At 72.0% G+C, this 98,315-nt stretch carries 58 protein-coding genes and 4 pseudogenes; 24 read left to right on the top strand and 38 right to left on the bottom strand.

Features of this window, described 5'->3' with window-relative positions:
* Positions 1-314: 314 nt before the first annotated feature.
* A pseudogene (locus tag ACWCYY_RS31930) lies at positions 315-1,264 on the top strand (MerR family transcriptional regulator).
* Positions 1,265-1,359: 95 nt separating this feature from the next.
* Here ACWCYY_RS31930 and ACWCYY_RS31925 read toward each other — a convergent pair.
* On the bottom strand, positions 1,360-2,298 hold the full coding sequence (locus ACWCYY_RS31925) for a M56 family metallopeptidase (protein WP_449798020.1): 939 nt from the start codon (positions 2,296-2,298) through the stop codon (positions 1,360-1,362).
* Complete coding sequence (locus tag ACWCYY_RS31920) at positions 2,295-2,687, bottom strand: BlaI/MecI/CopY family transcriptional regulator (protein WP_345279676.1); 393 nt, start codon at positions 2,685-2,687, stop codon at positions 2,295-2,297. Before ACWCYY_RS31920 ends, ACWCYY_RS31925 begins: the two co-directional genes overlap by 4 nt.
* Before the next feature lie 214 nt (positions 2,688-2,901).
* On the opposite strand from ACWCYY_RS31920, the gene ACWCYY_RS31915 reads away from it, so the two are divergent.
* Genes ACWCYY_RS31915 through ACWCYY_RS31895 form a run of 5 tightly spaced genes read left to right on the top strand, consistent with a single transcriptional unit; the run spans position 2,902 to position 5,839 of the window.
* Complete coding sequence (locus ACWCYY_RS31915) at positions 2,902-3,153, top strand: hypothetical protein (RefSeq protein ID WP_449798019.1); 252 nt, start codon at positions 2,902-2,904, stop codon at positions 3,151-3,153.
* A complete protein-coding gene (locus tag ACWCYY_RS31910; RefSeq protein ID WP_449798018.1) occupies positions 3,150-3,761 on the top strand; it encodes a phosphatase PAP2 family protein in 612 nt (203 codons plus the stop codon). The genes ACWCYY_RS31915 and ACWCYY_RS31910 overlap by 4 nt, the downstream gene beginning before the upstream one ends.
* Positions 3,758-4,504 carry a phosphatase PAP2 family protein gene (locus ACWCYY_RS31905; RefSeq protein ID WP_449798017.1) on the top strand — a complete coding sequence of 249 codons (747 nt, stop codon included), beginning with the start codon at positions 3,758-3,760 and terminating at the stop codon, positions 4,502-4,504. Before ACWCYY_RS31910 ends, ACWCYY_RS31905 begins: the two co-directional genes overlap by 4 nt.
* A 25-nt stretch (positions 4,505-4,529) precedes the next feature.
* Positions 4,530-4,913 carry a BlaI/MecI/CopY family transcriptional regulator gene (locus ACWCYY_RS31900; RefSeq protein WP_380150389.1) on the top strand — a complete coding sequence of 128 codons (384 nt, stop codon included), beginning with the start codon at positions 4,530-4,532 and terminating at the stop codon, positions 4,911-4,913.
* The gene (locus tag ACWCYY_RS31895) at positions 4,910-5,839 is read left to right on the top strand and encodes a M56 family metallopeptidase (protein ID WP_449798016.1); all 930 of its coding nucleotides are present in this window, start codon (positions 4,910-4,912) and stop codon (positions 5,837-5,839) included. The genes ACWCYY_RS31900 and ACWCYY_RS31895 overlap by 4 nt, the downstream gene beginning before the upstream one ends.
* 38 nt (positions 5,840-5,877) lie before the next feature.
* Here ACWCYY_RS31895 and ACWCYY_RS31890 read toward each other — a convergent pair whose 3' ends face one another.
* The gene (locus ACWCYY_RS31890) at positions 5,878-7,347 is read right to left on the bottom strand and encodes an MFS transporter (protein ID WP_449798015.1); all 1,470 of its coding nucleotides are present in this window, start codon (positions 7,345-7,347) and stop codon (positions 5,878-5,880) included.
* 408 nt (positions 7,348-7,755) lie between these two features.
* On the opposite strand from ACWCYY_RS31890, the gene ACWCYY_RS31885 reads away from it, so the two are divergent.
* Entirely contained in the window at positions 7,756-8,538 is a 783-nt protein-coding gene (locus tag ACWCYY_RS31885) for an isoprenyl transferase (protein ID WP_380150392.1), read from the top strand.
* Between the two features lie 148 nt (positions 8,539-8,686).
* Here the strand turns inward: ACWCYY_RS31885 and ACWCYY_RS31880 are convergent, their stop codons facing one another.
* Positions 8,687-10,018 (bottom strand): acyltransferase family protein, encoded by a 1,332-nt coding sequence (locus ACWCYY_RS31880; protein ID WP_449798014.1) that lies wholly within the window; start codon positions 10,016-10,018, stop codon positions 8,687-8,689.
* An 833-nt stretch (positions 10,019-10,851) separates the two neighbouring features.
* On the opposite strand from ACWCYY_RS31880, the gene ACWCYY_RS31875 reads away from it, so the two are divergent.
* A complete protein-coding gene (locus ACWCYY_RS31875) occupies positions 10,852-12,213 on the top strand; it encodes an L-lactate MFS transporter (RefSeq protein WP_449798013.1) in 1,362 nt (453 codons plus the stop codon).
* Entirely contained in the window at positions 12,210-12,323 is a 114-nt protein-coding gene (locus ACWCYY_RS31870) for an MFS transporter small subunit (protein WP_446685260.1), read from the top strand. Before ACWCYY_RS31875 ends, ACWCYY_RS31870 begins: the two co-directional genes overlap by 4 nt.
* A gap of 844 nt (positions 12,324-13,167) precedes the next feature.
* Here ACWCYY_RS31870 and ACWCYY_RS31865 read toward each other — a convergent pair.
* The gene (locus tag ACWCYY_RS31865; RefSeq protein ID WP_380150395.1) at positions 13,168-13,599 is read right to left on the bottom strand and encodes a hypothetical protein; all 432 of its coding nucleotides are present in this window, start codon (positions 13,597-13,599) and stop codon (positions 13,168-13,170) included.
* A gap of 270 nt (positions 13,600-13,869) precedes the next feature.
* Complete coding sequence (locus ACWCYY_RS31860; RefSeq protein ID WP_449798012.1) at positions 13,870-15,648, bottom strand: SpoIIE family protein phosphatase; 1,779 nt, start codon at positions 15,646-15,648, stop codon at positions 13,870-13,872.
* 1,095 nt (positions 15,649-16,743) lie between these two features.
* Here ACWCYY_RS31860 and ACWCYY_RS31855 point away from each other — a divergent pair.
* The 3 genes from ACWCYY_RS31855 (at position 16,744) to ACWCYY_RS31845 (ending at position 21,006) form a co-directional block, all read left to right on the top strand.
* Positions 16,744-18,237: an LPXTG cell wall anchor domain-containing protein gene (locus tag ACWCYY_RS31855; RefSeq protein ID WP_449798011.1), complete on the top strand. Its 1,494-nt coding sequence runs from the start codon at positions 16,744-16,746 to the stop codon at positions 18,235-18,237.
* Positions 18,238-18,583: 346 nt separating this feature from the next.
* Complete coding sequence (locus ACWCYY_RS31850) at positions 18,584-19,318, top strand: SH3 domain-containing protein (protein WP_449798010.1); 735 nt, start codon at positions 18,584-18,586, stop codon at positions 19,316-19,318.
* Positions 19,319-19,332: 14 nt separating this feature from the next.
* A complete protein-coding gene (locus tag ACWCYY_RS31845; RefSeq protein WP_449798009.1) occupies positions 19,333-21,006 on the top strand; it encodes a hypothetical protein in 1,674 nt (557 codons plus the stop codon).
* 63 nt (positions 21,007-21,069) lie between these two features.
* Here ACWCYY_RS31845 and ACWCYY_RS31840 read toward each other — a convergent pair whose 3' ends face one another.
* Positions 21,070-21,843, bottom strand: coding sequence for a bestrophin-like domain (locus ACWCYY_RS31840; RefSeq protein ID WP_380150400.1), 774 nt, complete (start codon positions 21,841-21,843; stop codon positions 21,070-21,072).
* 22 nt (positions 21,844-21,865) lie between these two features.
* Positions 21,866-23,392: a hypothetical protein gene (locus ACWCYY_RS31835; RefSeq protein WP_449798008.1), complete on the bottom strand. Its 1,527-nt coding sequence runs from the start codon at positions 23,390-23,392 to the stop codon at positions 21,866-21,868.
* 254 nt (positions 23,393-23,646) lie between these two features.
* Here ACWCYY_RS31835 and ACWCYY_RS31830 point away from each other — a divergent pair, with 254 nt between their 5' ends.
* Both ACWCYY_RS31830 and ACWCYY_RS31825 read left to right on the top strand, forming a co-directional pair.
* Positions 23,647-25,536 (top strand): flavin monoamine oxidase family protein, encoded by a 1,890-nt coding sequence (locus tag ACWCYY_RS31830; protein WP_449798007.1) that lies wholly within the window; start codon positions 23,647-23,649, stop codon positions 25,534-25,536.
* A gap of 170 nt (positions 25,537-25,706) precedes the next feature.
* Positions 25,707-26,222 carry a hypothetical protein gene (locus ACWCYY_RS31825; RefSeq protein ID WP_449798006.1) on the top strand — a complete coding sequence of 172 codons (516 nt, stop codon included), beginning with the start codon at positions 25,707-25,709 and terminating at the stop codon, positions 26,220-26,222.
* Between the two features lie 41 nt (positions 26,223-26,263).
* Here the strand turns inward: ACWCYY_RS31825 and ACWCYY_RS31820 are convergent, their stop codons facing one another.
* Positions 26,264-26,641: a hypothetical protein gene (locus ACWCYY_RS31820; RefSeq protein WP_449798005.1), complete on the bottom strand. Its 378-nt coding sequence runs from the start codon at positions 26,639-26,641 to the stop codon at positions 26,264-26,266.
* Positions 26,642-26,814: 173 nt separating this feature from the next.
* On the opposite strand from ACWCYY_RS31820, the gene ACWCYY_RS31815 reads away from it, so the two are divergent.
* The gene (locus ACWCYY_RS31815; RefSeq protein WP_449798004.1) at positions 26,815-27,381 is read left to right on the top strand and encodes a hypothetical protein; all 567 of its coding nucleotides are present in this window, start codon (positions 26,815-26,817) and stop codon (positions 27,379-27,381) included.
* A gap of 78 nt (positions 27,382-27,459) precedes the next feature.
* On the opposite strand, the gene ACWCYY_RS31810 is transcribed toward ACWCYY_RS31815, so the two are convergent.
* The 8 genes from ACWCYY_RS31810 to ACWCYY_RS31775 form a co-directional block, all read right to left on the bottom strand.
* Positions 27,460-29,220 (bottom strand): glycoside hydrolase family 16 protein, encoded by a 1,761-nt coding sequence (locus tag ACWCYY_RS31810; protein WP_449798003.1) that lies wholly within the window; start codon positions 29,218-29,220, stop codon positions 27,460-27,462.
* Positions 29,221-29,378: 158 nt separating this feature from the next.
* Positions 29,379-30,143, bottom strand: coding sequence for a bestrophin-like domain (locus tag ACWCYY_RS31805; protein WP_345289908.1), 765 nt, complete (start codon positions 30,141-30,143; stop codon positions 29,379-29,381).
* A gap of 100 nt (positions 30,144-30,243) precedes the next feature.
* A complete protein-coding gene (locus ACWCYY_RS31800; protein WP_449798002.1) occupies positions 30,244-31,026 on the bottom strand; it encodes an SGNH/GDSL hydrolase family protein in 783 nt (260 codons plus the stop codon).
* A gap of 70 nt (positions 31,027-31,096) precedes the next feature.
* Entirely contained in the window at positions 31,097-32,311 is a 1,215-nt protein-coding gene (locus ACWCYY_RS31795; protein WP_449798001.1) for a mannosyltransferase family protein, read from the bottom strand.
* Between the two features lie 207 nt (positions 32,312-32,518).
* The gene (locus ACWCYY_RS31790) at positions 32,519-33,232 is read right to left on the bottom strand and encodes an MIP family channel protein (RefSeq protein WP_345289912.1); all 714 of its coding nucleotides are present in this window, start codon (positions 33,230-33,232) and stop codon (positions 32,519-32,521) included.
* A 216-nt stretch (positions 33,233-33,448) separates the two neighbouring features.
* Positions 33,449-35,500, bottom strand: coding sequence for a DUF11 domain-containing protein (locus ACWCYY_RS31785; RefSeq protein ID WP_449798000.1), 2,052 nt, complete (start codon positions 35,498-35,500; stop codon positions 33,449-33,451).
* Between the two features lie 50 nt (positions 35,501-35,550).
* Positions 35,551-37,452, bottom strand: a complete 1,902-nt coding sequence (locus ACWCYY_RS31780) for a hypothetical protein (RefSeq protein WP_449797999.1) — start codon at positions 37,450-37,452, stop codon at positions 35,551-35,553.
* A gap of 236 nt (positions 37,453-37,688) precedes the next feature.
* A complete protein-coding gene (locus ACWCYY_RS31775) occupies positions 37,689-39,971 on the bottom strand; it encodes a hypothetical protein (RefSeq protein WP_449797998.1) in 2,283 nt (760 codons plus the stop codon).
* Between the two features lie 245 nt (positions 39,972-40,216).
* Between ACWCYY_RS31775 and ACWCYY_RS31770 the strand changes: the two genes are divergently transcribed.
* Together ACWCYY_RS31770 and ACWCYY_RS31765 are read left to right on the top strand one after the other, a co-directional pair.
* On the top strand, positions 40,217-41,383 hold the full coding sequence (locus ACWCYY_RS31770; RefSeq protein WP_449797997.1) for a C40 family peptidase: 1,167 nt from the start codon (positions 40,217-40,219) through the stop codon (positions 41,381-41,383).
* A gap of 61 nt (positions 41,384-41,444) precedes the next feature.
* Positions 41,445-42,455, top strand: a pseudogene (locus ACWCYY_RS31765) (PP2C family protein-serine/threonine phosphatase); the annotation flags it as partial.
* On the opposite strand, the gene ACWCYY_RS31760 reads toward ACWCYY_RS31765, so the two are convergent.
* The 15 genes from ACWCYY_RS31760 to ACWCYY_RS31690 form a co-directional block, all read right to left on the bottom strand.
* The gene (locus ACWCYY_RS31760; protein WP_449797996.1) at positions 42,396-43,913 is read right to left on the bottom strand and encodes a glycosyltransferase family 87 protein; all 1,518 of its coding nucleotides are present in this window, start codon (positions 43,911-43,913) and stop codon (positions 42,396-42,398) included. The pseudogene ACWCYY_RS31765 and the gene ACWCYY_RS31760 overlap by 60 nt on opposite strands.
* Positions 43,914-44,016: 103 nt before the next feature.
* Positions 44,017-45,111, bottom strand: a complete 1,095-nt coding sequence (wecB, locus tag ACWCYY_RS31755) for a non-hydrolyzing UDP-N-acetylglucosamine 2-epimerase (protein ID WP_380150405.1) — start codon at positions 45,109-45,111, stop codon at positions 44,017-44,019.
* A 158-nt stretch (positions 45,112-45,269) separates the two neighbouring features.
* Entirely contained in the window at positions 45,270-47,744 is a 2,475-nt protein-coding gene (locus ACWCYY_RS31750; protein ID WP_449797995.1) for an SdrD B-like domain-containing protein, read from the bottom strand.
* Positions 47,745-47,796: 52 nt separating this feature from the next.
* Complete coding sequence (locus ACWCYY_RS31745) at positions 47,797-48,174, bottom strand: hypothetical protein (RefSeq protein ID WP_449797994.1); 378 nt, start codon at positions 48,172-48,174, stop codon at positions 47,797-47,799.
* A gap of 483 nt (positions 48,175-48,657) precedes the next feature.
* Positions 48,658-50,022, bottom strand: a complete 1,365-nt coding sequence (locus ACWCYY_RS31740) for a glycosyltransferase family 2 protein (protein ID WP_449797993.1) — start codon at positions 50,020-50,022, stop codon at positions 48,658-48,660.
* Positions 50,022-50,627, bottom strand: a complete 606-nt coding sequence (locus tag ACWCYY_RS31735; protein ID WP_449797992.1) for an exosortase/archaeosortase family protein — start codon at positions 50,625-50,627, stop codon at positions 50,022-50,024. Before ACWCYY_RS31735 ends, ACWCYY_RS31740 begins: the two co-directional genes overlap by 1 nt.
* 104 nt (positions 50,628-50,731) lie before the next feature.
* A complete protein-coding gene (locus ACWCYY_RS31730; RefSeq protein WP_449797991.1) occupies positions 50,732-53,854 on the bottom strand; it encodes a hypothetical protein in 3,123 nt (1,040 codons plus the stop codon).
* A 268-nt stretch (positions 53,855-54,122) separates the two neighbouring features.
* Positions 54,123-54,869, bottom strand: a complete 747-nt coding sequence (locus tag ACWCYY_RS31725; protein ID WP_449797990.1) for a hypothetical protein — start codon at positions 54,867-54,869, stop codon at positions 54,123-54,125.
* Between the two features lie 37 nt (positions 54,870-54,906).
* On the bottom strand, positions 54,907-56,202 hold the full coding sequence (locus ACWCYY_RS31720) for a right-handed parallel beta-helix repeat-containing protein (RefSeq protein ID WP_449797989.1): 1,296 nt from the start codon (positions 56,200-56,202) through the stop codon (positions 54,907-54,909).
* A gap of 133 nt (positions 56,203-56,335) precedes the next feature.
* Entirely contained in the window at positions 56,336-57,256 is a 921-nt protein-coding gene (locus ACWCYY_RS31715) for a Dyp-type peroxidase (protein ID WP_449797988.1), read from the bottom strand.
* Positions 57,257-57,933: 677 nt separating this feature from the next.
* Positions 57,934-58,404, bottom strand: coding sequence for an SsgA family sporulation/cell division regulator (locus ACWCYY_RS31710; RefSeq protein ID WP_449797987.1), 471 nt, complete (start codon positions 58,402-58,404; stop codon positions 57,934-57,936).
* A 100-nt stretch (positions 58,405-58,504) separates the two neighbouring features.
* Positions 58,505-59,248 (bottom strand): hypothetical protein, encoded by a 744-nt coding sequence (locus ACWCYY_RS31705; RefSeq protein WP_449797986.1) that lies wholly within the window; start codon positions 59,246-59,248, stop codon positions 58,505-58,507.
* A 228-nt stretch (positions 59,249-59,476) separates the two neighbouring features.
* Positions 59,477-61,270: a hypothetical protein gene (locus tag ACWCYY_RS31700; protein WP_449797985.1), complete on the bottom strand. Its 1,794-nt coding sequence runs from the start codon at positions 61,268-61,270 to the stop codon at positions 59,477-59,479.
* A 172-nt stretch (positions 61,271-61,442) separates the two neighbouring features.
* Positions 61,443-62,435, bottom strand: coding sequence for a decaprenyl-phosphate phosphoribosyltransferase (locus ACWCYY_RS31695; RefSeq protein ID WP_345290711.1), 993 nt, complete (start codon positions 62,433-62,435; stop codon positions 61,443-61,445).
* Positions 62,428-62,628, bottom strand: a complete 201-nt coding sequence (locus ACWCYY_RS31690; protein WP_449797984.1) for a hypothetical protein — start codon at positions 62,626-62,628, stop codon at positions 62,428-62,430. Before ACWCYY_RS31690 ends, ACWCYY_RS31695 begins: the two co-directional genes overlap by 8 nt.
* A gap of 310 nt (positions 62,629-62,938) precedes the next feature.
* Here ACWCYY_RS31690 and ACWCYY_RS31685 point away from each other — a divergent pair, with 310 nt between their 5' ends.
* Both ACWCYY_RS31685 and ACWCYY_RS31680 read left to right on the top strand, forming a co-directional pair.
* Positions 62,939-64,267 carry an FAD-binding protein gene (locus ACWCYY_RS31685; protein WP_449797983.1) on the top strand — a complete coding sequence of 443 codons (1,329 nt, stop codon included), beginning with the start codon at positions 62,939-62,941 and terminating at the stop codon, positions 64,265-64,267.
* Positions 64,268-64,329: 62 nt separating this feature from the next.
* A complete protein-coding gene (locus tag ACWCYY_RS31680) occupies positions 64,330-65,085 on the top strand; it encodes a decaprenylphospho-beta-D-erythro-pentofuranosid-2-ulose 2-reductase (protein ID WP_345290708.1) in 756 nt (251 codons plus the stop codon).
* Between the two features lie 34 nt (positions 65,086-65,119).
* Here ACWCYY_RS31680 and ACWCYY_RS31675 read toward each other — a convergent pair whose 3' ends face one another.
* The 4 genes from ACWCYY_RS31675 to ACWCYY_RS31660 form a co-directional block, all read right to left on the bottom strand.
* A complete protein-coding gene (locus ACWCYY_RS31675) occupies positions 65,120-66,991 on the bottom strand; it encodes a DUF4434 domain-containing protein (protein WP_449797982.1) in 1,872 nt (623 codons plus the stop codon).
* A 143-nt stretch (positions 66,992-67,134) separates the two neighbouring features.
* Positions 67,135-67,782, bottom strand: coding sequence for a hypothetical protein (locus tag ACWCYY_RS31670; protein ID WP_449797981.1), 648 nt, complete (start codon positions 67,780-67,782; stop codon positions 67,135-67,137).
* 157 nt (positions 67,783-67,939) lie between these two features.
* Positions 67,940-83,881: an isopeptide-forming domain-containing fimbrial protein gene (locus tag ACWCYY_RS31665; protein WP_449797980.1), complete on the bottom strand. Its 15,942-nt coding sequence runs from the start codon at positions 83,879-83,881 to the stop codon at positions 67,940-67,942.
* Between the two features lie 234 nt (positions 83,882-84,115).
* Positions 84,116-88,105, bottom strand: a complete 3,990-nt coding sequence (locus ACWCYY_RS31660) for an SdrD B-like domain-containing protein (protein ID WP_449797979.1) — start codon at positions 88,103-88,105, stop codon at positions 84,116-84,118.
* A gap of 244 nt (positions 88,106-88,349) precedes the next feature.
* On the opposite strand from ACWCYY_RS31660, the pseudogene ACWCYY_RS31655 reads away from it, so the two are divergent.
* Positions 88,350-88,754 (top strand): annotated as a pseudogene (locus ACWCYY_RS31655) (polyprenyl synthetase family protein); the annotation flags it as partial.
* Positions 88,755-88,941: 187 nt separating this feature from the next.
* Here ACWCYY_RS31655 and ACWCYY_RS31650 read toward each other — a convergent pair.
* Positions 88,942-89,070 carry a hypothetical protein gene (locus ACWCYY_RS31650; RefSeq protein WP_345290703.1) on the bottom strand — a complete coding sequence of 43 codons (129 nt, stop codon included), beginning with the start codon at positions 89,068-89,070 and terminating at the stop codon, positions 88,942-88,944.
* Positions 89,071-89,796: 726 nt separating this feature from the next.
* On the opposite strand from ACWCYY_RS31650, the gene ACWCYY_RS31645 reads away from it, so the two are divergent.
* The 3 genes from ACWCYY_RS31645 to ACWCYY_RS31635 are packed head-to-tail and all read left to right on the top strand — an operon-like array spanning position 89,797 to position 93,801.
* Positions 89,797-91,278 (top strand): hypothetical protein, encoded by a 1,482-nt coding sequence (locus tag ACWCYY_RS31645; RefSeq protein WP_380149289.1) that lies wholly within the window; start codon positions 89,797-89,799, stop codon positions 91,276-91,278.
* Positions 91,275-92,630 carry a protoporphyrinogen/coproporphyrinogen oxidase gene (locus ACWCYY_RS31640; RefSeq protein WP_345290701.1) on the top strand — a complete coding sequence of 452 codons (1,356 nt, stop codon included), beginning with the start codon at positions 91,275-91,277 and terminating at the stop codon, positions 92,628-92,630. The genes ACWCYY_RS31645 and ACWCYY_RS31640 overlap by 4 nt, the downstream gene beginning before the upstream one ends.
* Before the next feature lie 49 nt (positions 92,631-92,679).
* A complete protein-coding gene (locus ACWCYY_RS31635; RefSeq protein ID WP_449797978.1) occupies positions 92,680-93,801 on the top strand; it encodes a polyprenyl synthetase family protein in 1,122 nt (373 codons plus the stop codon).
* Positions 93,802-93,811: 10 nt separating this feature from the next.
* Here the strand turns inward: ACWCYY_RS31635 and ACWCYY_RS31630 are convergent, their stop codons facing one another.
* A complete protein-coding gene (locus tag ACWCYY_RS31630; RefSeq protein ID WP_449797977.1) occupies positions 93,812-97,345 on the bottom strand; it encodes a hypothetical protein in 3,534 nt (1,177 codons plus the stop codon).
* 588 nt (positions 97,346-97,933) lie between these two features.
* On the opposite strand from ACWCYY_RS31630, the pseudogene ACWCYY_RS31625 reads away from it, so the two are divergent.
* Positions 97,934-98,315 (top strand): annotated as a pseudogene (locus ACWCYY_RS31625) (hypothetical protein); the annotation flags it as partial.

Below are 98,315 nucleotides of genomic sequence, written 5' to 3'. Positions count from 1 at the left end.
GACGTCCTTCTTCTGCTCGGTGCACGCGGTCAGCGCGACTCCGGCCACGGCGACGGTGAGCAGCGCGGCGAGGTGCGAACGGCGGACGGACATCAAGAGACTCCACGGGTGGATCGGCATCGAGAAACGAGCAGGTCGCCGCCCATATGGACGACATTAGGTTAGGCGTACCTTAGTTCAGGAGTCGACCATCCGTCTACATCGACGTAGTCACCACACGATCCACCCGGGCGCGCCCACGGACGAGGAGTGGTTGGCTACCGGCAGGCGAAGGGGCTTGAGTCTCCATCAGGGGGAGACACGAAGGTGGGGGCATGGACGGCGACACGCTCTACTCGATCGGCGAGCTCGCTCGGCGGACCGGTCTCACGGTCAAGACCATCCGGTTCTACTCCGATCGCGGAATCGTGGCGCCGACCGACCGCAGCCCGGCCGGCTACCGCCGCTACACCATCGACGCCGTCGCACGCCTGGACCTCGTACGGACCCTGCGCGAGCTGGGACTGGACCTCCCCACGATCCGCAAGGTCGCGGACCGCGAGCTCGCGCTCCCCGCAGTCGCCGCGGCGCACGCCGAAGCACTGGCCGTGCAGATCCGCGTCCTCAGCCTGCGACGCGCGGTGCTGACGGCGGTGGCCGAGCGCGGGTCCACACCCGAGGAGACGGAACACATGCACCGACTGGCCCAGCTCTCCGAGGACGGACGCCGACGTCTGATCGGCGACTTCCTCGACGCCGTCTTCGGCGGTCTCGACGCCGCCCCCGCGTTCGCGGGAGCCATGCGCTCGATGACCCCCGAACTGCCCGACAACCCGGAGGAGGAACAGGTCCAGGCCTGGGTGGAGTTGGCCGAACTGTCCCTGGACCCGGACTTCCGCGCCGCCGTGCGATTGATGGCCGAGGAGCAGGCAGCCGAGCAGGCCCTCGGCGGCACGACGATCCCGCGCCGCGACATCGCCGCAGCCGTCCGCGACCAGGTCGGCCCGGCCCTGACGGCCGGCATCGACCCGGCCTCGCCCCGGCCTCGCCCCGGGCCGATCCGATCGTGGCGGCGTTCACGGCGCACTACGCGCACCTCCTCGGCCGCCCGGACGACGTCGAGCTCCGCCGGCGGCTGGTGACTCGGCTGGAGAGCGTGAACGACCCCCGCCGGGAGCGGTACCTCCGGCTCCTCGCGGTGGTCAACGGCTGGTCGGCCCCGGAGAGTCTGGCACCGGTGCTCGACTGGTCCGTCCAGGCCCTGCGCGCCCGGACACGGCAGTGACGGTTCGGCTGCCCGGGGCCGTGTGCCGGCGGTTCCCTCGACGGCCGGTGCGCGAAGTGAGCCCAGGCTCACCACACCTGCGTCCCCATCGGCGGTCAGCGAGCCCGGATCACCTCGGCGGCGAGTTCGACGTACTCGTGGAGGCCGTAGGCGACGGCGACGGCCGCGACGGCACACGTGACCACCGCCAGCACGAGGCCGAGGGCGGAGGCCCGGGCGGAGGCTGCCTCGGGCCGCACCGGCACCGGACCGAGAAGGGCCTCGACCCGCTGCGGCACCGGCCCGCTGCTCACCGCGAGCAGCGGGCCGCGCCGGGACTTGGCCGCACTTCCGGCCAGGGCCGCGCGGGCGATCGCGGCGGCGGCCAGGCGGCGGTCGCCGACCTCGCGGGCCGCCGCCTCGTCCGCCCACCGCTCCAGGTGGAAGTCCAGCACCGGGCGCAGTGAGCGCAGGGCGGGGTGGACGGCGGCGGCCAGGTAGACGGTGACGGAGAGCAGGTGGTGGCGCTCGGCGAGGTGGGCCCGCTCGTGGGCGACGAGGACCTCGCGCTCCTCCTCGCCGAGCGCCCGGAGCATGGCACGGGTGACGACGATCGCCCCGGGGCGGCGGCGCCGGCCGGGCAGGGCGAAGGCGTCGGGGCCCTCCCCCGGCACCACGAGCAGCCCGCCGTCCGCTTCGGCGTCCGCGGCGTCGGCCCAGGCGCGGGCCAGCAGGGAGCGGTGCTCGAACCAGCGGCGGACGACCAGGACGAGCTGGGTGGCCATGACGGCTGCGGCGAGCACGGCGACCGGCAGGGCGGCGGGCCACTCGGTGGTGACCTGGGCGAGGGTGAGCCGTTCCAGACCGGCGAGGAAGGGGACGTGGGCGAGGCCGAACAGGGCCGCGCCGGTGCCGCCGGCGGCCAGCACGGCCGCCGAGACGATCGCCGCGCAGGCCTCCTTCGGGGGCAGGGCGGCGGCGAGGCGGCGCGCCGCGGCGACGACGATCCAGGGGAATGCCAGTGCCGCGACGACCAGGAGCAGGACCAGCGTCACGAGCCCTCCCGCACGGGGTTCTCGGCCTGCCGGAGCAGGCGGCGCAGCACGTCCTCGTCGTCGCCGGAGAGGGAGGAGACGAACCGCTGCAGGACGAGGTCGCGGTCGGCTCCGGCGTCGAGCTCGCGGCGCATCCGGCCGGCGACGAGGCCGGCGGCGTCATCGGCCGCCGCGTAGGCGTAGCCGCGGCCGGAGCGCACCCGGGTCAGGGTGCCCTTCTCGTGGAGGCGGATGAGGATGGTGCCCACGGTGGTGCGGGCCAGGTCGCGGTCGAGTGCGGCGTTGACCTGCTGGGGCGTCATCGGGGCGTCGGCGGCCCACAGGACGGCCATCACGTCGGCGACGAGCTCGCCGTGCGGGCGCCTGGCCTCCGGACTGTCGTGCTCCATGTCGCTCCCGTCCTGCTCCCCCGGCCGCCCGGGTGGTCCCGGGCCGGTCACTTAGGTGTGCCTTTCCAAACCTTACGGGCACCGGGGGTGGCCGCCCAACAGTCCCCGTCGGGCGGCTCGCCGACCGCGGGAGGGAGTTGGCCTGCGCACGAGGTTTGTGTCTACATTGATGTAGACAACCGTGGACGGCAGCGCCGCCCCCGAGGAGAGGCGCATGCCCATGCCCGACCCTGCCCACTTCCTGGCCGTGAACGTCCTGGACGCGAGCTCACTGCTGGCCGCGTTCGGCGCCCTGGGCATCGCCGTGGTGCTGTTCGCCGGCTCCTCCGTTCCCAACGTCGACCGCCACCTCCTGCCGATCGTCGCCGCCGTCGTCGTCGTCTCCCTGGCACCGCTGGCCCTGGAACTGCTGCGCTCGCGCAAGACCGCGCAGCCCGCGCAGGCCTCGAAGGCCGGTGCCCGGTGACCGGCACCCTGCTCGCGCTGGACGGCTCGCGGGTCGACGGGTCGCTGTACCTGGACGTCACCGCGCTCGCGCACCGCGCGCCGTACGCGGTCGGCGAGACGGTGGCCGCCTGGTCGGCGTACGGACTCGTGGTCTTCGCCGTGCTGATGCTCATCGGCTGGTGGCGGGCCCGCCGGGCCGCCGCGCCGGTGATGGCCGTCGCGCTCGCCGCGCCGGTGATCGTGGTGGCGGCCTTCGCGCTGGACACCGCGCTGAAGTCGGTGCTGCGCGAGCCCAGGCCCTGCCAGGTGCTCCCCGCCGGGGCGACCCTCGAAGCGTGCCCGGCGGCCGGGGACTGGTCCCTGCCCAGCAACCACACGGTGATCGCCTTCGCCGCCGCCGCGGTGCTGTGGCGCTGCGACCGCCGGCTCGGCGCCCTCGCGGGCCTGGCCGCCGTGGCGATGGGGGCCTCCCGGGTCTTCGTCGGCGTGCACTACCCGCACGACGTCCTGGCCGGAGCCCTGATCGGCACCGCCCTCGGCCTGCTGCTGGCTGGTGCCGCCCGCCTCGGCGCACCGCTCGTCACCACGCTGCGCTCCGGCCGACTGCGCACCCTGGTCAGCGCATGACCGCCCGGGCGGCGCGGCTGCGCCGGTGGGCTCCCGCGCTGCTCGCGCTGACGCTGTTCGCAGCCTTGACCACCGTGCTCGCCGCACGGGGGTTCGCCCCGCTGCCCGGGGAGGCCGAGCTGCACCGGTGGGCGGTCGGTCACCGTCCCGGGTGGTCGGTGCACCTGGCGGTGGCCGTCACCTTCCTCGGCACCGGCGTCCCGCCCTACCTGGCCGCCGCGGCGGCCGGCCTGCTCCTCTCCCGCAACCGGCCTGACACGGCCGACACCCGGGCCCGACTGGTCACAGCGCTCGCGCCGGTGCTCGTGCTGGTCGGCGGGCAGCTGGTCCGCCACGGCCTGATGTGGCTCTTCGCGCGGCCCCGGCCGCCGGTGGCGGACTGGGTCGCGGCCCACCCGAGCGGCTACGCTTACCCCTCCGGGCACGCCTTCACCTCCGCCGTCGCCGCCGGGCTGCTCGCCTGGGCCCTGCTGACCACCGTGCGCGCCGGGCGCGGTGTCCTCCTGGCCGCGGCCGTGATCGGCACCGCCGCTGGGGTGGGGCTCACCCGCATCCACCTCGGCGTCCACTGGCCCGCCGACGTCCTCGGCGGCTGGCTGCTCGCCGCGTTCTGGCTGGCGCTGCTCCTACCCTCCCTCCGCCCGGGCGCCTCCATCGCACCCCCGGCCCCGGCCCCGGCCGTAGCCCCGGAGGCCGCACCGCCGCCCGGCACTAGACTCCGACAGCGGTCTACGGTGATGTAGTCATACGGAGGAAGCGAGGAGCCCGGTGAACGACGCGACGCGACGCCCGGCCGGCGAGCTGGAAGCCGCCGTCCTGGCCGCCCTGTGGGCCGCCGAGCGCCCGCTCACCCCGACCGAGCTCCAACACGCCCTCCCCGCCGGACTCGCCCGCACCACCGTCGCCACGATCCTCGCCCGCCTGCACGACAAGGGCACCGTCCACCGCACCCGCCAGGGCCGCGCGTTCACCTACCGCCCCGCCGTCGAGGACCCGGCCGCCCTCTCCGCCCGGCGCATGCACTCCGAACTCGACAAGGGGACGGACCGCACCGGCACCCTGGCCCGCTTCATCTCCCAGCTCAGCCCCGACGACGAGGACCTCGTCCGCGCCCTCCTCACCGCCTCCTCCGACCCGCAGGAACCGCGATGACCTGGGCGGTCTGGGCTCCGCTGCTCGCCCCGTGGCTCATCACCCCGCTCGCGCGGCGCCTGGCCGCGCTCCTCGCACCGCGCACCGCCGCACTCCTGCTGACCGTCACGGGCGCACTCGCCGCCGCCCTGTCCACCGCCGCGCTCGGCCTGCTCGCCCTCAGCGCGCTGCTGCACCTCCCCCTCCTCGCCGCCCTCGGCCACCTCTCCCCGCCCCTGCTCCCGGACGGGCCCGTCACCCTCGCCCTCGGCTGGGCCGCCCTTCCCGCCTGCGCCGCGGCCGGGGCCGCCACCGTGCGAGCCGTCCGCCGTCGCGCGCCCGGCCCGATCCACGCCGAACTCCGCGCGGCCCGCCGGGCCGGCGACCTGGTCGTGCTGCCCTCCGACGAGGCGGACGCCTTCGCCCTCCCCGGCCGCCCCGGCCTCGTGGTCGTCACCTCCGGCATGCTCCGTGCCCTCACCACCGACGAGCAGGCCGTCCTGCTCGCCCACGAACGCGCCCACCTCACCGGTCGGCACCACCTGCTGACCCTGGTCATCGACCTCGCCGCCTGCCTCCACCCGGCCGTACGAGGGCTGCGCGCACCGCTGGCCCTCCACGCCGAACGCTGGGCCGACGAGGTCGCCGCCGCCACCATGGGAGACCGCCGCCTCACCGCCCGGGCCATCGGGACGGCCGCCCTCGCCACCGTCCCGTCCGCCGTCCGCCCCGCCACCGCCTTCGCCGCCACCGCCGGGCCCGTCCCCCTCCGCATGCAGGCCCTCCTCCAGCCCCCCGCCCCGCCCCCGGGCCTGGCCCGCCGCGCCGGGGCCGCACTGCTGCTCTGCCTGCTGGCCACCACCACGGCCACCGCCGAGGCCACCCACGACCTCCACGAGAACATCGAGACCGCCCAGAGCACCTCGGCCCCCCCGGGGCGCGCCTGACCGATGACCGTCCGGGCTCGACCGGCTCGCCGGAGGGGTCAGGCGGGGTGCTCTTCGGTGCTGTGGGAGTCGGTGAGGGTGAGTGCGCCGAACGCGGTGACCAGGCCGACGACGACCGCCAGCACGGCGTAGGTGATCCGCTCGCCGTGGAAGAAGGAGCCGACGAGGGCGCTGTCCCAGGTCCCGGCGGGGAGCTGGGTGGTGACCAGGGCGGCGATCAGGGTGCCGACGACGGCGGTGCCGACGCTGCTGCCGACCTCCTGGGCGGTGTCGTTGAGGGCGGTGCCCATCGAGGTGCGGTTCTCGGGCATCTTGTCGACCAGGGCGATGGCGCAGATGGTCATGACGGTGCGCAGGCCGATGGTCATCACGACCATGCACACCGCGATGGCGGCGTAGCCGTGCGAGACGCCCCAGGCGAGGCCGGCCAGGGAGCCGGCCAGGCAGGCTGCGCCGACCAGGCAGGCGATGCGGTGGCCGTAGCGCTTGGCCAGCCATTCGGAGAGCGAGGTGGCGGCGAGCATGGTGACGATGATCGGCAGGTTGGCGAGGCCGGCTCTGACGGGGCTCCAGCCGTAGGCGTACTGGAAGTGCAGGATCAGGCCGAACATGACGGCGGCCATGGCGATGGCGGTGCCGATCTGGGCGATCGCGGCGCCGCGGACGGTCCCGTTGGTGAACAGCTTCAGGTCGAGCATGGGGGCGGCGGTACGGCGCTCGTGCCGGACGAACGCGAGGCCGGCGGCGAGGGCGCCGAGGATCGAGCCGATGGTGAGGGCGGAGGTCCAGCCGTGGTCGACGCCGCTGGTGAGCGAGTAGCAGGCGAGGCCGATGGTGGCGACGCTCAGCACGGCACCGGGCAGGTCGAGGCGGTCGCGGGTGAGGTCCTCGGGCCGGTCGGCGGGGACGCCCAGGCGCACGCCGATGGCGGCGATCAGGGCGATCGGGGCGTTGACGAGCAACAGCCACTGCCACTTGACGTGGGCCAGGGCGGTGCCGCCGAGCAGCGGGCCGAGGACGAAGCCGGACATGCCGACGACGATCATCACGGTCATCGCACGCATCCGCAGTGCCGCGTCGTCGAAGAGCCGGAAGACCAGGGAGTTGGTGATCGGGGCCATGGCGGCGGCGGCGACGCCGAGGCCGGCCCGCAGGGCGATCAGCTGCCCGGCGCCGGTGACGAGGGCTACGCACAGGCTGAGCAGGCCGAACACGGCGAGGCCGACCAGCAGGACGCGGCGGCGGCCGAGCCGGTCGGCCATCGATCCGGCGGTCAGCAGCAGGCCGCCGAAGGTCAGCGAGTACGCGCCGGTGACCCACTGCAGCGCGGTGGTGCCGCTGCCCAGGTCGCGGCCGATGGTGGGCAGCGCGATGGACAACAGCGTGTTGTCGACCATCTCGACGAAGAAGGCCAGGCAGAGCGCGGCCATCGGGATCCACGCCGCACGCAGCGACGGATAGGTGCGCGGCGCCGCTGCTGGGGCGGCGATGGTTTCGGTGCCGGTCATGGCGGCCTCCTCTCGGGACGGGTGTCGGGGTGGATGTCGGGGTGGGCGTCGCGGTGCGGCACTGCCGCGGTGGCGTTGCCGCCCGTCTCCTCAGAGCGTGCGGGACCGCGCCGACAGGCCGCTGTCATCCCACTGACAGCAGCCTGTCGGCAGCGGGAGCGGGCGGTCACCAGGGCTTCTCCGGGGTGTCCGACATCCGTCCGCCCACGGCGACCAGGCAACCGACCGCACGGCCCGGTACGACGTCCGGGACACCGGGCAGGTGATCGCGGTGGCGTTCCCGAGAGCGCCCGCGACCGGCACGGTCCGGCCACGCACGGGTGAACCGCCGCTCACGGGAACGGAGTTGACCATGTGACATGGTAGTGTCGGCGTCCCGTCGGCCGTGGTCCCGTTCCTGGAGTGACGATGCCCCTGCTTCCCGCGTGGCTGCGGAACCTGCTGCTCCCCGCGTACGAGCAGCGCGTCGTCCGCGGCCTCGAAGGACTCCCCCGCCCCAAGAACGTCGGCATCATGCTCGACGGGAACCGGCGCTGGGCCCGGGCGGCCGGTCACCACGACGTGGTCGAGGGCTACCGGGTCGGCGGCGCCAAGGTCGAGGAGTTCCTGACCTGGTGCGCGGACGCCGGCGTGGAGCACGTCACCCTCTTCATGCTCTCCGACGACAACCTGAACCGCCCCGCCGAGCAGCTCGTCCCCCTCCTCGGCATCATCCAGGACACCGTCTCCGGTCTCGCCCGCCCGGGCCGCCCCTGGCGGGTCCACCTGATCGGCGCCCTCGACCTCCTGCCGGGCGACATCGCGGTCGCCATGAAGGAGTCCGCCGCGACCACCACCGACCGCGACGGCCTGCGGGTCGACGTCGCCGTCGGCTACGGCGGCCAGCGCGAGATCGTCGACGCCGTCCGCTCCGCGCTCCGCCGGCACATCGAGCTCGGCAAGGACCCCGCCGACCTCGCCGACACCCTCGACATCGAGCACATCAACGCCAACCTCTACTCCGACACCGCCCACCACATCGACCTGATCATCCGGACCTCCGGCGAACAGCGGCTCTCCGGCTTCCTCCTCTGGCAGTCCGCCTACGCCGAGATGTACTGGGTCGACGTCTACTGGCCCGCCTTCCGCCGCGTCGACCTCCTGCGCGCCCTGCGCTCCTTCGCCATGCGCGAGCGCCGCTACGGACGCTAGTGCCGTGACCTGTGGCCTCACGGCCCGGACGACGAGCGCGTCGAGGAGCATCGCGGTGATCGAGGCGATCGAGGCGCCTACCCGCCGTCCGGCCCGGCCCGACGGGTGGCCGTGACGCCCAGGCCGAGGTCCACCACCGGGGAGGCGTTCAGCGGCCGTCCGTCGAAGCGGGCGCCGAACGGCGTCCCTCCGGCGTGAGAGCCGCACGCCCCGGAGGCACCAGTACCAAGGCCGTCCCCACCGCGAACGCCGCCACCGCCCACACCGCCGGGGCACCGTCCCGGGCCAGCCCCGCGCCCGCCCACACCGTCAGCGCCCCCACCGCCCCGGCCAGCCCGGCCACACCGGCCAACAGCGGAACCGGCCGCCGCACCGGCGCGTTCGGAAGGACCGCCCCGCCCAGTCTCAGCAGCCCGCGCTCCAGCGGCCGCAGCGCCGCCAACAGCCCGAGCAGGATCACCGCGAGCACCGCGATCCACACCGGCCGCCACGCCCACCAAACGCCAGAGCCGACCGCGGGCTCGGGCGCCACGTCCGGCAGGTAGAACGCGGCCGCCGCCACCAGGACCGGCACCATGTGCCACAGGTACAAGGTCATCGACACGCGCCCGAGCGGCCGGACCAGCCGCCACAGCCAGTCCGCCCGGAGCGCACGCTCCATCGCCGGCGCCGCCAGCAGGCACAGCGCGCACTGGGCGAGCACCCACGCGAGCATCGCGAGCGACGGCGGGTCGGTGTTGCTGACCTCCTCCGTGCTCACCAGGATCAGACTGACCGGGAACGGCCCGTACGCCACCAGCGCCGCGAACGCCCCCGCCCCGCCCGCGCCCACCGCCACCAGCAGCGGCCGACGCGCCGTCAGCCGGCCGTCCTGCCAACCGAATCCGAGCTGGTACGCCACCGTCCACACCAGGACGTAGTCGGCCGCCCCGACCCAAGGGCTCCCACCCACCAGGTGGACCAGGCCCGCCACCGCGGCGAGCGTCGCGAGCGCGGCCACGGACCCGACACCCCAGCGCCGGTACGCGGCGTACAGCCACGGCGTCAGCGCACTGATCACCAGGTACACCGGCAGGAACCAGAACTGCATCGCCAACGCCCAACCGACCATCGCCAGCAACCCGCGATCGGCCCCGGCCGCCCGCCCCGCCGCCAGACCCGCCACCGCGACCGCCACGTACGCCGCCGTCGGCAGCAGCAGGCGCACGGCCCGCCCGCGCACCCACCCGGCCGCCCCGCCGCCACCGTCCCGGTGCCGGCGCCAGGATCCGGCCGCGGCGTGCCCGCCCGCCAGGAAGAACACCGGCATGATCTGGAAGACCAGTGTCAGCCACTGCGTCCACTCGACCGTGGCCAGCAACTCCGGCGCACCGATGGTGCCGTCCGGGTGCCGCACCAGTGCGGTGATCACCCAGTGCCCGAGCACCACCAACACGATCGCCACGCCCCGCAGGAAGTCCACGTACCTGACCCGGCCCACGCCACCCACTGTCCCCGCCCCCGCCCCCGCCCCGAACCGACCGGACCACTGTGGTCGTACCGCAACGGCCCGGTCCAGCGCCGCACGGTTGCGATTCGATCTCCCCTCCGACGGGCCTCCACCCCGGTGCGAACGCCGCCCTGACGACCACTCAGGTGCGCTCGCTGCCGTCGTCGTCGTAGTCGGTGGTGCCCCCGTCCAGTGGGGCCGCTCCTACCAGGGCGCCAGGTGGACCAGCGGGTGGGCCCAGACTCGGGGACGCCCCGCCCCGAGGGGGAGAGCGGGGCGTCCTGGGCGGAGCGCTGAGCGGGCGTCGGGCGAAGGCGGAACCGTCAGGGTCACAAGGCACGCAGCCGAGCCGCCGCGACGCTCATCACCGGCTCGCCGAAGCCACCGGACAGCACCGCGATGCGGGGCACGTCCGCCTGGGCAGCGGCCTTGGCCATCGCCGGGTAGTGGCCGAACCGGGCGAAGGCCTCCGTCCAGGCGACCGACCGGTATCGCCACCGCGGACTCCACGGTGAGACCGGCCACGTCCCACCCGCCGAATACGAGACCACCTACTGCCGCACAACCCCAGCTCACCACCACAACCTGAGTCCCCTACCGAACCCGGAACGGTTCAAGCACAGTCCTGGGCATCCGTCTTGCGCGGCACCGGGCCCGGGCCTCCAGAGGGGACCTACGGCCTGGGGTATCGCGGTCGATGCCAGCCCGCGCCGTCGGCCGGCGTCACCCACGGGGACGAGCGGGCACGCCGATCCTGGGCTTGCTGCCGGAACCGGGCGGGTCAACCTTCCAGGAGGTGTGGGAGTTGCGGTACGGTCCGCGACATGCTCGCTGGCCTCCGTACGCCCGCACCTCAGGGGTGGAGCCGATGGCTCGTTCCGCCCGCCGCCCTGTCCATCCACCTCGCCATCGGCCAGGCCTACGCCTGGAGTGTCTTCAAGCCGCCCCTGGAGACCTCCCTCGGACTCTCCGGCACCGCGTCCGCCCTGCCGTTCCAACTGGCGATCGTCATGCTCGGACTGTCCGCCGCCTTCGGCGGCACCTTCGTCGAGCGCAACGGTCCGCGCTGGGCGATGACCGTATCGGCGCTCTGCTTCGCGTCCGGGTTCCTCGTGGCCTCGCTCGGCGCCGCCACCCGCCAGTACTGGCTCGTGGTGCTCGGCTACGGACTCATCGGCGGGATCGGGCTCGGCATCGGCTACATCTCGCCGGTCTCCACCCTCCTCAAGTGGTTCCCCGATCGCCCGGGCATGGCCACCGGCATCGCCATCATGGGCTTCGGCGGCGGCGCGCTGATCGCCGCTCCCTGGTCGGCCCAGCTGCTGGCCTCGTTCGGCAAGGACCCCGCGGGGATCTCGAAGACCTTCCTGGTCATGGGAGTCTGCTACGCCGTCTTCATGACCCTCGGAGTGCTCCTCGTACGGCTGCCCCCGCCGGGCTGGGCACCGCCCGGCCCGCCACCGGCCGCGACCGGGCGCCCTCGGACGGCCGACGCGCAGGTCTCCGCCCGCAACGCGCTGCGCACCCCGCAGTTCTGGTGCCTGTGGGTGGTCCTGTGCATGAATGTCACCGCGGGCATCGGCATCCTGGAGAAGGCCGCCCCGATGATCGCCGACTTCTTCTCGGGCACCTCGGTACCGGTCGCGGCGAGCGCGGCCGCGGGCTTCGTCGGACTGCTCTCGCTCGCCAACATGCTGGGCCGGATCCTGTGGTCCTCCGTCTCCGACTTCGCCGGCCGCAAGAACGTCTACCGCCTCTACCTGGGCGCGGGCGCGCTGATGTACCTCCTCATCGCGCTCACCGGAAGCTCCTCCAAGCCGCTCTTCATCGTGTGCGCCGCCGTCGTCCTCTCCTTCTACGGAGGCGGCTTCGCCACGATCCCCGCCTACCTGAAGGACCTCTTCGGCACCTACCAGGTCGGCGCGATCCACGGCCGGCTGCTCACCGCCTGGTCCCTCGCCGGAGTCCTCGGACCGCTGATCGTCAACGCCGTCGCGGACGCCCAGAAGGCCGCCGGGCGCACCGGCACCGCCCTCTACAGCACGTCCTTCTTCATCATGATCGGCCTCCTGGCCATCGGCTTCGTGGCCAACGAACTGGTACGGCCCGTGCACCCCCGCCACCACGAACCGCCGACAGCCGACCTCCCGGCCGCCCTCGTCCCGCAGAAGGGAACGGCCCCGTGACCGGCCGCCACCGCGCCCTGTTCGCCGTCGCCTGGCTCTGGGTCGGCTCGCCCTTCGCCTACGGGGTCTACGAACTCACCCTGAAGCTAAGGCAGTTGTTCACCGGCTGAGCAGGGCCCGCACGTTCCCACCGCCGCCCCGCCCGGCGATCGGTCCGGGCCCTCGAGCGGGCCGGCCGAAGGCCGCGCCGCACGACGGCCGCTTCCGCCGTCCCCGCCCGCATCGATGCCGTCCCGATGCTGCGGCGTCGACGGTCACGGTACTGCTGGCGCTCGACGACAGCGCGGTGACGGTCCAGGGCAAGGACAGCGGCCACTGGCGGCGTCGACACGGGTTCCGCGGAACCGGGAGCGCCGGTCCGAAGCGGGCGGCCGGGGGCAGGGGGCCGGAACTGGTCGAGGCGTACGCGTCCGGGCTGACCGTCCTGCGGACCCGGCCGGGCACCCTGGCAGCAGCGGTCTTCACTCACCGGCCCGGAGCCCAACGCCGGACCGCGCCCGCCACGCAACCCTCTTCCCCGCTCACCCCAGGAGAACTGAACGTGGCCGCTCCGGTGGCCGCGGGCATGGCCGACACGTAGATCGCAGCCACGCTGTCCCCCTCCCAGCACACCGTCGAAGCCCGACCCTGTGCACGATGCCGCGCCGAGGGACCCTGGCCCGTCCGGCCGGGGTCCCTCCGTGCCCTCCCCGAACCGGGCGCGGATCCGGGCGTCGCCGCCCGTCCCGAGAACGGGTCGGACCGGAACGGCTCGGGGACCGCGATCGCATCGGCCACGCCAGGGGGCTCGACACCGGCGTGATCCGGCCTCTCGGGCGGCCTGCGGTCAGGACGCGCGGACCGTGACCCCCTCCCGGGGAGTCCGCCTCGGCGTCACCCCGGCCGAGTTCACCCGTCGAACGCACGCCCGGAATGATCGGTACACCTGCGGTCCCTGGCGTTTCCGGTCGGCCGTCACTCCAGCGTCGTCTTCACGTCGACGTCCCAACGGCCCAGGTTGGTGATGATTTCGATCGTGGCGACGATCTCGTCGCCCTTCGCGACCGTGATGCCGTCGGTGGCCGCGACGGACACCTGCATCGTTTTCTGGTGCTGCACGCCGTCACACGCCAACCCGATTTGACCGTCGCGGTTGTTGAGGAGGAGAACACCCGTCCGCTCGGTCGTCAGGTCACCGATCGAGACCGTGACGGATTCGACCTCCACGCCCTGCGGGCAGGTGTAGTCGTAGGTCACGTCGACCGCGCTGCCCCCCTGGCTGACCTTGGCGGAGACGATTTTGAGGACTTCCCCATCGGCGTGCGCCGGTGCAGTGAACAGCATGGCCGGGGCCAGCATCGCGGCGGCGAGCACAGCCGACTTGACCACTGATGAAAGAGAGCGCACGGAATTTCCTCTCAAAGGATTCGAAATTTTCTCTCCTGTCCGGATGACTATCCCCACAGCACAACTGATGTGCGAGCCTGCGAGCTCATGTTGAAGGCAGCGCCATCCATTCAGCGCATCTCCCCGGAGCGTTCCGTACGGCCGCCTCCGCACACGTCGACGACGCCGCGGTCTCGTACCCATCGGCCAGGAGTGACGGAACGTACCGATCGGACCCGGCCTCGCCGGAAGGCCCGCAGAGGAACGGAAGGCCTCACCGAGGGCGCGGGATCACCTCACCCGCGCGACCAGCAGCGCCACGTCGTCGTCGACCAGTTCGGTGGCCAGTCGTGACAGGACCTTGTCGAGGAGGCGTTCCAGCGGGGCGGCGGCGTCGAGGGAGAGGTCGGCGAGGGCCCGGAGGCGCGTCTCGATGTCCTCGGCGCGGCGCTCCACCAGGCCGTCGGTGTAGAGGAGGAGGGCCGAGCCCTCGGGGAGTGCCAGCGTCCGGGCGTCGTACGAGCCGGACCCCGCACCCAGGGGCGCGCCCACCGGCAGGTCCAGCAGCAGGTTGCCCTCCTGACGGGAGATCAGAAGCGGCGGCAGGTGCCCGGCGGATCCGCACACGGCCGTCCGCGTCCTCGGGTCGACCACCGCGACCAGGCAGGTGGCCATCCGCTCCAGGTCGAGGGCCTGGGCGATCCGGTCGGCCTGCCCCAGGACCTCCTCGGGCGGCAGCCCCTGGAACACCAGGGTCCGTACGGTCGAGCGGTACTCGGCCATGGACGCCGCCGCCTCCAACCCGTGACCCATCACGTCGCCGACGACCAGGGCGGTGGTGCCGTCGGGCAGCGCGATGCTGTCGAACCAGTCGCCTCCGACCTCCGCCCCGGCACCGGACGGGAGGTAGCGGCCGACGCACTCCACGTCCGGGTGCGGGACCGTGCGCGTGGACAGCAGGGCACGCTGGAGCAGCATCGCCGCGTCGCGCTGCTCGGCGTAGCGCCGGGCGTTGTCGATGCTGCCCGCCGCCCGGGCCACCAGCTCGGCGGCCAGTTCGACGTCCTGCGCCGAGAAGCCGGCGGTGGCGTCCGTCCGGACCAGCAGCACCGCTCCGATCACCTCGACGCCCGCCGTGAGGGGGAGGTAGCAGACGGACTGCAGGGCGAGCTCTCGGAACCCGTCCACCAGCCCGGCCCGCCGGGCCAGGCTCCGCAGTTCGACGTCGTCGGGGAAGTTCGAGACCACCGGTCGCTGCTCGTCCAGGCAGCGCCACACACCGGACGACGGCTGCGCCGTGATCACAGCCCCTTGGGCGCCGAACAGCGCCCCGGCCTCCCGCAATGCGGGGACCGCGCTCAGGGCGAGCCTGCGCAGCCGCACCGGGCCGTCCGGGCCGGGCAGCCGTTCCAGGTCCAGGACGTCGACGGTGACCAGGTCGGCGAGCCTGGGGACCAGCAGGTTGGCCAGTTCCTCGCAGGTCTTCTGCGCGTCCAGGGTGGTGCCGATCCGGGTGGCGGCCTGGTCCAGCAGGGCCAGCCGGGTGCGGGCCCGGTGCAGCGCCTGCATGATCCGCCGGTCCTGGGTGATCTCCAGGACCATCGCGACCACGCCGGCCGGTCCGGAGCTCGACCCGACGCGGTGGTAGGCGTTGTGCCACCACCGCAGCCGTCCGGACCCGTCCGACGCCGCCGTGCCCTCGACGGTGATCGCACGGGGCCGCCCGTCGGCGAGCACCGCGCGCAGCGCCGCCTCCGCCTCGTCGACGTTGATCGTCGGAATGACCTCGGCGATCCGCCTCCCCAGGTGGCCTTCGGCGGGTACGCCGTTGAACGCGGCGAGCGCCTCGTTGACGTAGCGGTAGCGCAGTGATCCGTCGAGGACCGCGATGCCGACGCTCGCGCGGTCCAGCACCTGCCGGGCCAGCCGGTAGTCCCCGGCCAACGGACGCGGGTCGTCCAGGAACAGACCCTCCGCCGCGGCCTTCTCGAGGAGCTCACGCGCCGCGTCCGCCTGGGCCTCGGTGAGCATGACCAGGGGATTCGTCCCGTGGGACCCGGCGTCGACCATGCACCGATCCTCACACCGGCCGGGGCGGCGGCGCGACCGGTGACGTCCTCGGTCCGTCACCTGAATGCGCAGAGCGTGGCTCCGCGGCCTTCCCCGTCACTCTCAGTACCGTCCAGCACCGTACATAGCGACTGGTTGCGTACTGTCACGGCGGCCGGTTGAGGGCGGGCGGGCCGGGGACGACTCCGCGCCGGGCGGCGCCGGACTCGACCGCGGCGCCATCACCGTCGGCCCCGCCGCCACCGACGCCACGATCACCGTCACCGGCGGCAAGGGCGGCGGCGCCTTCCTGCCGGCACCCTCCGGCTGCACCAACGGCACCATCAGCATCCCGCGCGGCACCGTCAGTCTGAAGGGCGGTGACGGCGTGGACGGCGCGGTCGGCAGCACCGGCTGCGCCCTCACCGCCACCGCCGGGTCCGTCAAGGCCACCGGGGGCAAGGGCGGCGCGATCACCACGGGCACCACGACGTACGCCCCGACAGGGGGCGAGGGCGTCAGCGGCGGGACGGTCACGGCCGACCTCCTGACCGCCACCGGCGGGGACGGCGGCTCGTCGAGCCTCGGCGAGGGCGGGTCCGGTGGAGGCGCCGTCAACGACGCGACGGTCACCGCGAGTGCCGTCGTCCTGCGCGGCGGCAACGGCGGCAACGGCGGTGCGGACGGCCGGGGCGGCTCGGGCGGGTACGGCAACGGGGCCAAGAAGATCACCCTGACCGCCCCCAAGGGGACCGTCGCCAACCCCAACAGCTTCACCGCCAACGGCGGCAACGGCGGGACCGACGGCTCGGCCAACGGCACCGGCGGCACCGGCGGCAACGGCGGCGTGGCCAACGCGGGGACGCTCGTCACCGCGGCCCCGGGCGGGTCCGTCCCCGCCGCGACGGTCAACTCCCAGGGCGGCAAGGGCGGCGCGGGCGGCGGCAACACCTGCGCCATCACGTACAACAACGCGCCCGACAGCACCTACAACTGCACCGGCGCGCCCGTCGTCCTGCTCCCCCGGGCTGCGCCAAGGACACCGCCGGCACGACCACCACCTACACCTGCACCCAGGGCCTGCAGCAGGACTGGACGCTCGGCGGCGGCGACACCGTGGTCAACATCTCCAACAGCGGAAGCGGTACGCCCCCCGCCGGCATCGCCGAGGGCGTCACCCTGCGGTACTCGGGCTCCGGCAGCGCCAAGGTCAACGTGCGCGGCGGCAGCAGCGGCCGCTTCACCGAAGCCGGCGCCCCCGGCCTGCTGGGCAGCATCGTCGTCGACGACTCCGCCACCGACGTGGCGGTCGCCGTCACCGGAGGGGACGGCTCCCTCAACCCGCGCCAAGGCACAGCGGGCCCGGGCGGTGACGGCGGTAGGAACTGCACCATCACCGTCCCCAGGGGCAGCGTCACCGTGGCCGGCGGCAGCATCGTCGGCACCACCTCCTTCGGCGGTCACGGCGGCGACGGTGCCGTCGACTGCACGATCACCAATGCCGCAGGCAGTGTGAAGCTCGCCGGTGGCGCCGGGACCAGCAGCACGTATCCGGGCGGAATCGGGGGAAACGGCGGCAACGGCGTGGTCGGCGGCTCCGTGAAGGCGGCCGTCGTCGAAGCGGTCGGCGCCCCGGGCGGGGACAGCGCCTACGCGGGCGGCCGGTCACCGGGTGGCCGCGGCGGCCACGGAATCGCCGGCACCACCGTGACCGCCGACTCCGTCACCACCACCGGCGGCTCCGGCGGGACCGGCGGCGTCGGCTCCACCTACGTCGGCAAGCCCGCCGGCCGGGGCGGCCGCGGCGGGGACGGCGCCTCGGGCGGTACCGTCACCACCACCCGCTACACCGCCACCGCGGGTCCCGGTGGCAAGGGCGGGAGCGGCGCCTCCGACGCCCCCGACCCCGACGGCGTGGCCACCGACTGGACCGTGGGCCTCAACGGCGGCCAGGGCGGTGACGGCGGCAACGGGAACAGCGCCACCGTCACCGGGGCGGCCGGAAAGCCGGCCGTGATCACCGCCACCGGCGCCGCGGCCGGCCCTGGTGGCCAGGCCGGCACCGCGGCCGGCACCACCGGCACCGCGGGGGCGGCCGGCAAGACCGGTGCGGGCAACACCGCCTCCATCACCTTGGCGGGCACCGGCAACACCGTGACCCTCGACACCAACACCGGCAAGATCGACGCCGGCAGCGGCGGTACCAACACCATCGGCATCACCACCAACGACGGCTCCGTCGACGCCAGCTCCGCGCTCGGCAACACCTGCCGGATCACCACCGACAACAATCCGGACGCGACGCTCCACTGCAACCGCGCACCGGCCCCGGCGCCCGTGCCACCGGCACCCCTCCCGGGCCCGTCCCCGACGTCCTCCGCGACCTCGACCGTCAGCCCCGCGCCGACGCCGAGCAGGTCCGCCACGGCAGCCGCCTCCTGCTCACCGGGCAGCCGCGACTCCCACTGCCGCGGCGGCAAGCACCAACTCCCCCAGACCGGAGCCGGGTTCGGCACGTTGATCGCCTCGGTCGCCGCGCTCGCCCTGGTCGGCCTCGGGGCACTCGCCCTGCTGACACGGCAGCACCACCGCCGCCAGCACCGGATGTAGCGGCACAATCCCCGAACGGAACGCCCGGCCCGATCCTTCCGGCCGGGCGTTCCGCCGCTGTGCACCGGAGGGCGGGAGGTGGTCGGCGGATGGTCGCATCAACGGCTGATCCGAGCATCGCGCGCGAGCTGGACCGAACTCGCTAACGCACCGTCAGTTTTCGTGCGTGTCAGGCGAATGCGATTCGCATCGGTGTTGCACTGTCGCTGACGTGTTCACCGCGTGATGAGGAGAAGAGGAAATGGTCGTCAGCAGGAGGTCCGTTCTCGTGACCGCCGGGTTGGTCGTGGTGGCGTCGGTGGCGATGTCGCCCCTGGCGGAGTCGTCCACTCCGGGCAATGGTCGGGTGACGTCGAGGATCGGCCAGATGGTCCGGGTGGAGCCGACCACGACGTCGAAGATCATCGGAGAGTACGCCACCGGCGCCAAGGTGCAGATCGCCTGCAAGGTGCGCGGTCAGAACGTGGACGGCAACGACCTCTGGTACCGGCTCGCCAACCGCAGCGGTTGGATGAGTGCGCGCTTCGTGAAGAACTCGGCTCCGGTGGCTTTCTGCGACGCAACTCCCAAGGAGGAGAAGGTCGTTGAAGGCGTTGTGGGTCCGCAGGGCCCGCAGGGGCCGAAGGGCGACCCCGGCGCGGCCGGAACCCCGGGGGCCAAGGGCGACCCGGGAACGGCCGGGGCCCAGGGACCCAAGGGCGACCCCGGAGCGGCCGGCACAGCCGGAGCGCAAGGGCCGAAGGGTGACCCCGGAGCAGCCGGAGCCCAGGGCCCCAAGGGCGACCCCGGGCCCGCCAAGACCCTGGAAACGCAGGAGGTCGTCGGAGCGACCGTCAACGAGCCCTCCGCCAAGGACGGCAAGGTGACCGCGACCGCGGTCTGCCCGGCCGGGACCAAGGTCGTCGGTGGCGGCTTCGTGCACGGCGTCCGCGACGACACGTCGAAGATCCCCGACTTCTGGTTCTGGGAGAGCCGGGCCGACCTCGCCGCGAACTCGTGGAAGGTGTCCTACCAGCAGAACACCGCGACCGGCGCGACCTTCCCCATCACCCCGTACGCCTACTGCGCGTCCCTGGCCTGACGGAGACGGTGTCCATGTCTTCCTCCCACTCCCTGCCCCACCGACGGTCGGTGGCACTGGCGGCAGCCACCGTCCTCGTCGGCGGGCTGGTCTCGGCCCTGACGCAGGGCCCGGCCCGGGCGGCCGTCGAGAACGGCTGCACCACGTCGGGCACGGTCATCACCTGCCCGTACGGGATCCACGAGCTCGTCGAACTCGACGTCAGCCAGGCGACCGAGGTCGTCATCAACGGCACGGTCGAGGGCCGCGTCTTCAGCGAGACGAGCAGTACGCAGACCATCACCATCACCGCCACGTCCGGCCCCGGCACCAAGCTGCACCCCAACAGCGGTCCTTCGGTCTCCCTCAAGGGTTCCGAGATCACCCTCAAGGTGACCGGCGGTACGGGATACGCCGCGAACGAGGGCGTGCTGGTCATGGAGGGCGGAAAGGCCACGCTCACCGGCGGCCGGAGTGCCAAGGGCGGATCCGGCGCGAAGGCGGGCGACGGCAACAAGGGCTACATCTACGGCACCGGCACCGTCACACTGATCGGCGGGTCGGGCACCGACGGCGGCACGGGCGGCGACGGCACCGCTTTCGCCCAGAACGGCCACACCGGCGGTGTCGGCGGTCTCGGGGGTGCCGGCAACAGCGGCGAGGTGGAGGCCGCCTCGGTCACCTGCACCGGCGGTACCGGCGGCGAAGGCGGCTTCGGCGGCAACTACTACAAGCCTCCGAAGGGCTTCCCCTTCCCGTTCGGAAACGGCGGAACCGGTGGCGAAGGCGGCAGCGGCGGCGCCGGCAACAGCGGCAAGCTGGTCGCCGACACCGTCACCACGTCCGGCGGTACCGGCGGTGAGGGCGGGTTCGCCGGCTCCGGGAACTACGGCGGCCACGGCGGGAGCGGTGGTACCGGCGGCGCGGCCAACAGCGGCACCCTCACCGTCCGCAAGGGCGACACCGAGCTCAACGGCGGTGGCGGCGGCAAGGGCGGCGGCGGGGGCGGCGGCGGTACGCGTGGTGGCACCGGCGGCAGCGGCGGCGGCGGCGGTGCCGGCAACAGCGGGACCCTCACCGCCGCGGCCACCACCGACGAGCCCGCGACCGTGTTCGGCGGCCGGGGCGGCGACGGCGGGCTCGGCGGCGCAGGCGACTCCAACACGCCCACCCCCGGCGGCCCGGGCAACTACGGCGGCGCCGGCGGCATCGGGAACAGCGGCACCCTCACCGCCAAGGAGGTCGCCGTCGCGGGCGGCGACGGAGGCAACGGGAGCAGAGGGGGCAGCGGCGCCGGCAGCGGCGGGCAGGGCGCCGGTGGTTCCGGCGGCGACGGCGGTGCCGGGAACAGCAACAAGCTCAACGGTGCCGACGACACGGACAACAGGATCGGCGTGGCAGGCGGGAGGGGCGGCGACCCCAGCTTCAGCGGGAGCGGCCGCAGGGGAGCCGACGGCGCCGCCAACACCTACGCCGGACGGGTCACCTCCGGCAACAACCCGCCCGGCCTCAACACCATCCTGGCCACCGGCGACAACCGGGGTCTGCTGACGGTGGGCCGGGCCAGGGCCCCGATCAACAACACCATCACCGTCAAGGGCGACAACACCGGGGCCCGCGACCGAGGCATCGACGGCGGACCGACCTTCGCCGTCTGCGAGGTGACGGGCGATCAGGGCCGGAAGGTCAACTGCCTCGCCCCGCGATGACTCCACGGACGTGCGGTGCCCCGGTCCCTCAGGGGCACCGCACGCCGGGGCGCTCCGCCGCCCCTACCCCGGGACGGTGCCCGTGTCGATCTGGCCGAACCGGAACTCGGCCAGTTCGAACGCGGTCGGCTGGACCCGGACCACGCCGGTGTAGGGGCCGCTGAGCTCGACCACCAGGCTCACCCCGAAGGCGACGGACGCGCCGACGAAGCACATCAGCACCAGGTTGCGCGCGTTGGACGTCAGGCCGATCACCGGCGGGGTCGCCAGCACGAAGAACGCTCCGACGAACAGCCCGCCCAGCACCACCTCGGGCACCGCCGCCTTGGTGTCGGCCACCCGGGTGGTCCGCTTGGCGTAGACGTCCGTCAGGTTCCTCACCACGTCCGCCCGGGCGGCCACCTCGTCCGGTGACTCCGCCCGGGCGTGCTCGGCCGTGGTCCGGACGTCGTCGATCGCACGCCAGGCCTGGGCACTGCCGTGCCCGTGCTGCATCTCCCGCCACTCCTCCCCCTTCACCAGCCCCGTGTAGGTGCGGAGTTGGGTCCGGACGAGCACCCGGTCCGGGGCAGCCAGTCCCTTCGCGGTCCAGTACGTCTCGGTCAACGCCCGGGACTCGGCGAAGGTCTGCTCCCGCGCCACGTTCAGCTGCTGCCAGGCACCGGCGATGCTGAAGCCGGTGAACAGGGCGAAGAAGCCGAGCACGGCGGCACCCGAGAAGGCGAGCGCCTGCGGTGAGGTCTCCCCGGCCTTCGACCGCTGCGTCCTGCCGAGCAGCAGGCCCAGGAGCAGGGCCAGGGCGGCCCCCGCCACCGAGACCAGCGCGACGGTCCACATCAGACGGCTCCCCTCTCCGTGCTCAGCGCTTCTTCGGAATGGTGCCGAGCGCCGCGGCGATCGCACAGAGCACCGGAAGGAGGATGGCCAGCAGGAGCGCCATCACCTCGTCCAGCTCGCCGTCCCGCTCGTCCTCCGGCGTGCGTAGTCCGTGTCCCGGCAGGGCGGGACCGGGCCCGACCGGGCCGACGGCGACCGGGCCGACGGCGTCGGCGGGACCACCTGCGGCAGCCCCCGGTGAAGCTCCGGCCGTCTGGGAGCCGGGCGCCGCCGTGGCGGCAGCCGTACCGGCGTCGCCCCCAGGTGCCCCGAACCGGCCCACGGCGCCCGGCGACGCCGCAGCTCCGCCGAGGTACGGCGTCAGCACTCCGAACCGACCGAGGCCCGCCACGAGCGCGTCCGCGCTCGCACCGTCCTGCCGGGCCGCGCCGCTACCGGCCCCACCCACCGCCCCGGCCGCACCTGATCCGCCGGACCCGCTGCTCGGGCGGCCACCGCCGGTGGCCGCCGCTCCGCTTCCCGCGTGAGCGCCGCTCCCACCACCCGTAGCTCCAGCACCTCCGATGCCACCCGGCCCCCCGACCGCACCTGACCCGCCGGAGCCGCCGGACCCGCCCGAACCCCCGGAACCGCCGCCCGACCCGGCGGACCCACCGGACCCACCGGACCCACCCGAACCGCGTCCCCCTTCGTAGCCCGCCGCCGCATCGGCACCCACCGGCCGAGCCCCCAACCGGCGCCCGTCCTCGCCCACCGCGCCGTCGTCGACCACGCCCTCGGCCCTGACCGTCCCCGCCTGCGGTCCGGGCCTGGCCGTCCCCCGCACCGAGCACTCCACCGCACTTCCCGCCCCGAGCCGCTCGACCGCCGCTCCCCCGCCACCGCAGGAGACCGTGTCGGCACCCGGAAGGGTCGAGGCCACCCGGACTCCGTTCACCACTCCATCGCCCAACGCCCATACCCGGTAGCGGAGTTCAACCACGCCTGGCGCCGCAGCGACCGGCCGTGACCTCACCGCCACCCCCGTGCCCGACGGCGGCCCGAGCGGCTCCAGCGCCAACCCCGCCGTCATGCCCACGTACCCGGCACGGGCCGTCGCCACCGCCTTGGGCAGCCCCTGCGCCACCCCCTCCACCCGCACGAGGCTCTCCCGCCGACCCGCCTGAGCGGTGAACCGGACGGCACACTCGACCGTCGCGAGCCGAGGCACCACCAGCGCTCCGTCTCCGCCCCCGCAGTCCGCCCGCCCACCGGGCAGTTCGGGGTCGTCGACCCGGGCGACGAGCCGGTACTCCGCCTTGTTCACCACCCGGTAGACGCGCAGCAGTTGCCCGCCCGACCTGACCGGCACCGAGACGCCCTCGGTGGCGTTCGTACGGACGCTGAGCACCAGCGCGTCCCGGGCCTCGCCGCCGCGGAGTTCGGCCGGGAGGCTCCCCGGCACCGCTCCGACGGCTCCCGCACCACTGCTCAGGCAGCCGACGAGCAGCACCGCCGCCACGGTCGCGCCGCATCGGCGCCGGACTGCGGCCTGGCTGTCGCGGCGCACTTCGGCACCTTCTCGGCAAGCGATCACCCCGCCATGCTTGCCCGACCTCTCCCACGGCCCGGCGCCCCGACGCTCCGAGCAGCGCCAGATTGACTCGATCGGCTCAGACAACTGTTCGCCCACGTCTGAAATGGGCACCCCACAAGGCCTCCGAATCGTCCGTCCCGGGCAGCGCTCCGGCATTCGGATGACAGTGGGTCGCCCCGATGCCCGTCTCCCCATCGGCGCACCGAACGAGTGCCACCCTGACGTTCGTGATTTCACGACGAAAGCTTTTTGCCGTCTCCGGTGCCACCCTTGGCGCCGCCGCACTCCCGGCCGTCTCCGCCGCGACCGCAACTGCCGTCGCCCACAAGGCCGGTGACAGAAGTCCGCACACCACCGATCCGGCCCGTTGGGAGGCGGCCCTGGTCATGGCCCGGCGGATCCTGCTCACCGACGAGCACCACGACGACCTGACGCTGCGTTACTTGAAGCTGCTGACCGGACGGACGGCACTGACCCCCGGCCGAAAACGGGACGTGATCGTCGTGGGTGCCGGCGTGGCCGGGATGGTCGCCGCCCGGGTCCTGCTGGCCGCAGGCCACGAGGTCCGGCTGCTGGAGGCGAACCGGAACCGGGTCGGCGGCCGGGTCAAGACCTTCCGCGGCGAGGTCTGGCAGGACCCGAGGCTGCACGCCGAGGCCGGCGCCATGCGGATCCCGTCCAGCCACGTGCTCACCCTGGCACTGGCCGACCACCTCGGTGTCCGGCGCCGGCCGTTCCACCTGGTCGACGTCCCCCCGGCGCCGGACGCCGTCTCCGGGGACAGCCAGGTGGTCTACCGCTCCTGGACGGGTGAGGAGTTCGCCACCGGTGGGCGCCAGGCCTACCGGGCACCGAGGGGGTGCGGAGGCCGGCTGATCCACGTCAACGGGCAGACCGTCACCAAGGCCGCCTACGAGAACGACCCCGGGCCGGTGAACAAGAGCTTCGGCTGGGACAGCGGCAGCACCGCCGCTCAGGCCTTCGACGAGGCACTCGCCGCGGCCCGCTCCTACACCCAGACCCTTGGCAGCGACGGCAGTTGGACCGACAAGCCGATCGACCAGCGGGTCGAGGGCATGGCCCGGCTGCTCTACGAGCTGGACGACTACTCCCTGCTGCGCTATCTCTCCGAGAAGGCGGACTGGGGCGACGCCCAGCTCCAGGCGGTCGGCACCCTGGAGAACTTCACCAGCCGGCTCTCCTACGGCTTCCTCCACACGGCCTTCGACGTCGCCGACATCAACCCGGCCGTGACCTACTTCGAGTTCGAGGACGGGACCGACGCCCTGACCACGGCGCTCGCCGAGGGACTGGCCATCGAGCAGGACCGGGTCCTCACCGAACTGACCGTCAGGGACGGCCGGGTCACCGTCGTCACCATGCCGGAGACCGGTTCCGAGGACGAGGCGTGCGAGGGTTCGACCGGCGGTGAAGCGAGGACGTACGAGGCGGACGCCGTGGTGCTCGCCGTCCCGTTCGCCGCCCTGCGCCACGTGGACTTCGCGCCGATCCTCCCCTACGGCAAGCGCCGGGCGATCAACGAACTGAACCACGACACCGCCCACAAGGTCCTGGTGGAGTTCACCGAGCGCTGGTGGGAGTGGGACGAGCCCACCTGGCGCGACCGGCTGGGCCCGGACTACCGCCCCGCCCCGCACGGCGACGCCGAGCCGGCGGTGGGCGGGGGCTGCGTCTCGGACCAGGCCAGCCGGTTCGTCTACTTCCCCTCGCACCCGAGCGACCACGGCGCACCGGGCGGGGTCGTCCTCGCCGCGTACAACTGGGCCGAGGACGCGCTGCGCTTCGACGCACTCACCCCGGCCGACCGCCACACCGAGGCGCTCGACCACCTGGCCGACCTGTTCGGCGACCGCATCCGGCGCTACGCCACCGACCGCCACGTCTCGCAGTCCTGGCTCCGCAACCGCTGGGCGCTGGGCGAGGCGGCGATCGAGACCCCGGGGCAGCTGATCAGCCTCGGCCCGCACGTCGCCACCCCGGTGGACGGCCGGATCTACTTCGCGGGCGACCACTGCCAACCGCGCTACCACGCCTGGATCGCGGGCGCGATCGCCTCCGGCGTCGAGGCGGCCGTCCAGCTCAGCGCCGACGCCTGATCCGACGGACCGTCACGGATCCACTCCCTCGGTGGTGGTCGGCTCCGTGGGGAGCCGACCACCACGCGGATCAGGGGCTCGAACGGTCGGCAGGATCGTTTCCTTCGGCTGTTCGGGGGCCTCTGGGCGGCACCGCACCGCCGGCCCGGCCCGTCCCTCGTTGACCGGGCATGACTACCCTCCCCCCACCCGGCACGCTCACCCCGGACCGCACGCAGGGACGGATCGCCGCGTTCGACCTGGTCCTGGCCGTTCTCGCCCAGGACGGCCAGGCGGTCACCACCGTCATCCGCCACCTGCGCACCACCGCCGACCCGGGCCGGTACGCGTACTCCTGTGAGCAGCAGCTGAACGAACTCCTCGCCGACGCACTGACCCAGGTCGGCCTGCTCTCCGGCGGACCGGCCACCACCGCGCGTCCCCATCATCTCCTCGCCGAGCACCTCGCCCGACCCGGCGTCCTGCACCACCCGCCCGAGACCACGCAGGCCGTGGCCGCCCTCGCCGTCGGCGACCTCGGTCCCATGAGGCGCCTGCACGGCACGCCCGGGCTGCTCGCCCGGGCCGTGGCGATCGTCGGGCTCGGCCTGGCCGTACGGTCGCCGCACTGGTTCAGGGGTCTGCTGCGGGCCGACCGGGAGCAGCTGGTGCTCATTCCGAACGGGCGCAACTCCGAAGGGCCTTGATCCGCCCCGCCACACGGGACGGGCCGCGCCGGCGCCCGACCCTACGACCTCATAGGAACTCGGGTTGGCTGGGCACCGACGCCGGGACCGGGGTCCCCCACCGACCCCAACGGAGGCGGCTCCGGCGTCCGGCACTGCCGCGCCGGCGGCAGTGCCGTCCCGTCGAGACTCCGGAGGCCGAACCAGGCCACCACCAGCGGCAGCAGCGTGCAGCTGACGCCCAGCGCCAGACCGATCACCAAGCCGGTGCTCAGACGGCCGTCGACCGCGTCCCCGACCCGCTGGGACCACCAGCGCGGGACGGTCGCCGCCAGGAGGAAGTAGGCCGCGACCAGGACGGCCAGCGCCACGGTGCCCAGCAGCAGCCGCTTGCCCCAGTCGGGGCCCGTGTCCGGCTCCCCGGCCCGATCGGATCTCATGCGTCGATGCTGGCATCCGCGTGCGCCGCGACGCCTGCCGCACTACTCGGTTCGGGCGAGCGCGCCGTGCGGCGAGCGTTCCGGTGCGGGCGGGAGAAGGGGCGCTCTGCCTACGGTGGTCAGGCATTCGCACACCGTTCCGGTAGTGCCACGTCCCCTGGGGAGTTGGTCCGATGGTCCGTAGATTGGCGACGGCGGCAGCCGTCTGCTCCGTACTGGCGACCTTGGTCGCCGCGGCGCCCGCCATGGCGGCGCCCGACCGGCCGGGGGGTGGTGCGGCGGCTGCCAGGTTCCGTCCCGCCGCGCACCACCCGGCGCCCCCGGCCCAGCGGGCCGGGGCGAGTCAGCTCAGCGTTCGCGTCCCCGAACCCCTCCCGGCCAGGGCCGGTGAGAAGACCAGCGTCCGGCCCGTGGTGAAGAACACCGGCGAGGACCGGAGCGCGGCGTTCACCGTGGTGGTCGTCCTCCCCGAGGGCGTGCTCCCCGAGGAGACCCTCCCCGACGACACGTTCTTCCCCGACAACTGCGAGGTCGACGTCCTCACGGTGACCTGTCACTACCCCAAGGGCCTACTCCCGGGGAACACGGCGGTGGCCATCATTCCGGTCCGGATCGCCGCCAACGCCACTGGCGTCCTCAACGGCGGCATGGCCCTGGTCGGCGAGGACACCGTGCCGGACTCGGTCGACGTCGCGCCCTTCGACATCGCGGTGGCCGACACGGTGCTCACCGACGACTAGCCACGAGTCGGCCGACACGTCGGCGGGGCGGTGACCCGGCGCCTGACGCCACGTCACCGCCCCGCCGCCGTCCTGGGATCAGCGGTAGACCCGGACGTAGTCCGAGGCGAAGCTCACCGTGCCGCCCCTCGGGCCCGGGTGGAAGTCACCGGAGCAGAGCGAGAGGTTCAGGATCAGGTAGGCCGTCCAGTTGGCGCCGACCCCCGCCTTGTCCTCGAAGACCTTCACGTCGTTGACGTACCAGTCCACCGTGTTGGCGCGGTAGTGGGTGCCGATGGTGACCCACTCCCCGGGCTTCACCGCCGAGTCGTCGTTCCAGTACTTCTGGGGCAGGGGCTTGGTCGAGACGACGTGGTTGGTCAGCTCCAGCAGGTTCGGGTTGTCGGGGTGGTACTCGAAGGAGTCGATCTCGTTGCCGCCCTGGTGCCAGGTCCACAGGGCCGGCCAGGCGCCCATCTCCTTCGGCATCCGGATCCGGGTCTCGGCGTAGTCGCCGGTCTTCACCATGAACCGTTCGGCCGTGTTCTCGGTGGTGATCAGGCCGGTGTCCCAGGCCTTCTTGCCGCTGGGGAGGGTGAAGGTGCTGGCCTGGGCGCTGAAGACGGCCACGCCGTCGGCCACCGCGACCTTCTGCGGGTCGATCCGGTCGAGCTTGTCGTCGTCCGGGTTGTAGGTGCCGTACCGGTAGGCACTGCTGGTCGTCTTGTTCCACTTGGCCGCGGCGACGTCCGCGTCGAACTCCTCGCGCCAGATCAGCTTCTTGTCGGCCACCGGCGCCGCCGGGTCGGCGGTGGAGGAGCCGGTGACGGTGAAGGTCTGCTCGGGCAGGTTCCGCCAGGTGCCGTTCTGCTCCTGGTAGTACCCGAACAGCCGGTAGGTGCCGGCCGGGAACGACCGGGTGCCGGTCTTGATCGTCACGTCCTCGGTGCAGACCTGCTGGTTCGTCACCGCCCCGGGGAAGTCCAGGTTGTTGTCGGCCGCGTCCCGCACCCCGACGCCCATCACCGCCGCCGTGAAGCACTTCGACGCGTGCAGCGTCAGCTGCCCGGCCACCTGCGCGCCGGCCGCCGCGTCACCCGGGGCGGCCCGGTCCAGCGTCACCACCAACGGGGCCGCCGCCACCGTGAAGGTCTGCTCCGGCAGGTTCTTCCAGGCCCCGCTCTGCTCCTGGTAGTAGCCGAACATCCGGTACGTCCCCGCCGGGAAGGACCGCATGCCGGTCTTGACGGTCAGGCCCTGTGGGCAGATCTGCTGGTTGGTCAAGGCGCCCGGGAAGTCCAGGTTGTTGTTGGCCGCGTCCCGCACCCCGACGCCGACCACGGCCGCGGTGAAGCACTTCGACGCGTCCAGCGTCATCTGACCCGCCACCGGTGTGTTCGGCTCCGCGGTCGTCGGCCCCAGCCGGTCTCCCTTCACCACCAGCGGGGGCTCGGCCACCGTGAGCGTCTGCTCCGGCAGGTTCTTCCACCCGCCGCCGAGCTCCTGGTAGTAGCCGAACATCCGGTACGTCCCCGCCGGGAACGACCGCGTGCCCGTGGTGAGCGTCACCCCCTGCGAGCAGATCTGCTGGTTCGTCAGGCCACCGGGAAAGTCCAGGTTGTTGCCCGCGGCGTCGCGGATGCCCACGCCCAGCGAGGCCACCGTGACGCAGGCCGAGGACTTGACCGACAGCTGGGCCGCGACCGGGGTGTTCGGTGCGGCGGTGGTGGGCGTCAACGACACCTGCGTCACCTGCGGCGACGCGGCCGGCCGGGTGGCCGCCGTCGCCACCGGGGCGGCGAGCAGCAGACTGCCGGTGAGCGCGCCGATTCTGACGGCGCGTGGGAACGAACTGAGCACGGGGATCTCCGAACGGACACGGACGGGCGGACGACGAGCGCCCGGGCCGGACCGACCCGGACAAATCGAACGCTAAGTACGGTGCGTACCCACCACAACCGCACGACTCCATCCGGTGACGACCGTCCTGACGTGCCGTCATCCCTCCGCCACGGGCATCACCCCCGTGGCGGAGGGAGCTTGTCGAGGAAGACCTGGAAGGCGGTGGGGGCCACGCGTGTGACGCCGGCGAACGGGTAGTTCATCTCCTTGATGGTGATCAGGGAGACGGCGACCACCGAGGTCAGCGCCAGCGCCATGACGAGGTGGAGGGCACGGTTCGCCACGCCGAAGGCGACGCAGAACCCCACCGTCACCAGCGCACCGTCGATCAGGGTGATCCAGAGCAGCGGCGGCACCGAGTGCCGGATCTCGTTCAGCCGCTCGCGCCGCCCCGAGGCGAGGTCCTCCAGGTGGGAGAGGGCGTGCTCGTAGAGGGCCTGGCTCCGCGCGTCGGCGGACGGGTTCAGGGCGAAGGTGCCCTCCCGCATGCGGTAGAGGACCGCCGTGGTCCGCTCGTCGCTGCGGCGCTCCGCCATCAGCGGCCATTCGACCTCGACGACCCGGTGGGCGTACTCCAGGGTCAGCCGCTCCAGCGGTGCGCCCTGCTCCACGGGCACCTCCCGGGAGATCCAGTACAGGCCGGCCAGCGCGTCGGCCTCCCGGAAGGTGGCCTCGCGGGCCCGGGGGATGTTGTCCCAGACCGCCACCACGACGAAGGCCAGCAGCACCGCGTAGATCGCCGCCACCGCCGCGAACACGAAGCTGGTCACCTCGTTGTAGCGGGCACGGCGCTGGTGCGGAAGGTACCGGTTCACGACGATCACGAGGAGCGCTGCCAGTAGCAGCGCCATCAGGTACAGCCCCAGGTCCACCCGGCTCATGCCGCTGTGGGTACCACCTGGACGGGCTCCGGAGACCGGATGTCCCCCGAACGGCACAAGGTGCTCGCCGGCGCCCGCGGCACCCGGCGAGCACCACCGTTCAGGCCAGGACGAACGCCTGGTTCCGCGCCGGGAGGAGCGGTTCGAGGGAACCGGCCCAGACCTTGGCCATCTTCGCGTAGCCGGTGACGTTCGGGTGGACTCCGTCGCCGAGGTCCGCCGTGGTGAGCGCCGTCGCCATGTCGACGAAGGTGAGCGGGATGCCCTCGCCCGCCAGCTTCTTGGCCACGGCCTGGACGCCCACGTTGTAGGCGTCCACCGGGAGGCGGGGGTTGGCGATGGGGATGATCGAGGCCAGGTGGATCCTCGCCTTGGGTGCCTGCCGGTTCACTTCGCGGACCAGCTTCTCCAACCGCTCCGGAGCACCGGCCGCGAGCCCGAGGCGCATGTCGTTGGTGCCGATGTGCAGGAGGATCTGGTCCGGTGCCGCCTTGGCCACCAGGCTGCCGCGGGTCACGACGGTCTCGAGCTGCTGGATCGTGTACCCGGAGTAGCCCTCGTGCCGCAGCTCGGGGGCGAACGCCGAGGTCTGCGAACCGACGAAGCGGACGTCACGGCTCGGGGCCTGGATGAGCGGCAGCAGCGGCTTCCGGTACCCCGTCCAGTCCCCGCTGCCGCCCCAGCCCGCCGTGATCGAGTCCCCCAAGGGCAGGATCTTCACCAGGGTGGCCGCCCGCGCCGTCCGTTCCGGGCCGCCGTCGGCCGCCGGTGCGGCGTGCGCGACGCCACCCACCATCAGGACGGCGGCGGCACCGGCGAGCAGGCTGGTCGCCCGCCGTCGGGACGGGCCGCGACCGCCGTGGCGGTCAGAGGTGTTCTTCATGGATGCTCCGTTCTCTTGCGCGGTGGTGACCGTGCGGGCCGCACGGTCCGCATCGACCCGCACCGGCCGCTCAGCCGCTCCAGCGGCCGGAGAAGAAGGCCAGGGCGACCACGGTGGACAGCGGGGCGACGACGGTCAGGTAGCCGGTGGTGAACCGCGGCGAGGCGAGGCTGCGCTTGGCCAGCACGATCCAGAGCGGCCACCACAGGAGGGTGGCGCGCGGGACGGACATGTACCAGAAGGAGCTCGCCAGCGCGGCCAGGTTGAGCAGGACGTAGACCGCCTCGGCCCACCGGCGACGGGCCGTCAGCACGGCCAGCAGGAGCAGACCGGCCACCGCCGCGCACAGCTCCAGCTGGAACTCGGCGGCGAAGCTGATGGGCTGCGTGTGGCTGAACGCGCTGTTCCAGGTGTGCTGCCAGGTCTCCCAGGGAGCGTAGAACTCCCTTCCCCAGCCCTTCTGTTGGGCGTGGGTCCAGGCCGACCAGTCCCCGGTGCGGGTGTAGAGGTACCAGTGGAAGTGGGCCACCGGCAGGAACGGGAACAGGAACCACAGGCCCTCGCACCACTGGCGCCACGTCGCCCGTCGGGCCCGGCCCGCCACCACGAACTGCACCAGCAGCGCGGCGACCAGGAAGAGCCCGCTCACCCGGACGGCGGTCGCGAAGGCGGCCAGCAGCGACGCGGCCCCCCAGTCGCCCCGGCGGGCCGCGAGCCAGGCCGGCAGCGCGAAGGCGAGGAAGAGCGACTCCGAGTAGCCGAGCGCCAGGAAGACGGCGCACGGCGAGAGCAGCAGGAGCAGCGCCGCCCGTCGGCCGGCCGCCGCGTCCGCCAGTTCCTGCTCGGCGATGCGCGCCAGGGCCAGAACGGCGACGGCCCCCGCGACGAACGAGACCAGCAGCCCCGCCACGGTCCAGTCCGGCACCACGAAGTGGACCAGGCGCAGGCAGGCCGGGAAGCCGGGGAAGAAGGCCTCCCGGTGGTCCCAGCCGGCCTGCCACGGGCCGGACCGGCCGGGGAAGTAGCCGTCCTTGGCGATGGCGAGGAAGTGCGTCCAGTCCCACCGCTCGAACGGGGTGAGCACTCCGGCCGGGTGCCGCACTCCCCCGTCGGCCGAGAACACCCACCGCGCGCAGTGGGCGAGGGCCCAGAGGCCGATCCGGCTCGCCGCGTAGAGCCAGAGGACGTCACGGTCCCCGGGCCGCAGCCACCGGCTCCGGGTCGCCTCCGGCGACCTGGCGGGGGACGGGATCAGCGCGGTTCGTTCGAGCAGTCCGGTGAGCATCGAGGGCCTTCTGGAGCGGTCGGCAGTGCGCGGCGCCAGCGTACGAACGCCCTCCGCCGATCACGCCGCGCCCCGCGCACGCCCCGCCCACATTCACCTGGGCGCCGCAACCCCTGGGGCGGACGGCGTCACCCGAACGGCCCGGTCCGCACGCGACGACGGGCCGGTGCGTCGGTGACGCACCGGCCCGTGGGAACCCACCGAGGCTCAGACCCGGACGGTGGTCCGCGCCTCGACGGGCAGCCGCTCGGAGTGGGTCAGTTGGTGCACCCCGGCGGCGATGGCGCCGCCGACCAGCGGGGCGAGCAGGAAGAGCCACACCTGGGAGAGCGCCTGCCCCCCGGCGAACAGCGCCGGGCCGAGCGAGCGGGCCGGGTTGACCGAGGTGCCGGTGAGCGGGATGCCGACCAGGTGCACCACGACCAGGGCCAGCCCGATCGGCAGGCCGTCGAAGCCGGTGACGGCGAGCCGGTGGGTCACCGAGAGGACCACGTACACCAGGAGGAAGGTCAGCAGCACCTCGGTGAGGAAGGCACCGAAGAGGTTGATGTGCACCTCGGAGCGGTCGCCCCAGCCGTTGCTGCCGAGCTTGCCGCTGGTCTGCACCCCGGGTATCTGCTTCGCGAGCAGCAGCACCAGCGCGGCGCCCGCGATCCCGCCGAGGAACTGCGCGATCCAGTAGGAGACGGCGGTCCGACCGTCGATCCGGCGGGCCAGCAGGAAGCCGAGGGTGACCGCCGGATTGACGTGGCAGCCCGAGACGGGACCGATGGAGTAGGCCAGGGCGAGCAGTGTGAAGCCGAACGCCAGCGCGATCCCCACCGTTCCGATCCACTGGCCCGCGACCACCGCCGCACCGACCGCGAACAGCACCAGGACCAGCGTTCCGAGGAACTCGCTGATGAGTGCGCGCTTTTCCATCTGTCACTCCCGAGGTGTAGCCGAACCCCCGCCGACCACCCTCTCGGCTCAATCGGGGGCCCGCATCTCGAACGGACCGGGCTCGAACGGGCGAACGAAGCGGCAGTTCCCAGGCTTGAAGGCCGTCTGACCTGCATGGACGTCCCATGACGCGGAAACCTCCCCCGCCGATCGGCGGGGGAGGTTTCCAGCTGGTCGGCGGGGTGGCCGGGGCCGTCAGGACGGCCGCTTGTCGATCTCCAGGTCGGCTTCCGGGCCCCGGACGGTGTTCCCCGGCGGCCCGGCCGGGTTGCTGGTGTTGTTGTCGGGGGCCGGGTCCTCGGTGGTGGCGGTGGCCTTGGCGATGTTGCGGATGTCGGAGCCGTTGCCGACGTACGCCGGGTCGAGCTGGACGGTGAAGACCCAGCGGTGCGAGGTGCCGGAGGCGATGGCCGCCGGTCCGCAGCTGACGACCCGTCCGGAGGCGGTGCAGCCGTCGGCCGAGGAGACGAAGAGCAGCTGGGCGGGGAGCGTGTCGCCGATCGTGACGCCGAGGGCGTCGGAGGGGCCGTTGTCGGTGGCGGTCACGGCGTACTGGAAGGTCTCGCCGGGGGCGATCGGGGTGGTGGTGACGGTCTCCTTTGCTGTGCTGACGTCGGCCTTGGGCGGGCCGGCCTTGTCACCGGGCAAGCCGGAGGTGGAGCTGTCGTTGTCGGTCCTCGGGTCGATGTTGTCGGCGGTGACCTTGGCGCTGTTCTTGATGGTGGTCCCGTCGCCCCGGTACGCGGGGTCGAGCCGGACGGTCAGCACGTACTGCTCGCTCTCGCCGACCTTCAGTGCGGTGGGCCGCTTGCAGGTGACCACCGAGCCGGTCTCGGTGCAGCCGGCCGGGGTGGAGGAGACGTAGCTCAGTTCGGCGGGGAGCTTGTCGGCGAGGGTCACGCCGTACGCGTCCGCCGAGGGGCCGTTGTTGACCACGGTGATCAGGTAGTCGAAGGTCGCGCCGGGGGTCGGTGCCGAGGTGCCGACCGCCTTCTTGGTGACGCCCAGGTCCGCGGTCGGCGGGTTGACCTTGGAGCCGGGCGGGCCGGCCGCGTTGCTGGTGTTGTCGGCAGGCACCGGGTCCTTGGTGGCGGAGGCCACGGTGGCGGTGTTGAGGATGTCCGAGCCGTCCCCCTTGTAGCCGGGGGCGATCTTCACCTTGAGGGTCCAGGTGAGGGAATCCCCCGCCACCAGGGTCGGCTGCGGGCCGCAGTTGACGGTCTGTCCGTTGGCGGTGCAGCCGTCGGGCGAGGAGACGAAGCTCAGCATCGCCGGGAGCTTGTCCGTCGCGGTCACCACGGTGGCGTCGGACGGGCCCTTGTTGGTGGCGGTGATCCGGTAGTCGAAGGTCTCGCCGGGGGCGACGGGGGTGTCGGAGCCCGCCTTCTTCACGGCGCTGAGGTCCGCCGCGGCGCCGCCGAGGCCGCCCGGCAGGTCGGCGGGCTTGCTGGTGTTGTTCCCGGGGACGGGGTCGGCCGCGTCGGACTTGGAGGTGGCGGTGTTCTTCAGGTCGGTGCCGTCGCCCCGGTAGGAGGCGGCCAGCAGGACCTTGATCTTCCAGGCCGTGGCGGCGCCGGCGGCCAGCTTCCTCACCGGCCCGCAGGTCACGTCCTGGCCGGTCGCGGTGCAGCCGTCCGCCGAGGAGACGAAGGTGAGCCCGGTGGGCAGCTTGTCGGTGACCATCGCGTTCGGGGCGTCCGAGGGCCCGTTGTTGGTGGTGGTGATCAGGTACTCGAACTCGGTGCCCGGCACGACCGGCCCGGCGCCCACTCCGGTCTTGGTGGTGGAGAGGTCGGACTTGCGGTCGAACGGACCGTCAGGCCGCACCGGTGCGTTGGTGTTGTTGGTGGTGGCCGGGTCGTGGGCGTCCGAGGCGGTGCTGGCGACGTTGCCGAGGTCCGAGCCGTCGCCCTCGTAGGAGGGGCTCAGCCGGACCACCATGCTCCAGCTCTTGGTCGCGCCGACCGCCAGTTCCGGCGCCGGGCCGCAGGTGACCTTCTGTCCGACCGCGGTGCAGCCGTCGTCGGAGGAGACGAAGGTGATGCCCTCCGGGAGGGTGTCCTTGGCCGTGACGTTCTTGGCCACCGACGGGCCCTTGTTCTTGGTGCTGAGGGTGTAGGTGAAGGTCTCGCCCGGCGCCACGGCCGACGCGGCGGCGGCCGGCCCCAGCGCCAGCAGCGTGCTGAGCACGCCGGCCGTCAGCCGCCGGGGCGGCCACCGGTACGTGGTGGGTCTGGTGGTGTGCATCGGTTCCTGTTCCACGGGTGGGTCAGCGGCGGACGGCCGGTGACGGGTCGTCAGGGGGAGCTCTTGCCGAAGTCCAGGTCCGCCTCCGGGGAACGGACGGTGCCGCCGGGCGGTCCGGCCGGTCTGCTGGTGTTGTTCGGGGTCACGGGGTCGGCGGTGGTCGCGGTGGCCGTCGCGGTGTTGCGGACGTCCGAGCCGTCGCCGCGGTAGCCGGGGTCGAGTCGGACGGTGAAGGTCCACGTCCTGATCGCCCCGGGGGCGAGCGGGTCGGTGCTCGTACAGGTCACGGACTGTCCCGACGAACCGCACCGGTCGGTGGAGGAGACGAACGCCATCGTGCTCGGGAGCAGGTCGAGCGCCTGGAGGCCGACCGCCTGCGAGGGACCGGCGTTGGTGACCGTCACCTTGTAGTCGAAGGTCTCGCCCGGGGCGACCGGGGTGGTGCCGACGGCCTGCTTGGTGATGGACAGGTCCGCCTGGGCGGCCGCCACGCCGCCCGGCGGCCCGGTGGCCGGGCTGGTGTTGTTGGCGGGGACCGGGTCCACGGCGTCCGAGGAGGAGGTCGCGGTGTTGAGGACGTCGCTGCCGTCGCCCGTGTAGGCGGGGTCCAGCCGCACGGTGACGGTCCATGAGACCGCCGCCCCGGAGGCCAGGTTCGCGACGGGGCCGCAGCTGATGCTCCGTCCGTTGGCGGCGCACCCCGGCGAGGAGGAGACGTACACCAGCGGGCTGGGCAGCACGTCCGTCATGGTGGCCCTGGTGGTGTCGGCCGGGCCGCGGTTGGTGGTGGTGATCCGGTAGTCGAAGGTCTGCCCCGGCACGACCGGGCCGGTGCCGAGGGCCGCCTTCCCGGTGGCGATGTCGGCCGGGCCCGCGGTGATCTCCGTGACGGCGGTGGCGGTGTTGTCGGCGGGGTTGAGGTCGGTCCGGTTCGACGGTGCGGTGACGGTGGCGGTGTTGCGCAGGGTGGTCGGGGAAGTCGGGGCCGTGCCGGTGACCGTGTACGTGGCGGTGCCGTTGCGCTTGAGGTCGGCGGTGGTGTCGATCGTGTTGCCGGTGCCGGAGACGGCTCCGCAGGTGCTGCCGGTGGAGGCCACGCAGGTCCAGGACACCGAGGTCAGGCCGGGCACGGTGTCCTGGACCCGGGCGCCGCTGACGTCGTTGGTGCCGTCGTTGGCGGCGGTGACGGTGTAGGTCACCCGGTCGGCTCCGGCTCTCGCGGAACTCGGGGCTCCCGTCTTGGTGATGGAGAGGTTGGCCGGCACGTTGATGGCGAGGTCGGCGACCTCGTGGTTGTTGGTGGCCCCGCCTGTGCCGGCCGAGAAGCCCACCCTGAGCGTGCTGGGGAGCTTCGGCTGGTCGGTGACGGTGTTGATGTCGAAGTCCGTGATCAGCTGGGTCATGGCGGTGTCAGGCCCGCTGTTCGACCAGAGCGAGAGCACCCACTTCGTGCCCTTGGGGAGCAGGGAGAGCCTGATGGTCCGCAGGTTGGCCCGGCTGCCGGTCTCGACCGAACCGCCGGGGCCGTTGGCACTGGTGCCGAAACGGTAGCCGGTGGTCTTGTTGCCGCCGCCACGCAGCACGATCTTGTTCGCGGCCAGGCCGGGGCCGCTGTTGCCGGTCACGTTGGCCGAGAAGTTGCCGAACTCGTCGATGCCGATCCCCAGGAAGGCCCCGGGCACGCCGTTCGTGCTGCACGAGTTCGCCGTGCCGCTGCACGCGTAGCCCAGGGCCCCACCGAGGGCGCCGGTGCCACGGGCGGCCGCGCCGTCGGCGAGGAAGAAGGCCATGCCGTCGCCGCGCTTGTTGTCGTAGCTGGTTCCGCCCCAACTGGCGTACTGGAACTCGGCGATGATGCCCAGGTCGGCGGGGAAGGAGTCGTTCATCAGCCAGGCGCCGGTCTGGCTGGCGCTGGTGTTGGTGAGGCGCATCCAGCCGTTGTCGAAGGTCACCGCGCCGGTGGTGGTGCCGCTGTTGGTGGCGGAGTCGAAGGGTTCCCGGACCGGGAAGGCAACGGTGGCCCGATGCCCTGCGCGGCCCGGCGGCTCGGCGTGACCGGGGGTTCCGGCGACTCCGGCTATCAGTCCGAGGCCGAGGAGGGCGGCGGCCGCGGCCTTGAGAGGGCCTGGCCTGCGCCGTCGCCGGGGCGGGGATGGCTGCACGTGTCCTGCGCCTTCCGTGGGATGGGTCATGACCGCGGTCCGCGTCGGGGCCGCCGGCGGCGGGAGAGCGTCACGAGGGCGGCACCGGCGAGGAGCGCGAGCGACGCGGCCAGCGGCAGACTGGCCGGCAGGTGGCTGCCGGTGTCGGGGAGCGGCTTCGGTGTGGGCGCGGGGGTAGGCGGGGGCGTCGGCACGACGGTGGGACTCGGGTTGGGGCTCGGAGAGGACGTCGGGCTCGGCGTCGGCGTCGGCGGGACCGTGACGGGCAGCGGGCCGCCATCGGGGCCGGTGGTGGCCGGCCGGTTGGAGTTGTTGGCCGGGTCGGGGTCGGGGGTGTCCGAGGTGGCGGTCGCGATGTTGTCCACCGCCACGCCCGTGCCCCGGAACTGCTCCGCCAGCCGCACCGTCAGCTCGAACCGGACCGTCTCACCGGCCGGAAGGGGCCCCGGGGGGCGGCAGGTGACGGTCCGACCGACGGCGCCGCACCCGTCCGGCGCGGAGACCAGGACGAGCGGGGCGGGGAGCGGATCCGTGACGGTCACGCCGCGCGCGTCGGAGGGGCCGTGGTTGCGCACTCCGACCCGGTAGGTGAACACGTCGCCGGGCGAGACCGCCTGCCGTCCGGAGCCGAGGACGGCCCGTTTGGTGGTCTCCAGGTCGGCGCTGCCGCCCAGCGTGGCGGCGTTCCAACTGGCGCTGTCGTTGGTGGAGTTGCGGTCCTCCGGGCTGCTGACGACGGCGCTGCCGCCCGCGAGCGGGGCGTTGGGCGGGGCGGACGGGGCGACGTCGACCGGGAAGTCCACCGCGAACGGACCGTCAGCGGCCCGGCGAAGGCCCGGGGTGACGGTGCAGCGCATCCGGCGGCCGCCCTGCTCGGCCTCGCAGCCGGGAGGGAGCCCGCTGTCCGGCACCCTGGTCCGCTCCGGCATCGTCACCGTGACGGCGGCGGGCTGCCGCCGGGTGGACGGGCCGAGGTTGCTGACGGTGAGCCGGGCGGTGCTGCGCCGGCCGGGCTGGACGGCTGTGGCGGAGGCGACGGTGACGGCGTGGTCCGCGGTCGGCGGGCCCGGCCGGACGGAGCCGTCGAGGTTCGGCAGGCCGGTCAGCGCGGCGGTGTCGTTGGCGGGCACCGGGTCCGCGGTGGCCGAGCTCACGGTGGCCCGGTTGACCACGTCCGCACCGTCGCCCCGGTAGTCCGGATCGAGCCGCACCGTGAGGGCGTAGGTCTTGGGGGTGTCCGGCGCCAGGCGGTCCGCGACCGGGCAGGACAGCTCGGCGCCGTAGGCGTCGGCCGGGCCGGTGCAGCCGTCGGCGGAGGAGACGAAGGCCAGGGCGGGCGGCAGGCGGTCGGCCACCACCACCCGGGCCGCCTCGGAGGGGCCGTGGTTGACCACCGTGAGCAGGTAGTCGAAGGTCTCGCCGGGACCGGCCGGCCCGGTCGCCGCGTGCTTCTTGGTGATCGCCAGGTCCGCCGTCGGCCCGGTGACGGATCCGCCCGGCAGCCCGGCACCCGGCCGGGGCCCGGTGTTGTTGGCCGGGCGCGGGTCGGGGGTGCCGGCGGCCACGCTCCCCTGGTTGGCGATCTCCTCCCCGGTCCCGGAGTACGCCGGGTCCAGCCGGACCAGGATGACCCACGAGGCGGTGGTGCCCGGCACCACCAGGGGTCGCGGGCCACAGGTGACCTTCTGCCCGCGGGCGGCACAGCCGTCCTCGGAGGAGACGAACAGCAGTGGCCGGGGGAGGTTGTCCGTCACCACCACGTCGCGGGCCGCCGAGGGGCCGTGGTTGACCACCGTGATGGTGTAGCGGAAGGTCTCCCCCGGGGCGACGCGGGCGGTCGGCGGCCTGCCCCAGGACTGCAACCGGGCCTGCGGCACACCGTCCGGGAGGTGACCCCCGGCGTCCGGGACGGGCGAAGGAGCGGGGCACTGCGGGGAGCTGACGGAGAGTCCGGGCTCCGGTGAGCCGTCCCCGGGCGGTACCGCCCGGGTCACCGTCACCTCCCGGCCCGGCGGGAGGTCCCCCTGCCAGACCGGCTCGCCGGGCCCGGACCGGACCGCGAGCCCGGAGCGCGGGGCGGCACCGCCGTTCGCCAGGGAGAGGAGCAGCGGACCGTCCGGCTCCGACGTCCGGCTCCGACGGCTCGTCAGCCCGTCGGCCCCGTCCGTACAGCCGCCCTCCCCCGCGACGGCCGGCCCGCCCGTCGCGGTGCCGAGCACGGCCAGGGCCAGCAAGGCGGGCAGGAAGCGGCGGGCCCGCCTCGTCCGCGCGCGGCGCCGAGCCGTCCTCGGCACCTCCGGTTCCGTCACGTGTCTTCTCCAGCCGACAGGTCCCTCTCAATGCTCCGTCAGTACCCGGTCAAATACGGCGATATGACTATTCATCGGGCCGTCACCGGACTGGGTGCATTCCCGGACCCCGACGGCCCTTCCCTCCGGGGCGGCCGCCGCCGGGGCCGCCGGGGCCCGTTCGGCCGTGCCCGGGTCACCCGGTCGAGGGAGGCCCAGAGCGCTGCTCCCCCGCCGGTCCACCGCGCTCTGTCTCCTTGGGACGGGTGAACTCCCCTTCGACGAACGGTCCGCGCGGCGGCCGTGCCGCGCGTCTGGCCGCGGCCGTGGTCCTCGGCACCGTGGCCGCCTTCTGCTGCGGCACCGCCCACGCCCGCCCGCTCCCGGACCCCACGCCGTCCGCCTCCGCCGTCCGCCCCACCGAGGAATTCGTCCCGGCCCTCGGTCCGCTCGGCCCCGACGGCCAGCCCGCCGAAGTGGCCGCCCCCGGCCCGGCACCGTCCGTCGAGACCCTGCGCGACTGGGTGGCCACGGCTCAGGGCATCGAGCTGGCCGAGGGCCGGCTCCCCGCCCTGCGGGCCGAGTCCGAGCGCCTCGCCCGCACCGCCACCGCCAGCGAGGCACTGGCGGACGCCGGCCGGATCCGGCAGGAGATGCTGGGTGACCTGCTGAGCGCGCTGGCCCGGGCCCAGTACACCGGCGGAGGGCTGACCAGGCTGGCCACCTTCCTCAACTCCACGCCCGCCCAGAGCCTGGAGCGCTGGCGGGACGACCAGCTCGGCGCCGCCGCCCTGGCCCACCGCTACCGGGAGGCCGAGGAGGTGTACCAGGCCCGTGCCCAGGAGGCCGGCCTCGCCCGGGCGGCGGCCACCACCGGAGCCGCCGAGGTCGACAGGGCCGGGGCCCTGCGCGACGAATTGACCAGCCGTCAGGGGCGGCTGCGCTCCGACCTCGCCGACCGCTTCGGCGACGGCAGCTGGAAGCCCGGCCCGTACGACGCCGCCGCGCTCCCGGACGAGCGGCCGGACGCCACCGCCCAGCAGGCGGTCGCCTACGCACTGAGCAAGATCGGCAGCCCGTACGTCTGGGGGGCGGTCGGGCCGGGCGAGTTCGACTGCTCCGGCCTGACCTCACAGGCCTGGGCCGCCGCCGGGACCACGATCCCGCGCACCAGCCAGGAGCAGTGGGCCCACCTTCCCCGGGTGCCCGAGCACACCCCGCTGCGGCCGGGCGACCTGGTGATCTACTTCGCGGACGCCACCCACGTCGGCCTCTACGTCGGCGACGGTCTGGTGGTCCACGCACCCCGGCCCGGGACGGTCGTCCGCCTCACCTCGCTGCACCGGATGCCGGTGGCCGGGGTGGTGCGCCCAGCCTCGACGCCGGACGGGCAGCCGGCCGGCCGGCCCGTCGCGGAGCCGGTCCTCGGCTGACGGTCACTCCACGAGCGCTTCCGGCTCGCGCGGGCGCGCGCCGACGTGAGACCAATGGCTGATGTCCCTCACGCGCCTGGCCCGAGCAGCGGCACCTCTCCGGCTGCCGCTGCTCGTCCTGGCCGTCATCGCGGGGACGGACGTCGTCACGGGGCGGGACACGGTCTTCTACCCGTTCCTGATCCTCTGCCCCGCGCTCGCCGCGCTCACCGCGACACCCCGTGGCGTGGTGGTGGTCGGCGCCGTCTGCCTGCCCGTGCGCCTGATCCTGTACCGGTACGACCACCCCAACGAGCTGATCACCTCGACGGTCTTCGTGGTCAACACGGTGGTGTTCCTGGTGGCGATCGCCCTGTGTGCCTACCAGGCGCAGGTGCGCCTGCGCCGCGAGACCACGCTGGCCCACGTGACCTCGGTCGCGCTCGCCGCCCAGGAGGTCCTGCTGCCGACGCTGCCGGGCACGGTCGGCTCGGTGCGCATCGGGATGCGGTACTTCGCGGCGGCGGCCGAGGCCAGGATCGGCGGCGACCTGTACGCCGCGGTGGACACCCCGTTCGGCACCCGGATCCTGATCGGGGACGTCTGCGGCAAGGGGCTCGGGGCGGTGCGGACCGCTTCGATCGTGCTGAACGCCTTCCGCGAGGCGGCGGTGGACCACGCCCAGCTGGAGACGGTGGCCGACCGGGTCGACGTGAACGTCACGCGGTTCGGCGAGGGCGGCGAGTTCGTCACCGCCCTGCTCGTCGAGGTCCACGACGACCACCTGGTCCTGCTGCACCGCGGGCACGTGGCGCCGATCGTGGTCGGGCCCACAGGGGTGCGCGACCTGGAGCCGCCCGAGCCCGGCACACCACTCGGGCTCGGTCTGCCGGGCGACGACGGGAAGGCCTGGTCAGTGCCCTTCCGGCCGGGCGAGGTCCTGGTCCTGGTCACCGACGGCGTCCTGGAGGCGCGCAACGCCGAGGGCGAGTTCTATCCGCTGCACGACCGGCTCGCGGTGCTCCTCACCCCGTCACCACCCGAGCTTGCGTGGGGGACGGCGGACCTGGAGCGGGCGGTCGACCGCATCGGCGCCGACCTGCTCGGGCACGCGCACGGGAAGGCCCGGGACGACGACGCCGTCGTCATGCTGGTGACCCGCGGCGGCCGGGACTGACGGGCGGCGGCGGGCGGCGCCGAGCACGAAGACGTCCGGGGCCCGGTCGAGCACGCCGCCCGAGGGGTCGTCCGCGCCGTCGCGGCGGACCGGGTCGAGCTCGGGGCGCAGCACGTCGCGGACCACCATCACGCACAGGTAGAGCGTGCCGAGCAGGTGGACGCAGATCGCGGCCTGGTACCAGTCCTGGTCGATGCCCCACACCTTGGAGTCGATGGCCCGGGCCAGGTAGGACCAGATGCCGAGGAAGTAGAGCACCTCGCAGGCCTGCCAGATCAGGAAGTCCCGCCGGCGCGGGCGGGCCAGCGCGGCGAGCGGGATCAGCCAGAGCACGTACTGCGGCGAGTAGACCTTGTTGGTCAGGATGAACGCGGCCACGATCAGGAACGCCAGCTGGGCGAAGCGCGGGCGGCGCCGGGCGGAGAGCGCCAGCCGGCAGATCCCCAGGCAGGCGGCGATCAGCAGGCCGGCGACCCAGGTGTTGAGGCTCTCCAGCTGGGCGTTCCGCTCCTGCATCAGGATCAGCCAGAACGAACCGAAGTCCTCCTTGCGGGCCTGGCTGAAGGTGTAGAAGGTGGCCCAGCCCTCGGAACTCGCGTACATCACTGGGAAGTTGACGAACAACCAGCCGGCCGCCGCACCGGCCAGCGCCTGCCGGAAGTCACGCCACTTTCCGGCCCGCCAGCAGAGCAGCAGCAGCGGGCCGAGCAGCAGGAAGGGGTAGAACTTGGCCGCGGTGGCCAGACCGATGAACACCCCGGCCGCCCCCGGCCGTTCGGCGGACCAGTACGCCATCGCGACGGCGGCCAGCGCCACCGCCAGCAGGTCCCAGTTGATGGTGAGGTCGAGCGCCAGCGCCGGGGCCAGGGCGAACAGCAGGGCGTCCCGGCGGCCGCGGTGGGCCCGGAGCAGGGCCACCACGGTCACCACCGCGCAGAGGGTCAGCATCCCGGAGTTGACCAGCCAGAACCACTGCTCCCGGGCCCTGGTCTCCCCGCTGGCCGGTGTCAGCCAGGCCGCCACCTGCATGAACAGGCCGGTCAGCACCGGGTACTCCAGGAACTGCATGTTCGGCGTGGGGTTCGGCAGACGGTCCAGGTACGGGTGGAGGCCCGCCGCCAGCCCCCGCCAGCTGTACAGGTGCGGGATGTCGCTGTAGCAGGCGTGGGTGTACTGGTCCGCCGCGCCGAAGAACCAGTCCCGCCGGTAGCAGGGCAGTTTCTGCAGGATGCCGAGCAGGCAGGTTCCGAGCACCAGCAGGACCGGCAGCCGTGCCGGGGCCCAGGGGCGGACGGCCGCCGGCGGGGGCGGGTCGGTCGGGGAGTCGGAGCGGGAGGGCAGCCCGGACGTGTCGATCCGGTCACTCTGTGTCATGGCCCCATGGTGCTCCACTCCCCCACCCGCCCCGGGCCCAGGCCGACGGCTCCACGGCCGCTACCACCCCGATGGACCACTGGGGGTGCGGCCCGGGCACACCTCAGTGCAGGTAGTCGGCCGCCAGGGCCGCGATGCGGGCCGAGGCGCGTCCGTCGCCGTACGGGCTCGGGACGGAGGCCAGCCGGGCCGGCAGTCCGGTGTCGCCGATGAGGGCGTGGGCGAGGCGGGAGATCTCCGGGCCGGGCGCGACCAGGTGGGCGAAGCCGGCGGTGATGGACTCCGGGCGCTCGGTGGAGTTGCGGACCACGATGAGCGGCTTCTTCAGCACGGTCGTCTCCTCCTGGAGGCCGCCGGAGTCGGAGATGAGCAGCCGCGCGGAGCTCGCCAGCGCCAGGTAGGTGCGGTGGTCGAGCGGACCGGTCGGGCTGAGGCGGTCGAAGTCCGCCTGGAGGCCGTGGCGGGCGGCGGCGGCCCGGGTCCGCGGATGCGCCGCGAAGAGCACCGGGAGCGGGAGCTTGGCGAACTGGGTGAGGATCGCCGAGAGCCGTCCGGCGTCGTCGGTGTTCTCCGGCCGGTGGATGGTGGCCAGCACGAACCGGCCGTGGTCCAGGCCGTACCGGGCCAGCAGCTCGGCACGCTGGGCGGCCCCGGGGACGGCGGACCAGGTGGCCTCGACGATGGTGTTGCCGGTCACCACCACGCGGGTCGGGTCCACGCCCTCGTTGAGGAGGTTCTCCCGGTCCTGCCGGGTGGGCGCGCAGTGCCAGTCGGCCAGCACCCCCACCATCATCCGGTTGATCTCCTCGGGCATCGCACGGTCCCGCGAGCGCAGGCCCGCTTCGACGTGGATCACCGGGATGCCCGCGTACTGCGCGGCCTGCGCTGCGGCGGCCGCGGTGTTGGTGTCGCCCTGGACGATCACCGCCGCGGCGGGCCGGCGGTCGAAGTGCTCGCCGAGGCCGTCGATGATCCGGGAGAACTGCCGGGACCTCGACTGGCCGCCGACGCCTTCCAGCTCGACTTCCGGAGCGGCCAGGCCGTTCAGGAAGGAGCCGGACATGTCGTGGTCGTAGTGCTGACCGGTGTTGACGAGGTACCCCTGCGCACCCAGGAGCTCGACGATGTGGGAGACCTTGACGATCTCGGGCCGGGTACCGACGACCACGGCGACACGCGGAGAGCAGATGGCGGCCATGGACGGCCTTCCTTTCGGGCGGGAGGTGAGGGAGGGTCCGGTGCACGGGCGGGACCGGACCGCGGCCGCGGACGGAGCTTTCGTTCGGCTCCGTCCGCGGCCGCGTGGCACTTCCCCGGGCCGGGGTCGTCCCGGCCCGGGCGGGGTCGGGCCGGGGCTCAGCCCTGGCTGTCGTTCCCCTTGGTGACGAGGGAGCCGAACTGCTCCGGGCCCACCGCGTTACCGAACGCGGGGGTGCGGAACTCCACCGTCGCGTTGGCCGGGAGCTTGCCGCCGTCCTGCGTGGAGCGCGAGAGCGGCGGGCGGGCGGTGACCGAGCCCTTCGTGGTGAACACCAGCGTGGACTTGTCGACACCGGCCGGGAGACCGGTCCAGCCGTCCGGGGCGATCTCCATGGAGAGCTTGTACTTCGTGTTGGGCTTCACCCAGAAGTCCCACCGACCCTGGGCGTCGGTGTTCTTCACCGCGATCGGCTCGTCCTTGGCGTCGTACAGCACCAGCTCGACGTTGCCCAGCGGGGGCTCCGAGGGCTGCTGGATGCCGTCCTTGTTGGTGTCGAACCAGACCCGGTTGCCGATCTGCAGCGGCAGGATGGCCGGCACCGGGATGTCCCGCGGCTGCAGCAGCGCCAGGTCGCCCATGCCGTTGGCCTTGCCGAAGGTGGACGTGCGCCAGGTGAGGATCGGGTACGGCTGGTAGCCCGTGTTCGGCGCCTTGCCGGTCGTGTTGTTGAACCACCGGACACCACCGGTGTAGGCATTGGCGTCGCTGGTGGCCAGGGGGTCGGTGGCCGTGCTCACCACCTTGTCGTTGAAGGAGTCGTACGCCAGACCGCCCTGCGGGATGTGGTTGGTGGTGTAGGCGTAGGAGTCGCTGAAGAAGCCGTCGCTCGGGTTGACGTTCGGCCGACCGAGCCTGTCGTAGTACGGCCTGCGGCTGCCCTCCATCGTCGTGGACGGGTTGTCGACCGTGCCGGGGCACGCCTTGTTCGAGCCGTCGTCCCAGACGTAGGAGCCGTTGACCAGGCAGGCCTTGCGCAGGTCACCACCGGTGCCGCCCATGTCGGCGAGCGAGAACGGCGCGTCGACCGGGCCGTAGTCGTTGTTGCCGAGCTGGTCGCCGAACCGGTCACGGAGGGCGATGATCATGTTGCCGGACTTGTCGAACTCGATCTCGGACAGGATCGGCTGCGCGTAGTTGTTCCACGTGCTCTTGCCGAACCAGGTGGCGGTGCCGTCCGGCAGCCACGGGTTCCAGTGGGTCTTGTTGGTCCCGCCCACGCACACCGTGCAGATGTCCGCCCGGTTGTAGTCCAGCGGCTGGCTGAGCACCGGCGTCGGGTCGAACGCCTTGGTCGCCGGGTCGTAGCGGAGCACGACCGCCTTCAGCCCCGCCCGGGAGGCAGGGGTCGCAGCGGCCGTAGTGCCGGAGAAGAGCGACTCCGCCGAGCAGACGCCTCCGACGTAGACCTTGCCGTCGCTCGGGTTGATGCCGACGCCCCAGGGGCGCCAGTCGTTGGCGTCGGTGCACTGGTTGGGGATCGCGACGTTGGAGCTCGGGGTGGCCGGGGCCGGCTGCGGGTTCGGAGCCGCGGCCACCGTGGCACCGGAGACGTCGAGCGTGAAGAGCTCCTTGGTGTTGAGGTTGACCCCGTACATCGTCTTCTCGTCCGGGGTGAGCTCCAGGGCGCCGAGGCCCTCCTTGCTCGTCTTGTTCCAGACCGCGAGCGAATCGCGGTAGAAGGGGTAGTTCGCGTCCCCGGCGGCCGGGAACCGGTGCGTGGTGCTCCCCGCGTTCGGCACGGTGGCGATCTGCGCCGACCTCTTGGTCACCGGGTCGGTGGCGTAGATCGCACCGGAGCCGCCCGGCCCGTAGAAGGTCGAGCGCCGCAGGAACGCACCCGTCATGTAGAGCTTCTTGGTGTCGCTCCACACCACGCCCCAGGTGGCACCGATCTCGGGCATCGTGGCGATCACGTTGGGCGAGGCCTCGATGCCGGTCGCGTCGGGGGCCCAGGTGATCAGCGCCGGCATGTCGCTGGTGGCCACACCGGGCGTGGGCTTCACCGTCGATCCGAGGTAGATCGGTGCGGCGAGCTGCGTGGGCGCCTTCGGCTTCGGGTTCGGCGCGACGGCGTCCGGCTGGACCACCCCGATGGTCAGGGAGGCGTTCTTGCCGCCGGAGACGTCGACGAACTCGACCGAGGAGGAGAGCGGCGTACCGGTCTGGTCGCCGTCGGGCAACTCGTCGGGCACCGGCGTCTTCCGGGGCCCGTAGGCGGGGGCGTACCACCACGGCGCGGCCGGCTCCAGCATCTCCACGCGGTACTTGCCGGTGGTCAGCGTGGCCATCGTGGCGGCGGTGAAGGTCGCCACGCCGTTGGCGTCGGTGGTGCCGGTGACCTTGGTGTTGGTGTCGTCCGTGACCGTGATGGTCTGGCCGGCCACGCCGGGCTTGCCGGCCCGGAAGGTACCGCTGGAGTCGGTGTCGTGGATCACCGTGACGGTGATGGTGCCGTCGCCCGCGGCGGCGACGGCGGTGGTGACGGGGACCAACAGGCCGCCGGTGGTGGCCAGGATGGCGGCCAGGGTTCCGGCCCGCACGCGGCCGGTGGCCCTACGGGTGTTGCTCACTGCGTCGGTCTCCTCACGTCTGCTCGGTGTCTCGGGCTGTCGTCGGTGGTGTTCACGCCGCCTGCCTCGCCGGGAGCCAGGCGGTGGACTCCTTGGAGCGCCGCCACAGGACGAAGCCGGTGCCGAGGCCGACGACGGCGAGCGAGCCGGTGAAGGTCGCCACCGGGCCGTCCCCGAGCAGCGGGAAGGCCGGCGAGGGGTAGATGCCGATGTCGTACCGGTGGTCGTTGCGGCCGGGGCCACCGGTCTGGATGGGGACGTTGCCGTTCTGGTCCGCGTTGCTGTCCACCGAGATCCCGGCGATGCCGGGGCCGGTGGTCTCCGCGCGGAGCTGCGAAGCGGCAGCGGCCATCACGTAGTTGAGGGTGGTGGGTTCGAGGGCTTCCGCCCGGTACCGGTCTGACGCGACGTCATCGACCGGACGGAACATGGCGGGTGAGAGTGTCTCGACCGCCTGGTGCAGGACGGCAGGCGCGGTCACCAGCACGGCTGCGGCCCCGACAATGGGCCAGCAGATCACCGTGAAGCCGGTCACCGCGCGCCGCCACCGAGGGGATCTCGATCGGTACGCAGCAAAACGCACGTTAATGTCCTCCGAGTCTCGCGTGGACTGTGCCACCAGAAAGCCGTCGGTCGTCCGCAGGCGGACGAAGCGACCGGCGCACAGGGGCATTCGACACCCGGAAGTGCCTCCACCTGACCCGCGCGCGCCCACTGCACGCGGAGATTCACCGGTATGCCGCAACACTCCGGAGTGAAGCAAATCAGCCGAGAATATTGCCATTGAGCCATCAGGGAAATCTGCTGGTCAGCGCACTGATGCCCGGGAACCGGGCATGAAAAAAAGCCCCCGTCCGTGCGGACGGGGGCGTTCGTACAACCGGGGGATCGACTATTGCGTTCGACCCGGGCCTCAGGCTTCTTTCGCGATCGGGCCGTCGAAGGAGATCTCGGCGTTGCGCCGGGTCTTCGACCATCCGCTGCGGCCGGTGAGAATGCGCATCATCGCTTTCCACGAGGTCACGTAGAACTTGTAGGTGTACAGGACGTACGCCATTCCCCAGCCGGCGGCGCGCCACCAGCCGCTCTGCCGTTCGTTCGCCGCGACGTAGAGGAACGCCCAGACCGCGAACTGCCCCGCCCCGACCACCAGGTAGGCCGCGAACAGGGCCCATCCGCCGTCCATCAGGAAGGACTGCAGCCCGGCCGGGTCGAACAGGGCGGTGATGCCGACGGCCAGCAGCGGCAGCGGGTAGACGAAGGTACCGAGGATCTGCAGCCAGGGCTGGATCAGGTAGTAGGTGAGCTCGGAGACGCCCGCGTTGGTCACGTGGTAGGAGGACCAGGCGTCCGGCATGTAGCGCGAGCACTGCATGTTGCCCTGGCCCCAGCGGGTCCGCTGGGTGATCAGGCGCTTCAGGTCGAACAGGCCCTCCTGCTCGACGTAGGTGTCCCGGGTGTACTCGTTGCGCCACCCCGCCAGCAGGACGTGCAGGCCGAGCTCGAAGTCCTCCAGCAGCGAACCCCGCCAGGGGATGCCGTTGCCCTCGTCGATGTCCCGCAGTGCGGACAGGCGGGTGAACTGGCCGTTGCCGCCCATGCCGACGGTGCCGATCCGCCGGCGCACCAACTGCAGCGCGGCGATGGGCACCCGGAACTCGATGTCCTGCATGCGCAGCAGGGTCCGGGCGAACAGGTTGGCCGCCCGGCCCTTCTCCGGCAGCAGGTGACGCTCGTTCAGGTTCAGGATGCGCACCTCGATCTGCACCGCCCCGACCGTGGGGTCACCGAAGAGGTGCGGCGCGGCACAGACGTCGAGGCACTCGGGGGCCGGCAGGCCGTCGGCGTCGAACACGCCGACCACCACGCCGTGCGGGTCGGCGTCCGGCGGCAGCCAGGCCTCCAGCGCCCGGTACGCCGCGTTCAGCGCGTCGCCCTTGCCGGTCCGCGCCTCCGGGCGCTTGCGGGACACCAGGTGGACCCGGTCGTCACCGGAGGCGAAGGCCTCGACGATCGCACCCGTCTGGTCGTCCGAGTCGTCGTCGATCACCCAGAGGTGGGCGCCGGGGAACTTGCCGCGCAGGCCGGTGACGGTCTGTCCGATGACGGCCTCCTCGTCCCGGCACGGGATGAGGAAGTGCCACTGGAAGTCCTCGGACCGCCCGGGCGCCTGCGGGCGCCAGGCGCGGTAGGCGCGGATCAGCGTGGCGACGTAGAGGATGAAGATGCCGCAGAGGACCAGCGAGAGGCTCTGCGCGACGGCGATGAGCAGCTGCATCAGGCCGCGCTCCCGTCGGGCGTGGCGTGCCGCGGGCCGTTCTCCAGCCGGCCGCCGCGGACGCCGTAGCGCAGGAAGGCGCCCAGGGCGAGGACCATCGTGATCATGCTGAGCAGGGAGCCGCCGAGCGTGTGCGACCAGAGGTAGCCCTGCTGGCCGTAGTGCACGGTGACCAGGGCGATCAGCACGAGACGGATCAGGTTGCCGACGGCCACGATGGTCGCCGCCAGGAGCAGCCCGCCGAGGACCTCGCGGGCGGTCCGTCGGGCGGAGAGCAGGACGGCCGCCGCCATCAGCAGGAAGGGGGGCACCAGCAGGGCCGAGCTGCACGACTGGGTGACGTCCACGCCGACGATCTTCGCGTCGTCGAAGTTGACGAGCAGTGCGGTCTTCACCGCGGCCGTGGTCTCGTCCATGACCTGGGAGTACAGCCAGGCGGCGGCCCTGGCCTCCAGGGCCCGGAGGTACTCATTGAAGATGATCATGCAGGCGCCGGCCACCGACAGGGTGCCGGCCATCGTGACGGAGGCCGGCCACGGGCGGGTGGGCTGCTCGGATTCAGGGCCCGGCGGGAGATGTCCGGCGGGCACCGCGGTCAGGGTCATCGAGGTCCTCGTGAGTCGTACGCGGAACAACGGGTGGCACGGAGAGGCCCGGGGCGGGACCACCGATGCGGTGCTCCCGCCCCGGGCTGGCGGATGGAACGGGGTTAGCCGTCCAGGCCCTTGCGCTTGCGCTTCACGACCACGGTGAGCGTGCCCGCCGCGAGCAGGCTCGCCGCGGCGATCTCCGCCCAGAGCAGGTTCACGCCCGTGTCCGGGAGCGGCGGCTTCGGCGGCTTCGGCGGCTTGCTCGGGGTCGGGCTAGGCGTCACCGGCGGGGTCGGGGTGGGAGTCGGCGTGGGAGTCGGGGTCGGGGTCGGCGTCGGCGTGGGAGTCGGGGTCGGCGTCGGCGTGGGAGTCGGCGTCGGCGTGGGAGTCGGCGTCGGGAGGGTCCGCGCCGGCACCGTGATCGGCACGTCGTTGGAGATGACCGGGAACACCAACTCCCGCGCGTGCAGGCTGAAGTTGTTGGTGTAGATGTCGCTGCCCGCGTTGCCGGTGGGCTTCAGCACCAGCTGCAGGTCGCGCGACTGACCCGCCGCCAGCGTCCGCGGGTCGTTGACCATGACCGCCGTGACGGCCGCGTCGTCGGTCGGGCAACCGGCCTGGCCGAACTCGGTCTTGGCGCACCACTTGGTGGCGCCGCCCGCCTTGTTCGTCGGGTCGGCCGGGTCGGACTTGATGCTTCCGTGCGCCGCGGCGGTGAACTTGAGGGTCACCTGCGGGTCGGCCGGCAGCGCGTTCAGCGACTTGAACGCCAGCGTCCCGGTGAACCTCGTCGCCGGAGTCCGGCCGTCACCGATCCACGGCAGCTCGTCGATGATGTCGAGACCGGTCAGCGGAAGGGTCTGCGGGTTGTTGTAGGTGAGCTTCCAGACCAGGTCCGAGTCGGTCGGCACGATCGGGGTGTCGGTGGACTTCTTCACCGTGACGCCGGTGCCCGCGACGATGGTCAGCGCACGCTTGGCCTGGCGCAGGTCCTCCGGGCTGAGGTCGTCAGGTGCGGAGACCACGACCTTGTTCTGGTACGTGCCGTCGGCCGCGTTCGCGTCGGTCGCGACCTTGTAGGTGATCGGCGCGATCGTGGAGTTGGCCTTCTGGGCCGGCAGCACCCAGGTGACGGTCGTGGTGCCGTCGGCGTTCCTGACCGCCGACTGCTCCGCCACCGAGGCGGAGCCGGTGACGTAGGCGAAGCCGGCCGGCAGGGTGTCGACGACCGTGAGGTCCTGGTCGTGCGGCACGTCCGCGTTGGACTTCAGCGACGGGTAGAGCGCGTAGGTGAACGTCTGGCCCCTGAGGACCTGGCGCTGCTGGTCCGGGGTGCTCAGCGCGTCCGCGCCGGGGTCGACGGTCTTCTTGTCGATCCGGGCCAGCACCGGGGTGATCAGCAGGTGGTCCGCCAGCGCACCACTGGCGTAGTTCTTCTTCGGGTCGATGACACCGTCGGCCCCCTTCGGGGCGTACGCCGGCCTGGTGTCGTTCTGCCAGCTCCCGCTCAGCGGCTTGAGCGCGGCCGCGTTGCGGACAATGTCGCCCTTCTCCAGGCCCGTGCCGTTGACGGTGAGGAAGGTGTAGAAGTCCCGGGCACCGCCCTTCGGCAGCGTGGTCTTGAAGCGGACCTTGCCGACCGCCGCGACACCGCCCGGCACCTCCTCCGGGGTGGCGAACCACGGCCCGTCGGCGTCGTCGCACGTCCGCTTGAGCTGGGCGCCCGCACCGATCGGGTCGAGCTTCTTCCCGAGGGCGGTGGCAGGCACCGAGTTCTTGTAGGCGGCGTACTCGATGACCACGGACGGATCGGCCGGCACGGCGGTGGCGTACTTGCCGGTGGCGTTGATGCCGTTCTCGGCCGGCGCCTTGCTGATCGTCTGGTTGCCGTCGCCGAAGACGTCGCAGGCGATGAAGTTCGGGTTGTCCTCGGTGTCGGTCGAGTTCATGAAGACGTGGGACCGCACCTGGGTACCGGGGGTGACCAGGGCGTTGTTGTCCTTCTTCTTCGGCGCGGTGCCGGGCGGGCCGCCGGCCACGCTCTCGTACTCCTTGCCGAAGGAGCCGGTGCCGTTGACACCGACGGTCTGCGAGTTGTCCTCCAACGGCTCGGTCTTGCCGGTGCCGTAGTTGGTCTGGCCGCTGACCGAGGTGGGCGAGAACCCGGTGTACGTGTTGGTCAGCAGCGCACTGCCACCGGTCGAGGCGGTGAGGGTGTCCAGTTCGGTCTGCGGGACCCAGATCCGCAGGTAGCCCGCGCTGATGACGCCGGAGCTCTTCGGCAGGTCGGTGCCGTCCGCGCCCTTGGTCGGGTAGGAGGGCGGGGTGGAGACGGCGTCGGCGATGGTGACGTCGACGTTCTGCCCCGGGGCGCCCTGGACGCAGCTGAAGGTCCCGCTGCCCGCGGTGGTGTTGACGGCGGTGCCCTGACCCGCGACGCCGTACGGCGCGTTCGTGATCGTGGCGTCGTTGGCGCCGCAGGCGGGCTTGGCCGGGTCCCAGGTGTAGAGCCGGGCGCCGGCACTGGCCGCCCCGTTCATCAGCTTCGAGATGTCGTCGGTGAACTTCATCGGCGAGACCAGGGTCTCCTGGCCGAGCTTGCTGAAGTCACCGCGCGCCGGGTCGACCGTGCGGGCCTCGACCACGATCGGCATGGTCAGCAGTCGGCCGGCCTCGCCGTTCGGGCCGCTGGCGGGCTTGTCGCCGTAGCTGTACTTGCCGTCCTTGACCAGGTTGTACTTCGGCAGCGCGCTGACCGTGGTCTCCGGGGAGGTCGAGCTCGAACCGCCGCCCTCCGCGTTGTCCGCGGTGCCCTTGACCTCGATCTTGACCTTGTCGTTGTTCTTCGCCGTCCCCAGGATCTGCAGGACCAGCGGCACCTGCTCGGTCTGCGAGGTCATGTCGGGCAGCACACACGTGAGCGTGCTGCCCGAGATCCCCGAACCGGTCCCGGTGCACTTCTGCGGGAGCACGGTCCACTTGGTGTTGGGCGGGGCCTCCACCGTGAACCGGGGCCGGTTGGCCGTGCCGGTCAGCGCCTGGATCTCGACCTGGTAGGCGATCGAGTCGTTGGTGCGCACGATGCCGTTCTTCGGGCCGCTGTCCAGACCCGGCCCATCGGAGGCGGTGAACTCACCGGACCCGTCCTGCACCACCGCGGCGTTCACCCCGATGCTGACCGTTGCGGCGCTGGCCAGTCCCACCGCGGACGAGCTCAGCAGGACGAGAAGACCCGTCCCCATGGCGACCCTTCGCGGAGACAGGATTCTCCGGTCAGGTGCAGTCCACCTCTGCATACGTCATTCCCTTTCGCGACACCTTGTCACGGAAAAATGTCACGGCATCTAGGCTTGGAGCCGCGCCTCAAATGGGGCCGAGCATCTGATATGACATGAAGCCAGTGATCACCCGCTGCGACCGGCCACATTCGTAACGCGGCTCAATGACGCTCCTCGCTCATTTACTCGCCGTGTCGCACGGGGGCCACCCGGTCAGCCCACGCACCACCGCTCAAGGGGTGGGTGCAGCAGCCGGGGATTCCGATGGAACCCGTTCCGACAATTGGGCTGAATCGGCGATCTGCTGATTCCCCCATTCGGAGAAATCCAAGCTGAACATCCCATTTTCGATCGGGGCACGGAATCGGCGGAGCTGCCCGTCGGCGTCCAACCAGAACTCCGGGGAAACGGCCGCGGCAGCCAGTTTCTCCTGCCCCTCCGCGCGCTGCCCCGGCCCCCGGAAGACGTCGACCTCCTGCTGTTCCACCCGGTCCTTCCGCAGCCACATAGCCCCTCCGGAGCCCAGCAGCACGGGATTCTCGGGCCGGTCGGAGGGAATCGCGAGCACTGTCCACATGGCCCGCTCGACCACCGATCCGGTGGGATTCAGCGGACGCGTCTTCCATTCGGAATTCCCCTGGAGCGCACCCGCGTCGAGGCTCTTGAACGCCAGCGCCCCGGAGTTCCAGACCATCGTGTAATGGCCGACCGAACCGTCGGACTCCTTGTTCGTCACGGCCGCCTGCGCCACGTGGTTCTTCCAGTCCACCTTTCCGGACATCGACTGGTAGAGGCCCGAGCCTGACAGGACCGAGGAGAAGTGCGCCCCGCCCGTCATCCCGGCCGTGAACCGGACCGTGGCGAGCCGGTCGAGCTTGGTCGACCCCTCCGCCGTGTCGTGCGCCGGGTCCTTCGCCGGGCCGTCGTCACCCCCGGGCCCGCAACCGGCCGCCGCGAGCACCGCCAGCGTCGCCAACACCCTGAGCCACCTGACGCTCCGCCCCGTCCGCACTCCGTCACCGCGCATCGCCGGGCACCGCCTTCGGGTCGGAGGGCAGCGGCGCCGTCGCCGGATCGGCCAACAGCGGCGGATCGCCCACGGCCGGGCCGCCGCTCACCCCGGGAGCACCGGGCTGCGGGCCGGGCACCGGGACGTCGTGGAAGGAGACTCCGGGTGGCACGGCCCCCGTTCCCGTGGGCGCCGTCCCGCCGGCCGCCGCCGGGCAGGGGCCGGACAGCAAACCCTCGGGCGTGGCGCTCGTCGCGGCGTTGCCCGCGAAGCAGTTCCCGCTCGCTCCGGCGTCCGGCTTGCCGGTGAAGGCGATGTCAACTCCGTTGCCGCTCAGGGAGTTTCCGGTGGCCTTGTTGTCGATCGGCTTGAAGCCGTTGGCGGTCGAGACGATGATGCCCGCCGTCGGATTGCCGGTCACCAGGTTGTTGACCACCACGTTGGCGACCCCGCCACCGATGCCCAGGCCGATGCCGAAGCCGCCTTCGGCCTGCTCGGGCGAGAGGGCGTCGGCGTTGTCCGTCACCACGTTGCCCGCGAAGACCGCCCCGTGCTGGGGAGCCAGGGCCTCCAGGGTGTCGGACCCCATGCTCACCCCGACCCGGTTGCCGGAGAACCGGTTGCCGACCACCTGCAGCCCGGCCGAGGCGTTGGTGAACTCGGCGCCGATGGCGTTGTGTTCGGCCAGGTTACCGCGCAGCAGCGTGTCGCACGGGTCGCACTGGCCCACGTAGAAACCCGAGTCGGCATGGCCGGAGGCGTAGGAGTGCTCGATCAGACCGGCCCGGGTGTCGAAGGCGTAGATGCCGTACAGGCCGTTGTTGTGCACCGTCACGTACGAGGCCCGGAATCCGCGCATCGCCGGGAACCGGGTGGTGTCCATCGCCTGGTACTCGCCACTGCTACCGCCCCGTCCCTGGAAGTTGGGGTCGGTCACGCCGGTGAACAGCAGGCCGTTGAAGAGGTTGTTGCGGATCGTCAGGTTCTCCACCACGGAGCCCGCGCCGGTCACCACGACCCCGTCCCCGCGCTTGAACTCGCCGTCGATCACCACCGAGTTGCGGTCGGTGCCGCGCAGGACGATCCGTTCACGGCTGACCCGGACGCTCTCCCGGTAGACCCCCGGCGAGACCAGGACCTGGTCGTCCGGCCGGGCCCGGTCGACCGCCTGCTGGATCGTGGGCGCGTCCTCGGGCACCCGGATGACGGCCGGTGGCGGCGGGGGCGACTGCCCGCCGTCGGAGGAACAACCGGCGGCCCCGCCAAGGGAGATGACGGCGGCACCGGCGAGCAGGCCGGACATCCAGCGCCGCCTTCGGCGCCGATGAACAATCATGACTGTGTCGGACATGTCGCCAGATATACCAGCACGGCGTGACCGGACCCTCACGCACCGTCAGCCGCTCGGCCCCTTGCCATGGGCGGGCCTCACCGCCTCAGCGGCCGAACAGCCCTTCTCCCGAGCCCGGGGGCACGTAGAGGACGGCCGAGGCCCGGTGCTCGACGAACGGGGTCAGCGCGTCCCGCTCGGCCATGCGCTCCTGCACCCGGACGAACAGGGCCGGGTCCTTCATGTAGGCGCAGAACAGCAGACCCTGGTCGTCCGGCCCGTCCGCGTAGTTGTATCCCCGGCGCAGCATGCGCGCCCCGCCGTCGAGGCGCGGGTTGGCGATCCGGATGTGCGCGGTGGCCGGGATGAGGTAGCGCCCCTCCGGGGTCTTGGCGTGGAAGTCCGGCTCGTCGTGCTCCCGGCTGCCGCCGAGCGGCCGCCCGTCCTCCCGCTGCCGCCCGATCACCGCCTCCTGCCGCTCCAGCGGCAGTTGGGCGAAGGCCTCCACGGACATGACGATGCGTCGGTAGACCAGGTAGGTCCCGCCGGCCTGCGGCCCGTCCTCCAGCCAGATCCACCGGTCGCCCGAGGGGCCGGGGTTGGCCGTGCCGTCCTTGAAGGCGAACAGGTTCCTGGGAGTCTCCCCGGCCGGTGTGGGCGGCAGGTACCCGGCCTGCCGCCAGCGGGCGCTCAACAGGCCCGCCGCCTGACCGTCCATCACATCGGCTGCCGTCCGGAGGGCTTCGCTGCCCGCACCGCTCACCTGCAGCAGGACGTCCGCGCCGCTCCGGCCCGGATCCAGGCGGTCGCCGGGCAGCGGGGGCAGCTCCCGGAACCCCTCGGGGGCGTTCAGCGGGACCCGCTGCGACAGGCCCGGACCGACCCCGAGGACGGTGACGACCGAGGCCCTGCGAGCCGTGTCGTTCCAGGCTCCGACGAGCGCTTCCAGGGCCTTCGCCGCCCGTTCGCCGGCGGCGCCGGTCAGGTCGTAGGCGAGCAGCAGCACGTGCGGCAACGGCGGCGCCACGAGCCCGGGCTGACGCACCGTCGGCCGGGACTCCGGCGGCGGGACCGGGCCCCCCGCCGGGCGGGGTACGGACCGGCCGGCGTACCAGGCCGTCGTGCCGACGGCCAGGGCGGCTGCTCCCCCCAGGAGGGCGCGCCGGGGAGTGCTGGATCGGTTCGGCTGAATCGGATGCACGGCGGTGATTGAACCCGTCGGGGTGGCGCCCACGCGAGCCCGGAACCACGCGGAAGGTCCGAAACTCCCCCGATGTCACTACGGCTTCCACCCGCACGGGTGAGCCGGCACTGCTCCATCCGCGTGCGGCGCTACGGCAGCCCCGCCCAGCCGCCGCCAGTCCCGGACGATCAGCACGACGGCCACCAGGGCGGCAAGGGTAGCGGCGGCGAAGCCGACCTGCGTCAGGATCCTCATCGGGCACCTCTCCGGGCCGCCGTCAGCACGTGCCGCGGCATTGGGTGCCGCCCCGGGCCAGGATGTGCACCGGCTCCCGGGGCGGCTCGGTGGCGATCCTCACACGATCCACACATCCGGGGGAACAGTCGTGGACCCATCGGTGTCCGAAACAGGACCAAAGTCCCGGTGCACCCCCGCCGACCTGCGGGTTCCTCGACCCGACGCCCCGCCGGACCCCCGCCGGACGGCGGGTACGACAGGGCCGGCCGGTGACGCCCCGTCAGTCACGGCCGGGACCCGGGCGGCCGCCGGAGGTCCGAGGGCAGTCGGTCGACGCCGAGGTGGCGGTGCTCGGACCCGGTGGGAACGAGGCGCTCCGCAGCTGCCAGGAAGTCCTCGACGTCGGCCACCGGGGCCAGCAGCAGTGCGCTGCTCTCGACTCCGCAGAGCACCATCACGAGGTGCTCGGGGTCCCCGACGCCGGGAGGGAAGATCCTGACGTCCCCGATGCCGGCACGCTCCCGCAGGCCGGTGACCAGCAACTCGCGGGCGAAGGTCCAGCGCACCACCGCCGCCCCCGGGGCGGCCTCGCAGTCGAGGTGCACCGCGTACGGGTCCGCCGCCAGGTAGCACAGCTGTGCCGCCAGGGTCACCGGCTCGCCCGACGGCGCCACCAGGGTCAGCACGGTCGGCCGGGCACAGCGGCCCCGGCCACGCCGCCGACCGAGCAGCCGGCGGCCCGGCTGGCTGCTCACCCCGCCTCCCCGCCACGGGCGGGCGACGCTCCCCCGGCGGTGCCGGTGGCCCGTCCGACCGCCACCACGACGGTCGGCCCGGCCACCCCGGCCACCCCGGTCATGCTTCCCGTGCCGCTTCCAGCGACGCCAGCACGACGCCCTGCTGCTGCGGGACCGCCAGTCCGGTCATCCGGATCGCCCGCAGCGTCTGCCCGCTCACGCACATCCGGCAGAGCCCGACCACCGGGTACCCGCCGCCGACCAGGACCCCGGTGGACGCCTCGTCGCCGTAGACCGGGCGCAGGCAGCCCGGGCAGGCCACCGCCTCCTCACGCTCCCAGAGCCCGGGCGGCACGTCCGTGTCGAGCCCGGCGATGATCGGCTCCATCGCGACGCCCGCCTCGGCCCACAACGAGAGCGGCAGCTCGGCCCGTCGGATGACCTCGAACCCCCCGGCCTCCTCCGGCCCGTCGGGCCGGAGCGCGACCAGGATCCCCAGGCCCGACGGGGCCGGGTCGGGGAAGAACGCGACCGGTCCCGGGACGTCCTCGGGCTGCGCCAGCGCGTACTGGGTGCCGTCCCGGAAGGCCGCCGCGAGCTCGCGCAGGATCCGGCCATCGGCGTCGTTGCGGAGCCTCAACTGCCAGATGCCGACGTCCCCTTCGGCCTCGGCCGGCGAGGCGGTCAGCAGCAGCCCGTTGCCGGCCGCGCGCACGTCGAGGTGCATCAGCCCCCTCGCCGCGTGCACGCCGCTGCCGAACCACTCCGTAGCGCTGGTGCGCTCGGCGGCCTGCCGTCTGCGCTCCCTGCTCTCCCTGGCCTTGCTCACCTTGCTGTCCCTGCGGGGCTTGGAGACCGTCATGCTCGTCCTCGACTCTCGGGCGGGAGCCCGTCCGGCGGGCCGCTCCCGCCCGGACCCGCCGCCGTCCTGGCGGGCTCAACGCGTGCGCCCACCGCAGGACACGTCCGGCTACTCCGCACGGCCCTGCCCGTGCCGGTCCTGACGGTGCGTTCGCACCTCAGGGAGCCGCCGGAGCACTGAGCGGGGCCCGGACCACCGGTGGTCCGGGCCCCGCTCCGTGACGCTCGGTCAGGACAGCGGCGTGCACCCCGGCGCCGGGGCGTTCGGGTGCTGGCCGTCGTAGCGGAGCACCGTCCGCTGGAACGCCCCGGTCAGGTTCTCCCAGAAGCGGGAGGCGGTCATCGGCGCACGGACCGACTGCTGGAGCTCCTGGAGCTCGCCGCAGGCCAGCTTGGCCCGGGCCGCCGCGGTGGCGTCGGGGTTGAGGCCGGGGACCTTGTCGAGCGCGGCGTCGGCGGCCGCGTAGTCGGCCACCAGCCACTCCATCGGGACGAGCTTCTCGTGCCCGGCCCGGACCCGCTGGCCCATCGCGGCGTGCGCGCCCAGCGGATACGCCAGCCCGGCCGGGTCGATCACCAGGGCGTCCAGCGGGATCGCCGCGCCGACCGCCCCGAGACCGCCCTGGGTCACCGCGTACCTGACCGGTGTCGGGTAGTCGAGCTTGACCGGCACCCGGTACTGGCCGCCGGCGGCGTCCGGGAACCAGAGCTGCAGGCTCGGCGCCGCGTCCGTCGGGGCGAGCCGGAAGGTCTCCCCGAAGCCGGCCTGGTCCTTGATGTGGACTGCGGTGGTGTCGGGGTGGGCGCTGCCCGTGTACTTCTGGGTCCAGGCCCGCTCGTTGGACACGCCCCAGGTGTTCCACATCGCGTCCACCCGCAGGGCCACCAGGCAGGTCACGGCCCAGGCGGCCAGCCCGCCGGCCAGCACCAGGCCGGCCCGGCGGACGTGCACCAGCATGGTGGGCAGCAGCAGGGTGAAGAGCGCCGGCAGCAGCATCCGCGCGTGCATGAAGTCGCCGCCGACCCGGACCACGTAGATGGTCATCAACACGCCGCCGGCCAGCGTCATCCACCGCAGGGCCCCCTCGCCGCCGCCCTCGCGGACCCGCTCGCCCTTCGGCGCGACCATCGCCAGCAGCCGGGTCAGCAGCACCGGCAGCCAGAGGTAGTAGGTGTCGGCGAAGTCCTGGAGGTAGGCCAGGCCGCGCGGGACGTCGGCCGAGCCGGCCTCCTTGGCCACCGCCGGCAGCGGCGACAGCAGCCCGTAGTAGCCCATCCGGAACACCTGGTAGGCCAGCGGGACGGCCCAGGCGAGCGCCAGGAGCAGCGTCAGCCGGGGCCAGGACGGCCTGCCGCGCCAGATCAGCCAGGACATCCAGACCACGCTGATCAGCAGCAGGTCCGGCCGCACCAGCCAGCCGAGCCCGGTGACGACGTACGCGAGCGCCTCGGCCCTCCGCCCACCGGTGGGCACCCGGGTCAGCGCGTACCAGCAGAGGCCGAGCCAGCCGAAGACCAGTCCGCTCTCCAGCGCCGAGGTGGCGAAGTCCCAGAACGGCGGCAGCACGGCGACGGTCAGCGCGCCGGCCGGAAGGGCGAAGGAGCCGGCCGGGGCGGTCCCGATCAGCCGCCGGGCCCCGAGCAGCGCGCCGAGCAGGCCGAGGACGGTGCAGACCAAACCCGTCCACACCGCCAGCAGGCCCAGGTCGACCGGCAGCACGTACCGCAGCGCCGCGAGCAGGTAGGTCCAGAGCGTCGAGGTGTTGGTCTCGGCCCGTTCGCCGACGTTGAACACCGGCCCGTTGCCCGCCATGAGCTGACGCACCGTCCGGGTGACGATCAGTCCGTCGTCGGCCATCCAACGGTGCCGGTAGGCGCCGACCGCGAGCAGCGCGCACGGAAGGACGACGGCGGCCGCCTCCGTGAGCCGGGTGGTCCGCCACCGTCCCCCCGGCTCCTCGGGCGGGCTCTCCGGTCTGCTCAGCTGATCCGTATTCGACCGGCTATCGGAGATGATGGTCACCGAAGGCTCCAAAGAATAGTGAAAGGCACGTGGCCGCCAGGAGCCGACTTTCCGGAATTCACCTCCGGGGGCTCTCGGTGCAGGATTCTACGAGCGCCACCGGAAGGGCACGGATGTCGACGCGCCGCCCCGGCTCCCGGCGAATTTGACATAAGGAATGTCGTCCGATTTTTCAGCGACCGTGGACGGCGCACCCGTACACCGCGGTCCAGACCAGCGCGGTGATCAGCAGCGGCCGGTCGCGGAGGATGACGTCCTCCGGGGCACCGGCGGTGCCGTGGTCGGCGAACACCCCGTACCGCAGGACGCCGATCAGGAACGGGGCGATGGAGAGCTCCCGCCACGGCAGCACGGCCGGATGGGTCACCGCGGTGGCGGCCGGGTACCCAGTCGCCCAGAGGCAGTAGCTCAGCATGGTGGCGCCGGCCGCCAGCTGCCAGACGAAGCGCAGGTAACCGACCGAGTAGTCGGCCAGCAGCTCCCGGGTGGCACCGGCCCGGTCCGCCATCAGCTTGAGCTCGGAGTACCGCTTGGCCGACACCACGAACAGGGCGCCGAAGCTCGTCGTGATCAGGAACCACCCGGAGATCGGCACCCCGATCGCCAGTCCGCCGACCAGCGCCCGCACCAGGAACCCGGAGGAGACCACCACGAGGTCGACCACCAGGAGGTGCTTGAAGGTGGTGCAGTAGACGGCCTGGACCACCAGGTAGGCGGCGACCGCCGCCGTGGCCATGGCGTTCAGCGCCAGGTACGAGCCCACCAGTGCGGTGCACGCGAGCACGGCGGCGGCGGCGAACGCCAGCGCCACCGGAACGGTCCCGGCGGCGATCGGACGGCGGCACTTCGCCGGGTGCGCCCGGTCCGCCTCGACGTCGAGCGCGTCGTTCAGCAGATAGACCGCGCCCGCCGCCGCCGTGAACAGGACGAAGACCAGGAGGAGCCGGGACGGGTTCCCCGACGCGGTGAGCTGGCCGGCCGCGGCCGGCGCCGCCAGGACCAGGAGGTTCTTCGCCCACTGGCGCGGCCGCACGGTCCGGAGCAGTCCGACCGCCACGGAGGCCGCTGTCCGCCCGGCCGCCACGGGCTGAGCGCCTGCGGGGCGGGGCACCCTGGGCGACGGGTTGGGCACCAGGTCGCCGACGGCCACGGTCCGGTCAGCCACGGGTCACCCCCTCCGCGGTCCAGCGGCGGCCGAGTCCGCCGACGGCCGCCCCGAGCACCACCCCCGCCGTGACGTGCTCGCCGCACCAGGAGGGTCCGCGGGCCGCCCTCACCACCGGCTCCCCACCGGTCGCCACGAAGACCGTGTGGAGCGGACGGGTGTCGTATCCCCGCTCCACCGACTTGTCCGCCATCAGCACATTACCTTCCGACACACGATTCGTTGTCCAGAGCGTTCAGGAATTCAGGGAAAGCGCCGCGACCCGTCCTCCGGCGAGAGAATGGAGATCAGGAAAATATGATGAGTAGCGACTTTTCCAGTCGCTACGCCATTCGGTCGGAAGGCATTCTCGCTTCGCCTCGTCAGCAGTCAGCGACGCTAGCGTAGGAGCCATGTCACGCTCCCCAGGCACTACGCCGACTCCTTTGCATTCCCCACTCCTGGAGCAATCGGCCCCGCCACCACCCCCCCGGCCTCGCCAGTCCGAGGAGGCCCCGACCGCCTTGCTGTCCGGCTGGGGACGCACCGCGCCCTCACCCGCACGGGTGGTCATCCCGGGCCGCGTCGAGCAGATCCGGGCCGCCGTGTCGGCGGCAGGCCCCCGGGGGATCCTGGCCCGCGGTCTCGGCCGCGCCTACGGCGACGCCGCGCAGAACGCCGGCGGGTCGGTCCTCGACATGACCGCCTGCGCGGCGATCCGCTCCTTCGACGTACCGAACGGCCTCATCACCGCGGACGCCGGCCTGAGCCTCCATCAACTGATGCGCGCGGTACTGCCGTTCGGCTGGTTCCCGCCCGTCACGCCCGGGACCCGGATGGTCACGCTGGGCGGGGCGGTGGCCGCCGACGTGCACGGCAAGAACCACCACGTCAGCGGTGGGTTCACCAACCACGTCACCGAGTTCGACCTGGTCACCGCCGACGGCGCCCTCACCACCGTGCTCCCCGGGTCGGAGCTCTTCGCCGCCACCGCCGGCGGGATGGGCCTGACCGGCGTGATCACCTCGGTCACCCTCCGGCTGCTGCCCGTGCGGTCCTCCCTGATGACCGTCGACACCGAACGGGTCGGCCATCTGGACGTCCTGATGGACCGTCTGAAGTCCGGCGACCACCACTACCGCTACTCCGTGGCCTGGATCGACCTGCTGGCCAGGGGCTCGGCGATGGGGCGGGCGGTGATCACCCGCGGCGACCACGCACCGGCCGAGGCACTGCCACCGGCGGCCCGGCGTGACCCGCTGCTGTTCCGTCCGTCCTCCCTGCCCGGGGCCCCGCACCTGCCCGGCGGTCTGTTGCGCCCCAGCACGGTGCGGGCGTTCAACCAGCTCTGGTACCGCAAGGCCCCGCGCTTCCGCAGGGACGAGCTCCAGACCATCTCCACCTTCTTCCACCCCTTGGACGGCCTGCCCGACTGGAACCGCATCTACGGACCGGCCGGCTTCCTCCAGTACCAGTTCGTGGTGGCGGACGGCCAGGAGGAGACGCTGCGCAGGATCGTGGAGCGGATCAGCCGCGCGAGCTGCCCCACCTTCCTGGCCGTCCTCAAGCGCTTCGGTCCGGCCGGACCGGGGTGGCTGTCGTTCCCGGTGCCCGGCTGGACGCTCGCCCTCGACCTCCCCACCCGCACGCCCGGGCTGAACGCGCTGCTCGACGAGCTCGACAGCTGGGTGGCGGAGGCCGGAGGCCGGGTCTACCTGGCCAAGGACTCCCGCCTCAGGCCCGCGACCCTGCGGGCCATGTACCCCCGGCTGGACGACTTCCGGAGCCTGCGCCGTGCGCTCGACCCGAACGGCGTCTTCACCTCCGACCTCGCCCGTCGGCTGGCCCTGTGAACCGCCCGGCCGCCATCCGGACCCCTCTTCCCCGTCCCCGTACCCAGTCAGGCCACCAGCTCATGAAGAACGCCCTCGGCGACACCCAGTCCCTGCTCATCCTCGGCGGCTCCTCCGAGATCGCCCTCGCCACCGCCCGCCTTCTGGTCGGCCGCCGCACCGACCGGGTCTACCTGGCCGGACGCCCCTCCCCCGAGCTGACCGCCGCCGCCGCCGAGCTGGCGGACCGGGGGGCCATCGTCAGTGAGATCGCCTTCGACGCCACCGACTACGAGGACCACGAGAGCGCGCTCGGCAAGGTCTTCGCCGAGACCGACGTCGACGTGGTGCTGCTCGCCTTCGGCCTGCTCGGAGACCAACTCCGGGACGAGGAGGACCCGTTGGCCGCGACCCGGGTCGCCGAGGTCAACTACGTCGGAGCGGTCTCCGCCGGCCTGGTCTGCGCCCGGCAGCTGCGGCGGCAGGGCCACGGGACCCTGGTGGTGCTCTCCTCGGTGGCCGCGGAACGGGCCCGGCGCGCCAACTTCATCTACGGCTCCGCCAAGGCCGGGCTCGACGCCTTCGCCCAGGGCCTCGGCGACGCGCTGCACGGCTCGGGGGCCCGGGTGATGGTGGTCCGCCCCGGATTCGTCCGCACCCGGATGACGGCGGGCATGAAGCCGGCCCCGTTCGCCACCACCGCCGACGCCGTGGCCACCGCCACCGTGCAGGGGCTGCTGCACGGTGCCTCCACCGTCTGGGCCCCCTCCGTCCTGCGGGTCGTGATGTCGGTGCTGCGCCACCTGCCGCGGCCGCTCTTCCGGCGGCTCCCGGGCTGACCCGGACGGCAGCCGGGGCCGGCCTCCGCCGCACTCAGGGCGTCCGGCCCCGGCCCAGTACCTCGATCTCGTCGGTCAGCGCCCAGGAGCCGATGCCGTTCCCGGTGACCGTGGCCCGGACGTACCGGGCCGTCACCGGGACCGGCAGGTCCAGGCGGTAGTCCTGGGCCAGCGGCCGGTGCGGGACGGCCGGGCGCTCGACCCGTCCCACCGTGGTCCACGGCGCACCGTCGCCCGCGCTCACCGCGTACTCGACCGCGGTCGGCAGGAAGATCCCGGTGTCGCGCGCCTGGAGCCAGCCGGTCGACAGGGCGCCGACCGACCTGCCCGCCGGCGCGTCGGCCCCGAGGTCGACCGTCACCGACCACTGGGCCGGGTCGTCGTCGAGCAGGTCGGCACCGACCCAGGCCGGGTCGAAGGGGTCGAGCGGGCCGTGCAGCCCGTCGGTCAGGCGGGAGCCGTCGTCCGGGTGGTTGGCCTGGCCCCACCCCTCGATGACGTAGGGACGCCGCACGGCCAGGTCCGCGAGCTCCTCGCGCTCGGGGACCACCACCGACGACGCCCCGCTCGCCGTGGTGCCGCCGAAGGCGTCGAAGGCCTCCACCCGGTAGGAGTGGGTGGCCGAGGCCAGTTGACGGTCCGTGAACCCACGGGCCTTCGGCTCGCGGAGGATCTCCACCAGTTCCCCGTCGCGCCGGATCCGGTACCCGGCCACACCACCGGGTGCCTTGCTGGTCGCGGCGTCCCAGTACAGCCGCACCGTGCCGTGCCCGGCGGCGACGGAGCGCAGCCCGCCGCGGAACGCCGGCGGCGGAGACGCGGCCTCGCCCCGGGTCCAGGAGGCGTAGGCGAGGTAGGTCGAGTTGGCCGCCGGGTACGTGATCCTGGCCGGATCGGTCGGCAGCAGGTGGTTCGCCGCGAAGGTCAGGTAGCGGGAAGCCCTGCTCGCGCACAGGTTCTCGGCGAGGGTCCGGATCGGCAGGTCGTCGCCGTCGAAGGGGTCGTAGGTCTCGGCGTCGTTCCAGATCGCGACGGGCAGGTCGGCGAGCCCTTCGGAGGCCGCCGCGAACAGCCGGCCGATGTCGGCCGGCGAGCGCCCGGTGCCGCCGCCGTCCTGGATCGCGATCGCGTCGATCGCCGGGGCGGTCCGGGTCAGGACGCCGTGCCAGAGCGCGGTCCAGGTGCGCAGCCCCTCCTCGGTCAACTCGCCTCCGTAGAACGGGGCGATGAGGACGGGCAGCGGCGCGCCGGGGGCCGAGAGGGCCTTCACCGAGGTGGCCACCCCGCGCACGTACTCCTCGAAGGCGGCCAGGTACTCCGGGGTGGTCCAGAGCGGGGCCTGCACCTCCGGCCAGAGGTACCACCCGGCCAGCAGCCCCGGGTACCGGCTGCCGTAGAGGTTCCACAGGTCGGCCGCCACCCGCCGGGAGTTCTCGGCCTCGGTGACCAACCAGCCCGGGTCGGACGGCCGCTGACGCCACCACAGCTTCTCGTTCGCGGTCAGGCCGAGGTGGATGCGGACCGGATGCCGCCCCGGCTCCCGTCCGACCAGGTCCGCCGCCCGGAAGAGGTTGTCGAGTTCGACCGAGCCGTCGGGGGCGCTGACGGTCTTCCAGCCGAGGCTCGACCCGGGGTAGTAGACGAGCCGTGAGGTGCTGTCGGCCGCCCACTGCACGTAGACCTCGTTCATCCCCACGTCGTCCAGCGCGCGCAGCTGCGCCACCCAGTCCTCCGCGGTCCAGGAGGACGCGAGGCTCGGCACCACGTAGGTGCCGGTCGGCACGGGCGCCGGAGCCCCGTTCGGGCACCTGGGCCCTGAGGCTCCGGCCGCGTGCACCTGGGCGGACGGCACCAGCATCGCGAGGGCTGCGAGGAACGCGAGGACCGGTCGGTTGGGTTGGATCACCGGACCGACCCTAGCCGTGCGTCCACCGACGGACGCGCCGCCACACCGCCCCCGCACACCGTGCTCGACGCAGGGTCGGCAGCCGTCCTACTGCGGCGGGCCGACCCCGGCGGCCGGTGCACGACGCCCCGGCCGAGTGGAGGTCAACCGCTCTCGGTGACCGGGTCCGACCGTCGGCGCCGACGACGCCCGCGCAGCAGGAACACGCCCCCGGCCACGGCAACCGCAGCTGCCGCGCCGGCCATCATCGGGAGCCGGGACGGTGCGGCTCCGCCCCTTCCTCCGTCCTCCGGAGCCCAGGCGACCTGGCTGGAGGCGCAACCGGCAAGCGGCTGCCCCGGGTCCGTGCGCACGCAGGCGGTGGTCACGACCTTGTCGCCGCCGGTGGTCCGCTCCCCGACCTTGGTGGTCAGGGTGAGGGTGACCTCGCGCCGGGGAGGCAGTTCGGCGGTCCAGGTGACCTGGGTGGCGTCGATCCGGCCGCCCTCCCCCACCGAACCGGCCTGGAGCGTGGCCGGCAGCATCTGGTAGACCTCGGCCGCCGCGATCGGCCGGTCGCTCTCGTTGCGGACCCGCACCGTGTAGTCGAGGGTGCCGCCGGCCCGTGCCTGCCCGCCGCCCGCGTCGATCGACACCAGCACCGGTGCGGTCGCCGGTGCCGCCGCCGGCGGGGGTGCCGGCGTCTCGGCGGAGGCGGCCCCGCACCACACGGCCGCCGGTAGGGCGACGACGGCCAGGGACGCCGTCCGCCGCCGGTTGGAACTCACCAATTCCTCGACCTCCTGGAGCATGCGCCGCACGGAACGTGCTGACGGACCGTCAGTGACTCTGCCCGGGTGACAGGCGCTCCGGCCCGTCCGGCCGTTCGTGCCGCGCGCCGGTCATCCGTCCGGGTCACCGCCGTGCCGCCGCTCGGCCGTGCCCGGCCCTTCCGTCCTGCCACCGTCCTCACTCCCCCGCTCGGCGCGAGCGGCGCCGCACCACGGCGGTGCAGGCAAGCCCGAGCAGGAGCAGGAGCGTCGCGGCGGTGGTGGCGGCTGCGACCGCCGTTCCGGTGTCCGGCAGCGGCCCCGGCTTCGGCTTCGGCGTCGGTCCGGGCGGCAGCGGGGCCGGCACGGTCCGGAGCGGACCGCCGTCGGGCCCGTTGGTGCCCAGCTTGTTGCTGTTGTCGGCCGGGCGGGGGTCGAAGGTCTCCGAGCCGGTCGTGGCGATGTTGTCCACGTCCCGGCCGTTCCCGGCGTAGCGCGGGGAGAGCGTCACCAGGACGCGGTGGACGGCCTTCTCACCGGGCGCCAGCCGGGCCACCGGACCGCACCTGACGGTCCGTCCGTCCGCGCCGCACCCGTCGGGCGAGGACACGAACGCGAGCTCGGCGGGCAGCGGGTCGGTCACCCGGACGCCCATCGCGGTCGACGGGCCGTTGTTGGTGGTGGTGACGGTGTAGGTGAAGGTGTCGCCCGCGTCCACCCGGTCCTTGCCCACCGGGTAGGCGGCGGACTTGGTCAGCGCGAGGTCGGCCACGGGGGTGCCGACCCGGAGCGCGTAGACGTCCTCGTCGTTCTCGGCGAGTCCGTCCGCCGGATCGGTCACCCGGACCCGCTCCGTCAGGGTCCGCCCGGCCTGGGCCTCCGGGGAGACCCTTACCTCGAACTCCGTCTCCAGGACACCGACCGCCGGATCGCCGGCACCGTTCCGAGGCTTGGGCAGGAGCCCGGCGGGGAGCTTGCAGACGGCCCGCTTGGCACCGACCGCCGTGCAGTGGCCGGGCAGCGCCCGGGCGAAGGAGAGCTCCTCGGGCAGGGTGACCGTGAAGGTGGCCTCGCCGTGGTGGGTGGAGGGCCCGTTGTTGGTGATCCTCGCGATGAGCTTCACCGTCTCGCCGGGCACCACCGTCTCCTGCGAGAGGGTGACCCGCGCCGCCATGTCGCGCTTCGGCGGAGCGGGGCGCCCGTTGTCCGGCAGCGGGGCGTCGTCACCGTCGTTGGCGGAGTTGGGGTCGATGTTGTCGGCGTGCACCACGGCCCGGTTGACGACGTCGGTGCCGTCACCCCGGTAGGAGGCGTCCAGCCGTGCGGTGAGCACGTAGGTCATCTTCTGACCCACCTTCAGACGGCCGCGGGCCGGGCAGGTGACCGTCCGGGTGGTGGCCTCCACCGTGCAGCCGGCCGGCTGGGAGGAGACGTAGGTCAGAGCCGCGGGCAGCCGATCGGTCAGGACCACGTTGTACCCGTCCGACGAGGGCCCGTTGTTGGTGACGGTGATCGTGTAGTCCACGGTCTCACCGGGGACCACCGCGCTCCCGCCGGCCGACTTGTCGACCGCGAGGTCGGCCTCGCCCCGCCGGGGCTTCCCGCCGGGCAGCCCGGCCGCGGCCGAGGAGTTGTTCGCGAGCTCCGGGTCCGCCGTGCCGGCCGTCACCTTGGCGATGTTCCCGATGTCCGAGCCGTTCCCTTCGTAGTCCTGGTCCAGCCGCACGGTGAAGGTGAAGGTCCGCGTTCCGTTCACCGCCAGGGTCGGCAGGGTCGGGCACGTCACGTCCTGCCCGGCTGCGGTGCACCCGTCGGACGAGGAGACGAACGCGAGGGGTGCCGGCAGTGCGTCGGTCGTCCGTACGTCCATGGCCCGGGAAGGCCCGGCGTTGGTCACCGTGATCGCGTAGTCGAAGGTCTCACCGGGAGCCACGGGGGCGGACCCGACCGGCTTCTTGGTGACCGCGACGTCCGCCTTGGCCGGAGCCGGCGGGTTCGGCCCGGGACCGGGGCCCGGGAGGGTGCCGGTCGCGGCGTCGGAGGTGTTGTTGCTCGGATCCGGGTCGGGGCTGTCCGTCCCGACCTTCGCCTGGTTGCGCACGTCGCTGCCGTCACCGGAGTACGCCGGGTCCAACTGCACCTTGACGGTGTAGGTCTTCGACGCCCCCACCGCGAGCGTCGCCACCTTCGGGCACGTCACCTCCTGCCCGCTCGCCGTACAACCATCGCTCGCCGCAACGAACTTCAGCACCGCGGGCAGACTGTCCGTCACCACCAGGCCGGAGGCCTGCGACGGACCGTTGTTCGTGACCGTGATCGCGTAGTCGAAGGTCTCACCGGGGGCCACCAGGCCCGTGCCGACCGGCTTCTTGGTGATCGCGACGTCCGCCTTCACCGGCGCGGGCGGATTGGGGCCCGGACCGGGGAGGGTTCCGGTCGATCCGTCGGAGGTGTTGTTGGAGGTGTCCGGGTCGGGGCTGTCGGTCGCGGCCTTTGCCTGGTTGCGGACGTCGGTGCCGTCACCGGAGTAGGCCGGGTCGAGCTGCACCTTGAGGGTGTACGACTTCGACGCACCCACCGCGAGCACAGGCGCCTTCGGGCACGTCACCTCCTGCCCGCTCGCGGTGCAACCATCGCTCGCCGAAACGAACTTCAGTGCCGCGGGCAAACTGTCCGTCACCACCAGACCAGAGGCCTGAGACGGGCCGTTGTTCGTCACGGTGACCGTGTAGTCGAAGATCTCGCCGGGAGCCACGGGGGTAGCGGACGCGGGCTTCTTGGTGATCGCCACGTCCGCCTTCACCGGCGCCGGCGGATTCGGCCCCGGACCAGGACCCGGAAGACCACCCGTCGAGGCGTCGGAGGTGTTGTTGCTCAGGTCGGGGTCGGCAGTGTCCGTCGACACCTTCGCCTGGTTGCGGACGTCCTTCCCGTCAGCGGAGTAGGCCGGGTCGAGCTGCACGGCCACCGTGTACGTCCTGGACGCCTTGGCCGCGAGCTTCACCAGCTTCGGGCACGTGACCTGCTGCCCCGATGCCGTGCAACCATCGCTCGCCGAAACGAACTTCAGCATCGACGGCAGAGCATCCGACACCACCAGACCCGAGGCATCCGACGGACCGTCGTTCCGCACCGTGATCTCGTAGCCGAACGACTCACCCGGAGCGACCGAGGAGCTGCCGACCGGCTTCTTGGTGATCGCCACGTCCGCCTTCACCGGCGCCGGGGGGTTCGGGCCGGGGCCGGGACCGGGCAGACCACCCGTCGAGGCGTCGGAGGTGTTGTTGCTCTGGTCCGGGTCGGGGCTGTCCGTCCCGACCTTCGCCTGGTTGCGCACGTCCGTGCCGTCACCGGAGTAGGCCGGGTCGAGCTGCACCCTGACGGTGTACGTCTTCGAGGAACCGACCGCGAGCGTCGCCAGCCTCGGACAGGTGACGTCCTGACCGCTCACCGTACAACCATCGCTCGCCGAAACGAACTTCACCATCGACGGCAGGCTGTCGGTCATCACCAGCCCGGACGCCTGCGACGGACCGTTGTTCGTCACGGTGACCGTGTAGTCGAACGACTCACCCGCAGCCACCAACGCAGTCGCCGTGGCCTTCTTGGCGATCGCCACGTCCGCCTTCACCGGCGCCGGCGGATTCGGCCCCGGACCAGGACCCGGAAGACCACCCGTCGAGGCGTCGGAGGTGTTGTTGGAAGTGTCGGGATCGGGGCTGTCGGTCGCGACCTTCGCCTGGTTGCGCACGTCCGTGCCGTCACCGGAGTACGCCGGGTCGAGCTGCACCCTGACGGTGTACGACTTCGACGCACCCACCGCGAGCGTCGCCAGCTTCGGACACGTGACGTCCTGACCGCTCGCCGTACAACCATCGCTCGCCGAAACGAACTTCAGCATCGACGGCAGAGCGTCCGACACCACCACACCCGAGGCCTGCGACGGACCGTTGTTCGTCACGGTGATCGCGTAATCGAAGGTCTCACCGGGGGCCACCGGCGTGGCGCCCGCGGCCTTCTTGGTGATCGCCACGTCCGCCTTCACCGGCGCCGGCGGATTCGGCCCCGGACCAGGACCCGGCAGACCACCCGTCGAGGCGTCGGAGGTGTTGTTGCTCGAGTCCGGGTCAGGGCTGTCCGTCGCCGCCTTCGCCTGGTTCCGCACATCCTTCCCGTCACCGGCGTACGCCGGGTCGAGCTGCACCTTGACGGTGTACGTCTTCGAGGTACCGACCGCGAGCGTCGCCAGCTTCGGACACGTCACGTCCTGGCCGGAGAGCGAGCAACCGTCGCTGGTCGAAACGAACTTCAGCATCGACGGCAGAGCATCCGACACCACCACACCCGATGCCAGAGACGGACCGTTGTTCGTCACGGTGATCGCGTAGTCGAAGGTCTCACCCGGGGCCACCAACGTGTTACTCGTGGCCTTCTTGGTGATCGCCACGTCCGCCTTCACCGGCGCCGGCGGATTCGGACCCGGACCAGGACCCGGCAGACCACCCGTCGACGCATCCGACGTGTTGTTGGACGTGTCCGGATCCGCGCTGTCCGACGCCACCTTCGCCTGGTTCCGCACATCCTTGCCATCACCCGCATACGCCGGGTCCAACTGCACCTTGACGGTGAACGTCCTGGACGCCTTCGCCGCCAACGTCGCCACCTTCGGACACGTGACATCCTGACCGCTCGCCGTACAACCATCGCTCGCCGAAACGAACTTCAGCACCGCAGGCAGGGCATCCGACACCACCACACCCGCGGCATCCGACGGACCGTTGTTCGTCACGGTGACCGCGTAGTCGAAGGTCTCACCGGGGGCCACCTGCGCGGACCCGACCGGCCTCTTGGTGATCGCGACGTCCGCCTTCACCGGGGCGGGCGGGTTCGGGCCCGGACCGGGAAGGGTTCCGGTGGCCCCGTCAGAGGTGTTGTTGCTCGGGTCCGGGTCGGGGCTCTCCGTCGCGACCTTCGCCTGGTTGCGCACGTCGGTGCCGTCACCGGAGTAGGCCGGGTCGAGCTGCACCTTGACGGTGTAGGTCTTCGACGCACCCACCGCGAGCGTCGCCAGCTTCGGACACGTCACGTCCTGGCCGGAGGCCGTACAACCATCGCTCGCCGAAACGAACTTCAGCACTGCGGGAAGGCTGTCCGTCACCACCAGGCCGGAGGCCTGCGAGGGACCGTTGTTCGTGACGGTCACCGTGTAGTCGAACGTCTCACCGGGGGCCACAGGCGTAGCCGCCGCGGGCTTCTTGGTAATCGCGGCATCCGCCTTCACCGGCGCCGGCGGATTCGGACCCGGACCAGGACCCGGCAGACCACCCGTCGAAGCGTCGGAGGTGTTGTTGCTCGAGTCCGGGTCGGGGCTCTCCGTCGCCACCTTCGCCTGGTTCCGCACATCCTTGCCATCACCCGCGTACGCCGGGTCCAACTGCACCTTCACCGTGAAGGTCTTCGAGGAACCGACTGCGAGCGTCGCCAGCTTCGGACACGTCACCTGCTGCCCGGTGGCCGTACAACCATCGCTCGCCGAAACGAACTTCAGCATCGACGGCAACGCATCCGACACCACCACACCCGAGGCCTGCGACGGACCGTTGTTCGTCACCGTGATCGCGTAATCGAAGGATTCACCCGGGGCCACCAACGTGGTGCCCGCGGCCTTCTTGGTGATCGCCACATCCGCCTTCACCGGCGCCGGCGGGTAAGGCCCTGGGTCCGGACCGGGAAGGGTTCCAGTGGCCCCGTCGGAGGTGTTGTTGGAAGTGTCCGGGTCGGCGCTGTCCGTCGTGACCTTCGCCTGGTTGCGCACGTCGCTGCCGTCACCGGAGTACGCCGGGTCCAACTGCACCTTCACCGTGTACGTCTTGGAGACCTTTGCAGCGAGAGTCTCCAGTTTCGGGCACGTCACCTGCTGACCCGAGGACGTACAACCATCGCTCGCCGAAACGAACTTGAGGGCAGCGGGCAGGGCGTCCGTCACCACCAGGCCGGAGGCCTGGGACGGACCGTTGTTCGTCACCGTGATCGCGTAATCGAACGTCTCGCCAGGAGCGACCGGGGCGTTCGAAGCGGGCTTCTTGGCGATCGCGACATCCGCCTTCACCGGCGCCGGCGGATTCGGACCCGGACCAGGACCCGGCAGACCACCCGTCGACGCATCCGACGTGTTGTTCGACAGATCCGGATCCGCACTGTCCGACGCCACCGACGCCTGGTTCCGCACATCCTTCCCGTCACCGGAGTACGCCGGATCCAACTGCACCCTGATGGTGAACGTCCTGGACGCCTTCGCCGCCAACGTCGGCACCTTCGGGCACGTCACCTGCTGACCGCTCGCCGTACAACCATCGCTCGCCGAAACGAACTTCACCATCGACGGCAGAGCATCCGACACCACCACACCCGCGGCATCCGACGGACCGTTGTTCGTCACGGTGACCGCGTAGTCGAAGGTCTCACCGGGGGCCACCTGCGCGGACCCGACCGGCCTCTTGGTGATCGCGACGTCCGCCTTCACAGGGGCGGGCGGGTTCGGGCCCGGACCGGGAAGGGTTCCGGTGGCCCCGTCAGAGGTGTTGTTGGAAGTGTCCGGGTCGGGGCTCTCCGTCGCGACCTTCGCCTGGTTCCGCACGTCGGTGCCGTCGCCGGAGTACGCCGGGTCCAACTGCACCTTGACCGTGTACGACTTCGACGCACCCACCGCCAGCGTCGCCAGCTTCGGACACGTCACGTCCTGGCCGGAGGCCGAGCAACCGTCACTCGCCGAAACGAACTTCAACGCTGCGGGCAGACTGTCCGTCACCACCAGCCCGGAGGCCTGCGAGGGGCCCTTGTTCGTCACCGTGATCGTGTAGTCGAACGTCTCGCCGGGGGCCACGGGGCTAGCGGACGCGGGCTTCTTGGTAATCGCGACATCGGCCTTCACCGGCGCCGGCGGATTCGGACCCGGACCAGGACCGGGCAGACCACCCGTCGACGCATCCGACGTGTTGTTGGAGGGATCCGGGTCGGGGCTCTCCGTCGCGACCTTCGCCTGGTTCCGCACATCGCTGCCGTCACCGGAGTACACCGGGTCCAACTGCACCTTGACGGTGTACGACTTCGACGCACCCACCGCCAACGTGTCCGCCTTCGGACAGGTGACCTGCTGGCCCGAGGCCGTACAACCATCGCTCGCCGAAACAAACTTCACCATCAGCGGCAGAGCGTCCGTCACCGTCAGCCCGGAAGCCTGCGACGGACCGTTGTTCGTCACCGTGACCGTGTAGTCGAACGACTCACCCGGGGCCACCAACGTGGTGCCCGCGGCCTTCTTGGTGATCGCCACATCCGCCTTCACCGGCGCCGGCGGATTCGGCCCCGGACCGGGAAGGGTTCCAGTGGCCCCGTCAGAGGTGTTGTTGGAAGTGTCCGGGTCGGGGCTCTCCGTCGCGACCTTCGCCCGGTTGCGCACATCGCTGCCGTCACCGGAGTACGCCGGGTCCAACTGCACCTTGACGGTGTACGACTTCGACGCACCCACCGCCAGCGTCGCCAGCTTCGGACACGTCACCTCCTGCCCGCTCGCGGTACAACCATCGCTCGCCGAAACGAACTTCAGCACCGCGGGCAGGCTGTCCGTCACCACCAGACCAGAGGCCTGCGACGGACCGTTGTTCGTCACCGTGACTGTGTAGTCGAACGTCTCACCGGGGGCCACGGGCGCAGCTGACGCGGGCTTCTTGGTGATCGCCACGTCGGCCTTCACCGGCGCCGGCGGATTCGGACCCGGACCAGGACCCGGAAGACCACCCGTCGACGCATCCGACGTGTTGTTCGACAGATCCGGATCCGCGCTGTCCGACGCCACCTTCGCCTGGTTCCGCACATCCTTCCCGTCACCGGAGTACGCCGGGTCCAACTGCACCGTCACCGTGTACGTCTTGGAAGTCTTGGCCGCCAAGGTCGCGACCTTCGGACACATGACCTGCTGCCCGGAAGCCGTACAACCATCGCTCGCCGAAACGAACTTCAGCATCGACGGCAGAGCATCCGACACCACCACACCCAACGCGTCCGACGGACCATCGTTCGTCACCGTCACCGCGTAGTCGAACGACTCACCTGGAGCCACCAACGCAGTCGCCGTGGCCTTCTTGGTGATCGCCACGTCCGCCTTCACCGGCGCCGGCGGGTACGGCCCGGGGTCCGGACCAGGGAGAGTGCCGGTCGAACCGTCGGACGTGTTGTTGCTCAGGTCCGGATCCGCACTGTCCGTCGCGACCTTCGCCTGGTTGCGGACGTCGGTGCCGTCGCCGGAGTAGGCCGGGTCGAGCTGCACCTTGAGTGTGTAGGACTTCGACGCCTTCGCCGCCAACGCCGCCACCTTCGGACACGTCACCTCCTGCCCGCTCGCGGTACAACCATCGCTCGCCGAAACGAACTTCAGCACCGCAGGCAGGCTGTCCGTCACCACCAGGCCGGAAGCCTGCGACGGACCGTTGTTCGTGACGGTCACCATGTAGTCGAACGTCTCGCCGGGGGCCACGGGCGCAGCTGACGCGGGCTTCTTGGTAATCGCGACATCGGCCTTCACCGGCGCCGGGGGGTTCGGGCCGGGGCCCGGACCGGGCAGACCACCCGTCGACGCATCCGACGTGTTGTTGGAGGGATCCGGGTCGGGGCTCTCCGTCGCGACCTTCGCCTGGTTCCGCACATCGCTGCCGTCACCGGAGTACGCCGGGTCCAACTGCACCTTGATGGTGTACGACTTCGACGTGCTCACAGCGAGCGTCGCCAGCTTCGGACAGGTGACGTCTTGACCGCTCGCCGTGCAACCATCACTCGCCGAAACGAACTTCAGCATAGACGGCAACGCATCCGACACCACCAGCCCGGACGCCTGCGACGGGCCGTTGTTCGTCACCGTGACCGTGTAGTCGAACGTCTCACCGGGGGCCACGGGCGTAGCCGCCGCGGGCTTCTTGCTGATCGCGACATCCGCCTTCACCGGCGCCGGCGGATTCGGACCCGGACCAGGACCCGGAAGACCACCCGTCGAAGCGTCGGAGGTGTTGTTGCTCGAGTCCGGGTCAGGGCTGTCCGTCGCCACCTTCGCCTGGTTCCGCACATCCTTGCCATCACCCGCGTACGCCGGGTCCAACTGCACCTTGACGTTGTACGTCTTCGAGGCACCGACCGCGAGCGTCGCCAGCTTCGGACAGGTGACGTCCTGACCGCTCGCCGTACAACCATCGCTCGCCGAAACGAACTTCACCATCGACGGCAGAGCATCCGACACCACCACACCAGAAGCCTGCGACGGACCGTTGTTCGTCACCGTGATCGCGTAATCGAAGGATTCACCCGGGGCCACCAACGTGGTGCCCGCGGCCTTCTTGGTGATCGCCACATCCGCCTTCACCGGCGCTGGCGGATTCGGCCCCGGACCGGGAAGGGTTCCAGTGGCCCCGTCAGAGGTGTTGTTGGAAGTGTCCGGGTCGGGGCTCTCCGTCGCGACCTTCGCCCGGTTGCGCACGTCGCTGCCGTCACCGGAGTACGCCGGGTCCAACTGCACCTTGACGGTGTACGACTTCGACGCACCCACCGCCAGCGTCGCCTGCTTCGGACACGTCACCTCCTGCCCGCTCGCGGTACAACCATCGCTCGCCGAAACGAACTTCAGCACCGCAGGCAGGCTGTCCGTCACCACCAGACCAGAGGCCTGCGACGGACCGTTGTTCGTCACCGTGACCGTGTAGTCGAACGTCTCACCGGGGGCCACGGGCGCAGCTGACGCGGGCTTCTTGGTGATCGCCACGTCGGCCTTCACCGGCGCCGGCGGATTCGGACCCGGACCAGGACCCGGAAGACCACCCGTCGACGCATCAGACGTGTTGTTCGACAGATCCGGATCCGCGCTGTCCGACGCCACCTTCGCCTGGTTCCGCACATCCTTCCCGTCACCGGAATACACCGGGTCCAACTGCACCTTGACGGTGAAGGTCCTAGACGCCTTCGCCGCCAACGTCGCCACCTTCGGACACGTGACGTCCTGACCGCTCGCCGTACAACCATCGCTCGCCGAAACGAACTTGAGCACTGCGGGAAGGCTGTCGGTCACCACCAGCCCGGACGCCTGCGACGGACCGTTGTTCGTCACGGTCACCGTGTAGTCGAAGGACTCACCCGCCGACACCAGCGTGGTACTCGTGGCCTTCTTGGTGATCGCCACATCCGCCTTCACCGGCGCCGGCGGATTCGGACCCGGACCAGGACCCGGCAGACCACCCGTCGACGCATCCGACGTGTTGTTGGACGTGTCCGGATCCGCGCTGTCCGACGCCACCTTCGCCTGGTTCCGCACATCCTTGCCATCACCCGCGTACGCCGGGTCCAACTGCACCTTCACCGTGTACGTCTTCGAGGAACCCACGGCGAGCGTCGCCAGCTTCGGACACGTCACGTCCTGGCCGGAGGCCGAGCAACCGTCGCTCGCCGAGACGAACTTGAGCACTGCGGGAAGGCTGTCGGTCACCACCAGGCCGGAAGCCTGCGACGGCCCGTTGTTCGTCACGGTCACCGTGTAGTCGAAGGACTCACCCGCCGACACCAGCGCGGTGCTCGTGGCCTTCTTGGTGATCGCCACATCGGCCTTCACCGGCGCCGGCGGATTCGGCCCCGGACCAGGACCCGGCAGACCACCCGTCGAAGCGTCGGAGGTGTTGTTGCTCGAGTCCGGGTCGGGGCTCTCCGTCGCCACCTTCGCCTGGTTCCGCACATCCTTGCCATCACCCGCATACGCGGGGTCCAACTGCACCTTGATGGTGAACGTCCTGGAGGACTTTGCCGCCAACGTCGCGACCTTCGGACACGTGACATCCTGACCGCTCGCCGTACAACCATCGCTCGCCGAAACGAACTTCACCATCGACGGCAGAGCATCGGTGACCACCAGTCCGGCAGCATCCGACGGACCGTTGTTCGTCACGGTGACCGTGTAGTCGAACGACTCACCCGGGGCCACCAACGTGGTGCTCGTGGCCTTCTTGGTGATCGCCACATCCGCCTTCACCGGCGCCGGCGGATTCGGACCCGGACCAGGACCCGGCAGACCACCCGTCGACGCATCCGACGTGTTGTTGGACGTGTCCGGATCCGCGCTGTCCGTCACCACCTTCGCCTGGTTCCGCACATCCTTCCCGTCACCCGCGTACGCCGGGTCCAACTGCACCGTCACCGTGTACGTCTTCGACGCCTTCGCCGCCAACGTCGCGACCTTCGGGCATGTCACCTGCTGACCACTCGCCGTACAACCATCGCTCGCCGAAACGAACTTCACCATCGACGGCAGAGCATCCGACACCACCACACCCGTGGCATCCGACGGACCGTTGTTCGTCACGGTCACCGTGTAGTCGAACGACTCACCCGCCGACACGAGAGTGGCGGACGCGGGCTTCTTGGTGATCGCGACATCCGCCTTCACCGGCGCCGGCGGATTCGGACCCGGACCAGGACCCGGCAGACCACCCGTCGACGCATCCGACGTGTTGTTCGACAGATCCGGATCCGCGCTGTCCGTCACCACCTTCGCCTGGTTCCGCACATCCTTCCCGTCACCCGCGTACGCCGGGTCCAACTGCACCGTCACCGTGTACGTCTTCGACGCCTTCGCCGCCAACGTCGCGACCTTCGGGCACGTCACCTGCTGACCACTCGCCGTACAACCATCGCTCGCCGAAACGAACTTCAGCACCGCAGGCAGGGCATCCGACACCACCAGACCCGCAGCATCCGACGGACCGTTGTTCGTCACCGTGACCGTGTAGTCGAACGACTCACCCGCAGCCACCAACGCAGTCGCCGTGGCCTTCTTCGTGATCGCCACATCCGCCTTCACCCGCGCCGGCGGGTACGGCCCGGGGTCCGGACCGGGAAGCGTCCCGGTCGAACCGTCGGACGTGTTGTTGCTCAGGTCCGGATCCGCACTGTCCGTCGCGACCTTCGCCTGGTTCCGCACGTCACTGCCGTCACCCGTGTAGGCCGGGTCCAACTGCACCTTGATGGTGAACGTCCTGGACGCCTTCGCCGCGAGCGTGGCCACCTTCGGGCACGTCACCTGCTGACCACTCGCCGTACAACCGTCGCTCGCCGAAACGAACTTCAGCACTGCGGGCAGGGCATCCGACACCACCAGACCCGCAGCATCCGACGGACCGTTGTTCGTCACCGTGACCGTGTAGTCGAACGACTCACCCGGCGCGACCGCCCCGGCGCCGACCGGCTTCTTCACGATCGCGACGTCAGCCTTCACCGGCGCCGGCGGATTCGGACCCGGCCCCGGTCCGGGCAGACCACCCGTCGAGGCGTCCGACGTGTTGTTGGACTGGTCCGGGTCGGCTGTGGCCGACTTGACCACGGCCTGGTTCCGCACGTCCTTGCCGTCCCCCGCGTACGCCGGGTCCAGCTGCACCGTGACCTTGACCGTCCCCTTCGCTCCCGGGTTCAGCGTCGCGATCGCCGGGCAGGTCACCACCTGCCCCGAGGCGGTGCAGCCCGAGTCCGCCGACACGAACTTCAACGCGGCCGGGAGGGTGTCCGTGACGACGACGTCGGTCGCCTGGGACGGGCCGGCGTTGGTCACCACGATGTCGTAGACGAAGGTCCCGCCGGGCGGGACGAGCGCGCTGCCCGCGGCCTTCTTCGTGATCGAGACGTCGGCCGATCCGGTCGCCGCCGTCGTCACGGTGAAGGCGGCCGAGTTGTTGGTCGCCACCGGGTCCTCGGCGTTCGCGACCGCTGCGGTGCCACCGGACAGCACGGTGCCGAGCGGCGCGTCCGGATCGACCACCACCGAGACCGCGAAGGAGGCCGTGGCCCCGTTCTTGAGCCCGGCCGCGATCGTGCACGTCACGGACCTCCGGTCTGCGGCCACCGTGCACCCGGCGGGCTGCGTCGCGGCGGCCGTCGTGCGGGCGGGCAGGGTGAACGTCACCGTCGAGGCCGTCGTGGTGTCCGACGGACCGCCGTTGGTGACCGTTCCGGTCACGGTGCCCGCCGTGCCGGGGGTCACCGGGGCGGACGGCGAGGTCGCCGCGATCGCCAGGTCGTTCGAGCCCTTGGCGGCCGTCGTGAGCGGGACGGCCGCCGTGTTGTTGGCGGTGTTCGGGTCGTCGGTGAGGGCGACCACCGCCGAGCCACCGGTGAGGGCGGTCGCGAGCGGGGCACCGGAGTCGACGACCAGGGGGACCGCGAAGACGGCCTTGGCGTCCTTCGCCAGACCCGTGGCCACGGTGCAGCTGACCGACCTGCCGTCAGCAGCCGCCGTGCAGCCGGCCGGGAGCGGGGCGCCGAGCGTCGTGCGCTGCGGCAGGGTGAAGGTCACCGTCGCCGCGGACCCGGTGGTCGACGGGCCGTTGTTGGTGACCGTCAGCGTCGCCGTGGTGGCGCCGCCGGGCACGACCGGGTTCGGGGAGGTCGCCGCGGTCATCACCAGGTCACTGGAGCGCGCGGTGACCCGGGCGCTCGGGCAGGTCGACGGGGTCGAGGCGTCGGTGCACAGCACCGTGCCGTTGGTGGTGTCCGAGGTCACCGCCGTCACGGCGTTGAGGAAGTCGCCCTCCTGGGCGGCCCTCGCCGTGATCTTCAGGGTCGCCGTGGCGTCCTTGGCCAGTGCGCCGACCGTCCACTTGCCGGTGGTGCGGTCGTACTTGCCCGCCGAGTCGTCCGACACCCAGGTGAGCCCGGTCGGCAGCTGGTCGGTGAGCACGACGTTGGCCGCCGCGTTCGGGCCGTCGTTCTTCACCGTGACGGTGAACACCACCTGACCACCGATCAGCACCGCCGTCCGGTCCACGGTCTTGGTCACCGTCAGGTTCGCCGGCGGCGCGATCAAGAGCGGCGCCACCTTGGACAGGGTGGTGATGCCGTCGCCGGAGAAGTCGTTGGTGGCGGTCCCCAGGGTCGCCGTGGTCTTCACCTTCGCCTGGAAGGTGAAGGTGTACGACGCTCCGGCGGCCAGCGTGGTGAAGGTTCCCCACCCCACCTGGGAACCGTTCACCACAGGCTCGTTGAGGTCCGTCCCCGAGGTCGAACCAGCGACGTAGTCCAGCCGGGCGTCCAGGGTGTCGGTGAAGCCGAAGGTGGTCACCGGGTAGGTGTTCGGGTTGGTGAACTTCACCGTGTAGGTGACGGTGTCCCCGGGCTTCACCTTGCCCGGTGAGACCGTCTTCTCCGCGGTCATCGCCTTGACGTCCGCCGGACGGAAGTAGGTGACGAAGCTGAAGGTCTTCGACTCGCCCGGCGCCAGCGAGTACGGCCAGGAGAGGCCCATCGCGCTGTCCAGGTTCTCCGTGCACCGGCAGGTGTTCTGCATGGGCTTGCCACCCGACGCCTGGTCACGGACGTTGGTCGGGGTCCCCTCGGCGTACGTGCTGCCGGCGGTGAGCGGCACGAGCATCATCGCCTGGCCGGTGCCGTCCGAGTTCTTCACGCACGCGATGCCGTTGCCCATCCCCGGAGCCGCCGGGAGCACCGCCCCGTAGCTCTGGTCGACTCCGGCCAGCAGGCAGTCACCGCCCCGGTAGTACGTTCCCGTCCGCGCGGTGGTGCCGGTGTTCACGACCGTGACGTCGACCCGGAAACCGTTCTGGCCGTTGACGTAGGAGTCCTCCTGGGACAGCCGCATCCCGCTCCCGGCCGAGTACACGGTCGTCATGCTGTACGGATCGGACGCGCTTCCGGTGCCGGTGGTGGGCGTCTGGCTGACGCCGGTCAGCGAGCTGGCTCCGTTGAACCAGCCCCCCGAGACCAGGGAGGTCCCGATGCTCAGGGCCGAGCTGCAGCTGGGCCCGCTCCCGCCGGACCAGAACTGGGAGGTGCCGTTGTAGTCGGCCTGGCAGCGGCCCGCCAGGGCGTTGGAGATCCTCGTCACCGGCTTGCCCTTGTCGATCAGGCCGGTGCTGACCACCGTGACCGAGATGCTGTTGGTGACGGGCGTCTGACCCGACGTCAGCGTCTGGGACGCCTTGTAGACCACCGGGGTGGCGCTGGTGCTCTGGCCGTTGGCGACGATCGTCCACCGACCGTCGGCCCCGACCGTCGCCGTGCCGATGGCACTGGTCGACGTACCGCGGGTCAGGGTCACGGTCGCGCCCGGGGCACCGGTGCCGGTGAACTCGGTGTCGGTGCCGATGGTGTCGCCGTCCCCCGGCGAGGTGATCTGCACGGCCGGGATCGCCCATTCGACCACCACCGCACCGGCCGTCTTCGGATCGCCGTACTTGTCACCGTCGTAGAACGGGTCGTCCGTCCCGGCCGGGGTCTTCCCCGACCCTGCCGTGGTGGTGCCGTCCGGGACCTTCGTGGTGTCCACGAAGCCGCTGCCGCCGCCACCGCCGCCACCGGCCTGGGTCACGATCGCACCGTCGCCGCCCGCGCCACCGGCGTAGCCGGCGCCCCCGCCGCCGCCGGCACTGCTGGTGCCGACGCTCCCGTCCGTACCACCCGCACCGCCGGCCCCGAGCGGCGCGGCCCCGCCCGCCTTGCCGGCGCGGGTACCGGCGTTGCCCGCCGCGCCGCCGACCGCACCGGCCGCACCGGCACCGCCCTTGACACCGCCGGCACCGTCGCCGCCGGTCGCGCCGTTGGCGCCACCACCGGCCCCGCCGTCGCCCGCCACGAACCCGGTGACCCCCCGGCCACCGCCACCACCGCCACCGGCGACCAGCAGCAGCGCGCCGGACGCGTCCTTCACCCAGGCCGCACCACCGCCGCCGCCCGCGTTGGACACCCCGCCGCCCCCGGCGGGCACGTTGATCGAGTAGGACGCCGCCAGCGGCGCCGAGACGCTCCCCAGCGTGTAGCCACCGCCGCCACCCCACCCCGAGGTGGCACCGGTGCCGTTGCCACCGCCGCCGCCCCACAGGTGGAAGCGGACAGCGGTCGCCACGGCCGGCGGCGTGAAGGTCTGGAGCGAACCGGTGCTGCGGAAGACCTGGCACTGGTTGTAGCCCGAGGTCTTCGCCGCACAGGCACCGGCCGCCGCCCGGGTCTCCGCCGGAGCGCGGTGCACCGGCGCGACCGCCGCGGACGAGAACGGCGAGGCGAAGGTGGCCAGCACACAGGCCAGAACCATCGCGATCAGGCGCTTCACTCTGCCGACCATCGAGTTCCCGTTTCTGTCCAAATCAAGGCATACGGTGGTTTTTGTATATGAATGCCTGATCGGATCAGAGGGCTCGTCGGCGCGCCGCAGCACTCCGCTGACCAGCAGGAATGCACTCGTTCAGCGCACCGGCCCGGACATGCCACGAGGCGCCGCCCGCGAGCCCGGCCGGTGGTCCGGCCCGAGCTCCGGCGGCGCCTCGCGCCTTCGGATCACCTACGGTCAGCCGTGGCGGCCGCTTCGACGGACCGTCAGCAGCACACCGAGCAGGACCAGGACTCCCGCCAGCGCGCCCAGCGGACCGGACGGGGTGTCACTTCCGGTGTCCGGCAGCTTCCCCGTCGGGCTCGCGGTCGGGGTCGTCGGCCGGGTCGGCGACGGCGTCGGGTCCACGGTGGGCGACGGCGAGGGGGTCGGGGTCGGGTCCGGCGTGGGAGTCGGGTCCGGCGTGGGAGTCGGCGGCACCGGCCGGATCAGGCCCATGTCCAACTGGAGGAACTCCGCGCCGCCGGCCAGCGACACCGCCGGGGCCAGCCCGGTCTTCGGGTCGGCGTCCGAGTCCTTCGTCGGGTCGCCCGCCCGGGGGATCGTCACAGTCCAACCGGCCGGCACGGTCGAGAGGTCGAACCGCACGCCGTAGCGGCCGTCCTTCAGCGTCCCGAACAGGTACTTGCCACCGGCGTCCGTCACCGTGCTGATCGGCTTCCCGTTCGCGTCCAGGATGTTCTTCCCGGTCTCGTCCACCAGGTACACGGTCACGCCCGGCACGCCCGGCTCACCCGGGTCCTGCAGGCCGTTCTTGTCGAGGTCCTCCCAGACGAAGTCGCCGAGGGAGTTCGGCAGCGGCTTCACCAGACCCATGTCCAGGTCCAAGTGGTCAGTCCCACCCGGCAGTTGGACAGTGCGGGTCAGGCCGGTGGTCGGGTCCGCGTCGGAGTCCTTCGTCGGGTCGCCCACTCCGCGCAGGGTGACCTTCCACTCGGCCGGGATGGTCGTCAGGTCGAACCGCACGCCGTAGGTCCCGTTCGGGAGCTTCGCGAACAGGTACTTCCCGCTCGCATCCGTCACCGCACTGAACGGCTTCCCGTTCGCGTCCAGGACACTCTGGCCGGCACCGTCCAGCAGGTACACCGTCACACCGGCCACCCCGGGCTCACCCGGGTCCTGCACGCCGTTGCGGTTGCTGTCGTCCCAGACGAAGTCGCCCAGCGAGTTGGGCTGCGGGGGCTTGACCAGACCCATGTCGAGGTCCATGTGGTCCGTCCCGCCCGTGAGGGCGACGGTCTGGGTCAGCCCGGTCGCCGGGTCGGCGTCCGAGTCCTTCGCCGCGTCGCCCGCCGCCCGGGTGGTCACCGACCAGCCGACCGGGATGGTCGTCAGGTCGAACTGCACGCCGTAGGTGCCGTTCGGCAGCTTGGCGAACAGGTACTTGCCGGCGGCGTCGGTCACCGTGGTGACGGGCTTGCCGCCCTTGTCCCGGACGACCCGGCCCTGGCCGTCCATCAGGGTGACCTTCACACCCGGCACGCCGGGCTCGCCCGCGTCCTGCAGGCCGTTCTTGTTCGCGTCGTCCCAGACGAAGTCGCCCAGCGAGTTCGGCGGGGTCGGCGGCCACTGCACGCCGATGCCGACCTTGGCCGGCTCGGCGGGCAGCAGCGGCTTGCCGTCGTTGCTGGTCGCCGTGTAGGCGAAGCTGTTCCAGGCGAACCCGGCGTCCGGAGCGTCCACCGAGGCCACCATCGACCAGGTCAGCGTGAAGCTCGCACCGGGGGCGAGGGCCCCCGGTCGACGGATCCGGAACCAGGTGGCCGCACCCGGGCCGGGGAACGAAGTGGTCCAGCTCGCACCGGAGTTGCAGGGCGCGTCCGCCGGGGTGGTCGGCAAGGTCGCCGGCCGGCAGGGGTTGGGGTCGGTGGTGTACTCGATCACCACGGTCGGGTCGCTGCTCGCCAGCGGCACGGTGAGCGAGGGGGTCCAGGAGGAGCCGCGCCCGGTGTTCGGGTTGAGCACGTAGCCGTCGCCCGGGGTGGGCAGGCGGTCGTAGGCGAGGAACTCGGTCACGGGCTCGGGCGAGTCGTTGCGCACCGTCATCCGGTACGAGATGTCGCCGCCGGGCGAGGTGGTCCCGGAGGAGCCGTAGTCGGCGTCCTTGTCGCCCTTGACCTCCTTGTACGCCCGCAGGACTGCGGGCACGTCGATCTGCACGTTCGAGCTCGCCCGGCAGAGCTTCTCGGTGGTGTCGCCGTTGCCGTTCAGGTCCTTGGCGTCGGGCACCGAGCTGTCGGTGCCGTAGTAGACGCAGGTGACCGGCGGTGACGGGGCGTCAACCGTGACGAAGACCTCGTTGGTCACCGTGCCCGGCTTCGCGCTGCCTGCCACCTGGGCGTCGAAGAGCACCCGGTAGGCGCGGTCCTCGTGCAGGTAGGTCTGGTCCGGGACCGGCGGGTTCCAGACCATCTTGATCAGCTGTCGGCCGTCCTTGCCGGGCAGCACGCTGACCGAGTCCGGCGCCTTGCTCTGGTTCCAGCCCGGGTCCGGGCGGACGCTGCCCTCGGTGAAGACCATGCCCGGAGGCAGCAGGTCGAAGAGCACCAAGGGCTTGTCGAGCGCCCGGCCGGTCCGGTTGAACGGGACCACCTGGAAGGTGGCGTGGCCACCGGGCGACGTCACCCCGCCGTCCACGGTGGTCTTGGCGGCGCCCAGGTTGGTGCCCGCCTTCACGGTGGTGTCGGCGCAGGCGTTGGCGGTTCCCTTCACGCCCGAGGCGTCGGTGCCGACCACGTCGACGCAGTTGTGCAGCGGGGTCGGCGCGGTGGCGCCGTTGTGGCCGGTGTACATCACCTGGGAGAGGAACTGGACGGCGTTGCCCGGGCTCCAGCCGGCCGGGATCGGGCCGTTCCAGCTGAACCGCAGACCGTCCAGCCAGCGCCCGGTCGGGATGCCCAACACGTCGTTGGCCGGGTCACCCGCACCGTCGGCGAAGGTCACCCGCCGGGCGGCCGCACCGTTGAAGGCCGGTCCGTTGAAGGTCTGCCAGGCGGGGTCGCCGTTGAGCTTGTACTCCAACGTCAGGACGATGGAGGTCGGGTTCCACGGGTTGAGCTGGATGCTCTGCGGCACCAGCCAGTTGAAGAGGTCGGCCGGGTTGCTCCCCGAGCCCGGGTCGGTCATCACCAGGCTGGTGACGGGGCCGGCGTTGTTGCTCGGGAACAGGCTCATCGAGTTGAGGTCACCGGAGGTGACGGTGGCGCCCCAGACCTTCGACGCCCCGACCACCACGCCGGTGACCGGCGGCTGGAAGACGGGCGTGGTCGCCTCGGCGGTGGAGAGGTCCTGCTCCGGGTCCGGGCCCAGCGGGTCGCCCTTGAGGGTGACGGTGTTCTTGGTGGTGGTGCCGTTGGGGAAGGAGGCCTCGGGGTACTGCACCACCAGCGCGCCGGGGTAGCGGCAGCCCGCCTGGTGGTTGCCCGCCCGGAACTCGCCGTTGTCGTACTCCCAGGTGTTGCTGCCCGCCGGCTTCTCCGTCCACCCGGGCGAGCGGGCCAGGTCCACCACGGCGCCGGGCGGCAGGGTGTCGACCAGCCGGCTGGTGTCCAGGTCGACGTTGGGCACCCCGTCCTTGGAGCAGGCCCCGAACTGGTAGGTGACGGTCCGTCCGTCCTGGCTGCTCGACTGGACGCCCTTGCTGACGTCGTACTTGGGTTGCACGACCGCCGTGGTGGTGGCCTCACCCTTCTGCGGCTGCTCGCCGTCGGCCGTGAAGGTCGCGGTGTTGGTCGCCTTCTGGCCGTTGGCCGTGGTGAAGTTGGGGTACTTGAGCACCACCTTCACCGTCGCCGTCGTTCCCGGTGCCAGCGGGCTGACCAGCTTGATCCTGGCCTCGCCCCCCACCGTCCCGGCCGGCGGCACGGTCGACCCGGCGATGTCGACCGTCGAGGCGTCCGGGGTCCACCCGACGAACTCCATCCCGGGCGGGAGGGCGTCGACGATCTCCCCGTTGACGCACTCGCTCGTGGAGCAGGTGTACGAGAGCGTGTAGGTGACCTGCTCCCCCGGGGCGGGAGCGGTCTTGTCGACCGTCTTGCTGAAGGTGATCGCCGCGTGCGCAGGGGTGGCGACGATCGCGCCGCTCAGCAGCGTGCCGCACAGCATGCTGAGGGCCGTCGCCAGCCGCGTTGTCCGGGCCAGGCCCCGGGGGATGGTTCTCCGCATGCTCTCAGTTGATCCCGCGTCAGGGCCGGAACAGGCCGACGACGGGTCCGACCTGATCGTCTTTCATCCGATGGGATCAGTACGGCTACGGCGCGACGCACCACCCGCGCGCCCCTGACCAGGCGACCGCGTTCGCGATTCGAAGGCGCTTTGCGCCAGAAGCGGGTTCCAATGGTGCTCACCATCGCCCCATTGGAACCCATACGAGCAGAAGACGTCCGGTAGCGACTTCAAGACGCATCCTGTGCAGCTCACTCCTCCGGTGCACGACGAGCGCCGCTTGTGGTGGGAGACCGCGCCGTGGCACAAATGTGACCGACCCGATCCGCCCGGCAGGAAGGGGCTGACCCATGGACCCCAGCCCCGCTCCAGCACGCAGGTCCTCTCCCGAACCGCCGCACTCGTGGAGCCATTGATCCGCTCACAGGCCAACGGCCTTCCTGCGGCGGTGGCTGTCGAACTCGGCCGCAGCGCCAGCCTGATCCACGAAGACGTCACCGACCATGCCCCACTGCGCCGCGCCCGTCCAGCACCCTGCTCCGTCAAGGGCCTGCCGGCGGCCATGCTGGCCGGGGACCCGCTGTTCTCGGCCGCCGTCCAGACCCTCAACGCCGGTCGCCGCGAGGAGTGGGCCCAGCCCGCACTGCTGGCGACGGTCCAGCAGGCGTGTTCACGCCGCCCTCCAACGCGACGGCGAGCTGTGCAGCCGACGCCGTGTCGCACGTCTGACGCGCCGGGCCGAGCGCCTGCGGACCGAACTGGTCGCCGACACCCTGCGCACCGCCTGCCGAGAACTACACCGCCCTTCCGGCCAAGCGTGTCCAATCCGATCGCTTTCACCAGTGCACGATCAACGAATTTAGTTGTTCAACAAAGGAGTTCACCAGGTCGGCGGCGATAGGCAGTCGCTGGCGGGCGTCTCCGAGCTCCGCCCCGACGTCTTCCACCGCCTCCATCCGGTGCACGGTCGTGATGGTGCGTCAGGGCGTCGCTGTGGCCATGCGGGGCACTCTTGATGTCGCCGACGTGGACCGGACAGACGTGCTGCGAACGACCGCCATGCACCTCCGTCCAGCCGTCGGCCCTGTCCCGGCGACCCTTGACCACCTGTACGCCGACGCGATGCTCCCGGCGGTGACGGAAGACCTGAACGGACGCCCTGCTGGCCCCCGCCAGGCGTCCCTGGGTGCTCGCACACCGTGCCCCTCATCCTCCGTCGACCGCCCGCCCGTCTTCTCCTCTGCGGCGGTCCTGCGGCGGTCTTCGGCGGGGCCCGTTTCCTACGGCCCGGCCAGGCTCGCGGCGGCCGCCTATGCCCGCAACTCCCGTAACCCGACAGGACGGTGGTACCTGTGGTATGCCTTGGACACCGACGCGACTCGGCTGGCTCCCTGGCGGAGCTGGCCCTGCGGGTCCACGACCCGTGCATGCAGACGGGCCCCGTTGCGGCACGCGAGCGCCGCGACCACCCTCGGGATGAGCTGGACGTATTGTGGGCCCGACGGCGGTCGGCGGAGTCGTTCCTCGCGGACCACGTCGAACGGGTCAGCCGAACGGCCCGCACTCCGGCACAGCCGGTGACGGAGCGGTCCGGCCCGGTCTACGATCCGCAGCGAGCGCTCCGGGCACTGGCGGAGGACCCCGGCAGGCACGGTGCGCGGTTCGATCGCGCCTCCCGGGAGTGCGCCGAGATGTTCACCCGGGCCGAGGCGGTCCTGGCCGCCGTCATGGACATCCGCCGGGCCGCGCGCGTCGGCGGTCCCCGAGACCCCGCCGCTCCGCTCGCGCGCGTGCCGTTGCGGACGGGCGACGACGAGGCCGGGGCCATCCTCGCCCGGGCCCAGGGCGGCGCGAACGGCGGCCGCTGCACGAAGTCGAAGTTCGCGTACTGCACAGCAAGGCCCTGGCAGTCGGTCATGGAGGACTTCGGACTACGGGGTTTCGCCGGCCACCCGACGGTCGGTGCCGGCAGTTGGTGGATGGGGCTGCTGTCCGGCGAGTACGACGACTGGCGGCAGGACTACCTTGCCCTCCTCGACTACAACTTCTACCTCGAGTACAACGTCGACACCGCGCTCGCGGGACCTCCCGGGCGCTTCGTCCAGGACGTGCTCGCCCTGTGGGACCTGCCGGACGCGGCTGCTGAGCTGCTGGTACGGCGGGAGCACACGATGTGCTCACTGGCGTACTTCGACGCCAAACGCCGCCACGAGGCGGCGCTCAGCGAGGTGACCACCGACGGGCTGTCGACCTGGGTACACCGGGACCGCGACCTGTGGCGCGACTACACGGCGGCGGACAGCGGCATCTTCGGGCATTACCTCTCCTTCGCCCAGGGCCCGGCCGGTCGGGACGACATGATGCTCACCCGGCTGGTCAACGACTGGGTCGACCTCGGCCCGGACCTGCGCTACGACGAGTGCAACCAGGGAGTCCTCGCGCTGACCCGGGGTTCGGTGGCCCTGCCCGACCTGCTGGCCGCCCACGAGCGGACCGTCTGGATGCTCAACGCCCAGTGGACGCCCGAGGGGCGGATCCGGCCGGACCGATACGCGGGCTGCGTGCTCACCGCAGGCACCTGCATGTGGCAACTGGTGAACCACCGCCAGGACGTCTGGCGCTACTACGCCCTCGCTGCGCACCTGGCCGACCGCATCGACAGCGGCCGGCTCGCCCGGGCCGGCCAGGTCGCCGACTGCTACACCCCCGACCTGTACCCGACCACCCCCGCAAACCCGACGCGGCTGCGCGTCCCCCGCAGGCCCCTGCCCTACCGCGTCACGGTCGAAGGACGGGAGTTCACCGGGACCGTCGACCTGCACACCGCCGTCTGCGACGCCGTCGACAGCGGCATCCTGCCGATGGGGCTGGTGGACAACGGCATCGTGGTGCCGGGGCTGCTGCGCGAGCGGCGCATCTCAGCCCCGGCCTTCCTGGCGCACATGGACCGCACCTACTGCGACCACCTCGCCTGGGTGGTCCGTTCCGGCCACACCAACGGCTTCAGCCGCGCCTACGGCACCGCCGTCGCGGCCCTGGTGATGGAGCAGTGGTGGCGCGGCACCTACCTCGCCGTCGGCGTCGGAAGCCTCATCGACGCCCAACCCGCGACCGTGGCCGGCGACCGGCCGCACCGGCGGACACACCCCTCACCGACGGGAGAAACCCGATGACGTCCGATGACGCCGAGGTAATCGTGGTGGGCGCGGGCATCGCCGGCGTGGCCGCCGCCGTCCAGCTCCGATCCGCTGGCCACCGGGTCACCGTCCTGGAGCGCGGTGAGCGAGTCGGCGGTCGCATGCACACGATCGAGCGTGACGGGTACGCCTTGGACGTCGGCGCCGGCTGGCTCGCGGACAACTACACAGCGATGCGCGGCCTCATCCGATCGGCCGGGCTGACCGCACACGTCATCAGGACCTCCGATCTGTTCGGCGTGATCCGCGGCGGGAAGGTCCACCACTTCAACGGCCACCGGGCTGCCCGGGACCTCCTGCGCACCGACCTGATCCCCCACCGCGCGAAGCCGAGCGCCCTGCGGCTGCTGCGCGACCTGCACTCGGTCCGGTCCGCCTTCGGCCACGGCGACCTCGCCGCACTGGCCCCGCTCGACACGGGCACGGTGACCGAGTACGGTCGGCGCCACCTCAACCGCGAGCTGTTCGACTACTTCGTCGACCCCCTGGTCTCGGCCTGGTACTTCCACCACCCCGACCGGCTCTCCGCCGCCACCGTCTTCCCTCCGCTCCAGTCCGCCCTGGGCAGCGACACCTTCAACATGGACCGCCGGATCGACGACCTGCCCCGGCTGCTCGCCGAACGCCTCGACGTCGTCCTGGGCGCCGAGGTGCACGCGGTGGCGCGTACTCGCAAGGGCTTGGAGGTGGCCTGGGAGACCTCCGGGGGCGAGCGCCGCACCCGCAGCGTTGCCGGTGTCGTCCTCGCCGTCCCGGCTGCCGCGGTGCCGGCGATCCACCCCGATCTGCCCGAAGAGCAGCGGCGCTACCTGGACGGGGTCCGCCACGAGCCCGCCGTCAGCGTCTTCTTCGGGCTGACACGGCCGCCTGCGGAACGGGCGACGTTCGTGATGGTGCCCACGAGGGAGAACCCGGACCTCGCCGCCATCGTGGTCAACCACCGCCTCGCCCCCAACCGCGCGCCCGAGGGCGCCGGCATCGTCTCCGCGCTCTACCGGCGCGACTGGATCCACCGCCACCGCACACTCGCGGACGACGTCGTCGCTGCGAAGGCACTCTCCGACATCGAATCGGTGGCCCCCGCCATGGCCGCACACATCCGCCGCCACCAGGCCGTGTGCCACGTCCAACGGTGGGACACGGCCCTGATCGCGCCGCGCCCGGGCGATTTCCACCGGCTGAGGGACTTCACCCGCGCCATCGACCCGAGCTCGCCCGTCCAACTCGCCGGCGACTACTTCGCGGTCTCCGACACCAACTCCAGCCTCCTCAGCGGACAACGGGCCGCGCACCGCCTCGACCAAGCCCTGCGCCGACACAAGACCTGACCGGCCGCTGGTCCGGCACCCGGCAACTCCACCCGGCACGGAGGCCGTCGTGGCTCTGCCCATGCCCGTCCCCCCGCCCTCCCACGAGCTCGACCTCCCCTCTCTGCGCGTCGCCGTGGAGGAGACCCTGACCGCCTTCCTGGCCGAGAAGGCGCGCACGATCACCGAAGGCGGGCGGCTGCCCGACCTGGTACGGCCGCTCCAGGACTTCCTGACGGCCGGGGGAAAGCGGTTGCGCCCCTTGCTGGCGATGCTCGGCTGGCACGCCGCGGGCGCTCCGGGCGGCCCCGCGGCCGCACTCCACCTCGCTGCGTCCCTCGAGCTCTTCCACGCCTTCTGCCTCATCCACGACGACGTGATGGACCACTCCGCAACGCGCCGCAACCGGCCCACCGTCCAAGCCCTTCACTCATCCCAGCACCCGCCCGGCACACCGGCCGCCGACCGGTTCGGCGAAGGAGCGACGATCCTCGTCGGAGACCTGGCCATGTTCTGGTCACAGGAGCTGCTGCACGCGATGCGCACCGAGCTCACCCTCGGCCAGTACCTCGACCTGACCCACGGCGGAAGTACCGACCCCAGCATCGACACCGCGATGACCATCGTCCGCTACAAGACCGCCAAGTACACCGTCGAGCGGCCACTCCAACTCGGCGCCGCCCTCGCCGGAGCCGACCACGCCCTCCTGCGCTCCCTCTCGGACTTCGCGATCCCCCTCGGTGAGGCCTTCCAGCTCCGGGACGACCTCCTCGGCGCCTTCGGCGACCCTGCGGTGACCGGAAAGCCTGTCATCGACGACCTCAGGGAGGGCAAGGCCACCGTGCTGATCGCCCTCACCCTGCAACGGGCCACGCCAACGCAGGCCACCAGACTCCACCTGCTGCCCGGCCGCCCCGACCTGACGGATGCCCAGGCGGAATCGGCCCGGCGCATCATCGCCGCCACCGGCGCCGACCGCGCCGCGAACGACATGGCACCCGGGGCCGTCAACTTCCTTTTGTACAGCGGGAGTAGGGGCGTGATGCGAGGAGCTCGAGCGCCAAGCCCAGACCTGAACGTGGTGGATGCCCCTGGGCCACAGCTGAACAAGCGTCATCAACCATGCTGCAGGCCCCGGAAAGCAGACGACCGGGGCGGGACCACGGATCTCGTGGTCCCGCCCCGGCCCTAGGGTCAGGTGCTTAGCCCTCCTGGTTCTTGCGCTTGCGGCTGACCGTGAAGGCCGCCCATCCACCGGCGAGCAGCGACATGGCGGTCAGCGCCGTCCAGAACGCGGGGACACCGGTGTCGGGGAGCGGCGGGCGCGGCGGACGCGGCGGCACGCTCGGCGTCGGGCTCGGGCTCGGCGTCACCGACGGGGACGGCGACGGGCTCGGAGACGGGCTCGGAGACGGCGACGGGCTCGGGCTCGGCGTCGGAGACGGCGACGGCGACGGGCTCGGGCTCGGCGTCGGAGACGGCGACGGGCTCGGGCTCGGAGACGGCGACGGGCTCGGCGACGGGCTCGGAGACGGGCTCGGGCTCGGAGACGGCGACGGGCTCGGCGACGGGCTCGGGCTCGGAGACGGCGACGGGGTCGGCTCCGGCGTCGGAGTCGGAGTCGGAGTCGGCGTCGGGGTCGGAGTCGGAGTCGGAGTCGGCTCCGGCGTCGGAGTCGGAGTCGGAGTCGGAGTCGGCTCCGGCGTCGGAGTCGGAGTCGGAGTCGGAGTCGGCTCCGGCGTCGGAGTCGGAGTCGGAGTCGGAGTCGGCTCCGGCGTCGGAGTCGGAGTCGGAGTCGGAGTCGGAGTCGGAGTGGGAGTCGGGCTCGGCTCCGGCGTGGGAGTCGGAGTGGGAGTCGGGCTCGGCTCCGGCGTGGGAGTCGGAGTCGGCGTCGGCTCGTCCGGGACCTCGATCGGGACGTCGTTGGAGATGACCGGGAAGACCAGGTCCCGCGCGTGGAGGCTGAAGTTGTTGGTGTAGATGTCCTTGCCGACGTTGCCCTTCGGCGTCAGCACCAGCGCCAGGTCACGCGACTTGCCCGGGGCGAGCACCCGCGGGTCGCTGACCTTGACGGCCGTGACGGCGGTGTCGTTGGCCGGGCAGCCGGCCTGGCCGAAGTCGGTCCGGGTGCACCACTTGGTGGCGCCGCCGGGCTTGTTGGTGGCGTGGGCCGGGTCGGGGTTGATCGTCCCGTGGGTCGCCGCCGTGAACTCCAGCGTGACCTGCGGGTCGTCCGGCACCGGGGTGAGCGACTTGAAGGCGAGCGTCCCGGAGAACTTGGTCGCCGGTGTCCGCCCGTCGCCGACCCACGGCAGCTCGTCGATGATGTCGACGCCGCGGAGGGCGAGGGTCTGCGGGTTGCTGTAGGTCAGCTTCCACGGCAGGTCGGTGTCCCGGGGGACCTTCGGGGTGTCGGTGCTCTTGACCACCGTGACGCCGGTGCCGGCGACGATGGCCAGCGAGCGCTTGGCGGTCCGCAGGGCCTCGTCGCTGGTGTCGTCCGGGGCCGAGATCTTCACCGTGTTCAGGTACGACCCCTCGGGCGCGTCCGCGTCCGTCGAGACCTTGTAGGTGATCGGCAGCATGACGGCGTTGGCCTGCTGGGCCGGCAGCACCCAGGTGATCGTGGTGCTGCCGTCCGCGTTCTCGACCGCGGACTGCTCGGCGACCGACGCGCTGCCCGCGACGTAGGTGAAGCCCTTCGGCAGGGTGTCGACGATCGTCACGTCCTGCGCGTTGGGCACCGCCGCGTTCGACTTCAGCGACGGGTACAGACCGAAGGTGAAGGTCTGCCCCTTGAGGACCTGACGCTGCTGGTCGGGGGTGTTCGTGGCGTCCGCCCCGGGGTCGACCGTCTTCTTGTCGACCCGTGCGAGCACGGGAGTGATGATCAGGTGATCGGCGAGGTTGCCGCTGGCGTAGTTCTTGTTGGGGTCGATCACGCCGCCCACGGCCGGGGCGTAGGCCGACCGGGTGTCGCGGGTCCAGGTGCCGCTCAGCGGCTTGAACACGCCCGCGTTGCGGACGATCTGACCCTTGCTCAGACCGCTGTCGTTGACCGTCAGGAAGGTGTAGAAGTCACGGCCGGCTCCTGCGGCCAGCGAGGTCTTGAACCGCACCTTGCCCACTGCGGCCACACCGCCCGCGACCTTCTCCGGGCTGTCGAACCACGGCCCGTCCGCATCCTCGCAGGTCTGCCTCAGCTGGGCGCCTGCACCGGTCGGGTCGAGCCGCCGGGCGAGCGCGGTGGCCGGCACGGTGTTCTGGTACGCGGCGTACTCGATGGTGACGGCCGGGGTGCCCGGGACTGCTGCCGCGTACTGCCCGGTCGCGTTCAGCCCGTTGCCCGCCGGGGCCTTGCTGATGTGCTGGTTGCCGTCGCCGAAGACGTCGCAGGCGATGAAGTTGGGGTTGTCCGCGTTGTCGGGGCTGTTGATGAAGATGTGCGAGCGGACCATCGTGCCGGGGGTCACCAGCGCGTTGTTGTCCTTCTTCTTCGGCGCGGTACCGGGCGGGCCGCCGTTGAAGGACTCGTACTCCTTGCCGAAGGTGCCGGTGCCGTTGACACCGATCTGCTGCGAGTTGTCCTCCAGCGGCTCGGAGCCGCCCGTGCCGTAGTTGGTCTGGCCGCTGGTGGAGGTCGGCGAGAAGTCGGTGTAGGTGTCGGTCAGCAGGGCGCTGCCGCCGAACTTCGCCGTGGTGGCGTCGATCTCGGTCTGCGGGATCCAGATCCGCAGGAAACCGGCGCTGATCACCCCCGAGTTCTTGGCCAGGTCGGCCCCGCCCGCGCCCTTCGAGGGGTAGCTGTCCGGGGTGCTGTTGGCACCGGTGATGGTGACCTGGACGTTCTGGCCCGGCGCGCCCTGGACACAGGAGTAGGTGCCGCTGTTCGCCGTGCTGTTGGTGGCGTCGCCCATGCCCGTGCGGCCGTACGGCGCGTTGCTGATGGTGGCGTCGTTGGTGCCGCAGGCCGGGTTCGCCGCGTCCCAGGTGTACAGCCGGGCGCCCGTGGTCGGGTCGCCGTTCAGCAGCTTGCTGAGGTCGTCCGTGAAGGTCATCGGGGAGACCAGGGTCTCCTGCCCGAGCTTGCTGAAGTCGCCCCGGCTCGGGTCGACGGTCCTGGCCTCCACCACGATGGGCATGGTCTGGACCCGGCCCGCTTCGCCGTTCGGCCCCACCGCCGGCCGGTCGGTGTAGGCGTACTTGCCGTCCTTGATCAGGTTGTACTTCGGCAGCGCGCTGACCGTGGTCTCCTGCGACTGGGCCGTGGTGCCCGTCGCGCTGTCGGAGTTGTCGGCCGTCGCGTTGACCGAGATGTTGAGCTTGTCGCCGTTCTTCGCGGTGCCCAGCACCTGGAGGACCAGCGGGACCTGCTGGGTCTGCGCGGTCATGTCGGGCAGCACACAGGTGAGCAGTCCGCCGGCGCTGATGCCCGACCCGGCGCCGGTGCACTTGTCCGGGAGTACCGTCCACTTGGTGTTCGGCGGCGCCTGCACGGTGAACCGCGGCCGCTCGGCCGTCCCGCGCAGGGCCTGGATCTCGACCTGGTAGGAGATCGTGTCATTGGTCCGGACGATGCCGTTGGCCGGATCGCTGTCCAGGCCCGGCCCGTCGGAGAGGGTGAACTCGCCCGATCCGTCCCGGACGACCGCGGCGTTGGCACCGATCGTGACCGGCGCGGCGTAGGCCAGGCCGGCCGCCGTCGAACTCAACAGGACGACGATCGTCGTCCCCATCGCGATCCGACGTGGGGTCAGTGCCCTCCACGTGGCCGCTCTCCACCTCTGCATGCAGGTTCCCTTTCGAGGCATCACTACCCGAAGGTCCGCACCGCGGCGCAGCCCGCCCGGCGCCGTGATCCTCTCTGACAGCACCTGAAAAGGCATCAACCCGGTCATGACGGACCACGTCATGACCAGGGGTAGCGCCTCGGAGGCGATTCGTCCGATCATGATCTGATGCGTCGTGGCAACTCCACCCGCACGGCTCAGCCGACCGCGCTCCCAGCTCTCCTGACGCTCCGTCGGCCGACCGTCCACGACGGGATGTGTGCGAATGCTGCGCCGAGCGGGTTGAACGGTAAGTCCAGGCGGGTGCCACTCGTCCTTCGGCCGGAGGCGCCGAGTTTCTCGGCAGGCCGTTCTCCGTCACCATTTTCGCAATTGTTCGCGCCGGAGCCGGGTGTGACTTCGGGTCAGACCCGGCCTTCGGCTGTGAAAGGAACCGATGTGATGGCGAAGATCGCCATGGGACTAGCGGGTGCAGCGGTAACGGCAGCATTTCTGGGAACGGGCGGTACGGCATTCGCGGCACCGAGGGACGGAATGCCGCCGGGCTGGTGCGCGGTCCACCCCGCCCAGTGCGGGGAGACCCCGAAGCCCCGGCCACCGAAGCCGAGCCCCAGTGCCACGGCCACCGGCCCGGCGCAGGGCGGCCCGGCCCAGGTCGCACCCGTCGGAACCGACGGCCCGGGCGACCCCGCCGACCCGGGTGATCCGGCCGACCCGGCCGACCCGGGTGCCTCGCCCGTCGTGGCGTCCCCCGCGCCGATGACCGTCGACCCGCCCGTCACCCGCCCCGGCGGGACCGTACAGATCAACACCGGCACCGCCTGCCCCGGCACCACCGTCACCTCGCCGGTGCTCCCCGACCCCGTACAGCTCCCGCCGGGCGGCACCGGCGGCCAGCTCACCCTCCCGGTCGGCG

The sequence above is a fragment of the Kitasatospora sp. NPDC001664 genome (assembly GCF_053596675.1).
Note: the sequence above shows the minus strand (reverse complement) of the source record. Positions and strands in the feature narration are given on the sequence as shown.

Bases quoted from the DNA above. Each gene is read 5' to 3' on its own strand.
- ACWCYY_RS31920 (WP_345279676.1), bottom strand. From the start codon at position 2,687: ATGGAGCACGACAGTCCGGAGGCCAGGCGCCCGCACGGCGAGCTCGTC.
- ACWCYY_RS31915 (WP_449798019.1), top strand. From the start codon at position 2,902: ATGCCCATGCCCGACCCTGCCCACTTCCTGGCCGTGAACGTCCTGGAC.
- ACWCYY_RS31905 (WP_449798017.1), top strand. From the start codon at position 3,758: ATGACCGCCCGGGCGGCGCGGCTGCGCCGGTGGGCTCCCGCGCTGCTC.
- ACWCYY_RS31895 (WP_449798016.1), top strand. From the start codon at position 4,910: ATGACCTGGGCGGTCTGGGCTCCGCTGCTCGCCCCGTGGCTCATCACC.
- ACWCYY_RS31890 (WP_449798015.1), bottom strand. From the start codon at position 7,347: ATGACCGGCACCGAAACCATCGCCGCCCCAGCAGCGGCGCCGCGCACC.
- ACWCYY_RS31885 (WP_380150392.1), top strand. From the start codon at position 7,756: ATGCCCCTGCTTCCCGCGTGGCTGCGGAACCTGCTGCTCCCCGCGTAC.
- ACWCYY_RS31875 (WP_449798013.1), top strand. From the start codon at position 10,852: ATGCTCGCTGGCCTCCGTACGCCCGCACCTCAGGGGTGGAGCCGATGG.
- ACWCYY_RS31860 (WP_449798012.1), bottom strand. From the start codon at position 15,648: ATGGTCGACGCCGGGTCCCACGGGACGAATCCCCTGGTCATGCTCACC.
- ACWCYY_RS31845 (WP_449798009.1), top strand. From the start codon at position 19,333: ATGTCTTCCTCCCACTCCCTGCCCCACCGACGGTCGGTGGCACTGGCG.
- ACWCYY_RS31840 (WP_380150400.1), bottom strand. From the start codon at position 21,843: ATGTGGACCGTCGCGCTGGTCTCGGTGGCGGGGGCCGCCCTGGCCCTG.
- ACWCYY_RS31825 (WP_449798006.1), top strand. From the start codon at position 25,707: ATGACTACCCTCCCCCCACCCGGCACGCTCACCCCGGACCGCACGCAG.
- ACWCYY_RS31820 (WP_449798005.1), bottom strand. From the start codon at position 26,641: ATGAGATCCGATCGGGCCGGGGAGCCGGACACGGGCCCCGACTGGGGC.
- ACWCYY_RS31815 (WP_449798004.1), top strand. From the start codon at position 26,815: ATGGTCCGTAGATTGGCGACGGCGGCAGCCGTCTGCTCCGTACTGGCG.
- ACWCYY_RS31805 (WP_345289908.1), bottom strand. From the start codon at position 30,143: ATGAGCCGGGTGGACCTGGGGCTGTACCTGATGGCGCTGCTACTGGCA.
- ACWCYY_RS31800 (WP_449798002.1), bottom strand. From the start codon at position 31,026: ATGAAGAACACCTCTGACCGCCACGGCGGTCGCGGCCCGTCCCGACGG.
- ACWCYY_RS31795 (WP_449798001.1), bottom strand. From the start codon at position 32,311: ATGCTCACCGGACTGCTCGAACGAACCGCGCTGATCCCGTCCCCCGCC.
- ACWCYY_RS31790 (WP_345289912.1), bottom strand. From the start codon at position 33,232: ATGGAAAAGCGCGCACTCATCAGCGAGTTCCTCGGAACGCTGGTCCTG.
- ACWCYY_RS31785 (WP_449798000.1), bottom strand. From the start codon at position 35,500: ATGCACACCACCAGACCCACCACGTACCGGTGGCCGCCCCGGCGGCTG.
- ACWCYY_RS31760 (WP_449797996.1), bottom strand. From the start codon at position 43,913: ATGACACAGAGTGACCGGATCGACACGTCCGGGCTGCCCTCCCGCTCC.
- wecB (WP_380150405.1), bottom strand. From the start codon at position 45,111: ATGGCCGCCATCTGCTCTCCGCGTGTCGCCGTGGTCGTCGGTACCCGG.
- ACWCYY_RS31745 (WP_449797994.1), bottom strand. From the start codon at position 48,174: ATGTTCCGTCCGGTCGATGACGTCGCGTCAGACCGGTACCGGGCGGAA.
- ACWCYY_RS31740 (WP_449797993.1), bottom strand. From the start codon at position 50,022: ATGCAGCTGCTCATCGCCGTCGCGCAGAGCCTCTCGCTGGTCCTCTGC.
- ACWCYY_RS31735 (WP_449797992.1), bottom strand. From the start codon at position 50,627: ATGACCCTGACCGCGGTGCCCGCCGGACATCTCCCGCCGGGCCCTGAA.
- ACWCYY_RS31730 (WP_449797991.1), bottom strand. From the start codon at position 53,854: ATGGGGACGGGTCTTCTCGTCCTGCTGAGCTCGTCCGCGGTGGGACTG.
- ACWCYY_RS31720 (WP_449797989.1), bottom strand. From the start codon at position 56,202: ATGTCCGGCCTGCTCGCCGGTGCCGCCGTCATCTCCCTTGGCGGGGCC.
- ACWCYY_RS31705 (WP_449797986.1), bottom strand. From the start codon at position 59,248: ATGACGGTCTCCAAGCCCCGCAGGGACAGCAAGGTGAGCAAGGCCAGG.
- ACWCYY_RS31690 (WP_449797984.1), bottom strand. From the start codon at position 62,628: ATGGCGGACAAGTCGGTGGAGCGGGGATACGACACCCGTCCGCTCCAC.
- ACWCYY_RS31680 (WP_345290708.1), top strand. From the start codon at position 64,330: ATGAAGAACGCCCTCGGCGACACCCAGTCCCTGCTCATCCTCGGCGGC.
- ACWCYY_RS31670 (WP_449797981.1), bottom strand. From the start codon at position 67,782: ATGCTCCAGGAGGTCGAGGAATTGGTGAGTTCCAACCGGCGGCGGACG.
- ACWCYY_RS31660 (WP_449797979.1), bottom strand. From the start codon at position 88,105: ATGCGGAGAACCATCCCCCGGGGCCTGGCCCGGACAACGCGGCTGGCG.
- ACWCYY_RS31645 (WP_380149289.1), top strand. From the start codon at position 89,797: ATGTTCACCCGGGCCGAGGCGGTCCTGGCCGCCGTCATGGACATCCGC.
- ACWCYY_RS31640 (WP_345290701.1), top strand. From the start codon at position 91,275: ATGACGTCCGATGACGCCGAGGTAATCGTGGTGGGCGCGGGCATCGCC.
- ACWCYY_RS31630 (WP_449797977.1), bottom strand. From the start codon at position 97,345: ATGGGGACGACGATCGTCGTCCTGTTGAGTTCGACGGCGGCCGGCCTG.